Here is a 98,591-nt window from a genome sequence, read left to right as displayed (position 1 = left end):
ATTACCCGCGGGCAGTAAAAAAGAAGCCGCAACGTTATACGTTGCGGCTTCCTCAAAAGCTTAACTGACAAGCATTAGGCCCCTGGGCCGCCTTTTTGCTTATCATTCGCCGCGCAACACCTGTAGCCTGGCTATCTGCCGCCCCTGCGCATCGAAGTTGTCCGCGCTCAGCCAGCGCGCCAGCGCCTGCCGCACCGCCGGCCAACGGTCGGCGGTGATGGCGAACCAGTCGGTATCCCGGCTGCGCCCCTTGACGATCACCGCGAAGCGGAAGTTACCCTCGTAGCGAAAGCCAAAGCGCAGCGCGGCCTGGCGCGACGGCGCATTATGGCTGTCGCACTTCCACTCGCAGCGGCGGTAACCCAGCGTGTCGAAGGCGTAACGCAGCAGCAGCGCGATGGCTTCGGTGGCGCTGGAGCGCTGTTTCATCAACGGCGACCAGCTGACGTGGCCGATCTCCAGCACGCCGTTGGCCTCGTCGATGCGCATCAGCGCCACCGTGCCCACCGGCGCGTCGCTGGCGGCGTCGAACACCGTCAGATTGACCAGCGCCGGGTTGGCCTGCAGCGTCTCCAGATGTTGCAGCATCGCCGCCGGCGTATCGGGCCGTTCGATAGACAGATAGGTCCAGTCGCGGCCGTCCGGCGCCAGTTGAAACGTCTCGAACAGCGCGGCGTAATCCCGCTGCGGCTCGAGCGGCGCCAGCGAGCAGAAACGCCCGCCGAGCGTCGCGCCCCCCGGGCGGCGAGCCGGCTGCCAATCCGGCATCGGTTCCCCGACCGGCTGACCATAACGATTCATTGCCATAAACGCCCTCCTGCGATTAACGGGAATAAACGATAAACGAGCTTCTTCTGCCGATTTTGTCGTACAGCGAGCGCGCCGGCGCGTTGTACTCCTGGGTCATCCAGTAGACCCGATCGCTGCCGCGCGTCTCTGCCAATCGGTATGCCTGTTCGAACAGCTTTTCCGACACCTTGTGGCCGCGCGCCTGCGGTGACACATAGAGATCTTCGATATAACAATAGCCGACCGCGCTCCAGGTGGACGGGTGGAACACCAGGTTCATCAGCCCCAGCAGCCGGCCCTCGGCATCCTCTGCCACCAGCCCGTACACCTGTTCATCCTGCCCCAGGCGTGCGAAGGTGCGATCGGTCACCTGCGGCGCCACGTCGGCGCGGTAAAAATCGAGATAGCCCTGCCACAGCGCCAGCCATTGCGCTTTGTCGTCGCCATTGATTCTGCGGATAGTCACTTCAGGGTTGGATAGGTTCATAGCGCCTCACGGAGTAAGATATTATTTCCATTAGGGAAATAATCGGATAGCGGCAGAATACACCGCGCGGCGGCGGTGCAATACGGACCAATCAAAAACGCAGAGCAGACCAATTTTAACCGTCGCTTGCCACCGGCAGCGCGCTGAACACCTGCGCCAGCGTCGTGATAAAGCGCACGATCTCATCCGGCGTATAGGCCGAGAAGCCGAGCACCAACGCCCCGCGCTGCGGCGTGCCGGTGTAGAAGTCCGCCAGGCCGTACAGCCGAATCCCCCGCTCGGCGGCCGCCGCCACCAGCCGCCGCTCCGTCGCCGCATCCGCCAACGGGCAAACCAGCTGCAGCCCGCCCTGCGGCAGCGCCGGACGCGTCCAGGCCGCCAGGTGACGATGCACCGCGTCGTACAGCGCGTCCAGCCGCGCCTTGTACAGCGTGCGCATATTACGCAGATGCTCGGCGTAGCCGCCCTCGTGCAGGAAGTGGAACAGCGTCATCTGCGCCAGCGCCGACGTGTAGCCGTCCTGAAACTGCCTGGCGGCGACCAATGGCCGCACCAGCTGCGGCGGCGCGATCATGAAACCGATGCGCAGCCCCGGAAACAGCGTCTTGCTGAAGGTGCCGAGGTACAGCGTGCGCCCACCGCCGTCCAACCCCTGCAGCGCCGCCTTGGTTTGCCGGTCGTAGTTGAACTCGGCGTCGTAATCATCCTCGATGATCCAGGCTCGCTGGCGCTGCGCCCACTGCAACAGCGCCAGCCGCCGATCGAGGCTCAGCGAATACCCCAGCGGATAGTGATGGGACGGCGTGATATAAACGCCCCGTCCGCCGCCCGAGGCCTGCATCAGCTGCCCGACATCCAGCCCCTGCTCGTCGATGCCGATCGGCCGCGCCTGCAGCCCCGCCGACTGCACCAGCTTTTTCGCCCCCTGGTAACCCGGCTCTTCGACGAACACCGCATCGCCGGGATCGAACAGCACCTGGGTACACAGCGCCAGCGCCTGCTGAGAGCTGGTCACCACGATCACCTGCTCCGCCGTCGCCTTGACGCCCCGCTCCCGCTGCAAGTAGTGCGCGATCTCCGCGCGCAGCTCCGGCAACCCTTGCGGATCGGCATACCCCAACAGCCGCTCGCCGTGCTGCCGCAGCGCCTGTTTCTCCCGCTGCAGCCACTGGTCGATAGGAAACGCCCGCAGATCCGCCAGCGAAGGCGTCAGCGAAGCCTGGCGGCTGGTGTGCGGCGTATGGCTGACAGCCAGCAGCGCCCGGCCGCGGTCGCTCAGCTCGCGCTCCGCCAGCCGCGCCTCTTGCCCCGTCGCCGTCGCCAGCAGTTCGCGGCCGAGCAACGTGTCGCAGCGATAGCGCACAAAGCTGCCGCGCCCCACCGTTCGGCTGATGAACCCTTCCGCCTCCAGCCGAGCGTAGGTCTGTTCCACCGTGTCGCGCGCCAACGCCAGCCGGGCCGCCAACGCACGGCTTGGCGGCAGCTTCGTCCGCCAGGGCAGTTCTCCGGCGGCAATCAGCTGCAACAGGGCCTGATGCAGCGCCGAACGCCGGGTCAGGCCTTGCCGGCGCTGCTGCGCGAAGGCGGCCAGGATCGCCGCGTCGTCCGCGTGTCGTGGGGTGTCGCTCATGGGGGATATTTCTCCTGGCTCTGGGGGCCGACGCACTACTCTACCTCATTTCGCTCCGGCGGCGGCAGTTGCGCTGCCCGGCGAAATCCCCTTAAATAAGCCATCGCATTGCGGCTACAGGACTTCCGTCGGCTATGAGCAAGGAGACCAACCAGCGTCTGCTGGACAAACTGCAGCAGGATCTGGCCAGCGCGGGCGCGATGCCGCTGTATTTGCGCTTCAACGCCTCGGTACGCCAGGCCATCGAGCAAGGGTTGCTGAATTCGGGGGATTTTCTGCCCAGCGAACGCCTGTTCACCGAACGGCTCGGCATCTCGCGCATCACGGTGCGCAAAGCGCTGGCCTGCCTCGAACAGGACGGCATCATCGGCCGCTCGCGCGGTTACGGCACCTTTATTCAACCGCAACGGCCCGAGCCGAAGCTGTTCTATTCATTGGCGGACGTCAAAGGATTCTCGCGCGAGGTGATACAGCAAGGGCGCCGGCCGGACACGCAATGGATCAGCCGCGAACGGATGCCCGCCGGCGCTGAACTGGCTGAAAAGCTCCAGCTGGCGGCCGGTACGCCGATCTACAAACTCAAACGCATTCACTTGATCGATCGGCGGCCAATGTCGGTGGCGGTGTCCTACGTGGTGGTGACGGCAATTGCCAACGTCGACGAGATCGGCATTTCGCTGTACGACTACTTCCGGCGCAATAAGGTCGAGATGGGATCGCTGCGCAGCCAGGTCAGCGCGGCGATGGCCGACGACGATATCCGTCAGGCGCTGCGGCTCTCGGAGCCGATGCCGCTGTTGATCGTGCGCCAGACGCTGTTCGACCACCATAAAAAGCCGATCGAATACAGCGAAAGCTTCTGCCGCAGCGACATGTATGAATTTACCAGCGAAAGCTGATCCGTTGCGCCACGCGCTCGCTTACGCCTCGCCCTGTCGGCGGCGACGAAAACGCGCGAACGCCTGAACGTAAGCCTCGATATCCAGCGGATTCATCCGTTTTAACTCCGCCAGCAATCCGGGTTCGATCGCTTCTGCGCCGTGCAGCGCGCCGCAAATCGCGGTGGCCATCGCGCCGATGGTGTCGGTGTCGCCGCCCAGGTTGGCGCACAGCATGGCGCACCGGGTAGGATCGGTTTGCGCCAGCTGCACCATCGCCAGCGCCGCGGGCACCGACTCGATGGTGCCCACCCCGGCGCCGATCAGCTGATACACCCGTTCGGAGGCCTGCTCGGTGTCAGCGGCTTCATCCACCACCTGAAACGCCAGTTCGATGCGCGCCGCCAGCGAAGGGCTGAACGTCGTCTCCTGCCGGCGCTGGGCATACTCCGCCACCTCCGGCAACGCCAGGCGAATCGAGGCCCAGTCCGCCCCCTCCACCGCCCGCGCGACGGCCCAGGCGATCGCCACGGCACCGGCGACGGCGATGTCGGATTTGTGCGTCGGGCTGGAAGCCAGCCACACCTGCTGGCAAAAATCCTCCAGCGGCGCGGAAGGCAGCACGCAGCCCAAAGGCGAAATGCGCATCGCCGCACCGTTGGTGATACCGTTGTTTTCCAACTCGGCGATCGGCGTGCCCGCTTTCTGCTCGCTCAGCGCCAGTTTGGAACTGGGGCCGAGAATGTTCTTGTTGAAGGCGTCAAAACCGTCCACCCAGCGGATCACGTTGCGGGCAATCAGTTCCGGCACCACCTCGCCTTCCGCCTCCAACAGCGCATCGGCCAACGCCAATGCCATCGCGGTATCGTCGGTATATTGCCCGGCCTTGAAGTAGCAGGCGGCGGTGTTCTCCTTCGGCCCATCGAGAAAGCCGTCTATCCAGCCGAAGTGGCGCTTAACCCGCTCGCGCGGCCACAGCTCGGAAGGCATGCCGAGCGCGTCGCCCAGCATCTGTCCGTAAAGTGCGCCCGCTATGCGTTCTGCCTGGGTTAACTGCTTCATCCGTCGCTCCTGAAAAGTGTGCCGATACATCCATAATACCTTATTAGTACCTTTAAAGCTTTTCAAGCGGTCCGGTTCACCCTTCCGCCTGCCGGCAATGCCCACCGCGTTTAAGGTGCGTTTAACGTTGCCCCGCCGCTGTTTATCCGACGTTTATCAGAGCTTGCCGATAATGTCGGCGAACAAATTGATAACGCTTATTTTAATACATTGCTTCGGCTCTCTTGCGGGCCGAGCGGGTTATACCTACCATAACCTCAGCATTTTTTGCCAAAATGGTTCAGGTGGCCGCGTTATCCCCTGACACGCCGCAGAGCGTGTTCCCTTTTATCGCGTGGGTGACAGGACGTTCACCCGCACAGTCACAGGAGTTCGCCATGCGAGTACTGGTTGTTGAAGATAATGGTTTGCTGCGCCACCACCTTTCCGTTCAGATGCGCGAGATGGGCCATCAGGTCGACGCGGCCGAAGACGCCAAGGAAGCCGATTACTTCCTGCAGGAACACGCGCCGGATATCGCCATCGTCGATCTCGGCCTGCCGGGCGAAGACGGCCTGAGCCTGATCCGCCGCTGGCGCGCACACCAGACCAAGCTGCCGATCCTGGTGCTGACCGCCCGTGAAAGCTGGCAGGACAAAGTGGCGGTGCTGGAAGCCGGCGCCGACGACTATGTCACCAAGCCGTTCCACCTGGAAGAAGTGATCGCCCGCATGCAGGCGCTGATGCGCCGCAACAGCGGCCTGGCTTCGCAGGTGATCGTGCTGCCGCCGTTCCAGATCGATCTGTCGCGCCGCGAACTGAGCGTTAACGATCAGCAAATCAAGCTGACCGCTTTTGAATACACCATCATCGAGACCCTGATCCGCAACGCCGGCAAGGTGGTGAGCAAGGATTCGTTGATTCTGCAACTCTACCCGGACGCCGAACTGCGCGAAAGCCACACCATCGACGTGCTGATGGGCCGCTTGCGTAAAAAGGTGCAGGCGGAATACCCGCATGAAGTGATCACCACGGTACGTGGCCAGGGCTATCGTTTTGACGCGAAGTGAACATGATGTTCAACAAGAATAAAAAACCGTTTTCGCTGCGCGCCCGCTTCCTGATGGCGACCGCCGGGGTGATCCTGGCGCTGTCGCTCTCTTACGGTTTGGTGGCGGTCGTCGGCTACATCGTCAGCTTCGACAAGACCGCCTTCCGCCTGCTGCGCGGCGAGAGCAACCTGTTCTTCAGCCTGGCGCAGTGGAAAGACAACAAGCTCACCATCGCCATTCCCCCCGATATCGATCTCAACTTCCCGACGCTGGTGTTTATCTACGACGATAAAGGCAACCTGCTGTGGAGCCAGCGCAAAGTGCCGGAGCTGGAGAAACTGATCAACAAGGAGTGGCTGGAGGAGTCCGGCTTCTACGAAATCGACACCGACACCCGCGTCAGTAGCGAAGTGCTGGGGGACAATCCCAAAGCGCAAAACCAGCTGAAAGATTACGACGATACCGATCAGAACGCGCTGACCCACTCGGTGGCGGTCAACACCTATGCCGCCACGCCTCGGCTGCCGGCGCTGACCATCGTGGTGGTCGACAGCATTCCGCAGGAGCTGCAGCGATCCGACGTGGTGTGGGAGTGGTTCAGCTACGTGCTGTTGGCCAACCTGCTGCTGGTGGTGCCGCTGCTGTGGCTGGCGGCCTACTGGAGCCTGCGGCCGATCAAGGCGCTGGTCACTCAGGTGGGCGAGCTGGAGAACGGCGAGCGCGATCAGCTCGACGAAAATCCGCCCAGCGAGCTGCGCGGGCTGGTGCGCAATCTGAACATTCTGGTGCGCAACGAGCGCCAGCGTTACACCAAGTATCGCACCACCCTGTCGGATCTGACCCACAGCCTGAAAACGCCGCTGGCGGTGCTGCAAAGTACCCTGCGTTCGCTGCGCAGCGGCAAACAGACCACCATCGAAGAAGCCGAGCCGATCATGCTGGATCAGATCGGGCGCATCTCGCAGCAGATCGGTTACTACCTGCACCGGGCCAGCATCAACTCCGGCCAGACGGTGCTGACGCGCGAGATCCACTCGGTGCCGGCGCTGCTCGACAGCCTGGTGGTGGCGCTGAACAAGGTTTATCAGCGCAAAGGGGTAGTGATCACGCTGGACATCTCGCCGGAGGTGACCTTTATGGGCGAGAAGAACGACTTTATGGAAGTGATGGGCAACGTGTTGGAAAACGCCTGCAAATACTGCCTGGAGTTCGTTGAGATCACCTCGCTGCACTCCGAGAAAAACCTCACCATCGTCATCGACGACGACGGCCCGGGGATCCCGGAAAGCAAGCGCCAGCTGATCTTCCAGCGCGGCCAGCGGGTGGATACCCTGCGCCCCGGCCAGGGCCTGGGCCTGTCGGTGGCGGCGGAGATCATCGAGCAGTACGACGGCGAAATCGTCATCAGCGACAGCCCGCTCGGCGGCGCGCGCATGCAGGTCACCTTCGCCCGCCAGCACGACACCCACCACAACGAGTAAATTATGCCTCTGTGGCCCCGATCCACGGGGCCAAACTTCCGTTATAATCGCACTCAGGCTCACTCCTCTCTCCTGGAATAGAACATGGATTATCAATTAGACCTGGACTGGAACGATTTTTTGCAACGTTATTGGCAAAAGCGTCCGGTGATTCTGAAGCGCGGCTTCAAAAACTTTATCGATCCGATCTCCCCGGATGAGCTGGCCGGGCTGGCGATGGAAAACGAAGTGGACAGCCGCCTGGTCAGCCACCAGGACGGCCGTTGGCAGGTTGCGCACGGCCCCTTCGAGAGCTTCGACCACCTGAGCGAAAACAACTGGTCGCTGCTGGTGCAGGCGGTGAACCACTGGCATGAGCCTTCCGCAGCGCTGATGCGCCCGTTCCGCCAGCTGCCGGACTGGCGGATGGATGACCTGATGATCTCCTTCTCGGTACCGGGCGGCGGCGTCGGCCCGCACCTCGATCAGTACGACGTGTTCATCATTCAGGGCACCGGCCGCCGCCGCTGGCGCGTCGGGGAAAAAACGCCGCTGAAACAGCACTGCCCGCATCCGGATCTGCTGCAGGTGGAACCGTTCGACGCCATCATCGACGAAGAGATGGAACCGGGCGACATTCTCTATATTCCGCCGGGCTTCCCGCACGAAGGCTACGCGCTGGAAAACGCGCTCAACTACTCGGTGGGCTTCCGCGCGCCGAACGGCCGCGAGCTGGTGAGCGGCTTCGCCGACTACGTGCTGGCGCGCGAGCTGGGCAGCAAGCGCTACGGCGATCCGGACGTTAAACTGCGCGAACACCCGGCGGAGATCCTGTCGCAGGAAGTGGACGCCTTACGGCAGATGATGCTGGATCTGGTGCAACAGCCGGAACACTTCCAGCACTGGTTCGGCGAGTTCATCTCCCAGTCGCGCCACGAGCTGGATCTGGCGCCGCCGGAGCCACCGTATCAGGCCGGGGAAATCTACGAGCTGCTGCAACAGGGTGAAGCGCTACAGCGCCTGGGTGGGTTGCGCGTGCTGCGCGTCGGCGATCGTTGCTTCGTCAACGGCGAGCTGATCGACACCGACCAGCTGCAGGCCGCAGACGCCCTGTGCCAAAACTTCAGCGTCGATGCCGCCCTGCTCGGCGACGCGGTGGACGACCCGTCGTTCCTGGCGCTGCTGACCGCGCTGGTCAACAGCGGGTATTGGTACTTTAACGACTGATTGCGGTCACGCGAACAAGCCACCCTGCCGGGTGGCTTTTTTTATGCCTGCCGCGCCTGTGCGCGGTAATCCGCCAGTTCCCCCGCCGCCATGCCCGCCTGCTCCGCCGCCGCACAAATCTGCCGCCAGGTATTGGCATCGATCGGGATGCCCTGCTCCAGCCGCGCCGCGCGGTTGGCCTCTTCCCACTCTCCCGGGACGGCGATCGGCTGTTCGCCGCTCGGCGGCGAAGCTTTCACCCAGCCGATAAAGGCTTCGGCCTCGGCCTGCATTTGCGGGGCGTCGAAGGCCTGAGGATCGAGGATCAGGGTCGTCATGCAGTTGAAGATGGCGTCGCTGTCGGCTTTCAGCGTGGCGTCGTGGGTGGTGCGGCCGCCGGAGAGCGCGCCGCCGAGGATTTCGCACATCGCCGCCAGCGCATAGCCTTTGTGCAAGCCGAACGGCAGCAGCGAACCGAACGGCGCTTCGTGCATCACTTTCGGTTCGGTGGTCGGCTGCCCGTGTTCGTCGATCAGATAGCCCGGCGCTACCAACAGCCCTTTGTTATAGGCCACCCGGGTCTTGCCGAAGGCGATACCGCTGGTGGCAAAATCCAACAGCAGCGGCGTGCGGCCCGGCCGCGGGAAAATGGCGCAGAACGGGTTGGTGCCGAAGCGACGATCGCTGCCGCCGAACGGCGCCACCATCGGATCGCCCACCACGTTGACGAAGTGAATCGAGATAAAACCGGCGCGGGCGCACTGCTCCGCCCAATGGCCTATGCGGCCGATATGGTGCGCGTTGTGCAGCGCCACCGCCGCCAGGCCCAGCTTGCCAGCGCGTTCAATGCCCAGCGCCATCGCTTCGCTGGCCACCACCTGACCGAAGCCGCGCGCACCGTCGAGCGTCAGCACCGCGCCGGCGTCGCGCACCACCTCGGCATGTTGATTGAGCTGCAATTGCCCCTGCGCCAACGACGCCATGTAGCTGGGGATCATGCCGACGCCGTGCGAGTCGTGCCCGGCCAGATTAGCCTGCACCAGATGATCGGCCACCAGCTCGGCTTCGCGCGCCGTGCTGCCGGCCTGGCGCCAAATCGCCTGAACGAACTGCGCCAAATGCGGGCTGGTGATACGGTATTCGGTGCTCATCATGCGGTCCTTATGCGTGGGGAATAGGCTTCCACACTATGAGCAACGCCTTGTTACGGCAAGCGATTATGCCGATCGCAAGCGTCCCGTTTTAACTACAGTATCTGCACGTTAGCTCAGGCGACAAAAAAGCGAGGGCCGCTACTTTAGCCACCCGGCATAAGGCTCGCGTTATGGCATCCCCACCAGCCAAAAAAGAAACCCCCAACAAAATTTCGTTTGCTGGGGGTTAGAAATGCACGAATCAGACCATAACCACGGCTATTCGATACCGTATTTTTTCTCGGTTACGAATTTCGGTTCTTTCCAATTGGGGCCTTTTTTAACAAGCATTTTGTCACCCCATTCAATAACGCCATTCTGACGTAACTGTTCGAACACCCGCCTGAATTCACCATTCCCAATTACTGTAAAATTATGGCGACTAAAGAATCGATCCATTTGGGGATAACCAAACCCATCCTCATTTCTCACCAAAAAGGCAATGACGTCAGAAATTTTTTCTTCTTTTGCCAAGCGTTCTAAATCAATCATTTTAGCATCCTCAACTCTTGTTGTTCAGCAGCGTCTAAAGCCTCCTGCGTATAGAGCAAAGCCTCGCTGTTGCCTAATTGATAATCTTCCAACGTCGCAGTATGCGTATTATTCCACACTTCCCCTTGATTATCTGGCACCGAGCCATCTCTAATACCCAAATTGCGATAACGCTCCAATTCCCTGATCTCATGTGTATAAAATCGCCTGTCAGTATCGGTGGGAGGCAGTTCTCCCTTCAAGATCTTTTCCAGGCGGCCGATCATCACTTTGTTAGCGTCTGACTCTGTAAAACGCCCAGTATGCAGCTTCACCTTATCCACGCCGGCACGGTCGATGCTGGCCCCTTTCCAATCCAGATTCTGAATGGGGCCTCCAGCTTTATTGGTGTTGTATTCACGACCACTGTATTTGCCCCTGGCGTTGGTTTCACCATAGGGCTTGCTCACCATCACATAGATGGCCTCTACACCAATCTCCGTCGCATCCGGCTGCCACAGGATAAAATCTTGCAGATCCTGCACCACATCCGCCGGGAAGGTGGTGACCACGATGCTGTCCGCCTGCCTGATGCCGGTGCCGGTATGCACTGGCGATTTGGGCCCCGGTGAGCCGTTGCCGGTATGCGCCGGCGCTGCCGGCCCGGTCGGTACCGGGTTGATCAGTATCGTTCTGGCCGGTGCGCCTGCCACCGCCGGCAGCGTGATTTTGTCCAGCCCCGTCAGCTCATCGCGAACGGGACTGAATACCGGCACGCTCGGTGATACACCGCCGACGCCCGTTCTGACGAAGTTGACGCTCTGTCTCCCGTCATCGTCGGTGGTGATAAATCCGCGCACCGGCAAATCGACCGAGGTCATGCCGGGCTGGATGGTCGCCCTGCCCGCCGCCGCCAGGCTCGCCTGGAGGGCAAACAGATTGACATCCCGCCCGGGCACCTGGGCACTCCCGGCTCCGGCCTCTGTCGGGTAGAGGCCGAGGGCAAAAGCCCCCAGCACCGAGCCGGCGGCGACTGCGGTGCCGGCGCGTATACTGCCAACTTCATAAGCCGCCCGCCACGACGCGCTCGCTGCCCAGCCGGCCAGTTCGCTCGTGGTCGTCATCACGCCTTGCCCGACCATCGACGTTTGCAGCATCGCGGGCGCGCGGTTAAGCACCATGGCGCCTGCGGCAGCCAGTGCCGCATTGGCCGCTTTTAGCTTTTCCGGGGAGTAGCCCGGTGCATCCAGAATCCCCGCTTTGGCGAACAACGCTTTTCTGGCTGCTTCCACCTTGCGTGCCTCTTCAGCCTTGCGAGCCTCTTCAGCTTTACGAGCTTCTTCAGCCTTGCGAGCCTCTTCAGCTTTGCGGGCCTCTTCAGCCTTACGAGCTTCTTCTGCCTTGCGGGCTTCTTCTGCTTTCCGCTGTTCCTCAGCGACATCCTTAAGCATCTGTTACTGTTGGTAAGCACGGGTAAGCGAAGGAACTTCTACTGTGGTTTTTCGGTACCCCGTCCGACTGTCCCCTTTCCCCCCACCGTTAATCTCATACTCAATCACAACCTCGGTCATGACTTTATTGTTATCCAACCAATAGCCCGGTGGTATCTTCCCTTGCAGAACCGATGAATAAACACTAAACGTGACGTTGTTTTCAGCCACCGTATTGGCATCACCATTGTTACCGCTGGGCCCACGCTCGTAATCACCGAGTCGGTATCCGGTTTCAACCGTTCCTGAGTAAACCGTCTTTTCATTTACTGTGCCCACGCCAGCAGTAAATGAAAATATTGAATCTCTTTCTATTTGCGGTCGCACTGACTGAAAAGCCATCTCTACGGCGAGAGACTGCTCACGACGCATACCCGAAAGGCTTATACTCAACAGACCGCGCGCATCTACACTGACTAATTCGACTTTCGCCGATGGACTAATGCGCAGAGCCCGCTTTTGCAAATCCGCCAGCATATTTTTAATCGCCGGATCATTCAGCACTGCGGTCATCTGGCGTTGGAAAGCACCCACCTGAGAGTTGTCGTTGCCACTGTCTCGACCGCCATTGCCATTGGAGCCACCACCGGGTTCGGGAGTATCTCCTTTTTCAGAACTCCAGCCAGTCCCATCCCCTTTTCCGCCGCCATAGTTAAATCCGCCCATATCTTTCTCCTTGTTCGAGGCAGGCGGAGCAAATATTGCATTATTCAGCCGCAATAATTACTCCGTTGAAAATCCCGTCAGTTGGCCGTGACTCAAGTATTTTGAGACGTTGAAATCATGCCTTCCAACGCCGCCAACCGCGATTCCAACCCTTCTCGGGCCGCTCGCTCTTCCTTAAGCGCCTCAACCAACAGCGCCACCACGCCGTTGATATTGATGCCCCGGGCATCCTTCAGTACGCTGCCGTCGTTGAGCTTCAATTCGGTTTGGGTGACCGACTGCGGCAATACGCTCTCCACTTCCTGAGCGATCACCCCGGCCTCCGGCACGCCCTGTTTGAGGTAGGTGTAGCCGCCGATATTGGCCAGCTTGTCCAATGCGCCGGCAATTTGGGTGATGTCCGTTTTCATGCGGGCATCGGAGCTGCTGTGCCAGGCGCCGTTGGTGAAGGCGTTTCCATTATTACGGAATTCAAATAGGCCGCTGCTTTTGTCATCACCAACCTGAATTTCCACAAACTGGTTTTCACGTATCCGCTCGCCAAGGTACAGGTTGGCATAGACTCTTCCATTTCCCTGCAGGTGCAGACCATAGGTGACGTTTAACGCGTCATTTTTTTTGACAACCCCTTCAGCCCAGAACCAGCCATTGGGATTGCGCTTAGTCAATTGCCCCACCGAAAGCTCAGCGTTAGGCTTCACCTGGAGTTCGTTCCAGTTTCCTTTCATGTCACGATAAGACAGCAGGCCGTAATCCTGCTCATTGCCGACAATCCGTGAGCCCATCAGCATCGTTGAGGTCTTATCGCCGCTGGTGAACTTGCTCTCAACAGGGGAAGAATAATAGATTTGTCCGTTGATAAGTGGGGCAGGTCCGGTAGTCGAAGTCGAGATACCCGCGTCATGCGATACCATCGCACCACCGGAAATATCCACCCCATTGCGCAAGGCCACCCTGCCGGAAGCCAGATTGAAAGAGAACGGGCGCAAGGTGTTCCACTGCCCGTTTTGCGCCTGGCCGCCCGGCGTCGCCAGCGCGTAAAAATCATTGCCGTCGTTGCGCAGCATCACGCCGGTGTTGCCATAGGCCAGCCGAAAACCGTTGGCCGATTTGGAGACGATTTCACCGTCGCTGACCACGCGCTGGCGCAGCGTAGACAGCGATTTCAGCTCCGCGATATCGTCGTTAACGCCGTTAATCACCTGCGCATTTTTCTTTTCTTCTGCCATGATTGTTACCCTCTTACGTCCTGTTTGATGGCGGTTAACAGCGCTCATTCCCCCAGCATTCCCTGGCCACTGGGCTCACCGCACCGAAGCTGTAAAACCGGTTAAGCACACAGAAACCTGTATGCATAAACAGCACGTTATCTCGAAGGATAATGGGATTCCCTCACCGCGGGTTGTGTGGTGAACGAAACAACCCTGAGACCGGGAGCCATAAAGGGAACGGAAGAAGAGAGCGGCGGGCACGTTGAGCCCGCAGGGCGTATCAGAAAAGGGAATGCGGGTCGGCGCAAGCCGGCCGGGGAACGAAGGTGTTTACCGCGCCCGCTCGGCGGCCAGCGCCGCGATGCGCATGATCACCGCCACCGCTTGCTCCATGCCCTCCAGCGTTACGAATTCGTGCTTGCCGTGGTAGTTGTAGCCGCCGGTGAACAGGTTCGGGCACGGCAGGCCGCGGAACGACAGCTGCGCGCCGTCGGTGCCGCCGCGGATCGGCTTCATCACCGGTTCGATGTCGCAGTCGCGCATCGCCTGCTGCGCCAGCGCAATCACATGCGGGTGCTCCGCCACCTGTTCGCGCATGTTGTAATAGCTGTCTTCGATGCTCACTTCGATATAGCAATCGCGCGGCAAGCCTTTGCCGACCTCGCGGGCGATGTCCACCATCTTGCGCTTGCGCGCTTCAAACCCCTCGCGCTCGAAGTCGCGCAGGATATAGTGCATTTCGGCGCGCTCTACGCTGCCCTTGATGCTGCTGAGGTGGTAAAAACCCTGATAGCCTTCGGTGGTCTCCGGCGCTTCGTCCGCCGGCAGCGCCTGATGAATGCGGGTGGCCAGCGACAGCGCGTTGACCATCACGCCCTTGGCGCTGCCGGGGTGCACGCTGTTGCCGAGGATTTTGATCGTCACCGAGGCGGCGTTGAAGTTCTCGCACTCCAGCTCGCCGACGCCGCCGCCGTCCACGGTGTAAGCCCATTCGGCATTGAAGGCCGCCACGTCGAACAGCTGCGCCCCCTTGCCCACCTCCTCGTCCGGGGTGAAGGCCACACGGATGTCGCCGTGCGGGACTTTGCGCGCACGCAGGCGCACCATGGCGGTGAGGATCTCGGCGATGCCGGCCTTGTCGTCGGCGCCCAGCAGCGTTTTGCCGTCGGTAGTGATCAGGGTCTGTCCCAGCATCTGGTGCAGGATCGGGAACATCACCGGCGACAGCACTTCATCACCGATGCCGAGCGCGATGTCGCCGCCGCGATAGTTCTCGACGATCTGCGGATTGACGTGTTTGCCGCTGAAATCCGGCGAGGTATCCAGATGGGCGATAAAACCGACCGCCGGCACCGGCCAGGCGACGTTGCCCGGCCAGGTGCCCATCACGCAGCCGTGTTCGCTGAGCGACACCCGCTCGAAGCCGAGCGCGATCATTTCCTGCTGCAACGCACGCGCCAGCTTCAACTGCCCGTCGGTGCTCGGCACATGCTTTACGTTCGCTTTGGACTGGGTATCGAAAGAGACGTAGTTGAAAAAGCGGTCAAGTAATTTGTCCATGGTAGCGGCCCCTCAGAATATCGCGTTTCATTATGCGGAACCGATCAGGATCAAATATTGCGTCAGGTCATTTTTAACCAGAATTCGCCAATATCATTAATCTTTGTGATGATTTCTGAGGGAAATAACACTGTCATCACAGGGTCACTTGTCGCTATCATGATGAAAAACGCGGCATCTGGGCCGGATCGGCTTTCAATTCCGGCATTCAGCGTCTATCATGCGCGCTCGAAAAATTTCCATTGGCGTAACTGGTTTGAGCTTCATTTGATCAGCGGGCATTCCGCAAGCTCCGGCAGTCTTTTCCAGTTGCGGTTCTATCTGCATTAGCCCACGGGATAGAGTAATACGATAAATGACTGAGACATCCTCTCTGACTCCCCTTGTTGAACTGCATGCCCTGAGCAAAGCGTTCGACGGCAAAACCATCATTGCCGATCTCGAACTGGCGATTAACCACGGCGAATTCCTCACCATTCTCGGCCCCTCCGGCTGTGGAAAAACCACGGTGCTGCGCCTGATCGCCGGTCTGGAAGACGCCGATCGGGGCCGCATCGTGCTCGACGGCCAGGACATCACCGCCATTCCGGCCGAACATCGCCACGTCAACACCGTGTTTCAGAGCTATGCCCTGTTTCCGCACATGTCGGTGTTCGACAACGTCGCCTTTGGCCTGCGCATGCAAAAGGTGCCGGCGGCAGAACTGACGCCGCGCGTCGAAGAGGCGCTGCGCATGGTGCAGCTGGATGCGTTCGCCAAGCGGCGGCCGGGCCAGCTCTCCGGCGGCCAACAGCAGCGCGTGGCCATCGCCCGCGCCGTGGTCAACAAGCCGAAGGTGCTGCTGCTGGACGAATCGCTGTCGGCGCTGGACTACAAGCTGCGCAAACAGATGCAGAACGAGCTGAAGGCGCTGCAGCGCAAGCTGGGCATCACCTTCGTGTTCGTCACCCACGATCAGGAAGAAGCGCTGACCATGTCGGATCGCATCGTGGTGATGCGTGAAGGCCGCATCGAGCAGGACGGCACGCCGCGTGAGATCTACGAAGAGCCGAAGAACCTGTTCGTCGCCAGCTTTATCGGCGAGATCAACATCTTCGACGCGGTGGTCTTGCAGCGCCTCGATGCGCAGCGGGTGCGCGCCAACGTCGAAGGCCGCGAGTGCGACATCTATGCCGATCTGCCGGTAGAGCCGGGCCAAAAGCTGAAGGTGCTGCTGCGCCCGGAGGATCTGCGGGTAGAAGAAGTGAACGACAGCGCGCAACACGACGGGCTGATCGGCTACGTGCGCGAGCGCAACTACAAAGGCATGACGCTGGAATCGGTGGTCGAGCTGGAGAGCGGTAAAACGGTGATGGTCAGCGAGTTCTTCAATGAAGACGATCCGGACGTCGACCACTCGCTCAACCAGAAGATGGCGGTGACCTGGGTTGAAAGCTGGGAGGTGGTGCTGGCCGATGAAGAAATCGCGTAAAGTCTTCCAGAATGTGGTGATCGTCGGCGTCGTCGCCTGGCTGCTGCTGTTCGTGTTCATGCCGAACCTGATGATCATCGCCACCAGCTTCCTGACCCGCGACGACGCCAATCTGGTGAAGATGGTGTTCACGCTGGATAACTATCGGCGCTTGTTCGATCCGTTGTACGCCCAGGTGCTGCTGCACTCGCTGAACATGGCGCTGATCGCCACCCTGTGCTGCCTGGTGATTGGCTATCCGTTCGCCTTTATTCTGGCGCGGTTGCCGCAGAAGGTGCGGCCGCTGCTGCTGTTTCTGCTGATCGTGCCCTTCTGGACCAACTCGCTGATCCGCATCTACGGCCTGAAGCTGTTTCTCAGCACCCGCGGCTATCTCAACGACGCGCTGCTGTGGATCGGCATCATCGACAAGCCGCTGCGCATCATGTACACCTCGGAAGCGGTGATCCTCGGCCTGGTGTATATTCTGCTGCCGTTTATGGTGATGCCGCTCTACTCCAGCATCGAAAAACTCGATAAGTCCTGCCTGGAGGCGGCGCGCGATCTCGGCGCCAGCAAGCTGCAGACCTTTATCCGCATCATCGTGCCGCTGACCATGCCGGGCATTATCGCCGGCTGCCTGCTGGTGGTGCTGCCGGCGATGGGGCTGTTCTTCGTCGCCGATCTGATGGGCGGCGCCAAGAATCTGCTGATCGGCAACGTGATTAAAAGCCAGTTCCTCAATATCCGCGACTGGCCGTTCGGCGCGGCTACCAGCATCTGCCTGACGCTGGTGATGGGGCTGTTGCTGCTGGTCTATTACCGGGCCGCCCGCCTGCTGAACAAGAAGGAGGATCTGGCATGATCGGACGTCTGCTGCGCGGCGGTTTTATGACGCTGGTATACGCCTACCTGTATATCCCGATCGTCATCCTGATCGTCAACTCCTTCAACGCTTCGCGCTTCGGCATCAGTTGGCAAGGAGCCACCACCAAGTGGTACAGCACGCTGCTGAATAACGACAGCCTGCTGCAGGCCGCCGGCCATTCGCTGACCATGGCGGTGCTCTCCGCCACCTTCGCCACGCTGATCGGCTCGCTGACCGCGGTGGCGCTGTACCGTTACCGCTTCCGCGGCAAGCCGTTCGTCGGTGGCATGCTGTTCGTGGTGATGATGTCGCCGGACATCGTGATGGCCATCTCGTTGCTGGTGCTGTTCATGCTGCTCGGCATTTCGCTCGGCTTCTGGTCGCTGCTGTTCTCGCACATCACCTTTTGCCTGCCGTTCGTGGTGGTGACCGTTTACGCGCGCCTGAAAGGGTTCGACGTGAAGATGCTGGAGGCCGCGCGCGATCTCGGTGCAAGCGAGTTCACCATTTTGCGCAAGATCATCCTGCCGCTGGCGATGCCGGCGGTGGCGGCCGGCTGGCTGCTGAGCTTCACCCTGTCAATGGACGACGTAGTCGTCTCCTCCTTCGTCACCGGGCCGAGCTACGAAATCTTGCCGCTGAAGATCTATTCGATGGTGAAAGTCGGCGTCTCGCCGGAGGTCAACGCGCTGGCCACCATTTTGCTGCTGTTGTCGCTGGTGCTGGTGATCGCCAGCCAGTGGGTGATGCGCGATCGCTCGCCCGGCGGGAAGGCCGAGTAGCCCTTCCCGCCGGGCGCGGCGGCGCCCGCCTCTTTCATTCGCCGCAGTGATGTGACTGCGGCCGTTTTTGATCGGCCAGGCTCGGTTAACCCGCTGATTTGCCGCTGGGATAACCGCCTTTACCCACCCCGCCCCGGCCCCTATAATGGCCCCTTTCTGGGGTATGGCGCGGCCGCCAAACGGTTTGCCCATACGGGTTCGGCTCATTACTGCTGAAGGATACGCTGCATGAAAAAGTGGTCACATCTGCTCGCAGCCGGGATGATGGCGCTGAGTTTCTGCTCTGCAAACGCCTCTGACGGCAAAACGCTGTATTTCTATAACTGGACTGAATACGTCCCGCCGGGGCTGCTGGAGCAGTTCACCAAGGAAACCGGCATCAAGGTGATCTATTCCACCTATGAATCCAACGAAAGCATGTACGCCAAGCTGAAGACCTATAAAGACGGCGCGTACGATCTGGTGGTGCCTTCCACCTACTTCATCGCCAAGATGAGCAAGGAAGGCATGCTGCAAAAAATCGACAAGAGCAAGCTCAGCCACTTCAAGGATCTCGATCCTGCCCTGCTGAACAAGCCGTTCGATCCTAACAACGACTATTCCATCCCCTATATCTGGGGCGCCACCGCCATCGGCGTTAACAGCGATGCGCAGGAGCCCTCTACCGTCACGTCCTGGGCCGATCTGTGGCAGCCGCAGTACAAAGGCCGCCTGCTGCTGACCGACGACGCGCGCGAAGTGTTCCAGATGGCGCTGCTCAAGCTGGGCTATTCCGGCAACACCACCGACCCGAAAGAGATCGAAGCCGCCTATCACGAACTGCAGAAATTGATGCCGAACGTGCTGGCCTTCAACTCCGACAACCCGGGCAACCCGTTTATGGAAGGGGAAGTCAACGTCGGTATGGTGTGGAACGGTTCGGCCTTCGTGGCGCGCCAGGCCGGCACGCCGCTGGAGATCGTCTGGCCGAAGGAAGGCGGGATCTTCTGGATGGACAGCCTGGCCATTCCGGCCAACGCGCGCAACGTCGAGGGGGCGCTGAAGCTGATCGACTTCCTGCTACGGCCGGAAATCGCGGTGCAGGTGGCGGAAACCATCGGTTACCCGACGCCGAACCTGGCGGCGAAGAAGCTGCTGTCGCCGGAGATCGCCAATGACAAGTCACTCTACCCGGATAAGGCGGTGATTGAACACGGCGAGTGGCAAAACGACGTCGGCGACGCCAGCACGCTGTACGAAAGCTACTTCCAAAAGCTGAAAGCCGGGCGTTGATCGTTAGAGAAACGCTATTATCTTCGTTATCCGCCATCACAAGTCGGATAACGAAGTTGCAGCAGCTTATTGATGTATTTTTATAAAGCATTACTCCCTGTAATTATGCACGAATGTTTACGCATTGAATACCCCTTGTAATTACACATGGATAGCGGTATATTATCTAAGTTATTGCATTTTATTTTTAATTATTATGAGGTGGTGAATGCGCATCGGAATTGCGAGCAATGGATACCCTGAAAAGCGGTGCATTACTGAAAACAAAAGTCATGACTTCATCAACTTTGATAAAAGCAATATTTTTAAATATATTAACTTTCTGAACAGCAAACTACTACATAAAGCACCATCATTTATTTTTAGACCGCTCATAATTAACCCCTCAGATAATATTGATGCATTTCATTTCTTCAACCACACCGGATTACTAAAAAGCAAGTGGGTTTCAACCTTTGAGACTATTATCCCGAGAATACCGGAAGTAATGGACATTCATAGAAAACCGGATGGGGAGAATAATTATGAGAAAAACGAAAAGATTGAAGCCTTGCTGTCAGCCATCGCCGAAAGCAATTGCCTTAGTATTTTAGCATTATCACAATCTGCTTATAATATTCAGGTGGCTATGCTTGATGAATACCCCGCTCTTGCCGATTCAATCAAAAGCAAGATGCGTGTTGTTCATCCGCCTCAGCAACTGTTAGTGGCTGCGGTAACTGACAAACCGGTCGATTCAGACAGGGTAAAGCTCATCTTTGTCGGTCGGGACTTTTACCGTAAAGGCGGTGCAGAAATCGTTCTTGCCGTTAGTGAACTGGTTGAGAGCGGGATTATTTCAGCAGACGACATTGATGTCACTTTGATCGGCGATCTGGGCAAAAGAGATAATTATGTTCATGGTGAATTCAAAGATGATATGCAATTCTATGAACGCATTGAATCCATTGTAAAAGGTCTATCATGTATTTCCCATTTTGCATCGCTTCCTAACGGGCAAGTAATGGAAAAATTCATTAGTAGCCACATTGGTTTGTTGCCAACATGGGGTGACACTTATGGTTATTCCGTATTGGAAATGCAAGCTTGCGGATGCCCTGTGATAACAACCAGCGTTCGTGCATTGACAGAAATACACCCCTCCGAATCAGGTTGGATGATCGATGTTCCATGTAATAAATTTAAAGAAATTGTCATCAGTAGTTATGATGACAAAGAAGAAATTCGTAATACCATTATAGCTGGCATCAAGAAAAATATAACTAATGCCGTTGCTGACAAAAAAACAATAAGCGATAAAGCACAAGCATCCATCGAAAGAATAAAAAATGCGCATGCTCCCGATACCTATTTTAAACTAATTGATACTATTTACGAAAGTAAATAGGAAAAATCCATTATTAACGCATTACGCTCTAAATGCGTTAATATCCCATAAAAAGCTCAGGTGTAATTAAGTTTGCACCTGAGTTTTTTCATCCCCGAACGCACTACTAAGGCCTGTCGGCCCGCGCCACCTTGCCCACCAGGAACTTGTGCACAAAACGCGGCACCACTTCGCTGGCCAGGCCGTAGTGTTTCTCGTCGAACTGGCTCTCCACCTGGCTCGGCTCCAGGTTCAGCTCCATGGCATAGGCGCCGCCCAGCCGCGCCTCATGCACGAAGCCGGCCGCCGGATAGACGTGGCCGGAGGTGCCGATGGCGACGAAGAAATCGGCCTTGCTCAGCGCCTGATAAATATCGTCCATGCCCAGCGGCATCTCGCCGAACCACACTACGTGCGGCCGCAGCGGCGCCGGGAACTGGCAGCAGTGGCAACGATCGTCGACGCTGAGATCGCCAGGCCATTCGAACACCTGGCCCGACTGGGTGCAGCGCACCTTCAGCAATTCGCCGTGCATGTGCAGCACTCGCTTGCTGCCGGCGCGCTCATGCAGGTTATCGATGTTTTGCGTGACCAGCAGGAAGTTGTCCCCCAGCCACTCTTCCAGATCCGCCAGCGCGCGGTGCGCGGCGTTCGGGGCGATCTCCTCCGTCTGCAGTTGGCGGCGGCGTTCGTTGTAAAACGCCTGCACCAGCGCCGGATCGCGCTGAAAACCTTCCGGCGTGGCGACGTCCTCCACCCGGTGCTCTTCCCACAGCCCATCCGCGGCACGGAAGGTGCGAATGCCCGACTCGGCCGAAATGCCGGCCCCGGTCAACACCACCACAAACGGCTTTTTCAGCTCGGCCGCCGCCATGGTGTCACGGTGAAAAATGCGTGAACGAAAGCGCTGATGCAGCACATGCTTACTCTTGCGAAACTGACACAGCCGATGGCGAGTGTGCATTAACTCTCTCCTTACTTTTCCCTGTTTACCAAATTGAGGAACGCTGCGCCGCGCACGCCGCCGGCGTCGCCATAGCGCGCCTTCTCGATGCGCGGCAGCCGGGCCACCCGCAGCAGATGCGCCGGCAGCCGCTGCGGCAACGCCTGGTAAATGGCGTCGAAGTTCGACAGCCCGCCGCCGATCACCACCAGGTGCGGATCCAGCACCGTCAGCAGGTTGCCGAGGCAGATCGCCAGCACGTCCATAAAGCGGTCGACGTGAGCCACCGCCTGCGGCTCACCCGCCTGATAATGCGCAATGATCTCGGTGGCAGGCAAGTGCCGGCCATAGAAATGGGCGTACATCCATTCGAAACCGCGGCCCGATATGTAATTTTCAATGCAACCCTGATGGCCGCACCCGCAGGCAACGCGAGGCACATCACGCCCCAAGACCTCGAGCGCGTCCACCGGCAGGCGCAAATGGCCGAACTCGCCGGCGATATAGTTGCGCCCAGGCACCGTCTTGCCGTCGACGACCAGCCCGCCGCCTACGCCGGTGCCGAGGATGATGCCCAGCACCGTCGGGTAGCGGCGAAACTCGTCGTCCCAGGCCTCCGACAGCGCAAAGCAGTTGGCGTCGTTATCGACCCGCACCTCGCGCCCGATCAGCGCCGCCAGATCGCGCGGCAGCGGTCGCCCCATCGCCGCCGGCACGTTGGCGGTAAACAGCGTGCCGTCATCGTCGTTGGGCAGGCCCGGGATGCCGATGCCGACGCTGCCGCGCCGGCCGCAAAACGCATCCGCCTCAAGGGTCAGATCGCACAGCGTGGCCAGCAGCTGCCGGTAATCTTCACGCGGCGTCGGCACCCGCTTTTGCCAAATGCGCTGCAGCTGGTCGTCGAACACCCCCAGCTCAATCTTGGTGCCGCCCATATCGAAACCGTAGTACATAACCCATCCCCAGGCTAAAAAAACGGGGCGGCATCGCTGCCTCCCCGTGGGTTTTATTGTCCGCTCAGCACCCGCGCCGGATCGATGCGGCTGGCGCGCCTGGCCGGATACCAACTGGCCAACAGGCTCAGCACGATGGCGGTCGCCAGCACGATCAGCACGTCCAGCCAGTGCAGCTCGGAAGGCAGGAAGTCGATGAAGTAGATATCGCCCGACAGGAAGGAGTGGCCGACCAGTTTCTCGATGCCCCGGATGATGTTGGTCAGCTGCAGCGAGGCGATCACCCCGATCACCACGCCGCTCAGGCTGCCCAGCAGCCCGGCCAGCAGCCCATACCAGATGAAGATGGCGCGGATAAAGCCGTCTTTGGCGCCCAGGGTGCGCAGCACCGCGATGTCGGCGCTTTTGTCTTTCACCGCCATCACCAGCGTGGACACGATGTTGAAGCAGGCCACGCCGATCACCAGCACCATCGCCAGGTACATAATGGCGCGGATCATCTGGATATCGCGATACATGTAGCCGTACTTGCCGATCCAGCTTTTGATGTAGATATAAGAATTGGTCACTTCGCCGGCGTCGCGCACCAGTTTATTGGCGGCGAACACGTCGTTCATCTTGAGGGCGATACCCGTGACGCTGTCACCCATATCGAGATACTGCTGCGCATCGGCCAGCGGCACCAGCGCCAGGCTGTGATCGAGCTGGCCGCTGAGCTGCAAAATGCCGGTCACGTGCAGACGGATGCGCTTCGGCTGCAGCAGCTTCATTTCCGGGTCGCTGTTGGGGATCATCACCGTCACATAGGCGCCCTGCTTGACGCCCAGCGCGTCGGCCACGCCCTTGCCGAGGATCACCTGCTGCTCGCCGGGCTTGAAGTTGGCCCAGGCGTCGCCCTGCACGTACTGCGGCAGCGCGCTCAGTCGGCTCTCCTGCTGCGGATCAACGCCTTTGACTTCCACCGCGCGCAGCTGCGCGCCGTTCTCCATCAGGCCGGTAAAGTTGATGTACGGCGCGGCGGCCACAATGCCCGGCACCTTTTCCACCCGCTGCAGAATCGACGGCCAGCCGCTGAACGGCTGATTGACCGGCTCGAGTTCGCCGTGCGGCACCACCGCCAGAATGCGATTCTTCAGCTCGCGCTCAAAACCGTTCATCGCGCTCAGGCCGACGATCAGCACCGCCACCCCCAGCGCGATGCCGATGGTGGAGATGACCGAGATCAGCGACACCATGCCGCCGCGTTTACGGCCGCGGCTGAAACGCAGGGCCGTCAGGAAGGACAGTGAGGCTCCCGCCATTACTCGGCCCCCATCAGGGTCAGCTGCGCCTGCAGGTGGCCGTCGGCCATTTCCAGCTGGCGGCTCAGGCGCTTGGCCAGCTGCAGATCGTGCGTCACCACCAGAAAAGCGGTGCCCTGACGCACGTTCAGCTCGCCCAGCAGATCGAAGATGCTGTCTGCGGTGCGTTTGTCCAGGTTACCGGTCGGTTCGTCCGCCAGCACCAGCGCCGGGTTGTTGACCAGCGCGCGCGCGATCGCTACGCGCTGACGCTCGCCGCCGGAGAGCTCGGACGGACGGTGCTTGCTGCGTTTTTCCAGCCCGACCGCCGCCAGCATCTCCCGCGCCTTCTCCTGCGCCTGTGCCGGCTTGGCGCCGCCGATCAGCAGCGGCATGGCGGCGTTTTCCAGCGCGGTGAAGTCCGGCAGCAAATGGTGAAACTGATAGATAAAGCCCAGCTGGCGGTTGCGCAGCTCGGCCTTGGCCGCCGAAGACATGGCGTTCAGCGATTCGCCCTTGAAGATCACCTCGCCGGAGGTCGGTGAGTCCAACCCGCCCAGCAGGTGCAACAGGGTACTCTTGCCGGAACCCGAGCTGCCGACGATCGCCATCATCTCGCCCTGCTGCATGGCAAAGCTGACATTGCGCAGCACGTCGGTGTGCAGATTGCCTTCCTGATAGGTCTTGCACAGGTTGTCACACTGCAGCAAAAGATGGTTACTCATAGCGTAAAGCCTCAGCGGGTTGTACGGCGGCAGCGCGCCATGAAGGATAAAGCGTGGACAACAAGGAAACCGCCATCGCCACCACGGCGATGATCGTTACCTGCAGCGGATCAACCGCCACCGGCAGCGAAGCGCCGTCGATCAAGGCGCCGAGGATCGGCATCAGGTTATTCAGGTTGGTGGCCAGCAGCACGCCGAGCAGCGTGCCGAGCAGCGAACCGATGATGCCGGCGCTGGCGCCCTGCACCATAAACACCGACATGATCTGGCGGCGAGTCAGCCCCTGGGTCTGCAGAATGGCGACCTCGCCCTGCTTTTCCATCACCAGCAGGCCGAGCGACGTAATGATGTTAAACGCCGCCACCGCCACGATCAGGCTGAGCAGCAGCCCCATCATGTTTTTCTCCATGCGCACCGCCTGGAACAGTTCCCCCTTGCGATCGCGCCAGTCTTTCCAGACCGTGCCCGCCGGCAGCGCCTGTTGGCTGAGGGTATCGACCGTCAGCGGCTGCTGCAGGAACAGGCGCCAGCCGGTAATGTTGCCGGCCGGGTAGCGCATCAGGCGCGAAGCGTCCTGTTGGTTGACCAGCAGCTGATAGCCGTCCACCTCGCTGTTGGCGTGGAAGGTGCCGATAAGGGTGAACAGTCGCTGGCTGGGAATGCGGCCCATCGGTGTGAACTGGCTGGCGCTCGGCACCATCACGCGCAGCGAATCGCCGCGCTTGACGCCGAGTTGCCCCGCCAGCTGTTCGCCGATGATGATGTTGTATTGACCCGGCTGCAACTGTTGCTGCTTGACGTTGACCAGATACGGGGTCAGCGGATCGGCTTCGTCGGGATTGACGCCGAGCATCACCCCGACCGCCACGCTGCGGGCGCTTTGCAGCACCACGTCACCGGTGGTCAGCGGCGCGACGCGCGTGACGCCCTGCAGCTTCTGCACCTCGGAGGCCGGCAGCTGCTGCGGGTTGACCGATCCTTGCGGACTGGTAACCAACGCCTGCGGCATCAGGCCGAGGATGTTGTTCTCCAGATCCTTTTCGAAACCGTTCATCACCGACAGCACGGTGACCAACGCCATCACCCCCAGCGTAATGCCGATGGTGGAAAGCCAGGAAACAAACCGCCCGAAGCGGTCTGAGGCTCGCCCGCGCATGTAGCGCAGGCCAATGAATAACGCGACAGGTTGATACATGAAATCCGTTTGATAGCCGTGGCTTAAGCAAAGTGATCATGGATAATAAAGGCTCTCCCTCGTTTAGGGAACACCCGGCGGCCTTTTATTGCGCCGGGCGGCCCCTCATCCGGCGTCTCGCTTGAGCAGGTTATAGACCGACACCCGCGAGATGCCGAGCGCTTCGGCCACCATGGTGGCCGCGCCGCGCAGTTGCAAATACCCTTGCTGCTTCAGCTGTTGCACCACCTGAAACCGCTGTTCGGAAGACAAAGCGCGCGGCTGGGTGGCATGCGACGCGGCGAACGCGTTGATCGCCGCGGCGATGTCCGACAGCGAGCGTGCACTCTCCGCCGCCTGCGGCGCGGCGCTTTGCACCACCGCCGTCAGCTGCTGCAGGATAGCGGTGACGCTGTTGAAGATAGACACATCCAGATTGAGGCAAATCGCCGCCACAAAGCGGCCCTGGCTATTGCGCAGGCCGATCGAGGTGCTCTTGGCCGGGCGCCCGTCCGGAAACACGCTGGCGTAGTTCTGCACCACGTCTGGAAACTCCGGCGACGCGATGCGCTCCAGCCCCATTTCCGTCGCGGCGTCGCCGATGCGGCGGTTGGACAGATTGTTGGCGATGGCGACAATGGCGCGATCGGGCTGGGTCAGATCGTGCAGCACCACTTCGCAACCGGGCGCGAACATCACGCCCAGCGCCTGAACAATTTTTTCCGCTTCGCGCAGCAACAGCGCATTTTCCTGCCTGAGATCGCTCATTAAGTTAACCATTTGACAATAACTTTACAAAGAGTAAATTAAAAATCCACACCAAGCAATGTATCGTCCATCACTTACCTGTGCGAGGTCGCCATGAGTTCAGTCCCACGCTGCATCACCGCCACCGATATTGCCACCGCCGCCGACGTTATCGCCGGGCATGCCCTGCGCACGCCGGTCATGACTTCGCGCCAGGCCGACCAGATCGCCGGCGCGCAGCTGTTCTTCAAGTGCGAGAATTTTCAGCGCATCGGCGCCTTCAAATTTCGCGGCGCCTATAACGCCATCGCGCAACTCAGCGCAGAGCAGCGTCGGGCCGGGGTAATCGCCTTTTCATCCGGCAACCACGCACAGGCGATGGCGCTGGCGGCGCGCGAATTGGGCGTTAGCGCCACCATCGTAATGCCCCATGACGCCCCTGCGGCCAAGCTGGCGGCGACGCGCGGCTACGGCGCCAACGTGGTCATCTATCAGCGCCACAGCGAAGATCGTGAAGAAATCACCCGACGCCTGGCCGCAGAGCGGGGCCTGACGCTGGTGCCACCGTACGATTATCCGCAGGTGATCGCCGGCCAGGGCACCGCCGCCAAGGAGCTGTTTGAAGAGACCGGGCCATTGGATCTGCTGTTGGTGTGCACCGGCGGCGGCGGCCTGCTGGCCGGCAGCGCGGTAGCGGCGCATCACTGGTCGCCGGGCTGCCGCGTGTTCGGCGTCGAGCCCGAAGCCGGCAACGACGTTCAGCAAGCCTTTCAGCGCGGTGAACCGGTGCACATCCCGGTGCCGAAAACCCTTGCCGACGGCGCGCAGACCCAACAGGTCGGGCGGCTGACCTTCCCGATCATTCAAGAATATGTCGAAGGCATTCTGACGGTCAGCGACGCCCAGCTGTGTCGGCAAATGCGCTTCTTTATGGAGCGGATGAAAATGGTGGTTGAGCCGACCGGCTGCCTGGCGGCCGCGGCGGCGATGAACGGCCTGCTCGATCTGCACGGTAAAAAGGTCGGCGTTATCGTCAGCGGCGGCAATCTTGACGTCGACAAGATTGCGCACTATCTCGCCCTGGCCGGCGAAAATTAACGCGGCGCATCGGTTAAATAACAGGCGGAACATCAGGGTATAGCGCTTTTTGCTGTGTCAGTTTGGCGGCCGCTGGGCTACTATAAACAGCATAAAGGCGCTGGGTTATCCGTGCCGGAACGCCCTCTAACACATTGATTAAAGATACCTGAATGAGCACTTCCGATAGCCGTAACCGTTCCTCATCCCCCCGTTATTCTCTGCCCGATCGCGCGGGCGATCTGCGCCAGCTGGGGCAACTGACCGGCGCGGCCTGCGCCGTGGAATGCGCCGAGATCGTCGAACGCCACCCTGGCCCGGTGATGCTGATCGCGCCGGACATGCAAAACGCCCTGCGGCTGCGCGACGAGATCCAGCAGTTCACCGACCAGATGGTGACCACGCTGTCCGACTGGGAAACCCTGCCGTACGACAGCTTCTCGCCGCATCAGGAAATCATCTCGGATCGTTTGTCGAGCCTGTATCACCTGCCGACCATGGCGCGCGGCGTGATTATTCTGCCGGTCAACACCCTGATGCAGCGCGTCTGCCCGCACGAGTTCCTGCACGGCCACGCGCTGGTGATGAAGAAAGGCCAGCGCCTGTCGCGCGACAAGCTGCGCGCGCAGCTGGAACAGGCCGGTTACCGCAGCGTCGATCAGGTGATGGAGCACGGCGAATTCGCCACCCGCGGCGCGTTGCTCGATCTTTACCCGATGGGCAGCGATGAGCCTTACCGCATCGACTTCTTCGATGACGAAATCGACAGCCTGCGCATCTTCGACGTCGATACCCAGCGCACGTTGAGCGAAGTCGAGGCCATCAATCTGTTGCCGGCCCACGAGTTCCCCACCGACAAAAACGCCATCGAGCTGTTTCGCAGCCAGTGGCGCGAGCAGTTTGAGGTGCGCCGCGACGCCGAGCACATCTATCAGCAGGTCAGCAAAAGCGCCTGGCCGGCCGGCATCGAATACTGGCAGCGGCTGTTCTTCAGCCAGCCGCTGCCGTCGCTGTTCAGCTACCTGCCGGCCAATACGCTGATCGTCAACACCGGCGATCTGGAGGGCGCCGCCGAGCGCTTCTGGCAGGACGTCAACCAGCGTTACGAAAGCCGCCGCGTCGATCCGATGCGCCCGCTGCTGGCGCCGGATACGCTGTGGCTGCGCGTCGACGCGCTGTTCGGCGAGCTGAAGGCCTGGCCGCGCATCGCGCTGAAAACCGATAAGCTGCCGGCCAAGGCCGGCAATACCAATCTGGACTACCATGCCCTGCCCGATCTGGCGGTGCAAGCGCAGCATAAATCCCCGCTGGATAACCTGCGGCGCTTTATCGAAGGCTTCGACGGCAGCGTGATTTTCTCCGTCGAGAGCGAGGGGCGGCGTGAAACGCTGCAGGATCTGCTCGGCCGCATCAAGCTGGCGCCGGCGCTGATTCAGCGCCTCGATCAGGCGGAAACGGCGGGCCGTTACATGATGGTCGGCGCCGCCGAACACGGCTTCCTCGACGGCCTGCGTCAGCGGGCGCTGATCTGCGAAAGCGATCTGCTCGGCGAGCGCGTCAGCCGCCGCCGGCAGGACAACCGGCGCACCATCAATACCGATACCCTGATCCGCAACCTGGCGGAGCTGCATCCCGGCCAGCCGGTGGTGCATCTGGAACACGGCGTCGGCCGCTACGTCGGCCTGACCACGCTGGAGGCCGGCGGCATCAAGGCCGAGTACCTGATCCTCTCCTACGCCGGTGAGGACAAGCTGTACGTGCCGGTTTCTTCACTGCATCTGATCAGCCGCTACGCCGGCGGCGCGGACGAAAACGCCCCGCTGCACAAGCTGGGCGGCGACGCCTGGACGCGCGCGCGGCAGAAAGCGGCCGAGCGCGTGCGCGACGTGGCGGCGGAGCTGCTGGATATCTACGCCCAGCGCGCCGCCAAGGCCGGTTTCGCCTTCAAACACAATCGCGAACAGTACCAGCTGTTCTGCCAGAGCTTCCCGTTCGAAACCACGCCGGATCAGGAACAGGCGATCAACGCGGTGCTGAGCGACATGTGCCAGCCGCTGGCGATGGACCGCCTGGTGTGCGGCGACGTCGGCTTCGGCAAAACCGAAGTGGCGATGCGCGCCGCCTTCCTGGCGGTGGAAAACGGCAAGCAGGTGGCGGTGCTGGTGCCGACCACCCTGCTGGCGCAGCAGCACTTCGACAACTTCCGCGATCGCTTTGCCACCTGGCCGATCCGCATCGAAATGATGTCGCGCTTCCGCAGCGCCAAAGAGCAGCAGCAGGTGCTGGACGACGCGGCCGAAGGCAAAGTGGACATCATCATCGGCACCCACAAGCTGTTGCAGAGCGATCTGCGCTGGAAAGACCTGGGGCTGCTGATCGTCGATGAAGAACACCGCTTCGGCGTGCGCCATAAAGAACGCATCAAGGCGATGCGCGCCGACGTCGATATCCTGACGCTGACCGCCACGCCAATCCCGCGTACCCTGAACATGGCGATGAGCGGCATGCGCGATCTGTCGATCATCGCCACCCCGCCCGCGCGCCGGCTGGCGGTGAAGACCTTCGTGCGCGAATACGACAGCCTGGTGGTGCGCGAGGCGATCCTGCGTGAAGTGCTGCGCGGCGGCCAGGTTTACTACCTCTACAACGACGTGGAAAACATCGAGAAAGCGGCGCAGCGCCTGGCGGAACTGGTGCCGGAAGCGCGCATCGCCATCGGCCACGGCCAGATGCGCGAACGCGATCTGGAACGGGTGATGAACGATTTCCACCACCAGCGCTTCAACGTGCTGGTGTGCACCACCATCATCGAGACCGGCATCGATATCCCCAGCGCCAACACCATCATCATCGAGCGGGCCGATCGCTTCGGCCTGGCGCAGCTGCACCAGCTGCGCGGCCGCGTCGGGCGTTCGCACCACCAGGCTTACGCCTATCTGCTGACGCCGAACCCGAAAGCCATGGGCACCGACGCCCATAAACGGCTCGAAGCCATCGCATCGCTGGAAGATCTCGGCGCCGGTTTCGCCCTGGCGACCCACGATCTGGAGATCCGCGGCGCCGGCGAACTGCTGGGCGAAGACCAGAGCGGCCAGATGACCACCGTCGGTTTCTCGCTCTACATGGAGCTGTTGGAAAGCGCCGTCGATGCGTTGAAAAACGGCCGCGAACCGTCGCTGGAAGATCTCACCAGCAGCCAGACCGAGGTGGAACTGCGCATGCCGGCGCTGCTGCCGGAAGATTTCATTCCCGACGTCAATACCCGTCTTTCGCTGTACAAGCGTATCGCCAGCGCGAAAAGCGACGGCGAGCTGGATGAGCTGAAAGTCGAGCTGATCGACCGCTTCGGCCAGTTGCCGGACGCGGCGCGCAACCTGTTGCAGTGCGCGGCGCTGCGCCTGCATGCGCAGAAGCTGGGCATCAAACGCATCGAGAGCAACGAGCGCGGCGGCTTTATCGAATTCGGCGACAACAACCGCGTCGACCCGGGTTATCTGATCGGCCTGTTGCAAGGCAATCCGCAGGTTTACCGCCTGGACGGCCCGTGCAAGCTGAAGTTCACGCTCGATTTGGCCGACCGCCAGAAACGCCTGACGTTCACCGAAGATCTGCTGGACGCCTTCCGCGAACACACGCTGGCGGCCTGAGCCAACGCTCCCGCCGGCGCGGCGGGAGGCGGCTTATTCGCGCGGGAAACCGGCGCCCAGCGGCGCCAGCTGCATCACGCGGCTGGTCACCACCCGATTTTTACCGCTGCGCTTCGCCTCATATAACGCTTCGTCGGTCATGGCGATCGCCTTGTCCAGCGTCATGCCGGGCAGATACAGCGACACGCCGATCGACAGCGTGATGTGCGCTTCATCGTGGGCATTCAGCAAGAACGTCGAGCTCTCCACCGCGCTGCGAATGCGCTCCGCCACCCCACCGATGACCAGCGGATCGTAACTGGCGGTGATCACCATAAACTCCTCGCCGCCGTAACGCCCGACGAAGTCCTCGTTGCGCACGCTGTTTTGCAGCAGCCGGCCAACGCTGGCCAGCAGCACGTCGCCGGCCGGGTGGCCGTAGGTGTCATTGATCTTTTTGAAGTCATCCAAATCGAGGATCATCAGCCCGCACGGGCGGCGTTCGGCGCGCTGCAGCATCAGGTGGTAATCGACGCTGGCGCGGTTGTTGATATGGGTCAGGCTGTCGGTCGTGGCGCGGGCGCGCATCGTGAAGTAGGCGTAGATATGGCGCTCTTTGAAATTCAGCGCATGGTAGCAAATCGCCAGGCAGAGCGCGGAAACCGCCTGGTACAGCAACACGTCCAGCCATAGCCCGCTCATGTCCACCAGCAGCCACACCACCGCGATGCGATACAGTGCGATGGCGCCGATCGTCAGGTAAAACACCCAGTGGGATTTCTTCAGCCACACGCGCGACAGCAGCAACGGCACCAGGATTGAGGCGATAAACAGGTTATCGACGGTGAAACCGCCGGTCAGCGCCATGGCGAACAAAAAGCTCACCAGCCCACTGATACCGCCGCCGAAACAAGTCACCAGGACCATCGGAATCATCGAAAAGCTGTAGTGCACCTTATCGGTCAGCTCCAGCCGGTCCTGGCTTAAATACAGCACCGCCACCCCGGCCAACAGGCCGAATACGACGCGCTTCCACAGCGCAGAGCGATAGGAGAACGGCGCATTTTTACTGAGAACGAAATAGCTTACCGACAGCGTGGCGTAGGTGATGCAGGCGTCGCTGTAAATGGCGGGAATGGACGCAATGTAGGTCATAAATAGTCAGCGGCTCCTCGGGATCGCCAGGGGTTGATATGCAGACGTTGAATAACGCATCCCTGTCGTCTCCGCTTCGGCGGCGGCTATTTTACACAGTCTATTAATAGAGTAGCAGTTCTATCTTATCGCCAAGCCGTCTATCTCACGATGCGCGCTTCAGGCTACTCTGTGCTTTGTGTTATCGGGGGAGAACCGCATGAATATCGACGATGAACTGCAGGCGCTCAGCGAACAGGAAGCGACGCTGGCCTTTACCCATTTTGACGCCGCCACCGCCTGGGAGCTGGGCGCGGCGCTGAAAACCGCCGCCGAGCGGCGCGGCCTGAGCATCGCTATCGAGATCCAACTGGCCGGGCAGACGCTGTTGTATTACGCCATGCCGGGCGCCACACCGGACATCGCCGACTGGGTGCGGCGCAAGCGCAATCTGGTGAATCATTTTCACAAAAGCTCTTACGCCATCGGCCTGCGCTTGCAGCAGCGGCAAACGTCGCTGGAAGAGCGCTACGGGCTGAGCGTGCGCGACTATTCGGTGCACGGCGGCGCCTTCCCGCTCACCCTGGCCGGCCTCGGCTGCGTCGGCAGCATCAGCATTTCCGGCGCGCCGCAGAAGGAAGATCACCAGCTGCTGGTAAGCACTTTAGCCCACTTTCTCGGCTTATCCCTGCCCGCGCTCCACTAGCCGTTAAAACCTTGATTATTCCTTTCCTTTTCAGCCGCAGAATCTGCGGCTGACTTATCTGTTATCCGCATTTAGCGCCAAACAAAAGGGAGACTCTCTGATTTCCTGTGCCAAATTGACACAGGTCTGGTAATCCGCTGAACAAAAGGCGTATGGTATCTGTCACGTGACAAGACGGACCTCATCGGGCCCGCCATTCCTTTCACTTTTGAAGATTTGGTACGCACCGTAGATGAAAACGCATGAAATAAACAAAATTCGCCCCTTCAGCGCGCTGATAGACGCCTGCTGGCGGGAACCTTATAGCCTGGCGCGGTTGCTGAAAGACGCTATCGCCGGGGTGACGGTCGGTATTATCGCCATCCCGCTGGCGATGGCGCTGGCGATCGCCAGCGGCGTGCCGCCGCAGTACGGCCTGTATACCGCCGCCATCGCCGGGATCGTCATCGCCGTCAGCGGCGGTTCGCGCTACAGCGTCTCCGGCCCCACCGCCGCCTTCGTGGTGATCCTGTATCCGGTTTCGCAGCAGTTCGGATTGGCCGGCCTGCTGGTCGCCACGCTGATCTCCGGGGTGTTTCTGCTGCTGATGGGGCTGGCGCGCTTTGGCCGGCTGATCGAGTACATTCCGCTGCCGGTGACACTCGGCTTTACCTCCGGTATCGCCATCACCATCGCCACCATGCAGATCAAGGACTTCTTCGGCCTGCAGCTGGCGCACACGCCGGAAAATTACGTCGGCAAGCTGTACGCCCTACTGCAGGCGCTGCCAACGCTGGATTTCGGCGATACCCTGATCGGCGCGGTGACGCTCCTGATCCTGATCTTCTGGCCCAAGCTCGGCCTGCGGGTGCCTGGCCACCTGCCGGCGCTGCTGGCGGGCACCGCGCTGATGGGGCTGCTGGCGCTGTTTGACCACCCGGTGGCGACCATCGGCTCGCGCTTCAGCTACCTGCTGGCCGACGGCAGCAGCGGCCAGGGCATCCCGCCGATCCTGCCGCAGCTGCTGCTGCCCTGGGATCTGCCGGGCGGCGGCGGGCAGCCGTTCACCCTGAGCTGGCAAACCGTTTCCGCCCTGCTGCCGGCGGCGTTTTCGATGGCGATGCTCGGCGCGATCGAATCGCTGCTGTGCGCCGTGGTGCTCGACGGCATGACCGGCAAGAAGCACAACTCGAACAGCGAGCTGATCGGCCAGGGTGCGGGCAACATCATCGCGCCGTTCTTCGGCGGCATTACCGCCACCGCCGCGATTGCCCGTTCGGCGGCCAACGTGCGCGCCGGCGCCACCTCGCCGGTGTCCGCCATCATCCACGCGCTGCTGGTGCTGTTGGCGCTGCTGGTATTGGCACCGTGGCTCTCTTACCTGCCGCTGGCGGCGATGGCGGCGCTGCTGCTGATGGTCGCCTGGAACATGAGCGAGGCGCACAAGGTGATTTATCTGCTGCGCCGGGCGCCGAAGGACGACATTCTGGTGCTGCTGCTGTGCATGTCGCTGACGGTGCTGTTCGATATGGTGATCGCCATTACCGTGGGCATCGTGCTGGCGTCGCTGCTGTTTATGCGCCGCATCGCCCGCATGACGCGGCTGAGTGAGCTGAGCGCCGGCGACGGCCGCCTGGTGCTCCGGGTGAACGGCCCGCTGTTCTTCGCCGCCGCCGAGCGCATCTTTACCGAACTGCTGGCGCGCAGCGAAGGCTACCGCACGATCGTGCTGCAATGGGATGCGGTGCCGGTGCTCGATGCCGGCGGCCTGAGCGCCCTGCGGCGCTTTATCGACGTGCTGCCGGCAGACAAAAAGCTGGTGATCACCGACGTGCCGTTCCAGCCGCTGAAAACCCTGGCGCGTGCGCGGGTGCAGCCGATCGAGGGCCGCCTGCAGTTCTACCCGACGCTGCCGGAAGCGCTGGCGGCCACCGGCGCCTAAACGTAAAAAAGCCCGACGAGTCGGGCTTTTTTTTATGGCGACGAACGCTTAGTTGCTGGTATCCAGCTCCGGGAAGCTCTTCACCAGGTCGTCGATGGCTTTCATCTGCGCCAGGAACGGCTCCAGCTTGTCCAACGGCAGCGCAGACGGGCCGTCGCACTTGGCGTTTTTCGGATCCGGGTGCGCTTCGAGGAACAGGCCGGCCAGGCCAACCGCCATACCGGCGCGCGCCAGCTCGGCCACCTGAGCGCGGCGGCCGCCGGACGCGGCGCCGAACGGATCGCGGGTCTGCAGCGCGTGGGTCACGTCGAAGATCACCGGATGGCCGCCGGTCACGTTCTTCATCACGTTGATGCCCAGCATGTCGACCACCAGGTTGTCATAGCCGAAGTTGCTGCCGCGATCGCACAGGATCACCTGATCGTTGCCGCCTTCTTTGAACTTGTCGACGATGTTGCCCATCTGCCCCGGGCTGACGAACTGCGGCTTCTTGACGTTGATCACCGCGCCGGTTTTCGCCATCGCTTCCACCAGATCGGTCTGACGCGCCAGGAAGGCCGGCAGCTGGATCACGTCAACCACTTCGGAAACCGGCTGCGCCTGCGCCGCTTCATGCACGTCGGTGATGATTTTCACGCCGAAGGTTTTTTTCAGCTCTTCGAAGATCTTCATCCCTTTTTCCAGGCCCGGACCGCGGTACGAGTGGATGGAAGAACGGTTGGCCTTGTCGAAAGAGGCTTTGAATACGTAAGGGATGCCCAGTTTTTGCGTCACGGTGACGTAGTGTTCGCAGATGCTCATCGCCAGATCGCGCGATTCCAGCACGTTCATACCGCCAAACAGCACAAACGGCAGATCGTTTGCTACGTCGATATCGCCAATGCTAACCACTTTCTGTTTCATGCTTTCGCCTTTGTTAAGGTTGTAACCGTCGCCTTGCAAACTGCACGGAGTCATTGAATTAATGCAGCGTCACCTGTTTCGGCTCAATCGAGTGGATCTGTACTTTGATCACTTCGCTGACCGGGTCTTCAGGACACTGCTCGACAAAATAGTTGAGGTCGGAAATCGCGATATGGTTGCACTCCAGCTGGGCGTAAATCAGCCCGCGGTCGCGGATCTCGTACGGGTCTTCCGGATCGAAGCACAGCACCGTTTCGCTGGTGCGCAGCGCCATTTCCAGCTGCTTTTCTTCCATCAGGGCGGCCTTCAGCGTATCGAGCATCTTGCGCACCACCATGATGTTCTCCGACTCGTCGAGATCGTCGTCTTCCAGCTCGGCGCCCAGCCCCAGGTTGCCCTTGATCCACACTTCCAGCTGGTGTTCGCTCAGGGTTTCGCCGTTCAGCGGGTTGATCAGCCACAGCTCTTCGTCCAGCCAGTCGGCGCGCAGGATCAGCTGAGTGGGGAAAATCACCGGCAGCAGCGGCAGGTCCAGCGCGTTGGCGATATGCAGGAAGATAGTGCCCAGCGAGACCGGCGTGCCCTGCCGCGCTTCCAGCACCTTGTCCAGCCAGATGGCGTCCGACAGGCGGTACACGCCGCTGGCGCCGCCGAATCCCCAGGTCTTGTAAAACAGTTCGATGAGCGCATCCAGTTGCTGCTCCTGAGTGATATCGACCGGCACCGCCGCGCGCGCTTCGTCCACCAGCTGTTGCAGCTTGCGCTCCACGTCGGCAACCGGGAAATCGCGCCGCACCGACTGCGACACCAGGATCACCCCTTCGCTCAGCGGCGAGGCGTTAAATTCAAAATCAGCAATGCTACTCATAGGTATCCCATCAGAAACGGTATTTTCGTCGTGGCAAGTTTAATTATCAGGTACAGGCAGCCCAACGCCAGCACGAACGCCACGGTTCGCAGCCGCTGACTTTTGGTCTTCTTGCCCAATGCGACGTAGCCAAGCAGGATATAGATAATAACGCCAAACAGCTTCTCGGTCAGCCATGAGTCCATACCCAGCAGCGGATAAAACCCGAACGTCACCACCAGCGCGATGCCGCTGACGAACAGCAGCGTGTCGTTCAGGTGCGGCGCTACCTTGACCCAGCGGCGGCCCATGATCGGCGAGCGGCGCCACTGCCAAAAGAAACGCAGCACAAACAAGGTAATACTGATGGCGACCGTCAGCAAATGGAAATGTTTCAACGCGGTGTATGCAGTCATGATACTCCCTTAAATGGCTCGGGCGTCGTTATTATGAGAGGCGCTTATCCCGGCCATTGGCCGAGCGTCACGCGGTCGTTGTCGCCATAATCACGGTGGGTGGCGACAGCGGAAAATCCGGCGGCCTGCAGCAGCGCGCGCACGCTCTCGCCCTGCTGCCAGCCATGTTCCAACAGCAGCCAGCCCTGGGGCTGCAAATGGTGCGGCGCCTGGCGCACGATGGCGGCCAGATCCGCCAACCCACGATCGGCGGCGACCAGCGCGCTGCCGGGCTCGAAGCGCACGTCGCCCTGCGACAAATGCGGATCGGCGGCGTCGATATAGGGCGGATTGCTGGCGATCAGCGCGAAGCGTTGCCCCGCCACCGGCACAAACCAGCTGCCCTGTAGAAATCGGACGTTGTCGATCTTCAGCTTGTGCGCATTGTGCTGCGCCAGCGCGACCGCTTCCGGCTGCACATCGACGCCGATGGCCGAACAATCGGGGCGCTCGCTGGCCAGCGCCAGCGCGATGGCGCCGGTGCCGGTGCCGAGATCGAGGAAGTGGCAGGGTTGCGGCGGCAGGCGCGCCAGCGCCAGCTCCACCAGGCATTCGGTATCCGGGCGTGGGATCAGCGTTGCGGGCGAAACCGACAGCGGCAGCGACCAAAATTCGCGCTCGCCCACCAGATAGGCCACCGGCTCACCGCGTTCGCGGCGCGCCAGCAGCGTCTCCAGCTGCTGTTGCTGCGGTGGCGTCAGCAGGGTTTCACCGAACGCCATCAGGAAGGTTCTGGCCTTGCCGGTCACGAAACCCAACAGGATTTCCGCGTCGCGCCGGGCGCTGTCGCTGTGGGTCAAACGCGCGGCGGCGGCTTTCAGCCAGTGTTGATAGTCCATCACTCTTGCTCGGCGGACAGCGCAGCCAGCTGATCGGCCTGATACTCCTGCACGCTCGGCTGGATCAGCATGTCCAGTTTGCCTTCCATCACTTCGTCCAGGCGGTAGAGCGTCAGGTTGATGCGGTGGTCGGTCACCCGCCCCTGCGGGAAGTTGTAGGTGCGGTTACGGTCGGAACGGTCGCCGCTGCCCAGCAGGTTGCGGCGAGTGGACGCCTCGGCCTGCTGGCGCTTGGCCATCTCGGCGGCGCGAATGCGCGCGCCCAGCACCGACATCGCCTTGGCTTTGTTTTTGTGCTGTGAACGCTCGTCCTGGCACTCCACCACGATGCCGGTCGGCAGGTGGGTGATGCGGATTGCCGAGTCGGTGGTGTTAACGTGCTGGCCACCGGCGCCGGAGGAGCGGAAGGTGTCGATTTTCAGATCGCCCGGGTTGATGTCCGGCAGCTCGGCTTCCGGCACTTCCGGCATCACCGCCACGGTGCAGGCGGAGGTGTGGATGCGCCCCTGGGATTCGGTTTCCGGCACGCGCTGCACGCGGTGGCCGCCGGATTCAAACTTCAGCTGACCGTACACGCCGTCGCCGGAGACTTTGGCGATCACTTCTTTGAAACCGCCGTGTTCGCCTTCGTTGGCGCTCATCACCTCGACGCGCCAGCGGCGGCTTTCCGCATAGCGGCTGTACATGCGGAACAGATCGCCGGCGAAGATCGCCGCCTCATCGCCGCCGGTGCCGGCGCGCACTTCGAGGAAGCAGCTGCGCTCATCGTCCGGATCTTTCGGCAGCAGCAACACCTGCAGCTGCTGTTCCAGCTCTTCGCTGGCCGCCCGCGCCTGTTTCAGCTCTTCCTGCGCCATCTCGCGCATTTCCGGATCGTCCAGCATCATTTCCGCCGTCTCCAGATCCTCCTGCACCTGACGCCATTCCAGGAAGCAGCGGCTGACGTCGGTCAGCTGCGCGTATTCTCGCGACAGCGCGCGGAACCGGTCTTGGTCGGCGATAACGCCGGCATCGCCGAGCAGCGCCTGCACTTCTTCATGGCGCTCTTGTAACGCTTCCAGTTTGGCAACAATAGAAGGCTTCATGCGTGGTAATAAACCCTGTTAATAGAGAAAACTAATGCTGATCCAGCCCGAGGCTGTCGCGTAATAACTGCAACCGCTCCACGTCGCCGTCGCCGGCGGCCTGCTGGAGGGATTTGGTAGGGGCATGAATAAGACGGTTGGTCAGTTTATGGGCCAGCTCGTGAATAACCTGCTCCACGTTGGCGCCCTGCGCGATGGCGGCCAGCGCTTTGGCCTCCATCTCTGCGCGAATTTGGTCGGCCTGCGAACGGTAGTCGCGGATGGTTTCCACCGCGCCCTGCGAGCGCAGCCAGGCCATGAAGTTGGTGCTTTCCTGCTGCACGATCGACTCCGCCTGCACCGCCGCCGCTTTGCGCTGCGCCAGGTTGCTTTGAATGATGGCGTGCAGATCGTCCACGCTGTAGAGATAGGCGTTGGCCAGTTTGCCGACTTCCGGTTCGATGTCGCGCGGTACGGCGATATCCACCAGCAGCATCGGCTGGTTGCGGCGCGCCTTCAGCGCGCGCTCCACCATCCCCTTACCGATGATCGGCAGCGGGCTGGCGGTGGAACTGATGATGATGTCGGCGTCCGCCAGGCGTTCGTCGATCTCCGGCAGGGTGATCACCTCCGCGCCGACCTCGTCCGCCAGCAGCTGGGCGCGCTCGCGGGTGCGGTTGGCGATGATCATGTGCCGCACTTTGTGTTCGCGCAGGTGGCGCGCCACCAGTTCGATGGTTTCACCGGCGCCCACCAGCAAGACGTTGAGATCGGCCAACGATTCGAAGATCTGGCGCGCCAGGGTACAGGCGGCAAAAGCCACGGAGACCGCGCTGGCACCGATGTCGGTTTCGGTACGCACGCGCTTGGCGACGGAGAAGGATTTCTGGAACAGACGCTCCAGCTCGCCGGACAGCGACTGGCCGCGTTGCGACTCGGCGAAGGCCTTTTTGACCTGCCCGAGGATCTGCGGTTCGCCCAGCACCAATGAGTCCAACCCGCTGGCCACCCGCATCAAATGGCTGACCGCGTCGTTGCCCTGATGCCAGTACAGGCTTTTCTTCACCTCTTCCGGGCGCAGGTTGTGGTAGGCGCACAGCCAGGCGACCAGCTGCTCGTGCATGTGTTCCTGCTGCTCTACGCTGAGGTACAGTTCGGTGCGGTTGCAGGTGGACAACACGACGCCGCCCTGCACCAACGGTTGTTGGAGCAAGCTGGTCAGCGCCTCATCGATGGACTCTGGCGAGAAGGTCACCCTTTCACGCAGAGAAACCGGAGCGGTTTTGTGATTTATACCTAACGCCAGCAGGGTCATTGCTTCGAGTAATACTTATCTTGGTACGGGTTCTCGTTGAACGGCATTCTACTTGATGCGCAGGATCAATAAAAGTAACAACCGCATCTTCCGTTCAATCATTGCCATAGACGGCATCAATCGATGAATAATTAATAAATACAGTGAGATGATTTATAATTTGACGACATAACATACTGAATTTTAGCGCAGGATGCGATCTCCCGCACAGGATTCGGTAAAACCTGCAGGTTATCCGCTTATAATCCGCGCGTTTACCAACCCAGCGTGCCGCAACGGTAGGAGGGATCCAGGATAAAAGAGACCTGCTGGCAAAAAACCTGCTTGGCCTGAAAATAAAAAAATACCGCGCCGGCAAAGCACAGAAGCGAAATGATTATCCGCGCCGCAATCTTCATTCGATTATTTCCCGCAACAAAAACCCCCGGCAGCATAGCGAGGTAAACATCAACCAAACGCTAACGGCGGTCACCCCGCCGTATCGAAAATTGTTGCCCCCGGACAACGGCACGAAACGATTGTGTTAATCTTAATGACGCCCCAATGCGCGTACCGGGTTGGCATTGCGCCGGTAAAAGCGGCAAGATTCAACGCGATGCAGCAAAAAATTGACGCGCCGCCGCCGCCCCGTTAGCGTGAGCGCTGAATCCGGGTTTCGTCGCGCATGCCCGCAAGGACAAAAGGACAAGAGAAAGTTATGCCAATACGCAAAGTTAGTTTGCTCCGTCTGATCCCGCTGGCCAGCCTGGTGTTGGCCGCCTGTACCACCACCAAGCCGACCGGCCCGGCCACCAGCCCGACTTCTCCGCAGTGGCGCGCCCATGAGCAGGCGGTGCAGCAGCTCAGCACCTATCAGACCCGCGGCTCCTTCGCCTACTTGTCTGATCAGAAAAAAGTCTACGCCCGCTTCTTCTGGCAGCAGTTCTCGCCGGAGCGCTATCGTCTGCTGTTGACCAACCCGCTGGGCAGCACGGAAATGGATCTCAACGTACAGAAAAACGTGGTGCAGCTGACCGACAACCAGGGCAAACGCTACGTCAGCGACAACCCGGAAGAGATGATCCGCAAGCTGACCGGCATGGCGATCCCGCTGAACAACCTGCGCCAGTGGATGCTCGGCCTGCCGGGCGAAGCCAACGATTTTGCGCTGGATGACCAATATCGCCTGAGCAAACTAACCTACCAGCAAGGCGGCCAAACCTGGAAAGTGGATTACCAGAGCTACAGCAACGAGGTACAGCCGACGCTGCCGAACCGCCTGGAACTGCAGCAGGGCGAGCAGCGCATCAAGCTGAAAATGGATAACTGGACGCTCAAATGATTCGCCAGTGGCCCTCCCCCGCGAAACTCAACCTGTTTCTGTACATCACCGGCCGTCGTGAAGACGGCTATCACCTGCTGCAGACGCTGTTCCAGTTCTTGGACTACGGCGACACCCTGACCATTGACCCGCGCCAGGACGACCGCATTCATCTGCTGACGCCGGTCGACGGCGTGCCGGACGAACAGAACCTGATCGTGCGCGCCGCCCGCCTGCTGCAGCGCTATTGCGATGAGCGCGGCCTGCAGACCGCACCGCGCGGCGCCGACATCAGCATCGACAAGCGTCTGCCGATGGGCGGCGGCTTGGGCGGTGGCTCCTCCAACGCCGCCACCGTACTGGTGGCGCTCAACGAACTGTGGCGCTGCGGTCTTGGCGACGACCAACTGGCCGAGCTGGGGCTCAGCCTCGGCGCCGACGTGCCGGTGTTCGTGCGCGGCCACGCCGCCTTCGCCGAAGGCATCGGCGAGCGTCTGCAGCCGGCCGAGCCGCAGGAAAAGTGGTATCTGGTGGCGCATCCCGGCGTCGGCATCCCGACACCGGTTATCTTCGGTGACCCCGAATTGAAAAGAGACACCCCGGTTCGCTCCTTAAGTGAGCTGTTGCAGGCGCCGTACGCAAATGATTGCGAACCGATCGCAAGAAAACGTTTTCGCGAGGTTGAACAGCTTCTTTCATGGCTGTTAGAATACGCCCCGTCACGCCTGACTGGCACAGGTGCTTGTGTGTTTGCTGAATTCGACACAGAAATCGCCGCCCGTCAGGTGTTAAATCAAGCCCCGGAGTGGTTGTGTGGTTTTGTAGCGCGCGGCGTTAACGTCTCCCCACTACATCGCATTCGTTCCGGGCGGTTTGAGTCGTAGCTCAACGTTTCGCTGCGCAGGGTCATGCACACCTGGCCCTGTTATCCCTGCGCTGCCTGCGGTCTCAATTTTAGTTTTACATACCCGTATGTATATTGCGCCGGCGTCGCCGACTGCCCCTTGGCGATGTCGTATGACAATATCTTCTCTGGACGCAAGCCTGAGGTTCTTCTCGTGCCTGATATGAAGCTTTTTGCTGGTAACGCCACCCCGGAACTAGCACAACGTATTGCCAACCGTTTGTACACCAGCCTTGGTGACGCCGCTGTAGGTCGTTTTAGCGACGGCGAAGTGAGCGTGCAAATCAACGAAAATGTACGCGGCGGTGATATTTTCATCATCCAGTCCACCTGTGCCCCGACCAACGACAACCTGATGGAACTGGTTGTGATGGTCGACGCCCTGCGTCGCGCCTCCGCAGGTCGTATTACCGCCGTTATCCCTTACTTCGGCTATGCCCGCCAGGATCGCCGCGTGCGTTCCGCGCGTGTGCCGATCACCGCCAAGGTGGTTGCCGATTTCCTCTCCAGCGTAGGGGTTGACCGCGTTCTGACGGTGGATCTGCATGCTGAGCAGATTCAAGGCTTCTTCGACGTACCGGTAGACAACGTGTTCGGCAGCCCGATCCTGCTGGAAGACATGCTGCAGCAGAACCTGGAAAACCCGATCGTGGTTTCCCCGGACATCGGCGGCGTAGTGCGTGCCCGCGCCATCGCCAAACTGCTGAACGACACCGACATGGCCATCATCGACAAACGCCGCCCGCGCGCGAACGTGTCTCAGGTGATGCACATCATCGGTGACGTGGCAGGCCGCGACTGCGTGCTGGTCGACGACATGATCGACACCGGCGGTACCTTGTGTAAAGCGGCTGAAGCGTTGAAAGAACGCGGTGCCAAGCGCGTATTCGCCTACGCGACGCACCCGATCTTCTCCGGCAACGCCGTGGACAACATCAAGAACTCGGTGATTGATGAAGTGATCGTCTGCGACACCATTCCGCTGTCGCCGGAAATCAAGGCACTGAAAAACGTTCGCACTCTGACCCTGTCCGGCATGCTGGCTGAAGCCATCCGCCGCATCAGCAACGAAGAGTCGATCTCTGCGATGTTCGAGCATTGATGCGTCGTCTTTCCGGTGCGGCGCCCACCGTGCCGGAAAGATAGCGTGCCCGACAGCAGAAAAAGAAAAACCCGTTGGTGCGTGAGCAACAACGGGTTTTCTACTCGTAGTCCAACATGACCTCAAACCTTAATGCACGGCAGATATTCCCTTGCCCTGCTCTCGCTTCCCTTCTGATTTTTTAATCAATGCGACGAACGATGTTGGTCGTTACGGCACCGTTTATCAAAGTGTTTTACCCACCAGTAGCGATCCGCCACCTGCTCGCGGCCGCCGATACGCGCGCCCACCAGCCACAACAGCGCGCCGACGAAGATACTCATGATGGCGCCGTGGGCGAAAAATTGCGGTAAATCGAACTGAGATACTTCAGCAATAATGGAGTATCCGACGCCGCCGATCATCACGACCAGGCCCAGCCCCATAAAAAAGTTGCCCATTCTGTCCGCGTTTCTACGTTTCATATGCCACCTCCATGATTGCCATGTGCCAACCGGGATAACGCTGCAACTTGTTAACCCACTTTGATAAGTTAAGTATAGTCCTTGTGGCGGCAAGGGGATTGCGGAGGCGATCACAAATGGTAAAGAATTATTGACACTTCTTAACACGCCGCTGAAAATTAGCGGACAAATTGAATTATTCAGCTAATGAATCATTCGTCTTTCTTACCTACGGTGACGGCGGAGATCGGATTTTGTCATTCGCTGCCCCGGCAGGTAGACTAAGGCCCTTTCTATTACCCTGATCATAGCGAATCTCCCAGTGAGCAGTATTAAATTGATAGTCGGCCTGGCCAACCCGGGCGCGGAATATGCCCAGACGCGCCACAACGCCGGCGCCTGGTACGTCGATCTGCTGGCCCAGCGCCACAATCAGCAGTTGAAAGAAGAAAGCAAGTTCTTCGGCTACACCGCCCGCTTGAACCTGGCGGGCAACGACGTGCGCCTGCTGGTGCCGACCACCTTCATGAACCTGAGCGGCAAAGCGGTGCTGGCGATGGCCAACTTCTACCGCATCGAGCCGAACGAGATTTTGGTGGCGCACGACGAGCTGGATCTGCCGCCCGGCGTGGCAAAAATCAAGCTCGGCGGCGGCAACGGTGGCCACAACGGCCTGAAGGACATCCAGAACAAGTTCGGCAACAACCCGAACTTCTACCGCCTGCGCATCGGTATCGGCCATCCGGGCGACAAGAACAAAGTGGTGGGCTTCGTGCTCGGCAAACCGCCGGCCAGCGAGCAGAAGATGATTGACGAAGCGATCGACGAGTCGCTGCGCTGCACCGAGATGCTGATGAAGGACGGGCTGGAAAAAACCGTTCAGCGCCTGCACAGCTTCAAGGCGCAGGCCTGAACCTTGCCGCAGCGGGCGCCCTGCCCGCTGCCGGCTTCTAGCCGCGCGGGTTGAAGGTCTCCTCGCTCACGCGGCGGTCATCGGCGGTGAAGCCCTCTTCCGCCACGTAATACTGCGGATCGTCCAGCTCATGGCTGCAGAACGGCCCGGCGCGCTTGAGCAAGCGCACGCAGTCACCGCTCAGGTGGCGCAGCCGAATGCTTTTTCCCGCCGCCAGGTAACGTGCCGTCAGCTTATCGATCGCCTCTACGCCGCTGGAATCCATCACCCGGGTGCCGGCAAAATCCAGCACCACGTTCTGCGCATCGCTCTGCGGATCGAACAACTCGGCGAAAGCGGCAGCGGAGCCGAAGAACAGCGGGCCATCGAGCTGATACACCGCCACGTCGCCCGTCACCTGCCGCTGGCGCACGCGGATGCGCGCCTGCTGCCAGGCGAACACCAGCGCCGAGATAATCACCCCGCTGATCACCGCCACTGCCAGATCGGTAAAAATGGTGATCAGCGTGACGGCGATCATCACCAGCGCGTCCGCCTTCGGCATGCGGCGCAAACGGCGCAGCGAGCTCCACTCGAAGGTGTTGTAACACACTACCAGCATCACCCCAGCCAGCGCTGCCACCGGCAGCAGGCCGATATAGCGCGACAGGCTGACCACGAACAGAATCAGCAGGATGGCGCCCACCGTGCCGGAGAGGCGCCCGCGCCCGCCCGAGGTAAAGTTGATGATCGACTGGCCGATCATCGCGCAGCCGGCGAAGCAGCCGAACAGGCCGCACACCGCGTTACCGGCGCCCTGCGCGATGCTTTCGCGGTTGCCGTTCCCCTTCTTGCCGCCCATTTCATCCAGCACCGTCATGGTCAGCAGCGATTCAATCAAACCGACCAGGGCGATCACCACCGCATAGGGCAACACCACCCGCACCATCTCCAGAGTGAACGGCGCCGTCGGCAGGCTGAAGTGCGGCAGCGCGCCGGAAATGTCCGCCAGATCGCCCACCCGCAGCGTGTGCAGATTGAGGCCGATCGCCAACGCCGAAACCACCAGCAGCGCCGCCAGCGAAGACGGAATGGCCTTGGTCAGGCGCGGGAACAGCACCACCACCGCAATCGCCAGCGCCACCAGGCCGTACATCAGCGGCCCCTGCCCGGCGATCATCTTCAGCTGCGCCAGCATGATGACGATCGCCAAACCGTTGACGAAGCCGTGGATCGCCGGCAGCGGCACCAGACGAATGAACTTGCCCAACCGGAAGGCGCCAATCAGGATTTGAATCGCCCCGGCAAACAGCGTGGCCCACAGCACGTAGCCCATGCCGTACTGCGCCGCCAGGCTCATCAGCACCACCACAATGGAGCCGGCGGCGCCGGAAACCATGCCCGGCTTGCCGCCGAACAGCGCCGTGACCAGGCCGATGATAAACGCGGTATGCAAACCGACGATCGGCGAAAGACCGGCGACCAGCGAAAAGCCGACCGCCTCGGGGATCATCGAAACCGCCACCACAAAGCCCGCCAGGACTTCATTTTTAACGTCCGCGATCCTGACGTTACTCAGGTTAAACATGCATTATTCACTTATGACAGATGACATCATCTCCCCGCGTAGCGGGTATGGGGTACCGCAAGGCGCGGCAGACTGCAGGCGGGCACAACTCAGGGTGGCGTAGGCAAGAAATACATCCGGCGCGTTTCCTGTCGGTTAATCGGAACGGCCAGTATGGGTAAATGTGATCCAAATCTCAAATAAAAACCTGCCGCGGGCGCTGGGCTCGCCCCGGCCAAACAAGTCTGATCGAGATAAACGCCCATTACGTGTATAATGGCGGCATTATTTTGCCCTTTATGCAGTCGATTAAACCTAACCGGCTGATAGTTAAGATATTTAAGGTGATTACAACATGGGATTCAAATGCGGTATCGTCGGCCTGCCTAACGTAGGCAAATCCACCCTGTTCAACGCGTTGACCAAAGCGGGCATTGAAGCAGCCAACTTCCCGTTCTGCACCATTGAACCGAACACCGGTGTGGTGCCGATGCCCGATCCGCGTCTGGATAAGCTGGCCGAGATCGTCAAGCCGCAACGCATTCTGCCAACCACCATGGAATTCGTCGACATCGCCGGCCTGGTGAAAGGCGCGTCCAAGGGTGAAGGCCTGGGCAACCAGTTCCTGACCAACATCCGCGAAACCGAAGCCATCGGCCACGTGGTGCGCTGCTTCGAGAACGACAACATCATCCACGTCAACAACAAGGTCGATCCGGCCGAAGACATCGACGTCATCAACACCGAGCTGGCGCTGTCTGACCTGGACACCTGCGAGCGTGCCATCCACCGCGTGCAGAAGAAAGCCAAAGGCGGCGACAAAGACGCCAAGGCCGAGCTGGCGGCGCTGGAGAAATGCCTGCCGCACCTGGAAAACGCCGGTATGCTGCGCGCGCTGGATCTGACTGCAGAAGACAAAGCGGCGATCAAATACCTGAGCTTCCTGACCCTGAAGCCGACCATGTACATCGCCAACGTTAACGAAGACGGCTTCGAGAACAACCCGTACCTGGACACCGTGCGTAAAATCGCCGATGCCGAAGGCTCCGTGGTAGTTGCCGTGTGCGCCGCTGTGGAATCCGATATCGCCGAGCTGGAAGACGAAGAGCGCGACGAGTTCATGGCCGAGCTGGGCCTGGAAGAGCCGGGCCTGAACCGCGTGATCCGCGCCGGTTACGAGCTGCTGAACCTGCAGACCTACTTCACCGCCGGCGTGAAAGAAGTACGCGCCTGGACCATCCCGGTCGGCGCCACCGCCCCGCAGGCGGCCGGCAAGATCCACACCGACTTCGAGAAAGGCTTTATCCGCGCGCAAACCATCGCCTTTGACGACTTCATCACCTACAAGGGTGAACAAGGCGCCAAAGAAGCCGGCAAAATGCGCTCAGAAGGTAAAGACTACATCGTCAAAGACGGCGACGTGATGAACTTCCTGTTCAACGTCTAACCCCTTCCCCGCAGCGTATTTCTCCGCTGCCGGAAACGGAAAAATCCACGCTTCGGCGTGGATTTTTTTGTCTCTCGATTCTGCGTGTTAGCGCTCTGGATAAGAATCTAATGTTAAAAGTGCAACGTACTGAACGTTACGATGAGCAACGGACAGTTTTATTCAGTAGGCCCCTCATCCAGAATGATTAAATTTTCTGCTATTCAATACTTTAATATCTGTATTAAGATGACTTCACAATCTTTGGTTAATTAGTGAGTTAGATAAGGATTCTAGCGATGCCTCTACCTGACCGAATGAGACCCACAAAAGTCAGTAGCAAAAAGATCAATGAGCTGGCAAACAAAGCTAAGCAGATACTTTCAAGAATTGACGAAGGTTTTGACGAACAAGATTCCGTTTTAGAAGCAATGATAGTCGAATGGAACAGCCAGGTTGCATGCCCCTATGCGTTTTCAGATTTCAGAGATTTCTCCTCCTGGACCAGTGCCAGGGAGTTCACCCGCATGGCTTTCAATCTGGAAAAATTCTATGCGGATTTTACCTGGGATGAATTGGTTCAAACACTTCGCTGTGTGTCTGATGCCAAAAGTAAGGAATCCGAACAAAATTTCGCTCTTGCACTGCTTGAGAAAAATTTTGATGGCAATCCATCAGACCTCATTTTTTGGCCGGATGAATGGTTCCAGGATCCTGATATGTTCCATGTTGACCTGACAACCGAAGAGATTGCCGGCTATTTAATGGCCCGCTCTGGCAGGTATTTAGCTGATGCGCCTGAAATAGAGTTAAAGTATCCGATCCCATGATCAATGCTTAAAGAACGGTACTGGCCTCTTTTCCAATCTGAACGCTCAATATTAGATGTTTGTGCGGCTTAAAGCGGCCTAATCCTAAAGGCTTTCCATATAGTTGAATGCGTTCATCAGCTCTTCTTCAGTTAACGGTGATTCCAGATTTGAGCCTGACTCTTTCTCAACTTTTATTAGAAGCTCACTGCGAGTCATTCCCAATCGGTTCGCCACATGGTTAGCACAACTGCGCGCGTGAGACGCTCTCTGTGCCAGCGGCATTGCCGTATTCAACACTTTTTTCCTCGCTGATGAATGAGACATGGCTTCTCCCTGCAAGCGACATTTTTATCCATTCTAACACTTCCGAAAAACAGCCTCTTGGAGGCTGCCTTTCAATTTCTTTCGGCAGATACAGTACGCATTATTTCATAGTCCACAAGCGTTTACCGTTGCTCATTATGTCCATTTCTCGCGGTTATCCCCCTCCCACACCGAAGGCCGGTTCTCGCTGCGCCATTTCTCCCCCGCCGTCGTTCCCGGCGCCGGGGGCTTCAAGCCTTCGATAGTCCACAGCGAGAACGGCGTTTCGTCCACGTGCAGCTCCCAGCGCAACCCGCGCGCGGCAAGGTAGGGTTGCAGGATGCGGGTGCAGGCCGCCAGGAATTGCTGCTGCTCTGCGTCGTTGTCCATGGCGCGCGCGATATGGTCGATGGTCACCCGCACGAAGTCATCGGCCGGTTCGCCGCCAAGATACGCCGTGCCGGGCGGCAGCGCTTGGAAGAAAACGTTGACGTAGAAGCGCGGCAAAAAGTCCTGGTACAGGCCGGTGACCTTCTGAGCAAGCGCGCGTTTATCGGCAGTGCTGAAGGCCGATTCAGGGTGGTAAATCTGCCACAGTGGCATAACGTTTTCTGCTCGGTAAAGCTGCGGGTATCGACAATCGTTCTGGCCGGCAGCCTGTGTCAAACAAAACTCCAATAATAAGAGTAATAACTCCAATTATTGAAGTGATCAAGCCGAGGCGATAAAATTATCCGCATTAGGGCGGCAAACGGAGGCAAGGCAACGTGAAAGCAAAAGGTTTTGAGGGCATGACGTGCTCGGTGGCCCACGTGCTGTCGGCATTGGGCGATCGCTGGGGCGCGATTCTCATGCGCGATCTGTTGCTGGGGCTCTCGCGCTATGACGATCTGCGGCAATCGACCGGCATCACCAACAACACGTTGGCCGATCGGCTCAAGGCGCTGGAAGGCAGCGGCCTTATCGAAAAGCGGCAATACCAGACGCGCCCCGATCGCTACGATTATCTTCCGACGGAGAAGGGAAAAGATCTCGGGCTGCTGGTGATGGCGATGATCCAGATTGGCGACAAGTGGAACCTGTCCGAGCTGGCCGGGCCGCCGCTGCGCGTGGTCGACCGTGCGACTGGCCACCCCGCCACCCTGCGCGTGGTCGATGCCGTGACCGGCGAATCGCTGCCGCCGCAAAACCTGGCGCTGGCCGCCGGGCCCGGCGCCGATGAGATCACGCGATGGCGGCTGGCCGTCGGCAAAACCCGCTAACGGCGCGCTACAACAGCGCAATCATCTTCAGCAGTTCAACCCGATTGCGGATGCCGAACTTTTTGCCGGCGTTATTGAGGTGCGAATAAACGGTTTTCGGATGCAGGTTAAGCCGCCGCGCGGTCAGGCGGATATCTTCGGTGCGGGCGGTTTCACACAGCACCGCTGCCTCGCCAGGCGTGATTGCCGCCGCCCGCTGCCGGTTCACCACGTGCCGTTCGCTCGTCTCCTGGCGGGCCAGCGTTGCGCAGGTCTCTCGCACCACCTGCAGCGCTTCCCGTTTGTGCAAAATCGCATCCGGCTGCGCCGCAGCGATAAACGCCAGGATCAGCGGTGAAGTCTTATCGATGAAGAACAGTAACCGGATGTCTTTATATTCACTGCGTGAATATTTAATGAATTTTAAATACGCCTTGAACCGGTAAATCTCCTGGGGAAACTCCTTAATAATTAAATCAGGCGCCGGGCTTATATTTTTAATGATGTTCATATTGGGTGAGGATAAGGTTATCACCCCACCGCCCAATAATGTTTTCATGCCCAGCCGGCACAGCGGTGAACCATCGATATAAATCACTCTCACTTTAATTCTCCTTATCAGCATGGACGCATGCTTCCACACCTCAGGCGGCTTGTCGCTGCTCTTTTTTGGGGTAATTCGCCTGCAAAGCACACCGATATAAAACATCTTGATAACATGTTTTTCAAATATTCACGCAACCGTCAGCACGTTGATTAATACGCAAATAAGGCATGAATGTTTCAAATTATTTCAATCACAAAAACTGGCGATCCAATAAAATCGCAACGCAATGATATAGATCTATTTTCTATTTTGTATGATATAAGCACAAATGAAAAAAAATGTAACAGCAGGCCTTCTCGTCTTATTGACTTATTCAAAACACCTATAGGGAAAATTCTTAGTTTGTTAGGATGAAAATCCATGTTTGCCGACGCGTTTAAAAAACAATTGCGCAACATGATTAACCCACAACCGCACGTCAGTAATTTATTACTGTCAGGAAAGCTTTTCTCTAAAGTAAATTAAAGGGCATTTCACATGAATGTTAAATTAGTCGCATTATCCATGCTGGCTCTCTCCGGCGCCTGTGCGGCCGCTTCGTCCAATACGGTGCAATTTAAAGGCGAAGTCAGCACGCAAACCTGCTCGGTGAATATTAACGGCAACCAATCCAACCCGGTCGTTCTGCTGCCGACCGTCGCCGCCAGCAAACTCGCCACCAAAGGCGCCACCGCCGGCGACACCACCTTCACCGTCAACGTGACCGGCTGTGCGGCCGCAACCAGCGATACGGCGATCAAAACCGTGCTGGCGGGCAACAACCCAACCACCAACGGCAACCTGGGCAACGCGGGCGATGCGGCCAAAGTGTCCATTCAACTGCTGGACAGCGACGCCACCACGCCGCTGTCGTTCGCCAGCGGTTCGACCGTCACCACGTCGGCGATGACGCTGGCCAAAGACGCCACCTCCACCTCGCAGAACCTGGTGGCCCGCTACTACGCGGAAGACACCGGCGTGGCGGCCGGTTCGGTGATCGCCACCGCACAGTTCGCCATTAGCTACAAATAAGCCGGCGTCAGGCGCCATACCTGTTGATGCCAGCGCCGCCCTTCGCCGGGCGGCGCTGAATGACTCGCTCCCTTTATCGGTTCACGTTTATGCCGCAGATAACCCGCTCCGCCCGCCGATGGGCCGCCCTGTCGCTTTGCCTGATGAGTTTTGCCGCTACCCACGCGTCGGCCAGCGTGACGCTGCTCGGCAACCGCGTGATCTACCCCGCCGAGGCGCGGGAAAAAACGCTGCAGTTCACCAACGACGACGGCACCCCGGCGCTGATGCAGATCTGGCTCGACATCAATAACCCCAAATCCACGCCGGAAAACGCCGATGCGCCCTTTGTCGCCTCGCCGCAAATCTTCCGCATGAATCCGCACAGCGGGCAGATGGTGCGGCTGTCGTTCGTCGGCCAGCCGCTGCCGCGCGATCGCGAATCGCTGTTCTACCTCAACTTCCTGCAGGTGCCCGCCGTGCGCCAGACGGACAGCGACAAGAACAAACTGCTGCTGGTGGTCACCAATCGGCTGAAGGTGTTCTATCGCCCCACCGGGCTGGCCGGCGACGCCAACCACGTCATCGATCGGCTCAGCCTGCGCCAGGCCGGTAACGCGCTGCGCGTCGACAACCCGACCGGCTACTACGCCAACGTCAGCCAGGCCGCGATCCTGAGCGGCGCGAAGCGCATCACCATCCCGCAGGCGGATCTGATCCCGCCGTTTTCGCAGGCCAGTTGGCCGGTGAACGGGGAGGTGCGGCAGGTCGCACTGCGCGTCATCAATGACTATGGGGTGGAAATCTCACGCACCCTGGACGTCGCGCGCTGAAACCAGACAGGGAGGTTTTCATGTTCGATGTCCGCAAGGCGACGCCGCTGCCTGCGCGCTGGTGTTGCGCGCTGCTGGCGCTGCCGCTGGGCTGCGCCGCCGCCGACGGCTATACCTTCGATCCCGCGCTGCTGCGCGGCAGCGTGCTGAGCAACAGCGCCCTGAGCCAGTTCAACCAGCAGGACGCCGTTGCTCCCGGCAGCTATCAGATCGATCTGTACCTCAACGGCCAGTTTCTCGAGCGCGACCAAATTCGCTTCGTGCGCGCAGGCCAGCAGGTGCTGCCCTGTTTCGATCGGCCGCAGTTGGCGCGCTTCGGGCTGAAAAATCCGCCGGCGGCCGCCGAAGCAGAATGCCTGCTGCCCGGTCGGGATCTCAAGGACATCGCGGTGAACGCGGACATTTCGCGGCTGCGGCTGGATCTGAGCATTCCGCAGGCGCTGTTGAACGGCCAGCCGCGCGGCAGCGTCAATCCCGCCAGCCTGGACAGCGGCGAATCGATGGCCTTCGTCAATTACAACCTCAACCAGTACCACGTCAGTTATCGACAGGGGCAAACCCGCGATCTCGACTCGACCTACGCCAACCTGAACGGCGGGTTCAACCTCGGGCTATGGCGCTACCGCCAGCAGTCCAGCTACCGCTACGATCGGGAGTTCGGCGGCCACCTGGACACCAGACGCCGCTACGTCCAGCGCGCAATTTTGCCCTGGCGCAGCGAAATGCTGTTGGGCGAAGGCTTTACCGACGGGCACTTCTTCTCCGGCCTGGGATTTCGCGGTATTCAGCTCAGTTCGGACGACCGCATGCTGCCGGATTCGCAGCGCGGCTATGCGCCGGTGGTACGCGGCGTGGCGAAAAGCAACGCGCGCGTGACGGTGCTGCAGGGCAAAAGCACGCTGTATGAAACCACCGTCGCGCCGGGGCCGTTCGCCATCAACGATCTGTACGCCACCAACTACGCCGGCGATCTCACCGTGGTGGTGACGGAAGCCGACGGCAGCGTCAGTACCTTCACCGTGCCGTTCGCCGCGGTGCCGGAATCCATCCGCCCCGGTCAGTCGCGCTACTCCGCGATCGTCGGCCGTTCCCGCTACGTCGGCGACAACGATCTGTTCAGCGAAGTGACCTGGCAGCACGGCCTGACCAACGCCCTGACCTTCAACCTCGGCAACCAGCTGGCGGACGGTTATCAGGCGATGATGCTGGGCGGCGTGTACAGCAGCTGGCTGGGCGCCTTCGGCATGGACACCACCTATTCCCACGCCAGCCTGCCGGACGGCGGCGCCTCCGGCTGGATGCTGCACCTCTCTTACAGCCGAACCTTCAGCCCGACGGACACCACCTTATCCATCGCCGGCTACCGCTACTCCACCGAAGGCTTTCGCGATCTCAGCGACGTGCTCGGCGTACGGCGCGCCGCCACCACCGGCCAAAACTGGCAGTCCGACTCCTACCGCCAGCGTTCGCGCTTCGAGGTCGCCGTCAATCAGGGGATGGGGGCGTTCGGCAGCCTGACGATGTCCGGCTCGACTCAGGACTACCGCGATCAGCGCGGCCGCGACAATCAGCTCCAGCTGGGCTGGGGAAAAACCTTCGGCAACGGCGTGGCGCTTAACCTTTCCGTCACCCGCACCCGCAGCCTGGGCTACAGCAACGGCGACTACCGCGGCTACGGGCCGCTGGATAACGTCTACAGCGCGCCGCTGGCGCAGAACGCGCAGACCGTCACCGCCCTGTCGCTGAGCTTCCCGCTCGGCCGTTCGTCATCCGCCCCCAGCGTCTCGCTGTTGGCCAACCACAGCCAGGGCCAGGGCGGCAACTATCAGGCTGCGCTGTCGGGCAGCGTCGGCGACGAACAGCCGGTCAGCTACGGCCTGAACTTCACCACCGATGACGATCGCCAACAAAGCATCTGGGGCGGCAACCTGCAAACCCGTCTGCCTTACGCCAACGTCACCGGCTCGTTCTCCACCGCGCGCCAGTACCGACAAGGCTCCCTGTCGCTGCAGGGGGCGGTGGTGGCGCACCGCGGCGGCGTGACATTAGGGCCGTATGTCGGCGATACCTTCGCCCTGATCGAGGCGCCCGGCGCCAGCGGCGCACGGGTGATGGACGGCCAGGGCGCGCGCGTCGATCGCTTCGGCTACGCCCTGGCACCGTCGCTGGTGCCCTATCACTACAACACCGTCGCGCTGAATCCCGAGGGCATGAACGATAAAGCGGAACTGGAAGACGGCCAGCGGCGCGTCGCTCCTTATGCAGGAGCCACGGTGCGCCTGCACTTCAACACCGTGCGCGGCCAGGCGCTGCTGATCACCGCACAGCGGCCCGATAACGCACCGATCCCGATGGGCGCCAACGTGTTGGACAACGCGGGCAATAGCGTAGGCATGGTCGGCCAGGCCAATCAGGTGTATCTGCGCAGCGATAAGCGCGCCGGGGAACTGACGCTGAACTGGGGCGACGCCCCCGGCCAGCAGTGCACGCTGCATTACCGCCTGCCCGCCGGGGAAGACGGCCCGATTCAACGGCTCAGCGCCCCGTGCCGCTAGCCCGTTAAACTTATTTTCAGGAGAGACGATGAAACGCATTTTTTACCCGATCGCCGCCCTGGCGCTGCTCGCCCTGTCGCTGTTCGGCGCGCCCGCCGCGCTGGCGCAATGCACCCGGGTCGCCCCCTGGATCGATTCCGGTTGCGATCCCTGCGGGGTGGGCACGGCGCTGGGCCGGGTCAATTTGACCAGCACTTACCTGCAGCCCGTCGGCACGCCGCTCGGCACCAGCGTGTTCGACTTCACCTCCGGCACGCGCTATCCCGATCCCAACAAGGTGTTGTATGAATGCGACGCCGGCGACGCGGGGCAGATCTATGAAGTCTTCGCCACCAACGGCGACGATCGCGTCGGCGGCTATTACGATCTGGGCGCCCAGGACGGCAACCCCAACTACTACGCCACCTACTTCCCCTACGTCGGCATCCGCCTGACCCATCTGGATTCCGGCAAGGTTTTTACCCGCTACTGGCAGTCGGCGCCGATTACCCGCTATGCCACCGTCGGCAGCAAAATTCAGATCCGGGTGAAAGACTTCAGCGCCATCCGTGCCGATTTGATCCGCATCAGCTCGCTGCCGGGCGCGGGCGCCAGCAACTACTGTGGCTACAGCGCCGGCAACCCGCTGGTGGGCATGGCCTCGACCACCGGCAATTCGAACTATACCTGCACGCAGCCGAACGGCTATGTCACCTTTCAGGGGCCCGGCATCGCCTCGGATCCTATCGGCAGCGACTCCGCAACCAACTACGCCACCTGGGGCACCGGGCGCTGGAACGCGATGGGCATGGGCACCGCACCGATCTCTTCCTTGACCTATACCGCCACCTGCGTGGCGCGCAACGTCACGCCGCTGGTGATCCTGCCGACCATTTCCGTCAGCCAGCTGACCGCCGGGCAAACCTCTCAGGCGCAGTTCACCATCAATATCGAATGCGACAACGCCGCCGTGTCCGGCGTCAGCAGCAACAATACCGCCCTCGGCCTGCAGGTACCGTATGAAAGCTATGTCGCGGCGCAGCAGCTCGGGCTGGTCAGCGCCAACGGCGGCGTGAGCTACCTGCTCTCCAGCGGCTACGGCACCGACAGCAGCGTCGCCACCGGCGTGGGCATCGCACTCGCCAACGCCGGCAACGGCGCGCCGATGAACTTCGTCGGCTGGGCGCGTTGCAGCGCCGGGCAATGCCCGCAGGGCAACGACGCCGGCTGGTACCCGGTGCTCAACGGCGCCAGCGGCGGCGGCAGCACCGCGGCGGGGTTTACCCACTACACCACCCAGCTCACCGCCACGCTTGCCCGGCTGCCCGGGCAAACCGTCACCGCCGGCAAAGTGGACGCCAGGGCCTACGTCTGGGTTAAGGTGCAATAATGATGAGAAAGAAATATCTGACAATGGGATGCGCCCTGCTGCTGGCGCTGGCGGCCATGGGCGCGCAGGCAGGCATCATCGCCTCCGCCACCCGGGTGATTTTCCGCGAGGGTGACACGGAAAAAACCCTGATGTTGCTCAACACCAACGGCTATCCGATCGTGGCGCAAACCTGGGTCGATAACGGCGACGTCAATGCCGCCCCCGAACTGTCGCGCGCGCCGTTTGTCACCCTGCCCAGCGTATTCGCCCTGCCGCCTTCGGCGCTGAAAGGGCTGCGGATCCTGTTTGCCGGCGCGGCCCTGCCCACCGACAGGGAGTCGGTGTTCTGGCTTAACCTGTATGAGATCCCGCCCAGCCAGCCGACCACGCCGCCGCTGGCGTCGCGCGTGACGCTGGCGATGAACACGCAGATGAAAATCTTCTACCGCCCCAAAGCGCTAAAGGGAAACGCCGAAAACGCGGCCGAGGCCGTCTCGTTCTCGCTGCAAAAATCGCCGGACGGCTATCTGCTGCGCTGCCACAACCGGTCGGCGTTTTATCTCTCCTTCGCCCGCATAAGCGTACACATAGGAAAACGTGATTACCCGGTGCGACAAGAAAGCGACATGATGACCGCGCCGTTCAGCATGCGAGATTATCACCTCGACGGCGTTGCGGCGCCGACACTCCCTTCACAGATCACCGTTCAGGCCACCCTCATCAACGACCAGGGCCAACAGATCGTCAAGTCATACACAGCAAACCCATAACGATAAAAAGCAGCACATTTTTTAAGTACAGGAAATAGGGAAAAATGAGTCTAAGCAGATTCCAGCTACAGTTTCACCTGGAGAAACAGGCCAACAACATCAGGCAGTCACCGGGATTTCACGCCGCCATCGTCAAACACGGGGAGTTGTTGAAAGAGACCTACAAGAAGCATCCGCTGTTTTACAAAATCATCTTCAGGAACAGCCGGTTCATCATTTGTTCCACCATCCTGTCCATTTACTACCATCAGCCCGCCGCCGGGCTGAAAGACATCAAAGCCTTTTTTAAAGGAAAGAACATGATCAGCGAGAACTCCCTGGACTCCTTTCTGTTCTTTTTGCGGGTCGGCCGCCGGCTGGAGGTCAAACCCTGCGAACATGACAAACGCCAGTTGCGCTATAAGCCTACGCCGCACGCGCTGGCGGAAACCCAGGCGCTGATCGCCTCCATGGCGCGGCCCTATCAGGCGCTGGCGCCACAGATGCCCATCGCGGCGCTGCTGGCGGCGCCCGACTTTCTGCCCACCTTTTTCGCCGCCTACGGGCAGCTGATGCTCAAGGAGATCTACCTGATCGATCTGGTGCCGCAATCCGGACTGTTTATCAGCAAGGACGCCGGCCACATGGTGCTACTGATGCTGCATATCGAAAGCATCCGGCAGGACTCCCCCTTTCTGCTGCTCTCCTCGGCGAAAATCGCCAAGTCGTGCTCCGTCTCACGCGCGCACGTAAACCGCATCCTGCAGGCGGCGGAAAAATCGGGCCTGCTGACCACCACCAATAACGTAGTGATCGAACTCAACAGCTCGTTCTTTATCATGGCAGAGCGCTATTTCAGCCTCTATTTCGCGATGGTCGAATTCGGGCTTGAACGGGTTTGGCACACGCCGCAGGCTGCCGAGCCTCGCTGAGCCGTTTTACCGCTCCCGCAGCACCTTATCGATCAGCCCCCAGGCCGCCGCTTCGTCGGCGGTCATGAAGCGATCGCGATCCAGCGCCTGCTCCACCGCTTCCTCACTCAGGCCGCAATGTTGGGCGTACAGCCCGATCACCCGGTCTTTGGTGCGCTTCATCTCTTCGGCGTGGATCAAGATGTCGGAGGTCTGCCCCTGAAAGCCGCCCAGCGGCTGGTGCACGTGCAGGCTGGCGTTGGGCAGCGCCATGCGGTGCCCCGGCTCGCCGGCCATCAGCAGGAACGAACCCATCGAACGCGCGGTGCCCATGCACAGGGTATGCACCGGCGCGCGCAGGTACTGCATGGTGTCGTAAATCGCCAACCCGCTGGTGATCGCCCCACCCGGCGAGTTGATGTACAGATGGATCGGTTTTTCCGGGTTTTCCGCCTCCAGAAACAGCAGCTGGGCGCACAGCATTTCGGCCACGTCGTCGTTGACTTCACCGTTGAGGAACACGATCCGATCGCGCAGCAGGCGCGAATAAATATCAAAGGAACGTTCTCCCCGGCTGGTCTGTTCCACCACCATCGGGACGAGCATCATCTTCTCACGCATCGGTGAACTCCTGGGTTGGCAACAAAGGGAAGTGTGTTTAACGCGTCAGGCGGCGCGCATCACCGTCGTCGGGCCGTCGTTGGCGGCGTCAAGCTGGTGAATAATCCGCAGCAGGCTGCCGCCGCCGGCATCCGGCACAATCTGCAGCGTCACCACGCTTTCGCGGAACGGCGGTTGGTCGTCGCGCAGGCGGTAGCTCACCGCCTCGCCCGGCGTGGTGGCCAGCGGTTCGGCCTGCGCCAGTTCGCCCGTCGGCAGCCACTGCTCGCGCAGCTCGGGAATGCTGAGCGCCCGCCACACTTTTTCCGGCGGCGCATCGAGCGAATATTCCAACACCAGCCGATCGTGCGGCGGTGGCTCAGCCCGTTTGTTCATTGATCCATGTCCTTCAGCAAGGTTTGCAGCGCGTCGATGCGCGCCGGCCACCAGGCGCGATACTTCGCCAGCCACTGGGCGATCTGCGCCAGCCCGTCCGGGTCGACCTGATAATTGACGCAGCGCCCCTGCTTCGCCTCGCGCACCAGCCCGGCATTGCGCAGCACCGCCAGGTGTTGCGACATCGCCGACTGGCTGATGGGCAGCCCTTCACGCAGCGCGCTGGCGTTCATGCTGCCGGCGGCGAGTTTGTCGAAGATGGTGCGGCGGGTCGGATCGGCCAACGCCTTGAAGATGTCATTTTCGTTCATATAAACACATTAGTATTCACTTATGTATTATGCAAACGCAGACGTGGATTTTTTACACAAGCGAGACTCCGCGCCGGAGCGCGGAGCCGATAGAGGAGAGATTACAGCGGCTTATTGCAAGCGGGCGTGGTCAGCGCGGGTTGCCCGGCCGGCGCCCCTTCCTGCGCTTCCAGCGCGAGGCGCGCCAGCGGCATGTCTTCGTGGTAGCGCGCCTCGGCGTTCAGGGTCTTCGAGTAGCGGTTGTACTTCCACCAGGCGTATCCCAGGAACACCACCAACCCGCCGACGTTATAGAACACGATGGTCATGATGCTGGCGCCGGTCGGGAACGTCGAAGCGAAGAAACCGACGGTGAAGATGGCGATCAGCACGCTGACGATGGCGATGCCCTGCAGGCGCGAGCCCATTTTGAAATCGCGCGCCACCCGGTCGTACTTCAGCCGCAGATTCAGGTAGGCCAGCATGATGAACAGCGGCGGCAACATCGAGGCGGCGGCGGTCATGTTGATCAGCGTGTTCATCAAATCCTGCACGCTGCTGGAACCCAACGTCGGGATCAGCATCAGCGGGATGACGATGAAGAACTGGATCCAGGCCGCGCGCGTCGGCACGCCGTGCCGGTTCAGGCGAATGGTTTTCTCGCCGAAAATGCCCTTCGGGATTTCGGTGAAGAAAATCTTCACCGGCGCCGCCGTCCACATCAATAGCGAACCGAACATGGCGGTGAAGGAAACAATGCCGACAAAGCGGTTCATCAGCACCGTCGGCAGGCCGAAGTGCGCCGACAGGCCTTCGAACACCTGAACCGTGCCGCCGGTAAAGTGCAGATCGGTGCGGTGCACGAATACGTTAATCAGCAGCGAAGACACCGAATACAGCACGCCGATGAACAGCCCGGAAACGATGATCACCTTCACGAAGGCGCGGCTGCCGCCTTTCACATCGTTCACGTACACTGCCACGGACTCCGCCCCGCCCGCCGCCTGGAAGATCCAGGCGGTAATGCCGAGGAACGCCCAGTTGAAGTTCGGGGTCATCGCCTGCACGTTGATCGGGTCGGCCGGCTCGATGCCGCCCAGCACCGCTGCGCCCGCCAGAACGATGTAGGAAAACGTCAGCAGCAGCATCAGCGACGAAGTGACGGAGGTCATCGGCCCCAGCAGTTTTGCGCCGCTGTTGGAGATGTAGGTCGAGAAGGCGAACAGGAAGATGCTGATGATCGCCGTGGTCAGCGGGGTAAACACATAGTCATAGCCCAGGAACGCGTAAGAAGCGTAGGCAATGACGCGCGGCAGCAGCGCGGTAAAAAAGAACAGGTTTACGAACCAATAGGTGTAGGCGGTGATAAACGCCCAGCGCCCGCCGAGCGCGCTTTTCACCCAGGCATAAACGCCGGCCTCGGAGTTGCGGTTGAGCGAGACGAATTCGGCGATGATCAGGCAAAAGGGAATGAAGTAAATGATCGTCGCCACCAGGAACACCGGCGACGAGGCGATGCCGAGCTGAATATTGTTGTTAATCACGTTGTTGAAACTGAACACTGCCGCAAACGTCATCGACAGCAGACCAAACTTGCCGATGGTGTTTCTGTTCGACGCAGCCATAGAGATTCTCCGAATGGTGTAGGGGACTTCGGTTTGTTGTTATCGATCGGCGAGCGCGCTATTTATTGACGAAATAGCTGTCTTCCACCGTCACTTTTAAAATGACTTTTTTTACCTTGCCGCTTTCTGCGAAGCGGTGAGCCTGGTGGTTTTCGAAGATCACCACGTTGCCTTTGCCGACCCGGCGCCTCTCGCCTTCGCCGCTGAAAAACTCGCGGTCGGTTTCGTCCTGATAGGGCGCCACCGTCGTCAGCGCCCGTTTGTCGGCAACCTCGACGGTCTCTTCCCCGTCGAGGTAATAGTGCACGTCGAAGTAACGGCGGTTGCCCTCCAGCCAGCCGTGCTGGCGGCCGGCGCCGACGCTCAGCCGATACGTCAGCGAGTCGCCGATCGAATGGCACACGTTTGGGCTGATGCGCTCGACATTGGCGATCGCTTCCATGCAGCGCAGCCACTTCTTGCCGCTGTGATAAATGCGCTGGAACTCCGCCAGGGATTCGAGAATGATCATGCGTTTTCCTCCGCAGACTGCGGGTGGTGGTGAGCGGGCGCGAAGTCATAACCGGCGAGCGCGGCGCCCTTCGTTTGCCGCCCGTCGAACGGCACCAGCGTGAAGCCGTAGCTGAACGGCGCCAGATAGACCCGGTGGGTATCCAGCACTTCGGAGCCCCAGGAGTTGGAGCCGAGGCCGAGGATCTGGTCGTCCAGGTTCAGCGTCAGGCAGTCGCTCGGTTCCAACTCGTTGATGTGTTGAGCCTGGTGCAGCATCTCGGCGCTGTAAGGCCACAGGCTGAAGTTGATCGGCCGCCGCGGCTGGATGAAGATCCCCTTGCCCGCCGCGTCCTGCAGGCTCAGCCAGCGCACGTCCTGCCGGTTGCCGTTGTCCTGCGGGAACGGGTAGTGTTCGAACAGCGCGTCGGCGCGCTGCCGGTAGTGGCCGATGAGGTTGGCCCGGCAGCTGTCGCGGTAGTTCTCGCCCGGCCCGCGGCCGTAGTATTCCACCTGCACGAAGCGGCGACTGATGCCGAAATCGAGACCGATTTTCGGGATAATCTGCCGGAAATCGCCATAAGGCTCACCGGACAGATCCAGGCTGACGTAGCCCTGCGGGGAGATGCGCCAGCGGTAGGTGCAGCGCATGCCGAAGTCGAACACCGGCGGCGCAATCAGGCTGTGCACCTCGAGCAGCAGATCTTCGCCCTGCCATTGCCGGCTGAGGCGGCGGAAGTGCTGCTGCATGATGGGGAAATGTTGCGGCAGCCAAATCCCCTCATATTCCTGTTTATGGTTATCGATCACCGGTTTGAAGAAGGTGATGCGCGGCGCGCGCCCCACCATTTCTTCATCGTCTACCCGCCACGACAGCAGTTCGCCGCTCAGCAGCGAGAACGCCAGCTGGAACCGGCCGCCGCTGACGAGCAGCTGATGATTCTCCTCGCGGCATTGCAGCGCCGGCGCATCGGCCAACGGTGGAGCCGGTAGCCGCGTCGCCGCCTGGCGCAGATGCTGATAATGCCCCAGCCGCTGGCCGCTCTCGCTGTAGCGGGTGGCGCTGTCCTTATGCACCGCTACGTCGATCAGCGTTTCCCCCTGCCCCAGCGCCAACACCGGCAGATGCATGTCTTCGCTCTCGCCCGGCTGCAGATGCGGCAGCTTGAATTCGTAACTTGCCACCTGGCGGCCGTCGGTCTTGACGCTGACCTTCAGCGTGATGTCCGCCAGCGAGCTGAACCAATAGCGGTTTTTCACCCGCAGCACGTCACCCGCCCCCTCTTCCGCCGTCACCTCCACCGGGCACAGCACCTGCTGGTATTCACGCAGGCCGGGGCCGGGGCGCTGGTCCGGATAGATCAGGCCGTCCATGCAGAAGTTGTAGTTGTTCGGGTAGTCGCCGTAATCGCCGCCGTACTGGTAGCGCTCGCGCCCCTGCGCGTCGTGGCTCAGCAGCCCGTGATCGCACCACTCCCAGATGTAGTGCCCCTGCAAACTGGCGTGACGGTTGAACACCGACTGGTATTCGAACAGCCCGCCGGGGCCATTGCCCATCGCGTGGGCGTATTCGCACAGGATGCGCGGTTTGGGGTGCGGGTATTCGCCGAAGGCGTTCATCATCGCCACGCGGGAATACATGGTGCTGATCACGTCGGTCACTTCGGCGTCGCGATCTTCTTCATAGTGGATCAGACGGGTCGGATCGAGCGCCTTGCAGCGCCGGGCCATGGCGCGAATGTTGCAGCCGTAGCCGGACTCGTTGCCCAGCGACCAGATGATGATCGACGGGTGGTGTTTCTGCGCCGCCACGTGGCGCTCGATGCGCTCGACGTAGGCCTGCTCCCAGCGCGGATCGTCGGTGATGCGGCTCAGATCGCCGACGTTGGCGAAGCCGTGGCTTTCCAGATCGGTCTCCGCCATCACGAACAGGCCGTAGAGATCGCACAGCTCGTAAAAGCGCGGATCGTTGGGGTAATGGGCGGTGCGCACCGAGTTGATGTTGTGCTGCTTCATCAGCACGATGTCGCGCTCCACCCGCGCCATATCGACGGCGCGCCCTTTGCGGTGATCGTGATCGTGGCGGTTGACGTCGTGCAGCTTGAGGTAGCGCCCGTTGACGTACATCAGCCCGTCGCGCACCGCGATCTCGCGGAAGCCCACCCGCTGCGGCACCACGCCCAGCAGGTTGCCGGCGCCGTCATACAGGCTGAGCAACAGCTGATACAGGTAGGGATTTTCCGCATTCCACTGCTGCGGGCGGCTGACCGGCAGTTCGAAACGGCAGCTCAGCGCCTGCTCGATGCGCAGATCGTCGCGCCACTGCTCCGCCACGCAGCGATCGCCGTCGAACAGCTGCGCCTGCAGGCGGCAGCCCTCGGCGGCCTGCACACCGAGATGGCGCAGCTCGGCATCGATCGCCAACTGCGCGTCGCAGTAGCGCTCATCAAAGGTGGTGACCAGTGTCAGGTCGTGAAGGTGAGTGGCGCTCTGGCCGATCAGATAGACATCGCGGAAGATGCCGGCCATCCACCACATGTCCTGATCTTCGATGTAGGTGGAATCGGCCCACTGCATCACCCGCACCGACAGCAGGTTCTCGCCCTGCCGCACATAGGGGCTGATGTCGAACTCGGCGCACAGCCGGCTGCCCTTGCTGAAGCCGACATAGTCGCCGTTAACGTACACCTCGAAGTAGGTTTCCACGCCGTCGAATTTGATCAGCACCTGCTGATCTTGCCAGCCGGCGTCGAGCGTAAAGGGGCGCTGATAGGCGCCGGTGGGGTTGTTGGTCGGCACGTAAGGCACGTCGATCGGGAACGGGAAGCCCTCGTCGGTGTACTGCAGGTGGCCGTGCCCTTCCAACTGCCACATGCCCGGCACCGCCATATCGCCCCAGTCGTTCATCGGCTCCCGGTAAAACGCCGCTGGCACCTGCGCCGGGTGCTCGAAGAAGCGAAAACGCCAGCGGCCGCTCAGCAGCTGGAAGCGCCGGCTGGCGTTGCGATCGAAGCTCAGCGCCTGCCCGGCGTCCGCGTAGCTGAAGAAGCTCGCGCGCGGCGCCAACCGGTGCTCCGACTGTTTTTCAATGTTTTCCCAATTATTCACGTCACGTCTCCCGACACCTGTGCAATGCGGAAACGATAGTAAATATTTAGTAAAAACTACAGTTGATATTTACCAAATGACGACAGGATCACAATAAATCTCAAATGCCTTTTTTTATCATGACGTTAATTTTGGGCGCCAACGCAACGCCCCGCCGAGGCGGGGGCCGGTCAGGCGACGGTGGTGTCGCGCAGCTGCAGCGAGCTGGGAACGAAGATCGACAGCGGGACGGTGCGCTCATCGCGCAGGCGCTCCGCCAACAGGTTGACGGCCTGTGCGCCCATGGTTTCCGAAGGGATGCGCACCGTGGACAAGGCGGGGAAAATAAAGCGGGCGGTGGGAATGTCGTTGACGCTGATCAGCGCGATCTGCCCCGGTACCTGAATGCCGTGTTCGTGCAGCGCGCGCAGCACGCCGATCGCGATCGAATCGGTCGCCACCAGCAGCGCCGGCGGATAGCCATTCTTGCTCTGCAACATCGCTTTGGCGCACTGGTAGCCCGACTGGCTGCTGAAATCACCGTGGTAAATGTCCTGCGCTCGCACCACGTTTTGCTGCCGGCCATACTCGACGAAAGCCTGCTCGCGCTGGTCGATGCCGGCCGGATCGTCGCGCCCGCCGATAAAGCCGATGCGCTGATAGCCGCGGCCGATGAAGTAGTCGATCACCTTGCGGCTGATCTTGTACAGGTCAACATTGACGCAGTCGAACCGCTCATCCTCCACCACGCCGTCGATGAATACGACCTGCGTTTCCTGCTGCCTGAGCTGCTCATACAGCGCGGGCTGTGGCCGGCCGATCACCAGCAGGCCGTCGGCGGCCGGCAGCGCCTTGTCGCCGTTGAAGTCATATCCGGCGCTCAGCGCCACGCCCAGCTTTTCGCACTGCGTTTCGATGCCGTAGCGCATCGCCAGGTAATAGGGATCGTTGATCTCCACGCCCTGCGTATAGGTGAACAGCGCGGCGAAATGCAGGCGTTGCCCGCTTTGCCGTTTGGAAGGTGCAACCTTGTATTCGAGGCGCTCCGCCGCTTCCAGGATCTTCTGGCGGGTTTGCGCCTTCACGCTCAGGGTGGGGTCGTCATTCAACACGCGTGAAACGGTGGCGACGGACACATTAGCGGCTTCAGCAATTTCCTTCAGTGTGGCCATAGAGTCCCAATGCACAGACGAAAAACGGTAGCTTAATCGGATAGCGCCACGGCGTACAGCGCCGCCCGCCTCCTCTCCTTCCCAGACCGGGCCAGCGCACGCTCATGCCAGCCGTTGCTGGGCGCCTGCAGCGAAAGATACCCATTTCGCCCGCTGTGATCAAGTTAACGATTTACTGATTTAAGCGTATTTTTTACTAAATATTTTACTAATATACCTGCCGTTTACCGCCCCATGAGGGCGGACTTTTTCTCTTCTCCCAGGGATCCGGGAGCGACCTCGCGTGAGCCGCCGCTCGGCTGACGTTCCGATCCATCCAACACCAGGCTATGCCCCATGAAATCACTAAGCCATCACGCCCTGTTGCCCTTGTTGCTGCTCGTTAATGCGCCCGCCTGGGCGGCGCAGGAACCGGTGACCCCGGCGGAGCGCAATCAGCTCCCGCCACCGCCGCTTCCCGATAGCACCGCGACCGCCCTGCGTTTTTACGGCGAGCTCGGCATCGGCGGCAGCGTCTATTTGAACGGCGAACATCAGCATCAATACAGCGACGGCACCTATATCGAAGGTGGCCTGGAGATCAAACGGGGACACTGGTTCGGCCTGATTTACGGCGAAGGCTGGACCGTGCAGGCGGACAGCCAGGGCCACGCCTGGACGCCGGACCACAGCTGGGGCGGCTTCGAGGGTGGATTGAACCGCTTTTACGGCGGTTACCGCACCGACGACGGCACCGAGATGATGCTCAGCGTGCGCAACGATTCGTCGCTCGACGATTTGCAGTGGTGGGGCGACTTCACGCCGGAGTACGGCTACGTGATCCCCAACACCCGCGATCTCAGCTACGCCGCCAAGCTGCAAAACCTGACCGGGCGCTTTCGCTACAGCGTGACGGCGGCCCCGGAAAGCCGCATCGACGAGAGCAAGGCGCTGCTGCACTTCGGTAAATACGACCGCTATTCCGACAAGTATACCTACCGGGCGATGGTCAACGGCTACACCCAGTACGACCTGCAGGAGAATCTGACGCTGCTGACCGGCCTGGAAGTGACCGACGGCCTGGGGCAGCTGTTTCTGCTGGGGCTGCGCGGCAAACACCTGGCCGGCCGCGTCTGGCACCACACCGGCAAAGGCGACAGCGGCGGCCATCCCGGCAGCGAATCGGGCCTGATGCTCAGCGCGATGACGGAAACCGCCAAAGGGCTGTATCTCTCCACCGCCTACAGCTACGCCCGCCACCGGTTTGATCGCGCGGCGGACACCGCCACCTCATACGCCCAGTTTGGCGTCTGGTACGAATACGCCGACGGCAAACTGGCCACCGCGCTGGACAGCAAATTCTTCATGCGCAACGACAGCACCGGTGTCAGCAACTCGGTGTTTCTGATGCAATATTTCTATTGGTAACCGTTGAGGCTCCTACGATGAACATGACTCCCCTGACCCCGCTGGCCACCGCCCTCATCCTCGCATGGGCGCTGACGGGCTGTGTGCCGAAAACGCCCGACGCCGATGCCCCGTTGGCCGAGCGCTATAAAAACGTCATCGACCGCCGCGGCGCGCCGCACTTTATGCTCGATTACGATTTCGACGATCACCAGCGCTTCAATCCGTTCTTCGATCTCGGCGCCTGGCACGGCCACCTGTTGCCGAGCGGGCCGGAAGGTATGGGCGGTTTCCCCGGCCCGGCGCTGCTGACCGAAGAGTACATCAACTTTATGGCCAACAATTTCGATCGGCTCAGCGTCTATCGAGACGGTAAACCGGTGCATTTCACCATGACGGCCTACAGCCTGCCCGGCGCCCTGGTGCAGCGGCTCAGCGCGCCGGGCGTGACCGTCAACCTGACGCTGCGCTTCGCCGCCGCGCGCACCTCGCTGCTGGAAACCCAAATCCTGACCGACACGCCGCTGGAGCTGGTGTGGGACGGTGAATTGCTGGAGCGCTACGCGGCCAAAGAGCAAAAACCGCAGCCGCCGGCGACCCTCGAGCAGGCGTTTCCGGACTACACGCGCCGCATTGTGCCGACGGCTGACGGCTGACGGCCTGCGCGTCACCTTCGGCAAGGTGCGCGCGCCGTCGCAGCTGATGACCTCGGGCCAGTCCGAGTATCAGATCCACAAATCGCTGCCGCAGCGCACCACGGTCGACGGCCACCGCTTCCGCGCCACGGCACGCATCACCGGTTCCACCACCCTGTACACCACCTACTCGCACCTGCTCACCGCCGAAGAGGCGCAGCGCGAACAGCGCGCTATCGCCGGTATCCTCGCTCACCCGCAGCGCTATATGGCCGCGTCGGCCCAGCGCTGGGAACGCTATCTCGCCACTGCGCTCAGCAACCCGCACGCCACGCAGGAACAAACCCGCGTGGCGGTCAAAGCGATGGAAACGCTGAACGGCAACTGGCGCGGCGCAGCCGGAGCGATGAAGTTCGACTCGGTCACCCCGTCGGTGACCGGGCGCTGGTTCTCCGGCAACCAAACCTGGCCGTGGGACACCTGGAAGCAGGCCTACGCCATGGCGCACTTCAACCCGGTCGTGGCCAAGGACAACATTCGCGCAGTATTCGCCTTCCAGATCCGACCGGGCGACGCCCTGCGCCCGTGGGACGCCGGCTTTCTGCCCGACCTTATCGCCTACAACCCCAGCCCGGAGCGCGGCGGCGACGGCGGCAACTGGAACGAGCGCAACACCAAGCCGAGCCTGGCGGCCTGGGCGGTGATGGAGGTGTATCGCGTCACCGGCGATAAGGGCTGGCTGGCGGAGATGTACCCGAAGCTGGTGGCCTACCATGACTGGTGGCTGCGCAACCGCGATCACAACGGCAACGGCGTGCCGGAGTACGGCGCCACCCGCGACAAAGCGCACAATACCCCCGACGGGCGCATGTTGTTCACCGTCAAACGCGGGCAGCGCGAGCAAACGCTGGCCGGCCTCGACAATTACGATCGCATCGTGCGCGAGGGGCAGTACGACAGCATCGAGATCCCGGCGCAGACCGCCGCCTTCTGGGAGTCGGGCCGCGACGACGCGGCGGTATTCGGCTTTATCGATCCGGATCAATTGGCGCGCTACGTGGCGCAGGGCGGCAAACGCGAAGACTGGCAGGTAAAATTCGCCGAAAACCGCGCGCCGGACGGTACGCTGCTCGGCTACTCGCTGCTGCAGGAGTCGGTGGATCAGGCCAGCTATATGTACAGCGACAACCGCTATCTGGCGGAGATGGCCGATATTCTGGGCCGCGGTGCCGAGGCCGCTGCCTTCCGCGCCAAAGCCGACCGGCTGGCGGCCTACATCAACACCTGCATGTTCGACAAGCAGAGCGGTTTCTTCTATGACATCCGCATCGAAAGCCAGCCGTTGGCCAACGGCTGCGCCGGCAAACCGATCGTCGAACGCGGCAAAGGGCCGGAAGGCTGGTCGCCGCTGTTCAACGGCGCCGCCAGCCAACCGCACGCCGATGCGGTGGTCAGGGTGATGAAGGATCCGCGCGAGTTCAATACCTACGTGCCGCTCGGCACCGCGGCGCTGACCAATCCGGCGTTCGGCGCGGACATCTACTGGCGCGGCCGCGTGTGGGTCGATCAGCTGTATTTCGGCCTCAAGGGCATGGAGCGCTACGGCTATCGCGACGATGCAGTGGCGATGGCGCAGGCCTTCTTCCGCCACGCCGACGGCCTGGTCGCCGACGGGCCGATCCGCGAGAACTACAACCCGCTCACCGGCAAGCAGCAAGGCGCGCCGAACTTCTCCTGGAGCGCGGCGCACCTGTACATGCTGTATAACGACTTCTTCACACAATAAGCCGCAGCGGCCACCGCCATCGTTGCCCGGCGGTGGCCCGCGTTTATGAGCGGATCGGGATCACCAGCACGTCGATATTCAGCTGGTTGATAGCATTGCGGGTGGAAGAAAACAGGTTGCTCCACAGATCGTGGTGATGGCCGAACACCAGCAGATCGATGTTCTTATCCACGACTGCCGTACGCAGTTCATCGACAAAGCCGCCGCGCCCGATAATCACCTCCGCGATCGGGTAATTGACGTTTTGCGTGGTGGGCTCCAGCTCTTTGCGGATCTTCTCTTCGAACGGCACGCCGTCATAGCTGCGCTCCGAAAAGCCGATCGCCGCGTGGTAGGTGTCGTAGTGAACGTCCACATAGATCAGCGAGAGTTTGGCCTGCAGCGCCTCCGCCAGCAGCGCCCCCTTTTCGACCAGCCGTTTGCCGTCATCGCTCAGATCGGTGGCGATGACAATATGGTGGTAACACATAGCGCCTCCTGTCATGGACTCGGTAGAGCCGAGGCTCCGATATCACGCCGGGGTCATATCGTTATGGTTAATTTTAGTTCAGAAATGGCGCGTATGACGGGTGGCTACGCGGTGGGAAAGCCCCGTTGCCGGGGCTGAAGGCAAAAATTACTTCTCGCGCTGCGCCTCAAACCAGACGTTGCACAGCGACAGGATCAGCGTGTTGGCGTCTTTCACCAGCACGTTATCGCCGGGCACCCCATCGGTGCCCTGATCGGTGATGCCTTTGATGGCGGTATCCGCGTGCTGAATGGCCACGCGTTCGACCGACGGCGTGCTGATGCCCAGCATCGGGAAATCGATGTAGGAGCTGCTGCCGGAATTGTCCTCGACAAACTCCTGCGCTTCTACGGTGCTGACGGTGGCCCCTTCGCTTTTCAGCGCCGTGCCGTTCCAGCTGAACGCATCCGCTTTGTAGCTGATTTTGCCGCCGATCAGGCTCTGCGCCTGCTGTTGATCCCAGCAGCCGGTGGTCTGGGTCGGCACAATTTTACTGACGCGCCAGTTGCCCAGCAGCTGTTTGGGGATCGGCCCGGTATCGCTCTCCGCCGCCCGAACCTGAGTCGCCGAGACGCAGGCCAACACCACCAGCGGCAGCAGCGCCTTGCTCCAAGTGTTCAATCGCATTGTCTTTTCCTTCGTTTCAGTACCCAGTCTGCCCTCACGGGCCAACGGCTATCATAATAAGCCCGCCGATTCGCCGTCAAAACAATCCGCACCGCGCCAGGCGGCGGCCGCTCATAGCTAATCGCTATGAGTCATAGTGAATCAGTATTTTGTTTTAGCCCAGCGATTACCTACAGTCACTGCCACTATTCTGCCCGCCAAAATTAGCAGGCAATGTTGACAAGGACCCTGGGAAAATGACATTTACGCTGAAAAACCTCACCCTGGCGCTGGTCGCCGCCGGCACGCTGCTGCTGACCGCCTGTGGCCCGACGGCACAGGACGATCACCACATCAAGGTCGGCATCAGCGCCGGTATCGATCAGTCGCTGTGGGCGGTGGTACAAAAGGTCGCCAAGCAGAAATACGATCTGGACGTGGAGGTGGTGACCTTCAACGACTACGTGCTGCCGAACGAAGCGCTGAACAACGGCGATCTGGACGTCAACGCCTTCCAGCACAAGCCGTATCTGGACAAGCAGATGCAGGAGCGCGGCTACAAGCTGGCGGCGGTGGGCAACACCTTCGTCTACCCGATCGCCGGCTATTCGAAGAAGATAACCGCACTCAGCCAGCTGCCGGACGGCGCGCAGGTGGCGGTGCCGAACGATCCGACCAACCTGGGCCGCTCGCTGCTGCTGTTGCAAAAACAGGGGCTGATCACCCTGAAAGAGGGCGTCGGCCTGCTGCCGACCGCGCTGGACATCGTCGGCAACCCGAAAAAGCTGAAGATCGTCGAGATTGAAGCGCCGCAGCTGCCGCGCGCGCTGGACGATCAGAAAGTGACGCTGGCGATCATCAACACCAACTATTCCAGCCAGATCGGCCTGTCGCCGGCCAAGGACGGGCTGTTTGTCGAAGACAAAAACTCGCCGTACGTCAACATCTTCGCCAGCCGCATCGACAACAAAGACAGCGAGAAAGTGAAAGATCTGGTCAAGGCCTATCAGACCGACGAAGTGGCGGCCAGTGCCGCCGACATCTACAAGGGCGACGCAGTCAAAGGCTGGTAACCCTCCCCCGCATGCCCGTGGCGCCCGGCCACGGGTTTTTCATTTCCGCCCCCCGCTGTATCGTTCAATTTTCGCCCGCTCAGATCACAAATCAAGCACTGCGCTTTAGGTGAATAAAGCTGCCATGTTGTATACAAGTTTGCGTAAATGTTTTCTATTTGTTTCAAAAAACCGCTGGGGAAAATAATGAAAAATAGAAAAATCAAAACGTTGCTTGTTACCTGCGCCGTGGTCGGCGCCGCGTTGTTGGCCATCGCCGGCAAAGCGGAAAACGCCGATAAAACCTTCCTCTCCGTCGCCACCGCTTCCACCGGTGGTACCTACTATCCGATGGGCGTCGGGCTGGCCAACGTCTGGAGCAACCGGCTGAAGCACCAGGGGATACAGGTCACCGGCCAATCCTCCGCTGGCTCGATCGAGAATATCGACCTGCTGCAAAAAGACGAGGCGCAGTTGGCGATTTTGCAAAGCCTGATCGCCGTCGAAGCCTATCAGGGCGTGCGTAACTTCGACGGCCGCGCCTACGGCGATCTGCGCTCCATCTCCATGCTGTGGCCCAACGTCGAACACTTCGTGATGCTGGAAAGCCGGGTGAAAGACGGCACGCTGAACGATATCGCCGGCACGCGCTTTTCCGTCGGGCCGCAGGCCAGCGGCACCGAACAGTCGACGATGATCATCCTGCAGGGCGTCAACCTGACCAAAAAGTCGCTGTCGGCGGAATACCTCGGCTACGGCGACACGGTTTCCGCGATGCGCGACGGGCGCCTGGACGGCGGCGCCCTGCCCGCCGGGGTGCCGGCCGCCGCCGTCACCGATATGTATGCCAGCGGCGTGCCGGCACGCATCCTGGAAGTCACCGACGAACAGCTGGCCAGCATCAACGCCATCGCCAACTCCTGGTTCCGTTTCGACATCAAGGCGGAGACCTACCCGCGCCAGCCCAAGGCGATCGCCACCATCGCACAGCCCAATATTCTGGTGGCCCTCAGCCGGCTCGATGAAAAGTTGGTGTACGACCTGACCAAAACGATGTTCGAGAACCTGCCGGAAGTGCACCAGGTACACAGCTCGGCCAAATACATCTCGCTGGAAAATGCGCTGAAAGGCGTTTCGGTGCCGCTGCACCTCGGCGCCTATCGCTACTACCGCGAAGCCGGCGTCGAGATACCCGATTATCTGATCCCGCCGGAAGCCGCCGCGCTGGCCGCTAACCCTTAATCCAGGAGGACGTATGAGCACTCACTCTTCTTCACCGCAGCCCGCCGTCGATCTGGACAAAGAAGCCGGCGCCGGCAACCGGCCGCTGAGCGGCATCTATTTGCAGCTGGCAACCGTCCTGGCGATCGCCATCTCCGCCTATGCCATCTACGCCAACGCGCTGTCCAACACGCAGGAGTTCTACCGCAACACCACTTTCCTGAGCGGTATTCTGATCCTGGGCTTTATCCTGTTTCCCTTCTCGGCCCGGTACGCCACCCGCAGCTTCAACCGCTGGGACTATCTGTTCATCATCCTGACGCTGGTCAGCTACGGCTATTTCTACGTTAACTACGTCGATCTGCACGTGGTGCGCAAGAGCATCCCCAACGCCACCGACTATGTGATGGCAGCGATCGGTATCGGCGTGCTGTTTGAAGCCGCGCGGCGCACCACCGGCTATTTCATTCCCGGCCTGGCGAGCTTCGCCATTCTCTATGCACTGTTCGGGCAATACTTCATGGGCATCTTCGGCCACGGCGGCTTCTCGGTAGAACGCCTGCTGTATCGGCTATTCATGACCGGCGAGGGGATTTTCGGCATCACCCTGTCCACTGCCTCCACGGCCATCGTGGTGTTTATTCTGTTCGGTGCCTTTCTCAGCGTCAGCGGCGCGACCGCGCTGTTCAACGATCTGGCGCTGGCCGCCGCCGGACGCCGCCGCGGCGGCCCGGCCCAGGTGGCGGTGATCTCGTCGGCACTGACCGGCTCGTTGAGCGGCAGCGCGGTGGCCAATGTCGCCACCACCGGCACCTTCACCATTCCGCTGATGAAAAGCATCGGGCTGTCGTCCCGCTTCGCCGGCGCCGTGGAAGCCACCGCCTCCACCGGCGGCATGATCATGCCCCCCATCATGGGCGCAGCGGCGTTTATCATGGCCGGTTTCCTCGGCATCTCGTACACCACCATCGTCATCGCCGCCATCGTGCCGGCGCTGCTCTATTACGCCGCGCTGATCATGGCTATCGATCTGGAAGCCAAGAAACAGGGCCTGAAAGGCATCAACAAGGAGAACATCCCTCAGGTGCGCGCGGTGCTGAAGGCGCGCGGGCTGCTGCTGCTGCCGCTCGTCATCGTTATCGGCACGCTGCTGCTGGGCAAAACGCCGATCTATGCCGGCTTCCTCGGCATCATTGCCATCATCGTCGCCAGCTGGCTCACCCCCGACAGTTCGGTACGCATGACGCCGAAAAAAATCGCGCTGGCCTTGAATGACGCGGCGCGCGGCTCGATCCAGGTCACCATCGCCTGCGCCGCCATCGGCGTGATCATCTGCGTGGTGACCATGACCGGCATCGGCTCCACGCTGGCGTTCAACATCGTCGCCATGACCGACAACACCCTGTGGATGATCCTGCTGGTAGTGATGCTGGTGTGCATCGTGCTCAGCATGGGGCTACCCTCGACCGCGCTCTACATCGTGGTGGCGGTGACCGTGTCGCCGATCCTGATCAAAGCCGGCGTGCTGCCGCTGGCGGCGCATTTCTTCGTGTTCTGGTTCGGCGCGTTGTCCAACATCACGCCGCCGGTGGCGCTGGCCAGCTACACCGCCGCCAGCATCGCCCGCGCCGATCCGATGCAAACCTCGTGGGACGCGGTGCGCCTGGCGCTGCCGGGCTTTATCATCCCGTTCATTTTGGTCTACAACCCGATGCTGTTGATGCAGGGCGACGATCTCAACCCGCTGTCGGTGCTGCATATGGTGATCAGCGCGCTGGTGGGGATCTACGCCCTGTCGATCGCCAGCGCCAATTTCTGGCTGATGAAGACCCACTGGCTGGAGCGGGTGCTGTTTACCGCAGCGGCGATTTTACTGATCAAACCGGGCCTGATGACCGATCTGGGCGGTGCGGCCCTGATCGCCGCCGCCGCCGCCATGCACCTGCTGCGCTATAAACAGCGCGCCGCGCTGCCGGGAGGCGCGTCATGATCCGCAAGGTCACGCGCCAGAAAGCCTCTCATCAGGTGCTGGCGCAGCTGAAAGCCGGCATCAACGACGGCACCTTTCCGGTCGGCGAGAAGCTGCCGTCGGAAAACGTGTTGGCGGACGCGTTCGGCGTCAGCCGGGTACCGGTGCGCGAGGCGCTCGGCGTGCTGGAGGTCAGCGGCATCATCTCCTCACGCCAGGGCGGCGGCCACCGGGTGGAACAGCATTCGCTGCTAAGCAAATACGAACCGCTGGTGATGGAGGTAGCCGACCGCCGCGAGGTGGAAGCGCTGCTGGAAATGCGCGAGGTCATGGAGCAGCAGGCGGCGCGCATGGCCGCCGAGCGCCGTACCGAACAGGAATTGCAGGCGATCGAACAGGCGCACCTCGCCTTTCGTCACTGTACGCTGAACGATGGCCAGATCGGCTATCGGCAGGACTACCTGTTCCACCGCGCCATCATGCAGGCTTCGCATAACCCCTTTTTCGTGCAGATCCTCGATAACATGCACGAGCTGTATCTGGGGGTGCTGGTGTACTCGCTCAGCAAAAACCTAGGGCGGCAGGCCGAGCGCCAGCGGGTGATCGACGAACATGAGCGGGTGTTTATCGCCATTCGCGACGGCGATGCGGCGGCGGCTACCGCCGCCATGCAAAGCCATCTGAACAACGTACGCGGCAAATTACGCCGCCTGGAAAACGAGGAGCAAGAGCCGTGATGTACGACGCGATCGTTATCGGTGCCGGCCTGGTGGGGCTCGGCGTGGTGAATGCGCTGCAGGAAGCGGATCCGCAGCGACGCATTCTGATCCTGGAAAAAGAACGCGGCCCGGCGGCGCACCAAAGCGGCCACAACAGCAACGTGGTGCATTCCGGCATTTACTACACGCCCGGCAGCCTGAAAGCGCAGTTGGCAAAACAGGGCAACCGCAGCATGTTCGCCTTCTGCCGCGAACACGACCTGTATCACGACCAATGCGGCAAGGTGATTGTCGCCACCCAGCTAAACGAACTGGATCGGCTGGAGAACATCTATCAGCGCGGCCTGCAAAACGGCCTGCAGGTCACCCGGCTGTCACAGGCGCAGCTGCGGGAGCGCGAACCGCACGTCAATGGCCTTGAAGCGCTGCTGGTGCCCGACGCCGGTATCGTCAACTACGCGGAGGTGGCCGCCAAGCTGGCGGAGATCATTGTGCGGCGCGGCAGCGAGATCGCCTACGGCCATCAGGTTGAGGCCATCCGCGAGCACGCCGGCGGCGTCACCGTCACCGCCGCCGGCGACACCTTCGAGGGACGGCTGCTGATCAACTGCGCGGGGCTGTTCAGCGATCGCATCGCCAAATTGGCCGGTTACGAAACCGGCATGAAGATCGTGCCGTTCCGCGGTGAATACTATGTGTTGGACGATGCGAAAAACCACCTGGTCAACCATCTGATCTACCCGGTGCCCAACCCGGATTTCCCTTTCCTCGGCGTGCACTTTACCCGCATGTATAACGGTAAACGCGACGTCGGCCCCAATGCGGTGCTGGCCTTCAAACGCGAAGGCTACCGCAAATGCGACTTCAGCCTGCGCGATCTGAGCGAGGTGCTCGGCTATCGCGGCTTTTGGAAAATCGCCGGCAACTACCTCGGCGAAGGGTTGGCGGAAATGCGCCGTTCGCTATCGCGCCGCCGCTTTGCCGAGAACGCCCGTCGGCTGATCCCGGCGCTGCAGGAGCAGGATATTCGGCCCGGCCCGGCCGGCGTGCGCGCCCAGGCGCTGACCGCCGACGGCAAGCTGGTGGAGGACTTCCATTTCGTGCAGGGTAAACGCTCGCTGCACGTGTGCAATGCCCCTTCTCCGGCGGCGACTGCCTCGCTGGAGATCGGCCGCGAGATCGTGCGCCGCCACCTGTCCGCTTTCTGACGCCCGCTGAGGCCACGGCGCCCGTGGTCTCAGCCGCGCTGGATGGACACGCCGCCGTCCACCAGCATCGCGGTGCCGGTGACGAATGAGGAAGCGTCAGACGCCAGATACAGCGCCGCCTGCGCGATCTCCTCCGGCATCGCCAGCCGCTTCAGCGCGTGCAGGTCGGCCACCTGTGCCAAGGCTTCCGGGGTATTGCTCATCTGCCGGCCCATCGCCGTATCGGTGCCGCCCGGCAGCAGTGCGTTCACCCGAATGCCGCGCCCGCCGAACTCCACCGCCAGCGCCTGCGTCAGGCCGATCAGCCCCGACTTTCCGGCCGCATAGGCCGCCGTGCCGGGAAACGCCGCGGTGTGGCCGACGAAGGTGGAGGTGAAAATCACCGAGCCCGCGCCGCGCGCCAGCATGGCGGGGATTTGATATTTGGCGCCGTAGTAGGCGCTCGACAGGTTGGTTTCCAGCACCTCGCGCCATTCTGGCGCGGTGAGCGCCAGCGACGGCCCCAGCGGCCCCAACATGCCGGCGTTGTTGAAGGCGATATCCAGCCCGCCGAATTCGTCGACCGCTGTCGCCGTCAGCCGTTCGGCGAAGGCTTCATCGCGCACGTCGCCCGCCACCGCGAGTGCCCGCCCCCCCTCGCGCCGAATGTCCTCCACCAGCTCCGCCAACAGCCGCTCGCGCCGCGCCCCCAACACCAGCTCAGCCCCCTGGCGGGCGAACAGCAGCGCCGCCGCCCTGCCGATCCCCGAACTGGCGCCGCCGATCACCGCCACCTTGCCGTTCAATGCGTTCATCGCTCATCCTCACGCGGTTTAAAGATCCTCAGTGTGAAGCAAGATCCCGCGCCGCGCTGGCCGCTAGCGGACATGTAACTGACGCCAATAAAAAAGGCGCTGCAAGCAGCGCCCCGGCAACGCGAATCTGACGGTTAACTCACGGCCTGGCCGCATACTTCTGCATCGTGGCCGGCGTCACCAGCTCGAACGGGATCCAGTAATACGGCTCGAGCTTTTCACCGTTGATCATGCGCTGCGCCACATCGACCGAGGCTTTGCCCTGCCCGACCGCGTCCTGGAACACCGTGACCTGCATCTTGCCGGAGGCCAGCGCCTTGAGGCCGTCCGGCGTGGCGTCGATGCCGCCGATCAGCACTTTCTTGTCCGCCTTGCCCGCCTGCAGCAGCGCCATGATTGCGCCGATCGCCATCTCGTCGTTGTTGGCGGCGACGATGTCGATCGCTTCGCCGTTGGTCAGCCAGTTCATCATCAGGTCCATACCTTCACTGCGTGAATAGTTGGCGCTCTGCTTCTGCACCACCTTCATTTTCGGGTACTTGCTCACCACCTGCTCCACGTCTTTGGTGCGCTGCAGCGCACCGGCGTCGGTCAGGTTGCCGACCATCACCGCCACGTTGCCCTGATAGCCGGCCAGCCGCGCCAGCTCTTCCATCTGCAGCGTGCCGGATTCCCGCTCGTCGGAGCCGACGAACACCACGCCCTGCGGCAGTTTGGCGTCGCCCGGCGTGCGGTTCACGTACACCAGCGGCACGCCGGCGGCCTGGACCATTTTGGTCATCACCGGCGTGCTGGCCGAGTTGACCGGATCGACGATAATCGCGTCCACCCCGGCGCTGATAAAGCTCTGCACCTGATCGGTCTGGCGGCCGACGTCGCCGCGCGCGTCCTCAAACTGCACGGTGATGCCCCGCGCCTTGGCCTCCTTGTCGATCGCCTGGCGGATGATGGTGAGGAAGTTCTGGTCGAAATAGGCCATCGACACGCCGATGGTTTGCGCCCATGCCGGGGTAGACGCGCACAGCGCCACCGCCAGCCACAGCCCTTTCAGGTAATTCATGATGTGTCCCCCGGTAAAAAAACGCCGCCGGCCAACCCTGGCGCCGGCGGCAATTCACGGCAATCAGTGTTTTTTGCGGTTGCGCCGCATGTCGATCGACACGGCGGCGACGATAATCACGCCTTTGATGATGTCCTGAATGTAAGAATCGACGCCGATAAAGGTGAAGCCGCTTTTGATCAGGCCGAGGATCACCGCGCCGATCAACGTGCCGGTGATGCGCCCGACGCCGCCCATCAGGCTGCTGCCGCCGATCACCGCCGCGGCGATGGCGTCCAGCTCGTAGGACATCCCCATGCTCGACTGGCCGCTGCTGACGCGCGCCGCCAGCACCACGCCCGCCAACCCCGCCAGGCCGCCGGCGATGGTGTAAACCGTCACCAGGTACTTATTGACGTTGATGCCGGAAACCCGCGCCGAGGTCATGTTGCCGCCGATGGCGTAGATGTATTTGCCGTAGCGGGTGTGCTTGAGTGCGATATGGAAGATCACCGCAATCACCAGGAAGATGATCACCGGCATCGCGCCCTGGCCGATTGACGTGAAGCCGTCCGACAGGAAGCTGACCGGGTTGCCCTTGGTGTAGTACTGCGCCAGGCCGCGCGCCGACACCATCATCCCCAGCGTAGCGATGAACGGTGGAATGCCGGTGCGGGTGATCAGGAAGCCGTTGATAAAGCCGCAGACGATGCCCACCCCGATCCCCGCGCCGATCGGGATCGCCGCCGGCAGATCGAGCAGCCCCGGATACATCGGCGAGATGCTGTCCGAGGTCTGCGCCAGGCTGGCCGCCACTACCGCAGTCAGCGCAATCAGCGAGCCGGAGGAGAGATCGATGCCGGTGGTGATGATCACCTGGGTGACGCCCACCGCGATGATGCCGATGATCGCCACCTGCAGCACGATCAGCAGCAGGCGGTTCGGGTTCAGCAGGAATGACTGATCGCGCATGTACCAGCCGAGGATTTCGAAGATCAGCGCGATGCCGATCATCACGATGAAGATACCGGTATCCTTCGGCATTTTGCCGCTCAGCCCGGAGAACAGCGTTCCCTTGCCCGTTGAATCGGCGGAGAGCGGCTTCTCAATCTTTACGTTACTCATGATGTTCACCCTTCGTTATTCTGAGGCCAGCGCCAGGATCTTCTCCTGGTCCGCGTCGTCTTTGTCCAAAATGCCGGTGATGCGGCCGCCGTGCATCACCATCACCCGGTCGCTCATGCCGAGGATCTCCGGCAGCTCGGAGGAAACCAGAATGATGGCGACGCCGCGGTTGGCCAGCTCGCTGATCAGGCGGTAAATTTCCGCTTTCGCCCCCACGTCGATACCGCGCGTCGGTTCATCGAGGATCAGGATTTTCGGCTGCGCCAGCAGCCAGCGCGCGATCAAGACCTTCTGCTGGTTGCCGCCGCTGAGGTTATTGATGATCTGATCCATGGTCGGCGTTTTGATGTTGAGCTTTTTAATCTGATCCATGCAGTCTTTGGCCATCTGCACGTGGCTGACGAAACCGTTCTTGCCGATGTATTCCGACAGGTTGACGATGCTCATGTTCTCGACCACCGACAGCACCAGAAACAGGCCGGATTTCTTGCGGTCTTCGGTGAGGAACGCCAGCCCGCTCTCGATCGCCTTCGCCGGGGAATCCACTTTTACCGCCTGGCCTTCGATAAAGATCTCGCCGCCGTCCGCCGGGTGCATGCCGAACAGGCTCTCCATCACTTCGCTGCGCCCGGCGCCCACCAGCCCGGCAACGCCGAGGATCTCGCCGCGCTTGACGCTGAACGATACGTCATGGAACCAGCCGCTGCGGCGCAGCCCCGCCACCCGCAGCACTTCCTCGCCGATATTGTTGTTGAATTTGGGGAACATCTGCGTCAGTTCGCGCCCCACCATCATGGTGATCAGCGACTGTTTGGTCAGGTTTTCGGTTTTGTCGCAGGCGATGAAGGTGCCGTCGCGGAAAATGCTCACTTCGTCGGTGATGGCGAAGATCTCGTCCATCTTGTGGCTGATATAGATGATGCCTTTGCCTTGCTCGCGCAGCTCGCGAATGATGGCGAACAGGTGCACCACTTCGCCTTCGGTCAGCGCCGAGGTCGGTTCGTCCATGATCAGCACGTCGGCGTTGTAGGATACCGCCTTGGCAATCTCCACCATCTGTTGGTTGGCGATGCTCAGCTCGCCCACCAGCGTTTCCGGCTGCAGTTTGATGTTCAGCCGCGCCAGCAGTTCGCGGGTCTGTTCGTTCAGCTGTTCGTGGTTGACGAACCCCAGCCGCGCCGGTTCGCGCCCCAGCCAGATGTTTTCCGCCACCGTCATGTAGGGCACCAGGTTCAGCTCCTGGTGAATCATGGAAATGCCCGAATGCAGCGCCTGCAGCGTGTCGCTGAAGGTGACCGGCCGACCTTTGATTTTGATCGAGCCTTCGTCCGGGTGGTAGATGCCGATCAGGCATTTCATCAGCGTCGATTTACCCGCGCCGTTTTCCCCCATCAGCGCGTGCACGCTGCCGGGTTTGATTTTAATCGAGACCTTATCCAGCGCTTTGACGCCGGGGAACTGCTTGCTGATGCCTTCGGCCTCAAGAACATAAGGGTACATACCGCTTACCTCCGCACTGACCCACGTTTTCCGCCGCGCTCGCCCCACACCGGCGCCCGCGGCGGGCTTCAAGGCTTATTTCTTGTTTTTATCGGCGAATTGCTGGTAATTGGCCTGGGTGATCAGCTGGTAAGGGATCAGCACGTTGCTCTCCACTTTCTCGCCTTTCACCAGTTGAACGGCGGTCTGCACCGCGCCTTCGCCCTGGCCTTTGGCGTCCTGGAACACGCTCAACGCCAGATCGCCCTTCTTGATGAACTCCAGCGCGTCCGGCGTGCCGTCAACGCCGGCCACCAGCACGCCGGATTTCTTGGCCTGCTTCAGCGCCAAAATAGCGCCGATGGCCATTTCGTCGTTGTTGGAGGCGATGGCGTCTATCTGCTGGCCGGACAAAATCCAGTCGGTGGTAACGTCCACCGCCTCTTTGCGGAAGAACTTGGCGGTTTGCTTATCGACTATTTTGATGCCGGGATAGTTGGCCGCCACCTCTTCCACGCCGCGGGTGCGGTCGCGCGTGGCTTCACTCGACAGCTCGCCCATCAGGATCATCACGTTGCCCTTGCCGTTCATCAGCTTGGCCAGCGCTTCCATCTGCAGCTTGCCGGCCAGCTTGGAGTCGGAGCCGACGTAGGCCATGCCGGCCGGCAGCGCCACTTCCGGCTTGCGGTTGACGAACACCAGCGGGATCTTGGCCTTCTCGGCCAGCTTAATCATCGGCTTGACGCCCTGGGTATCCACCGGGTTGAGGATGATGGCGTCGACGCCCTGGCTGACGAAGTTTTCGATTTGTTGAATTTGCTGCGCGATATCGCCTTTGGCGTCTTCGAACTGGCCGCTGACATTACCGTCGGCCTTCATTTTGTTTTGCATCGACTGGCGCAGAATGGTGAGGAAGTTGTCATCGAAGTAAGCCATGGAAACGCCGATCTTGATGTCTTTCGCCAACACGCTGGCCGGCAGCATGCACATCAGTACCGAGGCGGCGATCAGTTTCTTCAGCTTCATGTTCGTTACCCTTTAATCGTTAGAATGAAGAGGTCTGTTGGTTGACAGCTAATGAAAAATATTTTTTACATTCAAACAACAATACGGTCGGTGTTATCCCTTTGATACGGCGAATTTACCGCGTTATCGCCGTATAAAGGTCGTTGGAAAAATGGTGATCAATATCTCAAAACAGATTAAAAACAACCAATTGAAATAAACCCCTGGCACAACAAACGGCACCTTCAGCACGTTTTTAAATGTTTATTTCATAATTTAGATTATTGAAACTTTTTAACCCAAACAAGCGAAACATGCATTTTGGAATGGCTTATTAACAAAAACATGACACGGATCTAACAAATGAAATGAAAGCCGCCGGCGAGCGTTCCTCTTTCGTGCGCCGGCAAAAACTGCGAGCGGCCACGCAGTTTGCGGTTTCCGCGTTTCCCGACCATCCTTACTCGGCAATAATGGACATATCCCTATCTCAGGAGGACCTGACATGCAGCTCAGCAGTAAGGTGCGGATGAACCGCCTGTTCAACAACGGCAAGTGCCTGGACGTGGCGATCGATCACGGCATCGCCAACGAACCGGATTTCTTGATCGGCCTGGAAGATATCGAACGGGTGATGGGCAACCTGATCGCCGCGCGCCCCGACGCCATTCAGGTCAACTACGGCCAGGCGGATCTGCTGCAGCGCGCGCCGCAGCGCGAAAAACCGGCGCTGGTGATGCGCACCGACGTCGGCAACGCCTATAACGCCGCGCGCCACCGAGAAATGTGGGCGGTGCTGCACAACCCGGAGGCGCCGATCCTCGCGGCGCTGCAAATGGACGCCGCCGCGGTGGTGGTCAATCTGTATATGATCCCGGATGAGCCCGGCATTTTCCGCCAGTGCGTGGAAAACATCGGCCGCCTGCGCCACGCCTGCGATCAATACGCCATGCCGCTGATGATTGAACCGCTGGTGATGGCCCCAGCCGGCCAGGGCGCCGCCTACGGCTCGCTCGGCGACGTGGAGAAGATCGTGCCGCTGGTGCGGCTGGCGCGCGAGCTGGGCGCCGACATCATCAAGGCCGACCCGACCGAACGCGTGGAAGACTTCCACCGCGTGGTGGAAGCGGCGCGCTGCCCGACGCTGGTGCGCGGCGGCGGCAAGGGGGAGCTGGGGCCGGTGCTGGAGAAATCCGCCGCGCTGATGGCCCAGGGCGCCTCCGGCATGGTTTACGGCCGCAACGTCTATCAACACAGCAATCCGTCGCAGGTGGTGCGCGCGTTGATGGCAATCATCCATCAGGGCGCCAGCGGCCAACAGGCGCTGGAGATCTACCACCAGCAGTGACCCGCTTTTGTAACTAAAATAACCCCCTGCTCCCCCGGCAGCATGCTATAACCTGCTGCCGGTAACTGCAGCTTGCCTCATTCCTCGCTAGAATACGCCGTGATATCGCCATTCGGAGAACCGCCATGCCAAAACAACGGGTGCCGCTCAAGCTGAGCACCTCCATCACGCTGATGGTGTCCGCCATCATCGCTTCGGTGCTGCTGGTGGTATTCGCGCTGTTTTTCGTGCAGATGAGCCGCGAGGGGCAAGATCAGCTGCAGCAGAAAGCCATCGCCGTCGCCAATACGCTGGCGCTCTCCAGCACGGTGGTTGACGGCCTGCAGCGGCGCGACCAAAGCGGCGCCATTCAGCGCTTCGCCGAGCAGGTGCGCCATCAAAACGAGCTGCTGTTCGTGGTGGTGGTGGATATGCAGGGTATCCGCTATTCGCACCCCAAACCCTGGCTGATCGGCCAGCATTTTATCGGCGACGATCTGGCGCCCGCGCTGCAAGGCAACGTCAACAGCGCCATCAACCGCGGCACGCTGGCCCCGGCGCTGCGGGTGTTCGTGCCGGTGTATGACGCGCAGAAACAGCAAATCGGCGTAGTGGCGCTCGGCATCGCGCTGGATACCGTGCAGCGGGTGGTGGCGGAAAGCCGCTGGATCATCTATTGGACCATCGCCTTCGCCGCGCTGGTCGGCAGCCTGGGCACCTTCTTCCTGGTCTCCGCACTCAAGCGCATCATGCTGGGTTTCGAGCCTTACGAAATCTCCAACCTGTTCGAACAGCGCAACGCCATGCTGCAATCGATTAAAGAAGGCGTGATCGCGGTCGATAATGAATCCCGCATCACCATCGTCAACGACGAGGCCAAGCGCCTGCTGCGCCAGAGCGGCCCGGTGGAAAACCTGCTGCTGGAAGCCGCCAGCAAGCATTGGCCAGCGCAGCTGCATCTGGCGGAGGTGCTGGCCAGCGGCAAACCGCTGCGCGATCGGCAGATCAGCTTCAACGGCAGCGAACTGCTGACCAATACCGTCCCGGTGATCGTCAACGGCCAGGTGACCGGCGCCATCGCCACCTTCCGCGACAAGACCGAGGTCAGCCGCCTGCTGCAGCGCCTGAGCGGCATGGCGCACTACGCCGATGCGCTGCGGGTGCAGTCGCACGAATTTATGAACAAGCTGCACGTAATACTCGGCATGCTGCACATGAAGGCCTACCAGCAGTTGGAAAACTACATCATCAATACCGCCAGCAACTATCAGGAAGAGATCGGCGCGCTGCTGCGCAAGATTCACTCGCCGGAAGTGGCGGGCTTCTTCATCGGCAAGATCAGCCGCGCCCACGAAGCCGGCGTTGAGCTGACCATCGAGGAAACCAGCCTGCTGCCGGAAACCGACGACGCGGAAACCACCCATGTGCTGATCAGCGTGCTCGGCAACCTGATCGAAAACGCCATCGACGCCATCGACGGCGTTGAGGGCCACGAGATCGGCCTGAGCTTCCATCACCACGACGATCAATTACACTGTATCGTCAGCGACGACGGCCCCGGTATCGATCCGGCGATCGGCGCGCGCATCTTCGAACACGGATTTTCTACCAAGGGAACGGGACGCGGCATTGGCCTGGCGCTGATCCGCAGCCATCTGGAGAAACTGGGCGGCAGCATCGATTTCGAATCCGAACCGGGCGAGCTGACCCAATTTTTCGTGCACCTTCCCTATCAGGCCAAGAGCAGAGCCCATGATTAACGTACTGATTGTCGACGACGACCAGATGGTGGCGGAGCTGAACAAATACTACCTGAGCCAGGTCAGCGGTTTTCACTGCCAGGCGACGGTCGCCACCCTGAACCAGGCGCGCGCCCTGCTGGCCGATGCCGACGTCAGCATCGATCTGGTGCTGCTGGATATCTACATGCAGCAGGAGAACGGGCTGGATCTGCTGCCCGGCCTGCGCGAACTCGGCGAGAAGACGGATGTGATCATCATCTCCTCCGCCAGCGACGTGAACACGGTGCAAAAGGCGCTGCACTACGGCGTGGTGGATTATCTGATCAAACCGTTCCAGTTCAGCCGCTTCAAGGAGGCGCTGAGCCACTACCGGCAGCAGTCGCAGATTCTGGCGCAGCGCGAGTTTTCGCAGGCCGACGTCGACAGCCTGCTGCGCCGCCAGCCCGGCGGCCAGGAGAGCAAGAAGCTGCCGAAGGGGCTGACCAGCATTACCCTGAGCACGGTGTGCGAGTGGATCGAACAGCAGCATGACAGCGAATTCTCCACCGACAACCTGGCCAACGCCATCGGCATTTCGCGGGTGTCCTGCCGCAAGTACCTCATCTATCTGGCGGAGAGCGGCATTCTCGGCACCCGTATTCTGTACGGCGCCACCGGCCGCCCGGTCTATCTGTATCAGCTGAAACCGGACGCGATCGCCATGCTGAAAGAGCATTGCCGCCCGGCCTAAACGACGCCGGGCGCTGATGGCGCCCGGACGGTTAATGTTAGAAGCTGTGCATGTAACACTTCGCCTCGCGGTGAGGATCTTTCGAGTGTCTCCGCAGGCAGCGCTGCTTTTTCTCCTGCTGTTCCAGGTGATGCTGCTGCCGTTTGGCGCTCTCTGCCGCCTCGCGCTGCTGTTCGCGCGCAATCGCCTGCTCGTTGGCCAGCGTCAGATTATCGACATTCCACACCTTGTGGCGCAATGCGTCGCGCTTTTTCTGATACTCCTCGGTGACCTTGCTGTCCTTCGGCGCCGCCGCATGGTATTCCAAATCCACCCGCGCCTGCGCGAAGCTGGCGCAACACAAGGCCGCGCCGGCCAACACTATCCTTTTCATTAATGATTCCTTTTACATCGTTTTACTCTGCGCGCACGCCGGCTCAACAACCGTTCGGCGATGCCGGCGGCTTTTCCTCTGAACGGGGCGCGCGCTGCCCGCCGGTGACGGGCGCTTTGCCGGGCTCGATACCGCACTCCGCCAGCCGCGCCAGCTCTTCCGCATCGCGCTCTGCCGGCGGCGCTTCCTCGCTCATTTCCTGCCGCAGATCCTGCGCCAGCGCTTTCAGCCGCTTTTGAAACAGCACCGGCGACACGCCTTCACATTGCCTGTCGTAGCGCGCCGCGCCGGCGCTTTGGCTTAGCGGCAGCAACAGCAAGAGAAAGATCGCGGCCATGTCCTTCGCCATGGGCAACTCCTTTGATTACACCGAAATAAACCGGCAGTTCCCTATAAGGAAAACGAATTGTCTGCTAACGCAATAAATGGTCGGGCCACGGCAGAATAGCGCAGGAAAGGTAAACCCTCCGACAATATCGACAGAATGCGCGCATTAATTTGGCTGAATATATTTAGCGGCTTAACGATCGAATATTTTCGACCCATCGAAGGTGCCGCCAATGCCGACATTTCCTTCGTGCAATACCGAGGAGGCGGACTCGCCCGCCATGATGCGCTGCCGCTGCTCCCGCGTGGCAGGCTGCGGCTGAGACCAGTCTGGGGACGTTGACGTCGGCTGAATCACGCTGCAAGCGCTCAACAACAATAACGATGCCGGGGCCCAATAACGCCATGTCATAGTTTTCTCCTTAAAGGAAATAAAATACCCGCAGCCGGCGGCAAGGGTAAATAAAAAAATGACTTTCTTTAGTTTAATAACCGCTGTTATTTCAACGCCGCCCGTCGATGTTAATCACCTGGTTAACCTATTAACCTGAAATAAACATTTTCGCTTAGCCACCCGATAATTCGCGTGCAATAAAAAAGGCCGGGCTAACCCGACCTTGTTTGACCGCTCGACGCGCTTAGACCAGCTCGATCACATCGAAGTTGGCTTCGCCGCTCAGATCGGCGTCGTAGTCAACGCCCTGCAGACCAAAGCCGAACAGGCGCAGGAATTCCGCCTTGTAGCCCTGGTAATCGGTCAGTTCGTTGATGTTGTTGTCGTTCAGCTGCTGCCAGATTTCACGGCAGGTTTCCTGCACGGCGTCGCGCAGCTCCCAGTCATCCAGACGCAGACGGTGTTTCTCGTCGGTGTCCGGCGCCGCACCGCTGTACAGCTTGGTGGCGAACAGACGCTGGATCTGCTCGATGCAGCCTTCGTGAATGCCCTGCTCCTTCATGATCTTGAACACGATGGAGATATACAGCGGCATTACCGGAATGGCGGAGGAAGCCTGAGTCACCACCGACTTGAGCACCGCAACGTAAGCCGCGCCGCCTTTGGCCTGCAGCTTCTGGTTGATGGCGTGCGCCGCACGATCCAGATCTTCTTTCGCCTTGCCCAGCGTACCGTGCCAGTAGATTGGCCAGGTCAGATCGGTACCGATGTAGGAGTAAGCGACAGACTGCGCGTTATCCGCCAGCACGCCCGCTTCGTCCAGCGCGTCCATCCACAGCTGCCAGTCCTGGCCGCCCATCACCTTCACGGTGTCGGCGATTTCTTGCTCGTTGGCCGGCTCGACCACGGCTTCAACCAGCACGTCTTTGTTGGTGTCCAGCGCGACGGATTTGTACGGCTCGCCGATCGGCTTCAGTGCGGAACGCACCACTTCGCCGGTTTCCGGCATCTTACGCACCGGCGAAGCCAGCGAGTAAACCACCAGGTCAACCTGACCCAGGTCTTTTTTAATCAGATCGATCACGGTCTGACGGCACTCGTTGGAGAATGCATCGCCGTTGATGCTTTTCGCGTACAGGCCTTCTTCTTTAGCTGCCTTGTCGAAACCGGCGGAGTTGTACCAACCGGCGGAACCGGTTTTGCCTTCGCTGCCAGGCTTCTCGAAAAATACGCCGATGGTGGCCGCACCGCTGCCGAAAGCGGCATTGATGCGCGAGGCCAGACCGTAACCGGTGGATGCACCAATGACCAGCACCTTTTTAGGCCCGTTTTTCAGTTCGCCGCGCGACTTAACGTAGGCGATTTGCTCACGGACGTTGGCTTCACAGCCTGCCGGGTGAGCGGTGGTGCAGATAAAACCACGAATTTTAGGTTTGATAATCATAGTAATTTTTTCTTGGTAGCTAAAAACCGAAGGACAATATACCTGATTTTCTCGATATACTTAAGAAAGTGCGAAAACAAGCGCAGTGAACAGACCAGTTTAGTCGAGGGATCAGGGTTGCCCAACTCCGCATCGTGCTGCCTCCACGCGCCACGCGTCGCACCCTCAGCGCGTTCAAGCCTTCCCTCTTCAAATCAGCAAAAGTTGATCATGCTTCTGGCGTTGCGTTATGGTGTGGCTGTTTTTCGGTCGAATATCAGGGAAGATAAAATCACCAGGAACAGTAATGGAACCGACTTTATATTATATTCTTTCAACTCTCGCTGCCGCGGCCTGTCTGGCCGTGAAATACGGCTTCAGACCGCCTCTGGGTTCCAAGGGTTATGTCGTTCTGGTTACGATATGCTTTTTAATCCTTTGCTGGCAATTTACCCTTTTTGCCAACGGCAACGCGATGTTTATTGCTGACTCTGAAACATGGGCCAAAGAAAATTGGCCTCTACGCTACTGTGCGTTGGGGTTTGCTCTTGCACATGCCTTCGCCACTTTCGAATCCTCCAGAAGAAAGAAAAAAGACAAACTTTCCTGAAGACGTCACCACCAAATGAAACGCCATTTGGTGGTGACAAGGTAGATCCATTACGCCTTGTTCTTTTCCATCTGCTCAATCAGCGTATAGCGCAGCGATGAAGCATCGGCCGGCACGTTCTCCACCGGAGTAACAAGCACTTTCAGCCGATACTGATAGCCCGGTTCGAAGGTGAAACCCTCGATACCGGTATAGAACAACTCCCACGGCTGCTGCGCGGAACGGCGCACCTGCATGCACTTCATCGGGCCGACGCCCACGCAGTCCACCAGCGCGCTGTTCACCAGCAACACCTCCGTTTGGCCGCCTTTCTCGTTCGCGGGCTGATTCATCGAGGTTCCCTCCTGGCTGCAGCCGGCCAGCGCGGCCAACGCAACAAATAACAACGCTTTAATTTTCAATGTACTGCACCAATAGTCATGTAGGTCAGGCGATCCTAACAAATTGACTGGATGAATTGAACCTTGCTCCGTATCACAGGAGCGACATTATTCGTTCGCGTTTATTCTCCAAACTCACGCGTTACAGGACAGCAGTCATGACGGTACGCTGTCGTTTTTATCATCGCCATCAATGAGAAAACCGGCATCACGAATCGCCGCCTTCACCTGCCTGGCATCCATCACCGCCGTTTTCACATAGCCAAAAAAGGCTACCCGCGTGCCAGGCAGACGGACTGGCGTCGCCAGTTGGACACTGAGTTCGAGATTGCGCTGCGCCATCAGCTCAGCACGCGCCTGCCAAAACGCGGCGAGATCGGAGGGAGTTTCAGTGGTTGTTTCGAACCGAGACGCCAATTCGCTTAGCGCCTCCCACTCCGCCAACAGGGCGGCAACCACTTCGGGGTTGGCCATCTTCCCCCAGTCAGAGGGTAAAGCCCCCTCACGCCACGCCTCGAGATAGCCGGGCAACGCCATCTTCAACTGGCTCAACCGATCGTTCAACGCTGGTTTCCTTTTACAACGCCTAATACCTTGATATTCCCCATAATGCCACTCTCATTTAACGGTGATGGGAGCAATGATCGGAGCTTATCAGCGCCATAAATGACGTAATAACTTTTGGTGCGGCGAAATTAGCGATATGTGCGGGTGGGGAATAAGGATGGAGATCGGGTTGGTGGCTGTGATTCGAAAGAGGAGCGGGGATTGTTGCTGGCGGATTAAGAGGAGTTTACTTATAAATCAATCACACAAAAAAAGACCGAATACGATTCCTTTATACGAAAAAGAATGAAAATATCCTTTTTTAACAATACCTTATCAACATTTCAGCCTTTGCAATCCCTTGCTTTACCTTGCATTCCATGCTTTTAATTTCAGATAGTTACCAGAACCCTCGGAGCAATTCGGAATAATTTAGGTACTAAAACTCTCAATCACAAACGCTAATATACTCGCGCACGTGGCAGATCACTCAGCCGTGTCGTGTATGCCGGCGACAGTAGCTCACGCTTCATTGACCACACCTGATGCGCCCCTTGTCCTGCAAACCACAGTTTTGCCCTCCCCGAGTTATTGATCCGATCAAGCACCCCCATCAGTTGCTCGCTGTTATGCCGTGGCTTGTACTCATCGAACAACCCCAACTGAGCCACACCTTGACTGTAAAAATCCTGCAGCATCACCCCGCCTTTCTGATATCGATGGCCAGGTTGCCAAACCGCATCCAGGCAACGCATAGCCGCAGCGATAATGTCCCGAGTATCCTGCGTTGGCGTGCTCAGTTTTATGCTTGCGGTGTTGCCATAGTATTCCTCATTGATGGCAAATGGGCTGGTTTTGAGCCACGCGCTGACATGCCGGCAATACTGATGCTCCTCCCTCAACTTCTCCGCTGCACGCGTCGCGTACATGCAAATAGCCTGATGCATCTGGTCATACTCGGTGATCCGATCTCCGAAGCTGCGGCTGCAGATGATCTGTTGTTTTGTCGGCGCAAACTCCTCCAGCTCGAGACAAGGCTGACCACGTAGCTCGCGGACGGTTCGCTCTATCACAACGCTGAAATGCTTGCGGATCATCGTAGTGCTTGCATCGGCCAGTTGGAGTGCCGTTTCTATACCCATCATGTTGAGCTTTTTCGATATCCGGCGTCCGATACCCCAGACCTCATCGACAGGCACGAGGCCCATCAATTTGCGCTGGCGCCCTTCATTGGACAAATCCACTACTCCGCCAGTCTTGTCCCACTTCTTCGCCGCGAAGTTTGCCAGCTTGGCTAACGTCTTGGTTTGGGCAATGCCAACGCCTACAGTTAGCCCAGTGTTGCGCAGTACCTTGGCCCTCACCTGGCGGCCGAAAGTATCCAGATCAATGCAGTTACGAACTCCAGTCAGATCAAGAAAACTTTCGTCAATTGAATACACTTCTAGGCGTGGCGCCATCTCTTCTAAAACAGCCATCACACGCTGAGACATGTCGGCGTATAGCTCATAGTTGCTGCTGAACGCGATGCCCCCTGCGCGCTCAAATTCCCGCTTAATTTTGAAATAGGGTTCTCCCATCTTTAACCCTAACGCCTTCGCTTCCTTGCTCCTGGCTACGACGCATCCGTCATTATTCGACAGAACGACGACAGGACGCCCTCGCAGATCTGGGCGCCACAACGTTTCGCAACTCGCGTAGAAGCTGTTCACATCAGCAAGCGCGTACATCACTTGAGCCTCGTTATCGAAGACACAACAACGCCCATCACCTCCAGATCGTCACCGCCATCATGAAGCAGGATCGGCTCATACTTCGGGTTCATGGGTTCCAATTGCGCGCGAGGATGCAAACAGAGACGCTTCACGGTGAACTCGCCGGCTATGCTGGCAATAACAATATCTCCATGGGCTGGGCTGATGCTGCGGTCAACAACAAGCATAGAGCCCTCAGTGATCCCGGCCTCAAGCATGGAATCACCTGTCGCATAGAGAAAATAGGTCGCATTGGGATGGCTGATGCAGTACTCGTTCAGATCGATGCGCGAACTGACGTAATCTGCTGCAGGACTGGGAAACCCCGCCGGCACCTTGTCGGCGAAAAGCGGGATTTTGAGCTTGGTTGGGTTTGGTGTTGGATAAAAGAAAGTCATAATGTTGCCTTGTTACTGTATTTTTATACAGTATATGCGCAAGATTTTGACGGGGGAAAGTTCGGATTTTTGTTAGAAAGGTAGGATATTGATCGGTAAAGAAAGATAGTTTTGATGAATGGCCGAGTTCCCTCCAGGCTACAACTCACGATCGAAGTTCGACCTTCAGCGCGTTTTCGCGTCCACAAGTAGAACACTGTGCCGATGTTTATCGCGACATTATCCCTTGAGATATCAGTCTGAGAGGAGCGCCAGAACCCAACTATCAGGTGGCGTGAGGCAACGCTGACGGACGGCGTGCTGGGAGTCATACGTTGTTACTACAGTACGTCACCATGCCCCAACGATAGTGATTGTGCTTACTTATCATCTTGATGGGCTAGAAAATTTTGCCATCAATATCATGCGATGGCAGAATATGGCAAACCAACATTTAAGAATTTTACGCATTGAATACTTTTATACGTTATGCATCTGTAGGGGTAATGAATACCCTGGCTCACTGGGCTGTTTTTGGGCTCATGCTCTTTAGCGGTTTCTCACAATCAGTTTCAAATGTTGTCGCTTTTGGCATCGCTGTAACCGTTTCGTTCTTTGCTAACGCCAAGTGGACGTTTAAGGCACAAGCTACAACTTACCGCTATATGGTGTATGTGTTGTTTATGGGAGGTATGGCATTCTCTGTCGGTTGGGCAGCAGATACGCTACATGCAAACCCAATTGTAACTCTCGTTACTTTTTCAGTGATCAGCCTAATCTGTGGCTTCATTTATTCTAAGTTAGTTGTCTTCAGGGAAGATAAATGAAAATTTCACTTGTAGTTCCCGTATTCAACGAGGAAGAAGCAATTCCTCTATTCTACCAATCTGTGCGTCAGTTTAAACCTTTTCAGCATATAGATGTAGAGATCGTTTTCGTCAACGATGGTAGCTCAGATAGAACGGAAGAAATACTGTCTTCCTTATCTAATGATGATCAAAATGTTAAATCAATAAATTTTTCCAGGAATTTCGGGAAAGAACCTGCATTATTTGCTGGTTTGGAAGCCGCTACCGGCGATGCTATTATCCCAATTGACGTTGACCTTCAAGATCCAATTGATGTTATCCCACTATTATTGAATAAGTGGCAAGATGGTGCAGACGTGGTGTTGGCTAAACGTATGGATAGGCAATGCGATGGCCGAATGAAGAGAAAAACAGCAGAATGGTTTTATCGAGTACACAATAAAATAAGTAAACCGGCCATAGAAGAGAATGTAGGTGATTTTAGGCTGATGACCAGGGAAGTGGTAGAAAGCATTAAATTACTTCCAGAGAGAAACCTATTTATGAAAGGTATCCTTAGCTGGGTTGGCGGAAATGTTGAAATTGTTGAATACTCTAGAGCCGAGCGAGTCGCAGGAACCAGCAAATTTAATGGCTGGAAGCTTTGGAATTTGGCAATAGAGGGAATTACAAGTTTTTCCACCTTCCCTCTTCGTGTTTGGGCTTACATTGGATTTTTTGTTGCTGCAATTTCCTTCATGTATGGCGCATGGATGATCATAGATAAGGTTATTTGGGGCAACCCGGTAGCTGGCTACCCTTCAATTATTGTTTCCATTCTTTTCCTTGGCGGTGTACAGCTTATAGGAATCGGAGTGCTTGGGGAATATATTGGTAGAATATACATTGAAACCAAACGTCGCCCACGCTATATAATAAAGAAGTGAGATGAGAATTAAAATGTTTTGTAAAATCGACAAAAAAGCACTGCTCCTGTACTCAGGGATTGCTCTTCTTTTTATTTATCCATTAATCCAAGCTGGTATTTTTTATAGGGATGATCTAGATAGAGCCATAACTGGTCAGTATGGATGGAGAGGATTAGGTCGGCCTGTTGCAGATATTCTCATGAAAGTTTTATCCGCCAGTGGCCACTATAACCTTGATCTATACCCCTATACTATGATTGCTTCCTGCTTGTTTATCGGTGGGGCATCGCTTTTACTTAGCGATCATTTATCGAGGTTAGAAGTTCCTTCACACAAATTAGTTGCGGCTCTTCTAATTTTTAATCCATTCATGCTGCAAAATATCGCTTACAGATATGACTCTTTAGGCATGTCCATCGCTTTTTTCCTAGCGGTTATGGCTTATACCTATACAGCCAGTAATCCTACCAGACAAACTTTAGTAAAACTGCTCGTTGGCGTACTATCTTTAACCATATACCAACCATGTGCAAATGTATTTATTGGTTTACTTGCTGTAGACGTAATGATCGCAGCAGTAAAAAATGACTGTAAAGCCACTGACATTATAAAAAGAATACTTAACAAAACGGCTTTATTCGTCTCTTTTTACATGGTTTACATGTTATTCTTTGCTGCAAAAAGTAATTCACGCGCAGAGATCATATCAGCTAATACTGAAGGGCTAGAGCATTTAGCCTCTACGCTTAGTTCATTAAAAAACATGGTGCTATCATATTTCCATGGCCCAGTTTATATTTATTTTTTGATTCCAGTTGTTGCTGGCTTGATTTTCATGTTGTTTGCAAATCGCCATAAGAAAAAATCTATATTATCATTCAGTCTTTATTGGGTTATTTCCCTATTTATATTTTTAGTTTCACTGATGGGGCCAACCATATTTCTTAAAGATGCTCCGGTATTCCCCAGGACTTTGGTTTCCTTCTCAGCGTGTCTTGTTTTAATTTCGATTCCCATTGTTTATTTTTTACCAAAAATGAAATATTTATCACTAATTCCTGTTATTACAGCAATTGCATTCAGCGCACAATTAGGCAGTGCCATTAAATCACAGCGCGAGTATGAAGATTTTATTTTTAACATGGTCAGTCGTGACTTGCTCACTCATAATGAAATTACCACCATCGGAACAGTTGGCCAGGTCAATATAAATGAAAGGGCTAAATTGTTAGTGGACAACAAACCATTAATAGGCTATTTCCTTAGCCCTGCATCTGAGTTTTTAGCCTCTTTTCAACTAATTAACAAAGGGTTCCCGCAGACTCTGCATGGTTATGGAGATGAACAAAAAAATAAAAATGTGCTTTCTCGTATGATTAGCAGTGGGATTAAAGCAATCTCAACTAATCAGGAATATTCTCTGTTCATTTCAGGTAATACAGCCATTGTATCATTGGGAACGGATAATAATTGACCTATTCAGCCCTCTACCATGAGGGCTTTATTTTCGGTTCCGGCCACACGATTTTTTCAAGATCTGTGTCATCGCTGATCTTCTCGATCTCGTTAACGTAGTCCATCCATACCCGCAATTTGGCTTTCTCTTCATCGGTAGCCATACCCAATAGCAACTTGCTATTGAGGGTTTGCGTAACCTGGTTAACACGTGCGATACGACGTTCTTTCTCCCCCTGTAACATCTTGCGCTTTTCAGCAGAGCTGTAGGTGCGCTTAATCACCCTTCCGTCACGATATACCCACGTCATATCGTTGCACGCTTCAGGTGGGGTTTCGCTAATCGCCACCTCTGCTACTGAGAAACCAGGAGGGAAAATTGCTGTGACGTCTTTTGATATACAGACGATAATACCATTCTCGTCATACATGACCTTCAGCGTGTCTGGACTAAAATCCGCCTGACAGGCGTACCAGTCTCGCCCATTTTTATCTCTGGCGTAAAGAATATCAGGTCTATATGCTGGCTCATTCTCTTCGGTGGATTTAAAATCAGGCTTGTAAATAGCAAAGTTTTCAAATTTAACCATGATTAAGAAGTCCCTATATTTCGCCAAGAACCATTAATTAAAACTTGGACATATGAATAAGAAGCCCAAATAGATGGGTTATAGTTGGCCCCAGACATACCAGTAAACACGCAACCGTCAGGAGCTCTAACTTGCCCCCCAGTATCAGGCTGGTTAATTCGTCCAGTGAGCCTGACGTTTTGGACAAGATTTTGATAAGCCCAGTTTTGTGCGTTATTTTGCGCGTTCGATATGTTTTGATTCAGCCAGTTGCTAAGGTAGCCTCCCCATTGAGGGCCTTCGACATTGCCGTCTGGGTGCCATGTAGTCCCGGCGGAGTTGCTTATAGCTGGCCAGCTCCCATTAAGAGAAAGCGAACCATTATTGTTAAATGCCGGATAGGCATCCAATCCCCCTCCGTGGATATGGAATGATAATGATCCATATTTCCCTACAGTCTCAAGATAATAAATATCTCCATATTGGTCACCAGCACCTTGGATATGCAGTCCGTTTGTTTGGTTAAAACTTTGCCCGTTACTTGTATAGGGGTTAACCCCTAACTTATTAATATATCCAGTATAATTAACCGAAAAACTTGTACCTACATTTATGGAGCCGTCACTGGTGGAGACAGCAAGCGGTCGCAGGTTATTAAATGTCCCCCACTGGTCACCAGCATTGGTGAGCATGAGATAGAGGGCATTGCCGTCATTACGCCAGAATGTACCGTATTGACCTGCAACGATCCTATAGGTGTCGGTATAAGTCGAACCTAGCGCACCACTCATTCTATCGCCAGTCTTAGCAACAGCGTTTACATCGGCAGCAGTAGGTTTAAACCTATCGGTATAAATTCTCGCCCAGGTAATCCCGCCAGCCTCTGCTTGTGAAATGCCGACATACGCCGCCAAATTACCGCCAACAACAGCTACGTAGCCTGAGGATGGTGCCGCATCCATAGGCAAGCATACAACGCCAGCTGATACGTTTCCGGACACTGCAGGAGGCTTATTGGCTGACGAAGCATTTACGCGGAAAAACTGCGCGATGTTACTGTAAGCGTCGCTTTTGGCTATTGGCCCGACACCCAAACCCGCCGTGCCCATTTCCATTACATTACCACTGCCAGTGCCGACGTTTTTCGTCGCAGCAGTACCGAGCTCAAGATTTTTCCGGCCCTCCGCTTTATTTTGTAAATCCGCCAAGTTTTGTGACTTTTGAAGAAACAGCCCATTGGGATCCGCCAACAGACTTTTCCAGCCCGCTGCACTGGCGCCATCCGGATCCGTTGTGTTCGCTTCAACTGTATTCCACCAGATTTTCGAGCCGTCAGCGCTTAATACCGTTGCGCCTTTTGCATATCCGCCGATAGCCTGAGCAAAAGCAGAATCAAAGGTATAATGGCCGCCGGCTTGAGAAAAACGAATTGCCGCAGTGATGTCGTTCAGCAGTCCGTTAAAATCCTTCCCGTGCGGTGGGATACCGCCGGCCGCGATTGCTGTCATTGTGAGTGGCGGAAAGCCAGAGTCATAGGCAGCTTTGCCCTTTTCCTTGGTTTCCTGCGTGGCATTATTGGGGATAGTGTTTTTGTCAGCTGTACCGCTGGCGAACGGCACTGCAATCTGACGCGGTTTATCTGTCAGTTTCATTTTATGCCTTCTGAATTATTGAAACGTTAATACCTGGCGGCGCCGGCAGCGCGCCGGAGGACTGGACGATAGCCAGCTCTGCGGTCGACAGTTCAAACTCGAACACATAGCTCATCTTCATTCCGCCATCGTTCTGGATATAGGCGCGCCCCCGATCGCCGAACATGTAACGCAACATCCGATTGATATTCGGTATTGAACAATCGGTGATATTGCTCATGGCTTTCATCATGATCAGACGGCGATAGATCGGGTCCGCAAGTTCAATGGTCTGCGTTGTGCTCTCACCGCTATAGAACGGCGCCTGGTCAAATGGGCGGGGATCCGTCCGCGTTGGCGTATCCAGCCGCGCCTCACTGAACCCCAAGTAATTAAAGTCATCGTCGACCGTTAGCCGCCGGCTTACGTCCACAATTTTTCCCCACACATCGAGGCCATAGGTCTCTGCGGTTTCGAT

General features: G+C 59.3%; 94 protein-coding genes and 1 pseudogene. 41 read left to right on the top strand and 54 right to left on the bottom strand.

From position 1 onward, the window contains the following. Positions 1 to 102: 102 nt before the first annotated feature. The 3 genes from AC4PR2_RS18700 to pdxR form a co-directional block, all read right to left on the bottom strand. Positions 103 to 807 (bottom strand): GNAT family N-acetyltransferase, encoded by a 705-nt coding sequence (locus AC4PR2_RS18700; protein WP_492175359.1) that lies wholly within the window; start codon positions 805 to 807, stop codon positions 103 to 105. 16 nt (positions 808 to 823) lie between these two features. Next, positions 824 to 1,276 carry a GNAT family N-acetyltransferase gene (locus AC4PR2_RS18695; protein ID WP_100396292.1) on the bottom strand — a complete coding sequence of 151 codons (453 nt, stop codon included), beginning with the start codon at positions 1,274 to 1,276 and terminating at the stop codon, positions 824 to 826. A gap of 115 nt (positions 1,277 to 1,391) precedes the next feature. Further along, entirely contained in the window at positions 1,392 to 2,906 is a 1,515-nt protein-coding gene (pdxR, locus tag AC4PR2_RS18690) for a MocR-like pyridoxine biosynthesis transcription factor PdxR (protein ID WP_337046987.1), read from the bottom strand. Between the two features lie 134 nt (positions 2,907 to 3,040). Between pdxR and AC4PR2_RS18685 the strand changes: the two genes are divergently transcribed. Beyond that, on the top strand, positions 3,041 to 3,805 hold the full coding sequence (locus tag AC4PR2_RS18685; protein ID WP_038877791.1) for a GntR family transcriptional regulator: 765 nt from the start codon (positions 3,041 to 3,043) through the stop codon (positions 3,803 to 3,805). Positions 3,806 to 3,826: 21 nt separating this feature from the next. On the opposite strand, the gene AC4PR2_RS18680 is transcribed toward AC4PR2_RS18685, so the two are convergent. Continuing rightward, complete coding sequence (locus tag AC4PR2_RS18680; protein WP_337046986.1) at positions 3,827 to 4,846, bottom strand: ADP-ribosylglycohydrolase family protein; 1,020 nt, start codon at positions 4,844 to 4,846, stop codon at positions 3,827 to 3,829. A 377-nt stretch (positions 4,847 to 5,223) separates the two neighbouring features. Here AC4PR2_RS18680 and phoP point away from each other — a divergent pair, with 377 nt between their 5' ends. From phoP to AC4PR2_RS18665, 3 genes are all read left to right on the top strand, one after another. Then, positions 5,224 to 5,895 carry a two-component system response regulator PhoP gene (gene phoP / locus AC4PR2_RS18675; protein WP_492175358.1) on the top strand — a complete coding sequence of 224 codons (672 nt, stop codon included), beginning with the start codon at positions 5,224 to 5,226 and terminating at the stop codon, positions 5,893 to 5,895. A 5-nt stretch (positions 5,896 to 5,900) separates the two neighbouring features. Then, the gene (gene phoQ / locus AC4PR2_RS18670; RefSeq protein ID WP_060440708.1) at positions 5,901 to 7,358 is read left to right on the top strand and encodes a two-component system sensor histidine kinase PhoQ; all 1,458 of its coding nucleotides are present in this window, start codon (positions 5,901 to 5,903) and stop codon (positions 7,356 to 7,358) included. Positions 7,359 to 7,442: 84 nt separating this feature from the next. Beyond that, positions 7,443 to 8,564 (top strand): ribosomal protein uL16 3-hydroxylase, encoded by a 1,122-nt coding sequence (locus AC4PR2_RS18665; protein ID WP_492175357.1) that lies wholly within the window; start codon positions 7,443 to 7,445, stop codon positions 8,562 to 8,564. A gap of 41 nt (positions 8,565 to 8,605) precedes the next feature. Here the strand turns inward: AC4PR2_RS18665 and AC4PR2_RS18660 are convergent, their stop codons facing one another. The 6 genes from AC4PR2_RS18660 to pepT all read right to left on the bottom strand — a co-directional run bounded on the left by AC4PR2_RS18660 (position 8,606) and on the right by pepT (position 15,134). Beyond that, positions 8,606 to 9,694: a malate/lactate/ureidoglycolate dehydrogenase gene (locus AC4PR2_RS18660; RefSeq protein ID WP_443014652.1), complete on the bottom strand. Its 1,089-nt coding sequence runs from the start codon at positions 9,692 to 9,694 to the stop codon at positions 8,606 to 8,608. 261 nt (positions 9,695 to 9,955) lie between these two features. After that, positions 9,956 to 10,228 (bottom strand): hypothetical protein, encoded by a 273-nt coding sequence (locus AC4PR2_RS18655; RefSeq protein WP_015377598.1) that lies wholly within the window; start codon positions 10,226 to 10,228, stop codon positions 9,956 to 9,958. Next, positions 10,225 to 11,658: an S-type pyocin domain-containing protein gene (locus AC4PR2_RS18650; protein WP_492175356.1), complete on the bottom strand. Its 1,434-nt coding sequence runs from the start codon at positions 11,656 to 11,658 to the stop codon at positions 10,225 to 10,227. Before AC4PR2_RS18650 ends, AC4PR2_RS18655 begins: the two co-directional genes overlap by 4 nt. A 3-nt stretch (positions 11,659 to 11,661) precedes the next feature. Continuing rightward, complete coding sequence (locus tag AC4PR2_RS18645) at positions 11,662 to 12,417, bottom strand: hypothetical protein (protein WP_492175355.1); 756 nt, start codon at positions 12,415 to 12,417, stop codon at positions 11,662 to 11,664. 38 nt (positions 12,418 to 12,455) lie between these two features. After that, positions 12,456 to 13,592, bottom strand: coding sequence for a phage tail fiber protein (locus AC4PR2_RS18640; RefSeq protein WP_197802036.1), 1,137 nt, complete (start codon positions 13,590 to 13,592; stop codon positions 12,456 to 12,458). Positions 13,593 to 13,904: 312 nt separating this feature from the next. After that, complete coding sequence (gene pepT / locus AC4PR2_RS18635; RefSeq protein ID WP_070914800.1) at positions 13,905 to 15,134, bottom strand: peptidase T; 1,230 nt, start codon at positions 15,132 to 15,134, stop codon at positions 13,905 to 13,907. A 57-nt stretch (positions 15,135 to 15,191) separates the two neighbouring features. Here pepT and AC4PR2_RS18630 point away from each other — a divergent pair, with 57 nt between their 5' ends. The 6 genes from AC4PR2_RS18630 to AC4PR2_RS18605 all read left to right on the top strand — a co-directional run bounded on the left by AC4PR2_RS18630 (position 15,192) and on the right by AC4PR2_RS18605 (position 20,893). After that, positions 15,192 to 15,464 carry a hypothetical protein gene (locus tag AC4PR2_RS18630; RefSeq protein ID WP_197801480.1) on the top strand — a complete coding sequence of 91 codons (273 nt, stop codon included), beginning with the start codon at positions 15,192 to 15,194 and terminating at the stop codon, positions 15,462 to 15,464. Positions 15,465 to 15,489: 25 nt separating this feature from the next. After that, positions 15,490 to 16,605: a spermidine/putrescine ABC transporter ATP-binding protein PotA gene (gene potA, locus AC4PR2_RS18625; RefSeq protein ID WP_060419354.1), complete on the top strand. Its 1,116-nt coding sequence runs from the start codon at positions 15,490 to 15,492 to the stop codon at positions 16,603 to 16,605. Then, complete coding sequence (gene potB, locus AC4PR2_RS18620; protein ID WP_197801481.1) at positions 16,589 to 17,449, top strand: spermidine/putrescine ABC transporter permease PotB; 861 nt, start codon at positions 16,589 to 16,591, stop codon at positions 17,447 to 17,449. The genes potA and potB overlap by 17 nt, the downstream gene beginning before the upstream one ends. Further along, positions 17,446 to 18,234: a spermidine/putrescine ABC transporter permease PotC gene (potC, locus tag AC4PR2_RS18615; RefSeq protein ID WP_197801482.1), complete on the top strand. Its 789-nt coding sequence runs from the start codon at positions 17,446 to 17,448 to the stop codon at positions 18,232 to 18,234. Before potB ends, potC begins: the two co-directional genes overlap by 4 nt. A 228-nt stretch (positions 18,235 to 18,462) precedes the next feature. After that, positions 18,463 to 19,506 (top strand): spermidine/putrescine ABC transporter substrate-binding protein PotD, encoded by a 1,044-nt coding sequence (gene potD, locus AC4PR2_RS18610; protein WP_060419358.1) that lies wholly within the window; start codon positions 18,463 to 18,465, stop codon positions 19,504 to 19,506. Positions 19,507 to 19,714: 208 nt separating this feature from the next. Beyond that, complete coding sequence (locus AC4PR2_RS18605) at positions 19,715 to 20,893, top strand: glycosyltransferase (RefSeq protein ID WP_492175354.1); 1,179 nt, start codon at positions 19,715 to 19,717, stop codon at positions 20,891 to 20,893. Between the two features lie 106 nt (positions 20,894 to 20,999). On the opposite strand, the gene cobB is transcribed toward AC4PR2_RS18605, so the two are convergent. The 6 genes from cobB to AC4PR2_RS18575 all read right to left on the bottom strand — a co-directional run bounded on the left by cobB (position 21,000) and on the right by AC4PR2_RS18575 (position 26,715). Next, entirely contained in the window at positions 21,000 to 21,836 is an 837-nt protein-coding gene (gene cobB, locus AC4PR2_RS18600; protein WP_015377583.1) for a Sir2 family NAD+-dependent deacetylase, read from the bottom strand. A gap of 11 nt (positions 21,837 to 21,847) precedes the next feature. Beyond that, a complete protein-coding gene (gene nagK / locus AC4PR2_RS18595; RefSeq protein WP_060440170.1) occupies positions 21,848 to 22,768 on the bottom strand; it encodes an N-acetylglucosamine kinase in 921 nt (306 codons plus the stop codon). A gap of 53 nt (positions 22,769 to 22,821) precedes the next feature. Beyond that, entirely contained in the window at positions 22,822 to 24,069 is a 1,248-nt protein-coding gene (gene lolE / locus AC4PR2_RS18590; RefSeq protein WP_025302503.1) for a lipoprotein-releasing ABC transporter permease subunit LolE, read from the bottom strand. Then, complete coding sequence (gene lolD, locus AC4PR2_RS18585; RefSeq protein WP_004941120.1) at positions 24,069 to 24,773, bottom strand: lipoprotein-releasing ABC transporter ATP-binding protein LolD; 705 nt, start codon at positions 24,771 to 24,773, stop codon at positions 24,069 to 24,071. The genes lolE and lolD overlap by 1 nt, the downstream gene beginning before the upstream one ends. After that, entirely contained in the window at positions 24,766 to 25,968 is a 1,203-nt protein-coding gene (gene lolC / locus AC4PR2_RS18580; RefSeq protein ID WP_004941116.1) for a lipoprotein-releasing ABC transporter permease subunit LolC, read from the bottom strand. Before lolC ends, lolD begins: the two co-directional genes overlap by 8 nt. 105 nt (positions 25,969 to 26,073) lie before the next feature. Beyond that, positions 26,074 to 26,715: a helix-turn-helix transcriptional regulator gene (locus tag AC4PR2_RS18575; protein WP_038877816.1), complete on the bottom strand. Its 642-nt coding sequence runs from the start codon at positions 26,713 to 26,715 to the stop codon at positions 26,074 to 26,076. A gap of 93 nt (positions 26,716 to 26,808) precedes the next feature. Here AC4PR2_RS18575 and AC4PR2_RS18570 point away from each other — a divergent pair, with 93 nt between their 5' ends. Together AC4PR2_RS18570 and mfd are read left to right on the top strand one after the other, a co-directional pair. Beyond that, on the top strand, positions 26,809 to 27,792 hold the full coding sequence (locus AC4PR2_RS18570) for a threo-3-hydroxy-L-aspartate ammonia-lyase (protein ID WP_443014639.1): 984 nt from the start codon (positions 26,809 to 26,811) through the stop codon (positions 27,790 to 27,792). Positions 27,793 to 27,944: 152 nt separating this feature from the next. Next, positions 27,945 to 31,418 carry a transcription-repair coupling factor gene (gene mfd / locus AC4PR2_RS18565; RefSeq protein ID WP_492175353.1) on the top strand — a complete coding sequence of 1,158 codons (3,474 nt, stop codon included), beginning with the start codon at positions 27,945 to 27,947 and terminating at the stop codon, positions 31,416 to 31,418. A 33-nt stretch (positions 31,419 to 31,451) separates the two neighbouring features. Here the strand turns inward: mfd and AC4PR2_RS18560 are convergent, their stop codons facing one another. Next, on the bottom strand, positions 31,452 to 32,552 hold the full coding sequence (locus AC4PR2_RS18560; RefSeq protein ID WP_492175352.1) for a GGDEF domain-containing protein: 1,101 nt from the start codon (positions 32,550 to 32,552) through the stop codon (positions 31,452 to 31,454). A 199-nt stretch (positions 32,553 to 32,751) separates the two neighbouring features. Here AC4PR2_RS18560 and AC4PR2_RS18555 point away from each other — a divergent pair, with 199 nt between their 5' ends. Together AC4PR2_RS18555 and dauA are read left to right on the top strand one after the other, a co-directional pair. Beyond that, positions 32,752 to 33,237 (top strand): heme-degrading domain-containing protein, encoded by a 486-nt coding sequence (locus AC4PR2_RS18555; protein WP_492175351.1) that lies wholly within the window; start codon positions 32,752 to 32,754, stop codon positions 33,235 to 33,237. A 232-nt stretch (positions 33,238 to 33,469) separates the two neighbouring features. After that, complete coding sequence (gene dauA, locus AC4PR2_RS18550; protein ID WP_060419372.1) at positions 33,470 to 35,158, top strand: C4-dicarboxylic acid transporter DauA; 1,689 nt, start codon at positions 33,470 to 33,472, stop codon at positions 35,156 to 35,158. Positions 35,159 to 35,206: 48 nt separating this feature from the next. Here the strand turns inward: dauA and kdsA are convergent, their stop codons facing one another. The 7 genes from kdsA to AC4PR2_RS18515 all read right to left on the bottom strand — a co-directional run bounded on the left by kdsA (position 35,207) and on the right by AC4PR2_RS18515 (position 40,979). Then, the gene (gene kdsA, locus AC4PR2_RS18545) at positions 35,207 to 36,061 is read right to left on the bottom strand and encodes a 3-deoxy-8-phosphooctulonate synthase (protein WP_330113468.1); all 855 of its coding nucleotides are present in this window, start codon (positions 36,059 to 36,061) and stop codon (positions 35,207 to 35,209) included. Positions 36,062 to 36,119: 58 nt separating this feature from the next. Then, positions 36,120 to 36,929, bottom strand: coding sequence for an invasion regulator SirB1 (gene sirB1 / locus AC4PR2_RS18540; protein ID WP_038872030.1), 810 nt, complete (start codon positions 36,927 to 36,929; stop codon positions 36,120 to 36,122). Continuing rightward, positions 36,926 to 37,327 (bottom strand): SirB2 family protein, encoded by a 402-nt coding sequence (locus tag AC4PR2_RS18535; RefSeq protein ID WP_170310367.1) that lies wholly within the window; start codon positions 37,325 to 37,327, stop codon positions 36,926 to 36,928. The genes sirB1 and AC4PR2_RS18535 overlap by 4 nt, the downstream gene beginning before the upstream one ends. Before the next feature lie 41 nt (positions 37,328 to 37,368). Beyond that, positions 37,369 to 38,202, bottom strand: coding sequence for a peptide chain release factor N(5)-glutamine methyltransferase (gene prmC / locus AC4PR2_RS18530; RefSeq protein WP_197801493.1), 834 nt, complete (start codon positions 38,200 to 38,202; stop codon positions 37,369 to 37,371). Further along, a complete protein-coding gene (prfA, locus tag AC4PR2_RS18525; protein ID WP_492175350.1) occupies positions 38,202 to 39,287 on the bottom strand; it encodes a peptide chain release factor 1 in 1,086 nt (361 codons plus the stop codon). The genes prmC and prfA overlap by 1 nt, the downstream gene beginning before the upstream one ends. A gap of 31 nt (positions 39,288 to 39,318) precedes the next feature. Next, on the bottom strand, positions 39,319 to 40,581 hold the full coding sequence (gene hemA, locus AC4PR2_RS18520; protein ID WP_033638164.1) for a glutamyl-tRNA reductase: 1,263 nt from the start codon (positions 40,579 to 40,581) through the stop codon (positions 39,319 to 39,321). A gap of 254 nt (positions 40,582 to 40,835) precedes the next feature. Continuing rightward, positions 40,836 to 40,979, bottom strand: a complete 144-nt coding sequence (locus AC4PR2_RS18515) for a hypothetical protein (protein ID WP_154618166.1) — start codon at positions 40,977 to 40,979, stop codon at positions 40,836 to 40,838. Between the two features lie 299 nt (positions 40,980 to 41,278). Between AC4PR2_RS18515 and lolB the strand changes: the two genes are divergently transcribed. The 3 genes from lolB to prs all read left to right on the top strand — a co-directional run bounded on the left by lolB (position 41,279) and on the right by prs (position 43,887). Continuing rightward, positions 41,279 to 41,902: a lipoprotein insertase outer membrane protein LolB gene (lolB, locus tag AC4PR2_RS18510; RefSeq protein ID WP_060440174.1), complete on the top strand. Its 624-nt coding sequence runs from the start codon at positions 41,279 to 41,281 to the stop codon at positions 41,900 to 41,902. Beyond that, positions 41,899 to 42,765, top strand: coding sequence for a 4-(cytidine 5'-diphospho)-2-C-methyl-D-erythritol kinase (gene ispE / locus AC4PR2_RS18505; RefSeq protein ID WP_033638162.1), 867 nt, complete (start codon positions 41,899 to 41,901; stop codon positions 42,763 to 42,765). Before lolB ends, ispE begins: the two co-directional genes overlap by 4 nt. Positions 42,766 to 42,939: 174 nt before the next feature. Continuing rightward, a complete protein-coding gene (gene prs, locus AC4PR2_RS18500; RefSeq protein WP_004941061.1) occupies positions 42,940 to 43,887 on the top strand; it encodes a ribose-phosphate diphosphokinase in 948 nt (315 codons plus the stop codon). A gap of 185 nt (positions 43,888 to 44,072) precedes the next feature. On the opposite strand, the gene ychH is transcribed toward prs, so the two are convergent. Then, positions 44,073 to 44,351: a stress-induced protein YchH gene (ychH, locus tag AC4PR2_RS18495; protein ID WP_025160276.1), complete on the bottom strand. Its 279-nt coding sequence runs from the start codon at positions 44,349 to 44,351 to the stop codon at positions 44,073 to 44,075. A gap of 301 nt (positions 44,352 to 44,652) precedes the next feature. Here ychH and pth point away from each other — a divergent pair, with 301 nt between their 5' ends. Beyond that, positions 44,653 to 45,243, top strand: a complete 591-nt coding sequence (gene pth / locus AC4PR2_RS18490) for an aminoacyl-tRNA hydrolase (protein ID WP_004941053.1) — start codon at positions 44,653 to 44,655, stop codon at positions 45,241 to 45,243. A gap of 37 nt (positions 45,244 to 45,280) precedes the next feature. On the opposite strand, the gene AC4PR2_RS18485 is transcribed toward pth, so the two are convergent. Next, a complete protein-coding gene (locus AC4PR2_RS18485; protein ID WP_070914791.1) occupies positions 45,281 to 46,810 on the bottom strand; it encodes a SulP family inorganic anion transporter in 1,530 nt (509 codons plus the stop codon). A 334-nt stretch (positions 46,811 to 47,144) separates the two neighbouring features. Between AC4PR2_RS18485 and ychF the strand changes: the two genes are divergently transcribed. Further along, the gene (ychF, locus tag AC4PR2_RS18480; protein ID WP_004941048.1) at positions 47,145 to 48,236 is read left to right on the top strand and encodes a redox-regulated ATPase YchF; all 1,092 of its coding nucleotides are present in this window, start codon (positions 47,145 to 47,147) and stop codon (positions 48,234 to 48,236) included. Between the two features lie 278 nt (positions 48,237 to 48,514). Continuing rightward, a complete protein-coding gene (locus AC4PR2_RS18475) occupies positions 48,515 to 49,045 on the top strand; it encodes a hypothetical protein (protein WP_060419384.1) in 531 nt (176 codons plus the stop codon). Between the two features lie 84 nt (positions 49,046 to 49,129). Here the strand turns inward: AC4PR2_RS18475 and AC4PR2_RS18470 are convergent, their stop codons facing one another. Together AC4PR2_RS18470 and AC4PR2_RS18465 are read right to left on the bottom strand one after the other, a co-directional pair. Continuing rightward, positions 49,130 to 49,351: a hypothetical protein gene (locus tag AC4PR2_RS18470; RefSeq protein ID WP_075335069.1), complete on the bottom strand. Its 222-nt coding sequence runs from the start codon at positions 49,349 to 49,351 to the stop codon at positions 49,130 to 49,132. A gap of 135 nt (positions 49,352 to 49,486) precedes the next feature. After that, complete coding sequence (locus tag AC4PR2_RS18465) at positions 49,487 to 49,933, bottom strand: tautomerase family protein (protein WP_164268218.1); 447 nt, start codon at positions 49,931 to 49,933, stop codon at positions 49,487 to 49,489. 164 nt (positions 49,934 to 50,097) lie between these two features. On the opposite strand from AC4PR2_RS18465, the gene AC4PR2_RS18460 reads away from it, so the two are divergent. Beyond that, on the top strand, positions 50,098 to 50,592 hold the full coding sequence (locus AC4PR2_RS18460) for a winged helix-turn-helix transcriptional regulator (protein ID WP_492175349.1): 495 nt from the start codon (positions 50,098 to 50,100) through the stop codon (positions 50,590 to 50,592). Between the two features lie 7 nt (positions 50,593 to 50,599). Here the strand turns inward: AC4PR2_RS18460 and AC4PR2_RS18455 are convergent, their stop codons facing one another. Next, positions 50,600 to 51,280, bottom strand: coding sequence for a helix-turn-helix domain-containing protein (locus AC4PR2_RS18455; protein WP_492175348.1), 681 nt, complete (start codon positions 51,278 to 51,280; stop codon positions 50,600 to 50,602). 375 nt (positions 51,281 to 51,655) lie between these two features. On the opposite strand from AC4PR2_RS18455, the gene AC4PR2_RS18450 reads away from it, so the two are divergent. Genes AC4PR2_RS18450 through AC4PR2_RS18425 form a run of 6 tightly spaced genes read left to right on the top strand, consistent with a single transcriptional unit; the run spans position 51,656 to position 58,588 of the window. Next, entirely contained in the window at positions 51,656 to 52,189 is a 534-nt protein-coding gene (locus AC4PR2_RS18450) for a fimbrial protein (RefSeq protein ID WP_015377562.1), read from the top strand. 59 nt (positions 52,190 to 52,248) lie between these two features. Then, the gene (locus AC4PR2_RS18445; RefSeq protein ID WP_230458157.1) at positions 52,249 to 53,001 is read left to right on the top strand and encodes a fimbrial biogenesis chaperone; all 753 of its coding nucleotides are present in this window, start codon (positions 52,249 to 52,251) and stop codon (positions 52,999 to 53,001) included. Positions 53,002 to 53,021: 20 nt separating this feature from the next. Further along, complete coding sequence (locus AC4PR2_RS18440) at positions 53,022 to 55,556, top strand: fimbria/pilus outer membrane usher protein (RefSeq protein WP_337046981.1); 2,535 nt, start codon at positions 53,022 to 53,024, stop codon at positions 55,554 to 55,556. Between the two features lie 28 nt (positions 55,557 to 55,584). Continuing rightward, entirely contained in the window at positions 55,585 to 56,925 is a 1,341-nt protein-coding gene (locus tag AC4PR2_RS18435; protein WP_060419392.1) for a fimbrial protein, read from the top strand. Next, positions 56,925 to 57,677 carry a fimbrial biogenesis chaperone gene (locus tag AC4PR2_RS18430; protein WP_336948275.1) on the top strand — a complete coding sequence of 251 codons (753 nt, stop codon included), beginning with the start codon at positions 56,925 to 56,927 and terminating at the stop codon, positions 57,675 to 57,677. The genes AC4PR2_RS18435 and AC4PR2_RS18430 overlap by 1 nt, the downstream gene beginning before the upstream one ends. A 44-nt stretch (positions 57,678 to 57,721) precedes the next feature. After that, complete coding sequence (locus tag AC4PR2_RS18425; protein WP_060419394.1) at positions 57,722 to 58,588, top strand: hypothetical protein; 867 nt, start codon at positions 57,722 to 57,724, stop codon at positions 58,586 to 58,588. A 6-nt stretch (positions 58,589 to 58,594) separates the two neighbouring features. Here AC4PR2_RS18425 and AC4PR2_RS18420 read toward each other — a convergent pair whose 3' ends face one another. The 7 genes from AC4PR2_RS18420 to ebgR form a co-directional block, all read right to left on the bottom strand. Continuing rightward, the gene (locus tag AC4PR2_RS18420) at positions 58,595 to 59,188 is read right to left on the bottom strand and encodes an ATP-dependent Clp protease proteolytic subunit (RefSeq protein WP_197801498.1); all 594 of its coding nucleotides are present in this window, start codon (positions 59,186 to 59,188) and stop codon (positions 58,595 to 58,597) included. A gap of 45 nt (positions 59,189 to 59,233) precedes the next feature. Further along, positions 59,234 to 59,563 carry an SRPBCC family protein gene (locus AC4PR2_RS18415; protein ID WP_492175347.1) on the bottom strand — a complete coding sequence of 110 codons (330 nt, stop codon included), beginning with the start codon at positions 59,561 to 59,563 and terminating at the stop codon, positions 59,234 to 59,236. Further along, the gene (locus tag AC4PR2_RS18410; RefSeq protein WP_047727753.1) at positions 59,560 to 59,874 is read right to left on the bottom strand and encodes an ArsR/SmtB family transcription factor; all 315 of its coding nucleotides are present in this window, start codon (positions 59,872 to 59,874) and stop codon (positions 59,560 to 59,562) included. Before AC4PR2_RS18410 ends, AC4PR2_RS18415 begins: the two co-directional genes overlap by 4 nt. Before the next feature lie 101 nt (positions 59,875 to 59,975). Beyond that, positions 59,976 to 61,478 carry an amino acid permease gene (locus AC4PR2_RS18405; protein WP_049202532.1) on the bottom strand — a complete coding sequence of 501 codons (1,503 nt, stop codon included), beginning with the start codon at positions 61,476 to 61,478 and terminating at the stop codon, positions 59,976 to 59,978. 58 nt (positions 61,479 to 61,536) lie between these two features. Further along, positions 61,537 to 61,989, bottom strand: a complete 453-nt coding sequence (locus AC4PR2_RS18400; RefSeq protein WP_055312129.1) for a beta-galactosidase subunit beta — start codon at positions 61,987 to 61,989, stop codon at positions 61,537 to 61,539. Then, positions 61,986 to 65,075, bottom strand: a complete 3,090-nt coding sequence (ebgA, locus tag AC4PR2_RS18395) for a beta-galactosidase subunit alpha (protein WP_492175346.1) — start codon at positions 65,073 to 65,075, stop codon at positions 61,986 to 61,988. The genes AC4PR2_RS18400 and ebgA overlap by 4 nt, the downstream gene beginning before the upstream one ends. Positions 65,076 to 65,245: 170 nt before the next feature. Further along, on the bottom strand, positions 65,246 to 66,226 hold the full coding sequence (ebgR, locus tag AC4PR2_RS18390) for a transcriptional regulator EbgR (RefSeq protein WP_197801500.1): 981 nt from the start codon (positions 66,224 to 66,226) through the stop codon (positions 65,246 to 65,248). Positions 66,227 to 66,562: 336 nt separating this feature from the next. Here ebgR and ygjJ point away from each other — a divergent pair, with 336 nt between their 5' ends. Together ygjJ and ygjK are read left to right on the top strand one after the other, a co-directional pair. Beyond that, positions 66,563 to 67,633, top strand: coding sequence for a protein YgjJ (gene ygjJ / locus AC4PR2_RS18385; protein WP_336948272.1), 1,071 nt, complete (start codon positions 66,563 to 66,565; stop codon positions 67,631 to 67,633). 17 nt (positions 67,634 to 67,650) lie between these two features. After that, a pseudogene (gene ygjK, locus AC4PR2_RS18380) lies at positions 67,651 to 70,033 on the top strand (alpha-glucosidase). A 43-nt stretch (positions 70,034 to 70,076) separates the two neighbouring features. On the opposite strand, the gene AC4PR2_RS18375 reads toward ygjK, so the two are convergent. Beyond that, positions 70,077 to 70,502: a universal stress protein gene (locus AC4PR2_RS18375; protein WP_015377548.1), complete on the bottom strand. Its 426-nt coding sequence runs from the start codon at positions 70,500 to 70,502 to the stop codon at positions 70,077 to 70,079. Positions 70,503 to 70,649: 147 nt separating this feature from the next. Beyond that, on the bottom strand, positions 70,650 to 71,168 hold the full coding sequence (locus AC4PR2_RS18370; protein ID WP_049202527.1) for a hypothetical protein: 519 nt from the start codon (positions 71,166 to 71,168) through the stop codon (positions 70,650 to 70,652). Between the two features lie 236 nt (positions 71,169 to 71,404). Here AC4PR2_RS18370 and metQ point away from each other — a divergent pair, with 236 nt between their 5' ends. The 5 genes from metQ to lhgO all read left to right on the top strand — a co-directional run bounded on the left by metQ (position 71,405) and on the right by lhgO (position 77,316). Further along, entirely contained in the window at positions 71,405 to 72,220 is an 816-nt protein-coding gene (gene metQ, locus AC4PR2_RS18365; protein ID WP_346420639.1) for a methionine ABC transporter substrate-binding lipoprotein MetQ, read from the top strand. 186 nt (positions 72,221 to 72,406) lie between these two features. After that, positions 72,407 to 73,441, top strand: a complete 1,035-nt coding sequence (locus tag AC4PR2_RS18360; RefSeq protein ID WP_197779967.1) for a TAXI family TRAP transporter solute-binding subunit — start codon at positions 72,407 to 72,409, stop codon at positions 73,439 to 73,441. 13 nt (positions 73,442 to 73,454) lie between these two features. Next, positions 73,455 to 75,410, top strand: coding sequence for a TRAP transporter permease (locus AC4PR2_RS18355; RefSeq protein ID WP_147840278.1), 1,956 nt, complete (start codon positions 73,455 to 73,457; stop codon positions 75,408 to 75,410). Then, positions 75,407 to 76,126: a FadR/GntR family transcriptional regulator gene (locus AC4PR2_RS18350; protein ID WP_049202524.1), complete on the top strand. Its 720-nt coding sequence runs from the start codon at positions 75,407 to 75,409 to the stop codon at positions 76,124 to 76,126. Before AC4PR2_RS18355 ends, AC4PR2_RS18350 begins: the two co-directional genes overlap by 4 nt. After that, positions 76,126 to 77,316 (top strand): L-2-hydroxyglutarate oxidase, encoded by a 1,191-nt coding sequence (lhgO, locus tag AC4PR2_RS18345; RefSeq protein WP_337046988.1) that lies wholly within the window; start codon positions 76,126 to 76,128, stop codon positions 77,314 to 77,316. Before AC4PR2_RS18350 ends, lhgO begins: the two co-directional genes overlap by 1 nt. A gap of 29 nt (positions 77,317 to 77,345) precedes the next feature. Here lhgO and AC4PR2_RS18340 read toward each other — a convergent pair whose 3' ends face one another. The 5 genes from AC4PR2_RS18340 to AC4PR2_RS18320 form a co-directional block, all read right to left on the bottom strand. Continuing rightward, positions 77,346 to 78,110 carry an SDR family oxidoreductase gene (locus AC4PR2_RS18340; RefSeq protein WP_443014642.1) on the bottom strand — a complete coding sequence of 255 codons (765 nt, stop codon included), beginning with the start codon at positions 78,108 to 78,110 and terminating at the stop codon, positions 77,346 to 77,348. Positions 78,111 to 78,249: 139 nt separating this feature from the next. Then, positions 78,250 to 79,170 carry a sugar ABC transporter substrate-binding protein gene (locus AC4PR2_RS18335; RefSeq protein ID WP_492175345.1) on the bottom strand — a complete coding sequence of 307 codons (921 nt, stop codon included), beginning with the start codon at positions 79,168 to 79,170 and terminating at the stop codon, positions 78,250 to 78,252. Between the two features lie 63 nt (positions 79,171 to 79,233). Continuing rightward, complete coding sequence (locus AC4PR2_RS18330) at positions 79,234 to 80,274, bottom strand: ABC transporter permease (protein ID WP_025160279.1); 1,041 nt, start codon at positions 80,272 to 80,274, stop codon at positions 79,234 to 79,236. A gap of 15 nt (positions 80,275 to 80,289) precedes the next feature. Continuing rightward, positions 80,290 to 81,774: a sugar ABC transporter ATP-binding protein gene (locus tag AC4PR2_RS18325; RefSeq protein ID WP_049202519.1), complete on the bottom strand. Its 1,485-nt coding sequence runs from the start codon at positions 81,772 to 81,774 to the stop codon at positions 80,290 to 80,292. Between the two features lie 75 nt (positions 81,775 to 81,849). After that, entirely contained in the window at positions 81,850 to 82,779 is a 930-nt protein-coding gene (locus AC4PR2_RS18320; protein WP_033642730.1) for a sugar ABC transporter substrate-binding protein, read from the bottom strand. Positions 82,780 to 83,263: 484 nt separating this feature from the next. Between AC4PR2_RS18320 and AC4PR2_RS18315 the strand changes: the two genes are divergently transcribed. The 3 genes from AC4PR2_RS18315 (at position 83,264) to dcuR (ending at position 86,557) form a co-directional block, all read left to right on the top strand. Next, positions 83,264 to 84,106 (top strand): class I fructose-bisphosphate aldolase, encoded by an 843-nt coding sequence (locus AC4PR2_RS18315; RefSeq protein WP_047727766.1) that lies wholly within the window; start codon positions 83,264 to 83,266, stop codon positions 84,104 to 84,106. A gap of 125 nt (positions 84,107 to 84,231) precedes the next feature. Then, entirely contained in the window at positions 84,232 to 85,845 is a 1,614-nt protein-coding gene (locus tag AC4PR2_RS18310; protein WP_087762339.1) for a sensor histidine kinase, read from the top strand. Beyond that, on the top strand, positions 85,838 to 86,557 hold the full coding sequence (gene dcuR, locus AC4PR2_RS18305; protein WP_492175344.1) for a two-component system response regulator DcuR: 720 nt from the start codon (positions 85,838 to 85,840) through the stop codon (positions 86,555 to 86,557). The genes AC4PR2_RS18310 and dcuR overlap by 8 nt, the downstream gene beginning before the upstream one ends. A 37-nt stretch (positions 86,558 to 86,594) precedes the next feature. Here dcuR and AC4PR2_RS18300 read toward each other — a convergent pair whose 3' ends face one another. The 4 genes from AC4PR2_RS18300 to fabV all read right to left on the bottom strand — a co-directional run bounded on the left by AC4PR2_RS18300 (position 86,595) and on the right by fabV (position 89,095). Then, positions 86,595 to 86,930 (bottom strand): hypothetical protein, encoded by a 336-nt coding sequence (locus tag AC4PR2_RS18300; protein WP_060419415.1) that lies wholly within the window; start codon positions 86,928 to 86,930, stop codon positions 86,595 to 86,597. Between the two features lie 43 nt (positions 86,931 to 86,973). Beyond that, complete coding sequence (locus AC4PR2_RS18295) at positions 86,974 to 87,279, bottom strand: hypothetical protein (protein WP_060419416.1); 306 nt, start codon at positions 87,277 to 87,279, stop codon at positions 86,974 to 86,976. A gap of 171 nt (positions 87,280 to 87,450) precedes the next feature. Continuing rightward, positions 87,451 to 87,669, bottom strand: a complete 219-nt coding sequence (locus AC4PR2_RS18290; RefSeq protein ID WP_197801507.1) for a YdgH/BhsA/McbA family protein — start codon at positions 87,667 to 87,669, stop codon at positions 87,451 to 87,453. Positions 87,670 to 87,895: 226 nt separating this feature from the next. After that, a complete protein-coding gene (gene fabV / locus AC4PR2_RS18285; protein WP_048322950.1) occupies positions 87,896 to 89,095 on the bottom strand; it encodes an enoyl-ACP reductase FabV in 1,200 nt (399 codons plus the stop codon). A gap of 286 nt (positions 89,096 to 89,381) precedes the next feature. On the opposite strand from fabV, the gene AC4PR2_RS18280 reads away from it, so the two are divergent. After that, positions 89,382 to 89,684, top strand: coding sequence for a hypothetical protein (locus tag AC4PR2_RS18280; protein WP_049202506.1), 303 nt, complete (start codon positions 89,382 to 89,384; stop codon positions 89,682 to 89,684). Positions 89,685 to 89,734: 50 nt separating this feature from the next. Here AC4PR2_RS18280 and AC4PR2_RS18275 read toward each other — a convergent pair whose 3' ends face one another. The 4 genes from AC4PR2_RS18275 to umuD form a co-directional block, all read right to left on the bottom strand. Continuing rightward, the gene (locus AC4PR2_RS18275; protein ID WP_060419421.1) at positions 89,735 to 90,085 is read right to left on the bottom strand and encodes a DUF4377 domain-containing protein; all 351 of its coding nucleotides are present in this window, start codon (positions 90,083 to 90,085) and stop codon (positions 89,735 to 89,737) included. A 135-nt stretch (positions 90,086 to 90,220) separates the two neighbouring features. Further along, positions 90,221 to 90,628, bottom strand: coding sequence for a hypothetical protein (locus tag AC4PR2_RS18270; protein ID WP_102984833.1), 408 nt, complete (start codon positions 90,626 to 90,628; stop codon positions 90,221 to 90,223). A 443-nt stretch (positions 90,629 to 91,071) separates the two neighbouring features. Beyond that, positions 91,072 to 92,340: a translesion error-prone DNA polymerase V subunit UmuC gene (gene umuC, locus AC4PR2_RS18265; protein ID WP_492175343.1), complete on the bottom strand. Its 1,269-nt coding sequence runs from the start codon at positions 92,338 to 92,340 to the stop codon at positions 91,072 to 91,074. After that, positions 92,340 to 92,762 (bottom strand): translesion error-prone DNA polymerase V autoproteolytic subunit, encoded by a 423-nt coding sequence (gene umuD / locus AC4PR2_RS18260; RefSeq protein ID WP_033637997.1) that lies wholly within the window; start codon positions 92,760 to 92,762, stop codon positions 92,340 to 92,342. The genes umuC and umuD overlap by 1 nt, the downstream gene beginning before the upstream one ends. A 449-nt stretch (positions 92,763 to 93,211) precedes the next feature. Here umuD and AC4PR2_RS18255 point away from each other — a divergent pair, with 449 nt between their 5' ends. Genes AC4PR2_RS18255 through AC4PR2_RS18245 form a run of 3 tightly spaced genes read left to right on the top strand, consistent with a single transcriptional unit; the run spans position 93,212 to position 95,932 of the window. Then, on the top strand, positions 93,212 to 93,568 hold the full coding sequence (locus AC4PR2_RS18255; protein ID WP_072271515.1) for a GtrA family protein: 357 nt from the start codon (positions 93,212 to 93,214) through the stop codon (positions 93,566 to 93,568). After that, a complete protein-coding gene (locus AC4PR2_RS18250) occupies positions 93,565 to 94,476 on the top strand; it encodes a glycosyltransferase family 2 protein (RefSeq protein WP_060447306.1) in 912 nt (303 codons plus the stop codon). The genes AC4PR2_RS18255 and AC4PR2_RS18250 overlap by 4 nt, the downstream gene beginning before the upstream one ends. A gap of 1 nt (position 94,477) precedes the next feature. Then, complete coding sequence (locus AC4PR2_RS18245; RefSeq protein ID WP_492175342.1) at positions 94,478 to 95,932, top strand: glucosyltransferase domain-containing protein; 1,455 nt, start codon at positions 94,478 to 94,480, stop codon at positions 95,930 to 95,932. Between the two features lie 13 nt (positions 95,933 to 95,945). Here the strand turns inward: AC4PR2_RS18245 and AC4PR2_RS18240 are convergent, their stop codons facing one another. The 3 genes from AC4PR2_RS18240 to AC4PR2_RS18230 all read right to left on the bottom strand — a co-directional run. Further along, positions 95,946 to 96,503 (bottom strand): tail fiber assembly protein, encoded by a 558-nt coding sequence (locus tag AC4PR2_RS18240; RefSeq protein WP_060447307.1) that lies wholly within the window; start codon positions 96,501 to 96,503, stop codon positions 95,946 to 95,948. A gap of 2 nt (positions 96,504 to 96,505) precedes the next feature. Then, a complete protein-coding gene (locus tag AC4PR2_RS18235) occupies positions 96,506 to 98,134 on the bottom strand; it encodes a phage tail fiber protein (protein ID WP_492175341.1) in 1,629 nt (542 codons plus the stop codon). 1 nt (position 98,135) lies between these two features. Then, on the bottom strand, positions 98,136 to 98,591 hold a 456-nt coding region (locus AC4PR2_RS18230; protein WP_492175340.1), incomplete at its 5' end, for a DUF2612 domain-containing protein.

Source organism: Serratia sp. A07, from assembly GCF_058725505.1.
This window is presented reverse-complemented; position numbering and strand designations above follow the sequence as displayed.

Coding starts and splice junctions, on each gene's coding strand:
- AC4PR2_RS18290 (WP_197801507.1), bottom strand. CDS start 87,669: ATGACATGGCGTTATTGGGCCCCGGCATCGTTATTGTTGTTGAGCGCT.
- potB (WP_197801481.1), top strand. CDS start 16,589: ATGAAGAAATCGCGTAAAGTCTTCCAGAATGTGGTGATCGTCGGCGTC.
- phoP (WP_492175358.1), top strand. CDS start 5,224: ATGCGAGTACTGGTTGTTGAAGATAATGGTTTGCTGCGCCACCACCTT.
- kdsA (WP_330113468.1), bottom strand. CDS start 36,061: ATGAAACAGAAAGTGGTTAGCATTGGCGATATCGACGTAGCAAACGAT.
- AC4PR2_RS18300 (WP_060419415.1), bottom strand. CDS start 86,930: ATGAAAAGGATAGTGTTGGCCGGCGCGGCCTTGTGTTGCGCCAGCTTC.
- AC4PR2_RS18320 (WP_033642730.1), bottom strand. CDS start 82,779: ATGAAGCTGAAGAAACTGATCGCCGCCTCGGTACTGATGTGCATGCTG.
- prfA (WP_492175350.1), bottom strand. CDS start 39,287: ATGAAGCCTTCTATTGTTGCCAAACTGGAAGCGTTACAAGAGCGCCAT.
- mfd (WP_492175353.1), top strand. CDS start 27,945: ATGAGCACTTCCGATAGCCGTAACCGTTCCTCATCCCCCCGTTATTCT.
- nagK (WP_060440170.1), bottom strand. CDS start 22,768: ATGTACTACGGTTTCGATATGGGCGGCACCAAGATTGAGCTGGGGGTG.
- fabV (WP_048322950.1), bottom strand. CDS start 89,095: ATGATTATCAAACCTAAAATTCGTGGTTTTATCTGCACCACCGCTCAC.
- AC4PR2_RS18405 (WP_049202532.1), bottom strand. CDS start 61,478: ATGGCTGCGTCGAACAGAAACACCATCGGCAAGTTTGGTCTGCTGTCG.
- ychF (WP_004941048.1), top strand. CDS start 47,145: ATGGGATTCAAATGCGGTATCGTCGGCCTGCCTAACGTAGGCAAATCC.
- AC4PR2_RS18355 (WP_147840278.1), top strand. CDS start 73,455: ATGAGCACTCACTCTTCTTCACCGCAGCCCGCCGTCGATCTGGACAAA.
- pepT (WP_070914800.1), bottom strand. CDS start 15,134: ATGGACAAATTACTTGACCGCTTTTTCAACTACGTCTCTTTCGATACC.
- AC4PR2_RS18660 (WP_443014652.1), bottom strand. CDS start 9,694: ATGAGCACCGAATACCGTATCACCAGCCCGCATTTGGCGCAGTTCGTT.
- lhgO (WP_337046988.1), top strand. CDS start 76,126: ATGTACGACGCGATCGTTATCGGTGCCGGCCTGGTGGGGCTCGGCGTG.
- AC4PR2_RS18445 (WP_230458157.1), top strand. CDS start 52,249: ATGACTCGCTCCCTTTATCGGTTCACGTTTATGCCGCAGATAACCCGC.
- AC4PR2_RS18245 (WP_492175342.1), top strand. CDS start 94,478: ATGAGAATTAAAATGTTTTGTAAAATCGACAAAAAAGCACTGCTCCTG.
- AC4PR2_RS18280 (WP_049202506.1), top strand. CDS start 89,382: ATGGAACCGACTTTATATTATATTCTTTCAACTCTCGCTGCCGCGGCC.
- AC4PR2_RS18650 (WP_492175356.1), bottom strand. CDS start 11,658: ATGCTTAAGGATGTCGCTGAGGAACAGCGGAAAGCAGAAGAAGCCCGC.
- umuD (WP_033637997.1), bottom strand. CDS start 92,762: ATGACTTTCTTTTATCCAACACCAAACCCAACCAAGCTCAAAATCCCG.
- AC4PR2_RS18435 (WP_060419392.1), top strand. CDS start 55,585: ATGAAACGCATTTTTTACCCGATCGCCGCCCTGGCGCTGCTCGCCCTG.
- AC4PR2_RS18555 (WP_492175351.1), top strand. CDS start 32,752: ATGAATATCGACGATGAACTGCAGGCGCTCAGCGAACAGGAAGCGACG.
- AC4PR2_RS18680 (WP_337046986.1), bottom strand. CDS start 4,846: ATGAAGCAGTTAACCCAGGCAGAACGCATAGCGGGCGCACTTTACGGA.
- cobB (WP_015377583.1), bottom strand. CDS start 21,836: ATGCACACTCGCCATCGGCTGTGTCAGTTTCGCAAGAGTAAGCATGTG.
- AC4PR2_RS18315 (WP_047727766.1), top strand. CDS start 83,264: ATGCAGCTCAGCAGTAAGGTGCGGATGAACCGCCTGTTCAACAACGGC.
- sirB1 (WP_038872030.1), bottom strand. CDS start 36,929: ATGAGTAGCATTGCTGATTTTGAATTTAACGCCTCGCCGCTGAGCGAA.
- AC4PR2_RS18570 (WP_443014639.1), top strand. CDS start 26,809: ATGAGTTCAGTCCCACGCTGCATCACCGCCACCGATATTGCCACCGCC.
- AC4PR2_RS18420 (WP_197801498.1), bottom strand. CDS start 59,188: ATGCGTGAGAAGATGATGCTCGTCCCGATGGTGGTGGAACAGACCAGC.
- AC4PR2_RS18440 (WP_337046981.1), top strand. CDS start 53,022: ATGTTCGATGTCCGCAAGGCGACGCCGCTGCCTGCGCGCTGGTGTTGC.
- AC4PR2_RS18640 (WP_197802036.1), bottom strand. CDS start 13,592: ATGGCAGAAGAAAAGAAAAATGCGCAGGTGATTAACGGCGTTAACGAC.
- pdxR (WP_337046987.1), bottom strand. CDS start 2,906: ATGAGCGACACCCCACGACACGCGGACGACGCGGCGATCCTGGCCGCC.
- AC4PR2_RS18605 (WP_492175354.1), top strand. CDS start 19,715: ATGCGCATCGGAATTGCGAGCAATGGATACCCTGAAAAGCGGTGCATT.
- AC4PR2_RS18695 (WP_100396292.1), bottom strand. CDS start 1,276: ATGAACCTATCCAACCCTGAAGTGACTATCCGCAGAATCAATGGCGAC.
- AC4PR2_RS18455 (WP_492175348.1), bottom strand. CDS start 51,280: ATGTTTTATATCGGTGTGCTTTGCAGGCGAATTACCCCAAAAAAGAGC.
- AC4PR2_RS18325 (WP_049202519.1), bottom strand. CDS start 81,774: ATGTACCCTTATGTTCTTGAGGCCGAAGGCATCAGCAAGCAGTTCCCC.
- AC4PR2_RS18240 (WP_060447307.1), bottom strand. CDS start 96,503: ATGGTTAAATTTGAAAACTTTGCTATTTACAAGCCTGATTTTAAATCC.
- potC (WP_197801482.1), top strand. CDS start 17,446: ATGATCGGACGTCTGCTGCGCGGCGGTTTTATGACGCTGGTATACGCC.
- AC4PR2_RS18430 (WP_336948275.1), top strand. CDS start 56,925: ATGATGAGAAAGAAATATCTGACAATGGGATGCGCCCTGCTGCTGGCG.
- AC4PR2_RS18250 (WP_060447306.1), top strand. CDS start 93,565: ATGAAAATTTCACTTGTAGTTCCCGTATTCAACGAGGAAGAAGCAATT.
- AC4PR2_RS18425 (WP_060419394.1), top strand. CDS start 57,722: ATGAGTCTAAGCAGATTCCAGCTACAGTTTCACCTGGAGAAACAGGCC.
- potD (WP_060419358.1), top strand. CDS start 18,463: ATGAAAAAGTGGTCACATCTGCTCGCAGCCGGGATGATGGCGCTGAGT.
- lolD (WP_004941120.1), bottom strand. CDS start 24,773: ATGAGTAACCATCTTTTGCTGCAGTGTGACAACCTGTGCAAGACCTAT.
- hemA (WP_033638164.1), bottom strand. CDS start 40,581: ATGACCCTGCTGGCGTTAGGTATAAATCACAAAACCGCTCCGGTTTCT.
- prmC (WP_197801493.1), bottom strand. CDS start 38,202: ATGGACTATCAACACTGGCTGAAAGCCGCCGCCGCGCGTTTGACCCAC.
- metQ (WP_346420639.1), top strand. CDS start 71,405: ATGACATTTACGCTGAAAAACCTCACCCTGGCGCTGGTCGCCGCCGGC.
- AC4PR2_RS18575 (WP_038877816.1), bottom strand. CDS start 26,715: ATGAGCGATCTCAGGCAGGAAAATGCGCTGTTGCTGCGCGAAGCGGAA.
- phoQ (WP_060440708.1), top strand. CDS start 5,901: ATGTTCAACAAGAATAAAAAACCGTTTTCGCTGCGCGCCCGCTTCCTG.
- lolC (WP_004941116.1), bottom strand. CDS start 25,968: ATGTATCAACCTGTCGCGTTATTCATTGGCCTGCGCTACATGCGCGGG.
- potA (WP_060419354.1), top strand. CDS start 15,490: ATGACTGAGACATCCTCTCTGACTCCCCTTGTTGAACTGCATGCCCTG.
- AC4PR2_RS18310 (WP_087762339.1), top strand. CDS start 84,232: ATGCCAAAACAACGGGTGCCGCTCAAGCTGAGCACCTCCATCACGCTG.
- AC4PR2_RS18360 (WP_197779967.1), top strand. CDS start 72,407: ATGAAAAATAGAAAAATCAAAACGTTGCTTGTTACCTGCGCCGTGGTC.
- AC4PR2_RS18415 (WP_492175347.1), bottom strand. CDS start 59,563: ATGAACAAACGGGCTGAGCCACCGCCGCACGATCGGCTGGTGTTGGAA.
- AC4PR2_RS18410 (WP_047727753.1), bottom strand. CDS start 59,874: ATGAACGAAAATGACATCTTCAAGGCGTTGGCCGATCCGACCCGCCGC.
- AC4PR2_RS18515 (WP_154618166.1), bottom strand. CDS start 40,979: ATGAAGATTGCGGCGCGGATAATCATTTCGCTTCTGTGCTTTGCCGGC.
- AC4PR2_RS18700 (WP_492175359.1), bottom strand. CDS start 807: ATGGCAATGAATCGTTATGGTCAGCCGGTCGGGGAACCGATGCCGGAT.
- AC4PR2_RS18560 (WP_492175352.1), bottom strand. CDS start 32,552: ATGACCTACATTGCGTCCATTCCCGCCATTTACAGCGACGCCTGCATC.
- AC4PR2_RS18475 (WP_060419384.1), top strand. CDS start 48,515: ATGCCTCTACCTGACCGAATGAGACCCACAAAAGTCAGTAGCAAAAAG.
- AC4PR2_RS18340 (WP_443014642.1), bottom strand. CDS start 78,110: ATGAACGCATTGAACGGCAAGGTGGCGGTGATCGGCGGCGCCAGTTCG.
- AC4PR2_RS18470 (WP_075335069.1), bottom strand. CDS start 49,351: ATGTCTCATTCATCAGCGAGGAAAAAAGTGTTGAATACGGCAATGCCG.
- ispE (WP_033638162.1), top strand. CDS start 41,899: ATGATTCGCCAGTGGCCCTCCCCCGCGAAACTCAACCTGTTTCTGTAC.
- AC4PR2_RS18335 (WP_492175345.1), bottom strand. CDS start 79,170: ATGAATTACCTGAAAGGGCTGTGGCTGGCGGTGGCGCTGTGCGCGTCT.
- AC4PR2_RS18235 (WP_492175341.1), bottom strand. CDS start 98,134: ATGAAACTGACAGATAAACCGCGTCAGATTGCAGTGCCGTTCGCCAGC.
- AC4PR2_RS18400 (WP_055312129.1), bottom strand. CDS start 61,989: ATGATCATTCTCGAATCCCTGGCGGAGTTCCAGCGCATTTATCACAGC.
- AC4PR2_RS18665 (WP_492175357.1), top strand. CDS start 7,443: ATGGATTATCAATTAGACCTGGACTGGAACGATTTTTTGCAACGTTAT.
- AC4PR2_RS18295 (WP_060419416.1), bottom strand. CDS start 87,279: ATGGCGAAGGACATGGCCGCGATCTTTCTCTTGCTGTTGCTGCCGCTA.
- AC4PR2_RS18485 (WP_070914791.1), bottom strand. CDS start 46,810: ATGTTTAACCTGAGTAACGTCAGGATCGCGGACGTTAAAAATGAAGTC.
- dcuR (WP_492175344.1), top strand. CDS start 85,838: ATGATTAACGTACTGATTGTCGACGACGACCAGATGGTGGCGGAGCTG.
- AC4PR2_RS18655 (WP_015377598.1), bottom strand. CDS start 10,228: ATGATTGATTTAGAACGCTTGGCAAAAGAAGAAAAAATTTCTGACGTC.
- AC4PR2_RS18685 (WP_038877791.1), top strand. CDS start 3,041: ATGAGCAAGGAGACCAACCAGCGTCTGCTGGACAAACTGCAGCAGGAT.
- ychH (WP_025160276.1), bottom strand. CDS start 44,351: ATGAAACGTAGAAACGCGGACAGAATGGGCAACTTTTTTATGGGGCTG.
- umuC (WP_492175343.1), bottom strand. CDS start 92,340: ATGTACGCGCTTGCTGATGTGAACAGCTTCTACGCGAGTTGCGAAACG.
- AC4PR2_RS18375 (WP_015377548.1), bottom strand. CDS start 70,502: ATGTGTTACCACCATATTGTCATCGCCACCGATCTGAGCGATGACGGC.
- dauA (WP_060419372.1), top strand. CDS start 33,470: ATGAAAACGCATGAAATAAACAAAATTCGCCCCTTCAGCGCGCTGATA.
- ebgR (WP_197801500.1), bottom strand. CDS start 66,226: ATGGCCACACTGAAGGAAATTGCTGAAGCCGCTAATGTGTCCGTCGCC.
- AC4PR2_RS18370 (WP_049202527.1), bottom strand. CDS start 71,168: ATGCGATTGAACACTTGGAGCAAGGCGCTGCTGCCGCTGGTGGTGTTG.
- AC4PR2_RS18350 (WP_049202524.1), top strand. CDS start 75,407: ATGATCCGCAAGGTCACGCGCCAGAAAGCCTCTCATCAGGTGCTGGCG.
- AC4PR2_RS18330 (WP_025160279.1), bottom strand. CDS start 80,274: ATGAGTAACGTAAAGATTGAGAAGCCGCTCTCCGCCGATTCAACGGGC.
- ygjJ (WP_336948272.1), top strand. CDS start 66,563: ATGAAATCACTAAGCCATCACGCCCTGTTGCCCTTGTTGCTGCTCGTT.
- AC4PR2_RS18450 (WP_015377562.1), top strand. CDS start 51,656: ATGAATGTTAAATTAGTCGCATTATCCATGCTGGCTCTCTCCGGCGCC.
- lolB (WP_060440174.1), top strand. CDS start 41,279: ATGCCAATACGCAAAGTTAGTTTGCTCCGTCTGATCCCGCTGGCCAGC.
- lolE (WP_025302503.1), bottom strand. CDS start 24,069: ATGGCGGGAGCCTCACTGTCCTTCCTGACGGCCCTGCGTTTCAGCCGC.
- AC4PR2_RS18465 (WP_164268218.1), bottom strand. CDS start 49,933: ATGCCACTGTGGCAGATTTACCACCCTGAATCGGCCTTCAGCACTGCC.